General features: G+C 48.3%; 107 protein-coding genes, 3 pseudogenes and 1 other annotated feature. Of the genes and pseudogenes, 39 read left to right on the top strand and 71 right to left on the bottom strand.

Features of this window, described 5'->3' with window-relative positions:
* Positions 1–821: 821 nt before the first annotated feature.
* The 7 genes and pseudogenes from C7R91_RS27225 to C7R91_RS27195 form a co-directional block, all read right to left on the bottom strand.
* Complete coding sequence (locus tag C7R91_RS27225; protein ID WP_047070932.1) at positions 822–2,045, bottom strand: amidohydrolase family protein; 1,224 nt, start codon at positions 2,043–2,045, stop codon at positions 822–824.
* A 37-nt stretch (positions 2,046–2,082) separates the two neighbouring features.
* The gene (locus C7R91_RS27220; protein WP_047070930.1) at positions 2,083–3,654 is read right to left on the bottom strand and encodes a glutathione ABC transporter substrate-binding protein; all 1,572 of its coding nucleotides are present in this window, start codon (positions 3,652–3,654) and stop codon (positions 2,083–2,085) included.
* A gap of 104 nt (positions 3,655–3,758) precedes the next feature.
* Positions 3,759–5,332, bottom strand: a pseudogene (locus tag C7R91_RS27215) (glutathione ABC transporter substrate-binding protein).
* Between the two features lie 888 nt (positions 5,333–6,220).
* Positions 6,221–7,825 (bottom strand): glutathione ABC transporter substrate-binding protein, encoded by a 1,605-nt coding sequence (locus tag C7R91_RS27210; protein WP_047070928.1) that lies wholly within the window; start codon positions 7,823–7,825, stop codon positions 6,221–6,223.
* Between the two features lie 484 nt (positions 7,826–8,309).
* On the bottom strand, positions 8,310–8,942 hold the full coding sequence (locus C7R91_RS27205) for a sterol desaturase family protein (protein ID WP_047070926.1): 633 nt from the start codon (positions 8,940–8,942) through the stop codon (positions 8,310–8,312).
* A 25-nt stretch (positions 8,943–8,967) separates the two neighbouring features.
* The gene (locus tag C7R91_RS27200; RefSeq protein ID WP_047070924.1) at positions 8,968–9,684 is read right to left on the bottom strand and encodes a GntR family transcriptional regulator; all 717 of its coding nucleotides are present in this window, start codon (positions 9,682–9,684) and stop codon (positions 8,968–8,970) included.
* Positions 9,685–9,869: 185 nt separating this feature from the next.
* The gene (locus tag C7R91_RS27195; protein ID WP_047070921.1) at positions 9,870–10,943 is read right to left on the bottom strand and encodes a branched-chain amino acid aminotransferase; all 1,074 of its coding nucleotides are present in this window, start codon (positions 10,941–10,943) and stop codon (positions 9,870–9,872) included.
* 229 nt (positions 10,944–11,172) lie between these two features.
* Here C7R91_RS27195 and C7R91_RS27190 point away from each other — a divergent pair, with 229 nt between their 5' ends.
* The gene (locus tag C7R91_RS27190) at positions 11,173–11,955 is read left to right on the top strand and encodes an SDR family oxidoreductase (protein WP_047070919.1); all 783 of its coding nucleotides are present in this window, start codon (positions 11,173–11,175) and stop codon (positions 11,953–11,955) included.
* Positions 11,956–12,011: 56 nt separating this feature from the next.
* Here the strand turns inward: C7R91_RS27190 and C7R91_RS27185 are convergent, their stop codons facing one another.
* A complete protein-coding gene (locus tag C7R91_RS27185; RefSeq protein WP_047070917.1) occupies positions 12,012–13,481 on the bottom strand; it encodes an amidohydrolase family protein in 1,470 nt (489 codons plus the stop codon).
* A 285-nt stretch (positions 13,482–13,766) separates the two neighbouring features.
* On the opposite strand from C7R91_RS27185, the gene C7R91_RS27180 reads away from it, so the two are divergent.
* A complete protein-coding gene (locus tag C7R91_RS27180) occupies positions 13,767–15,008 on the top strand; it encodes an amidohydrolase family protein (protein WP_083995111.1) in 1,242 nt (413 codons plus the stop codon).
* Positions 15,009–15,318: 310 nt separating this feature from the next.
* Here C7R91_RS27180 and pdxR read toward each other — a convergent pair whose 3' ends face one another.
* On the bottom strand, positions 15,319–16,728 hold the full coding sequence (gene pdxR / locus C7R91_RS27170; RefSeq protein WP_047070913.1) for a MocR-like pyridoxine biosynthesis transcription factor PdxR: 1,410 nt from the start codon (positions 16,726–16,728) through the stop codon (positions 15,319–15,321).
* A 102-nt stretch (positions 16,729–16,830) separates the two neighbouring features.
* Here pdxR and C7R91_RS27165 point away from each other — a divergent pair, with 102 nt between their 5' ends.
* Genes C7R91_RS27165 through C7R91_RS27155 form a run of 3 tightly spaced genes read left to right on the top strand, consistent with a single transcriptional unit; the run spans position 16,831 to position 18,865 of the window.
* Positions 16,831–17,454: an FMN-binding negative transcriptional regulator gene (locus C7R91_RS27165; RefSeq protein ID WP_047070911.1), complete on the top strand. Its 624-nt coding sequence runs from the start codon at positions 16,831–16,833 to the stop codon at positions 17,452–17,454.
* 33 nt (positions 17,455–17,487) lie between these two features.
* Positions 17,488–18,126 carry a LysE family translocator gene (locus C7R91_RS27160; protein WP_047070909.1) on the top strand — a complete coding sequence of 213 codons (639 nt, stop codon included), beginning with the start codon at positions 17,488–17,490 and terminating at the stop codon, positions 18,124–18,126.
* A gap of 28 nt (positions 18,127–18,154) precedes the next feature.
* Positions 18,155–18,865, top strand: a complete 711-nt coding sequence (locus C7R91_RS27155; protein ID WP_047070907.1) for a B3/B4 domain-containing protein — start codon at positions 18,155–18,157, stop codon at positions 18,863–18,865.
* 53 nt (positions 18,866–18,918) lie between these two features.
* Here the strand turns inward: C7R91_RS27155 and C7R91_RS27150 are convergent, their stop codons facing one another.
* Positions 18,919–19,293 (bottom strand): nuclear transport factor 2 family protein, encoded by a 375-nt coding sequence (locus tag C7R91_RS27150; RefSeq protein ID WP_047070905.1) that lies wholly within the window; start codon positions 19,291–19,293, stop codon positions 18,919–18,921.
* A 23-nt stretch (positions 19,294–19,316) separates the two neighbouring features.
* On the bottom strand, positions 19,317–19,775 hold the full coding sequence (locus C7R91_RS27145) for a LysR family transcriptional regulator substrate-binding protein (RefSeq protein WP_052773413.1): 459 nt from the start codon (positions 19,773–19,775) through the stop codon (positions 19,317–19,319).
* On the opposite strand from C7R91_RS27145, the gene C7R91_RS27140 reads away from it, so the two are divergent.
* Both C7R91_RS27140 and C7R91_RS27135 read left to right on the top strand, forming a co-directional pair.
* On the top strand, positions 19,744–20,112 hold the full coding sequence (locus C7R91_RS27140) for a LysE family translocator (RefSeq protein WP_052773412.1): 369 nt from the start codon (positions 19,744–19,746) through the stop codon (positions 20,110–20,112). The two genes, C7R91_RS27145 and C7R91_RS27140, sit on opposite strands and share 32 nt — an antisense overlap.
* Before the next feature lie 197 nt (positions 20,113–20,309).
* Positions 20,310–21,152 (top strand): DUF92 domain-containing protein, encoded by an 843-nt coding sequence (locus C7R91_RS27135; protein ID WP_047070903.1) that lies wholly within the window; start codon positions 20,310–20,312, stop codon positions 21,150–21,152.
* Positions 21,153–21,207: 55 nt separating this feature from the next.
* Here the strand turns inward: C7R91_RS27135 and C7R91_RS27130 are convergent, their stop codons facing one another.
* Positions 21,208–22,428 carry an MFS transporter gene (locus C7R91_RS27130; RefSeq protein WP_047070900.1) on the bottom strand — a complete coding sequence of 407 codons (1,221 nt, stop codon included), beginning with the start codon at positions 22,426–22,428 and terminating at the stop codon, positions 21,208–21,210.
* A gap of 133 nt (positions 22,429–22,561) precedes the next feature.
* Between C7R91_RS27130 and C7R91_RS27125 the strand changes: the two genes are divergently transcribed.
* The gene (locus tag C7R91_RS27125; protein ID WP_047070899.1) at positions 22,562–23,446 is read left to right on the top strand and encodes a LysR family transcriptional regulator; all 885 of its coding nucleotides are present in this window, start codon (positions 22,562–22,564) and stop codon (positions 23,444–23,446) included.
* A 12-nt stretch (positions 23,447–23,458) separates the two neighbouring features.
* On the opposite strand, the gene C7R91_RS27120 is transcribed toward C7R91_RS27125, so the two are convergent.
* Positions 23,459–24,841, bottom strand: coding sequence for an MFS transporter (locus C7R91_RS27120; RefSeq protein WP_047071290.1), 1,383 nt, complete (start codon positions 24,839–24,841; stop codon positions 23,459–23,461).
* Positions 24,842–24,953: 112 nt separating this feature from the next.
* Between C7R91_RS27120 and C7R91_RS27115 the strand changes: the two genes are divergently transcribed.
* Entirely contained in the window at positions 24,954–25,838 is an 885-nt protein-coding gene (locus tag C7R91_RS27115) for a LysR family transcriptional regulator (protein WP_047070897.1), read from the top strand.
* Positions 25,839–25,893: 55 nt separating this feature from the next.
* Here the strand turns inward: C7R91_RS27115 and C7R91_RS27110 are convergent, their stop codons facing one another.
* Genes C7R91_RS27110 through C7R91_RS27100 form a run of 3 tightly spaced genes read right to left on the bottom strand, consistent with a single transcriptional unit; the run spans position 25,894 to position 29,621 of the window.
* Entirely contained in the window at positions 25,894–27,111 is a 1,218-nt protein-coding gene (locus C7R91_RS27110; protein ID WP_047070895.1) for an amidohydrolase family protein, read from the bottom strand.
* Between the two features lie 34 nt (positions 27,112–27,145).
* A complete protein-coding gene (locus tag C7R91_RS27105; RefSeq protein WP_047070893.1) occupies positions 27,146–28,369 on the bottom strand; it encodes an amidohydrolase in 1,224 nt (407 codons plus the stop codon).
* 16 nt (positions 28,370–28,385) lie between these two features.
* Entirely contained in the window at positions 28,386–29,621 is a 1,236-nt protein-coding gene (locus tag C7R91_RS27100) for an amidohydrolase (RefSeq protein ID WP_047070891.1), read from the bottom strand.
* A gap of 180 nt (positions 29,622–29,801) precedes the next feature.
* On the opposite strand from C7R91_RS27100, the gene nikC reads away from it, so the two are divergent.
* The 10 genes from nikC (at position 29,802) to C7R91_RS27050 (ending at position 39,035) form a co-directional block, all read left to right on the top strand.
* Complete coding sequence (nikC, locus tag C7R91_RS27095) at positions 29,802–30,701, top strand: nickel transporter permease (RefSeq protein ID WP_047070889.1); 900 nt, start codon at positions 29,802–29,804, stop codon at positions 30,699–30,701.
* 13 nt (positions 30,702–30,714) lie between these two features.
* Positions 30,715–31,635: a nickel ABC transporter permease gene (gene nikB / locus C7R91_RS27090; protein ID WP_047070888.1), complete on the top strand. Its 921-nt coding sequence runs from the start codon at positions 30,715–30,717 to the stop codon at positions 31,633–31,635.
* Positions 31,636–31,647: 12 nt separating this feature from the next.
* Complete coding sequence (locus C7R91_RS27085) at positions 31,648–32,670, top strand: ABC transporter ATP-binding protein (RefSeq protein WP_047070886.1); 1,023 nt, start codon at positions 31,648–31,650, stop codon at positions 32,668–32,670.
* Positions 32,671–32,672: 2 nt separating this feature from the next.
* Entirely contained in the window at positions 32,673–33,668 is a 996-nt protein-coding gene (locus tag C7R91_RS27080; protein ID WP_106786242.1) for an ABC transporter ATP-binding protein, read from the top strand.
* Between the two features lie 95 nt (positions 33,669–33,763).
* On the top strand, positions 33,764–34,552 hold the full coding sequence (locus tag C7R91_RS27075) for a sensor histidine kinase (protein WP_047070884.1): 789 nt from the start codon (positions 33,764–33,766) through the stop codon (positions 34,550–34,552).
* Between the two features lie 4 nt (positions 34,553–34,556).
* Positions 34,557–35,261: a response regulator transcription factor gene (locus C7R91_RS27070; protein ID WP_047070882.1), complete on the top strand. Its 705-nt coding sequence runs from the start codon at positions 34,557–34,559 to the stop codon at positions 35,259–35,261.
* The gene (locus C7R91_RS27065; protein ID WP_047070881.1) at positions 35,258–36,586 is read left to right on the top strand and encodes a sodium:solute symporter family transporter; all 1,329 of its coding nucleotides are present in this window, start codon (positions 35,258–35,260) and stop codon (positions 36,584–36,586) included. Before C7R91_RS27070 ends, C7R91_RS27065 begins: the two co-directional genes overlap by 4 nt.
* A gap of 22 nt (positions 36,587–36,608) precedes the next feature.
* Positions 36,609–37,502: a DMT family transporter gene (locus tag C7R91_RS27060; RefSeq protein ID WP_047070879.1), complete on the top strand. Its 894-nt coding sequence runs from the start codon at positions 36,609–36,611 to the stop codon at positions 37,500–37,502.
* 135 nt (positions 37,503–37,637) lie between these two features.
* Positions 37,638–38,084: a hypothetical protein gene (locus tag C7R91_RS27055; protein WP_047070877.1), complete on the top strand. Its 447-nt coding sequence runs from the start codon at positions 37,638–37,640 to the stop codon at positions 38,082–38,084.
* Positions 38,085–38,156: 72 nt separating this feature from the next.
* The gene (locus C7R91_RS27050; RefSeq protein ID WP_083995110.1) at positions 38,157–39,035 is read left to right on the top strand and encodes a phosphotransferase family protein; all 879 of its coding nucleotides are present in this window, start codon (positions 38,157–38,159) and stop codon (positions 39,033–39,035) included.
* On the opposite strand, the gene C7R91_RS27045 is transcribed toward C7R91_RS27050, so the two are convergent.
* From C7R91_RS27045 to C7R91_RS27035, 3 genes are read right to left on the bottom strand one after another with little or no spacing between them, the layout of a single operon-like run.
* Complete coding sequence (locus C7R91_RS27045) at positions 39,032–39,820, bottom strand: carbohydrate ABC transporter permease (protein ID WP_236697897.1); 789 nt, start codon at positions 39,818–39,820, stop codon at positions 39,032–39,034. The two genes, C7R91_RS27050 and C7R91_RS27045, sit on opposite strands and share 4 nt — an antisense overlap.
* A 43-nt stretch (positions 39,821–39,863) precedes the next feature.
* Positions 39,864–40,814: a carbohydrate ABC transporter permease gene (locus C7R91_RS27040; RefSeq protein ID WP_047070871.1), complete on the bottom strand. Its 951-nt coding sequence runs from the start codon at positions 40,812–40,814 to the stop codon at positions 39,864–39,866.
* A gap of 18 nt (positions 40,815–40,832) precedes the next feature.
* Entirely contained in the window at positions 40,833–42,152 is a 1,320-nt protein-coding gene (locus C7R91_RS27035) for an ABC transporter substrate-binding protein (RefSeq protein ID WP_047070869.1), read from the bottom strand.
* 206 nt (positions 42,153–42,358) lie between these two features.
* Between C7R91_RS27035 and C7R91_RS27030 the strand changes: the two genes are divergently transcribed.
* The gene (locus C7R91_RS27030) at positions 42,359–42,784 is read left to right on the top strand and encodes a MarR family winged helix-turn-helix transcriptional regulator (protein ID WP_047070867.1); all 426 of its coding nucleotides are present in this window, start codon (positions 42,359–42,361) and stop codon (positions 42,782–42,784) included.
* Positions 42,785–42,876: 92 nt separating this feature from the next.
* Positions 42,877–43,212 (top strand): DoxX family protein, encoded by a 336-nt coding sequence (locus C7R91_RS27025; RefSeq protein ID WP_047071287.1) that lies wholly within the window; start codon positions 42,877–42,879, stop codon positions 43,210–43,212.
* Between the two features lie 109 nt (positions 43,213–43,321).
* On the opposite strand, the gene C7R91_RS27020 is transcribed toward C7R91_RS27025, so the two are convergent.
* The 5 genes and pseudogenes from C7R91_RS27020 to C7R91_RS26995 all read right to left on the bottom strand — a co-directional run bounded on the left by C7R91_RS27020 (position 43,322) and on the right by C7R91_RS26995 (position 47,791).
* Entirely contained in the window at positions 43,322–44,647 is a 1,326-nt protein-coding gene (locus tag C7R91_RS27020; RefSeq protein WP_047071285.1) for a serine hydrolase domain-containing protein, read from the bottom strand.
* A 262-nt stretch (positions 44,648–44,909) separates the two neighbouring features.
* Positions 44,910–45,422 (bottom strand): hypothetical protein, encoded by a 513-nt coding sequence (locus tag C7R91_RS27010; protein ID WP_047070865.1) that lies wholly within the window; start codon positions 45,420–45,422, stop codon positions 44,910–44,912.
* Positions 45,423–45,587: 165 nt separating this feature from the next.
* Positions 45,588–45,686 (bottom strand): annotated as a pseudogene (locus C7R91_RS27005) (alpha/beta fold hydrolase); the annotation flags it as partial.
* A gap of 72 nt (positions 45,687–45,758) precedes the next feature.
* Positions 45,759–46,817, bottom strand: coding sequence for a DmpA family aminopeptidase (locus C7R91_RS27000; RefSeq protein ID WP_047070864.1), 1,059 nt, complete (start codon positions 46,815–46,817; stop codon positions 45,759–45,761).
* A gap of 38 nt (positions 46,818–46,855) precedes the next feature.
* Entirely contained in the window at positions 46,856–47,791 is a 936-nt protein-coding gene (locus C7R91_RS26995; protein WP_047070862.1) for a dipeptidase, read from the bottom strand.
* Positions 47,792–47,930: 139 nt separating this feature from the next.
* On the opposite strand from C7R91_RS26995, the gene C7R91_RS26990 reads away from it, so the two are divergent.
* On the top strand, positions 47,931–48,824 hold the full coding sequence (locus tag C7R91_RS26990; RefSeq protein WP_047070860.1) for a LysR substrate-binding domain-containing protein: 894 nt from the start codon (positions 47,931–47,933) through the stop codon (positions 48,822–48,824).
* A gap of 94 nt (positions 48,825–48,918) precedes the next feature.
* Here C7R91_RS26990 and C7R91_RS26985 read toward each other — a convergent pair whose 3' ends face one another.
* Positions 48,919–49,557, bottom strand: a complete 639-nt coding sequence (locus C7R91_RS26985) for a DUF2306 domain-containing protein (protein WP_047070859.1) — start codon at positions 49,555–49,557, stop codon at positions 48,919–48,921.
* Positions 49,558–49,707: 150 nt separating this feature from the next.
* Between C7R91_RS26985 and C7R91_RS26980 the strand changes: the two genes are divergently transcribed.
* Positions 49,708–50,298: a TetR family transcriptional regulator C-terminal domain-containing protein gene (locus tag C7R91_RS26980; protein WP_047070857.1), complete on the top strand. Its 591-nt coding sequence runs from the start codon at positions 49,708–49,710 to the stop codon at positions 50,296–50,298.
* A gap of 66 nt (positions 50,299–50,364) precedes the next feature.
* Here the strand turns inward: C7R91_RS26980 and C7R91_RS26975 are convergent, their stop codons facing one another.
* The 19 genes from C7R91_RS26975 to C7R91_RS26885 all read right to left on the bottom strand — a co-directional run bounded on the left by C7R91_RS26975 (position 50,365) and on the right by C7R91_RS26885 (position 72,455).
* Entirely contained in the window at positions 50,365–51,339 is a 975-nt protein-coding gene (locus C7R91_RS26975; protein WP_047071283.1) for a Gfo/Idh/MocA family protein, read from the bottom strand.
* An 85-nt stretch (positions 51,340–51,424) separates the two neighbouring features.
* Positions 51,425–54,523 carry an efflux RND transporter permease subunit gene (locus tag C7R91_RS26970; RefSeq protein ID WP_047070855.1) on the bottom strand — a complete coding sequence of 1,033 codons (3,099 nt, stop codon included), beginning with the start codon at positions 54,521–54,523 and terminating at the stop codon, positions 51,425–51,427.
* Positions 54,520–55,767: an efflux RND transporter periplasmic adaptor subunit gene (locus C7R91_RS26965; protein ID WP_083995109.1), complete on the bottom strand. Its 1,248-nt coding sequence runs from the start codon at positions 55,765–55,767 to the stop codon at positions 54,520–54,522. The genes C7R91_RS26970 and C7R91_RS26965 overlap by 4 nt, the downstream gene beginning before the upstream one ends.
* A gap of 80 nt (positions 55,768–55,847) precedes the next feature.
* Positions 55,848–56,423, bottom strand: a complete 576-nt coding sequence (locus tag C7R91_RS26960; RefSeq protein WP_047070853.1) for a TetR/AcrR family transcriptional regulator — start codon at positions 56,421–56,423, stop codon at positions 55,848–55,850.
* A 222-nt stretch (positions 56,424–56,645) separates the two neighbouring features.
* On the bottom strand, positions 56,646–59,726 hold the full coding sequence (gene ileS, locus C7R91_RS26955) for an isoleucine--tRNA ligase (protein WP_047070851.1): 3,081 nt from the start codon (positions 59,724–59,726) through the stop codon (positions 56,646–56,648).
* A gap of 69 nt (positions 59,727–59,795) precedes the next feature.
* Positions 59,796–60,054 (bottom strand) — a binding site (T-box leader).
* A gap of 65 nt (positions 60,055–60,119) precedes the next feature.
* Positions 60,120–61,505, bottom strand: a complete 1,386-nt coding sequence (locus C7R91_RS26950) for a vWA domain-containing protein (RefSeq protein ID WP_047070849.1) — start codon at positions 61,503–61,505, stop codon at positions 60,120–60,122.
* Positions 61,506–61,661: 156 nt separating this feature from the next.
* The gene (locus tag C7R91_RS26945) at positions 61,662–62,867 is read right to left on the bottom strand and encodes an MFS transporter (RefSeq protein ID WP_083995107.1); all 1,206 of its coding nucleotides are present in this window, start codon (positions 62,865–62,867) and stop codon (positions 61,662–61,664) included.
* 31 nt (positions 62,868–62,898) lie between these two features.
* The gene (locus C7R91_RS26940) at positions 62,899–63,462 is read right to left on the bottom strand and encodes a thioredoxin family protein (RefSeq protein WP_047070848.1); all 564 of its coding nucleotides are present in this window, start codon (positions 63,460–63,462) and stop codon (positions 62,899–62,901) included.
* Positions 63,463–63,491: 29 nt separating this feature from the next.
* The gene (locus C7R91_RS26935) at positions 63,492–63,881 is read right to left on the bottom strand and encodes an IDEAL domain-containing protein (RefSeq protein ID WP_047070846.1); all 390 of its coding nucleotides are present in this window, start codon (positions 63,879–63,881) and stop codon (positions 63,492–63,494) included.
* Positions 63,882–63,943: 62 nt separating this feature from the next.
* Positions 63,944–64,381: an RrF2 family transcriptional regulator gene (locus tag C7R91_RS26930; RefSeq protein ID WP_047070844.1), complete on the bottom strand. Its 438-nt coding sequence runs from the start codon at positions 64,379–64,381 to the stop codon at positions 63,944–63,946.
* Positions 64,382–64,614: 233 nt separating this feature from the next.
* Positions 64,615–65,094 carry a GNAT family N-acetyltransferase gene (locus C7R91_RS26925; protein ID WP_047071275.1) on the bottom strand — a complete coding sequence of 160 codons (480 nt, stop codon included), beginning with the start codon at positions 65,092–65,094 and terminating at the stop codon, positions 64,615–64,617.
* A 67-nt stretch (positions 65,095–65,161) separates the two neighbouring features.
* The gene (locus C7R91_RS26920; protein WP_047070843.1) at positions 65,162–66,142 is read right to left on the bottom strand and encodes a quinone oxidoreductase family protein; all 981 of its coding nucleotides are present in this window, start codon (positions 66,140–66,142) and stop codon (positions 65,162–65,164) included.
* 32 nt (positions 66,143–66,174) lie between these two features.
* A complete protein-coding gene (locus C7R91_RS26915; RefSeq protein ID WP_047070840.1) occupies positions 66,175–66,762 on the bottom strand; it encodes a DUF1802 family protein in 588 nt (195 codons plus the stop codon).
* Between the two features lie 41 nt (positions 66,763–66,803).
* Positions 66,804–67,862: a multifunctional transcriptional regulator/nicotinamide-nucleotide adenylyltransferase/ribosylnicotinamide kinase NadR gene (gene nadR, locus C7R91_RS26910; protein WP_047070839.1), complete on the bottom strand. Its 1,059-nt coding sequence runs from the start codon at positions 67,860–67,862 to the stop codon at positions 66,804–66,806.
* Positions 67,850–68,563, bottom strand: a complete 714-nt coding sequence (gene pnuC, locus C7R91_RS26905; RefSeq protein ID WP_047070837.1) for a nicotinamide riboside transporter PnuC — start codon at positions 68,561–68,563, stop codon at positions 67,850–67,852. Before pnuC ends, nadR begins: the two co-directional genes overlap by 13 nt.
* Positions 68,560–69,420: a TIGR02452 family protein gene (locus tag C7R91_RS26900; protein ID WP_047070835.1), complete on the bottom strand. Its 861-nt coding sequence runs from the start codon at positions 69,418–69,420 to the stop codon at positions 68,560–68,562. The genes pnuC and C7R91_RS26900 overlap by 4 nt, the downstream gene beginning before the upstream one ends.
* A gap of 24 nt (positions 69,421–69,444) precedes the next feature.
* Positions 69,445–70,353: an NUDIX hydrolase gene (locus tag C7R91_RS26895; protein WP_047070833.1), complete on the bottom strand. Its 909-nt coding sequence runs from the start codon at positions 70,351–70,353 to the stop codon at positions 69,445–69,447.
* Between the two features lie 152 nt (positions 70,354–70,505).
* A complete protein-coding gene (locus C7R91_RS26890) occupies positions 70,506–70,838 on the bottom strand; it encodes a hypothetical protein (protein ID WP_047070831.1) in 333 nt (110 codons plus the stop codon).
* A gap of 342 nt (positions 70,839–71,180) precedes the next feature.
* Positions 71,181–72,455, bottom strand: a complete 1,275-nt coding sequence (locus tag C7R91_RS26885; RefSeq protein WP_047070829.1) for a cation:dicarboxylate symporter family transporter — start codon at positions 72,453–72,455, stop codon at positions 71,181–71,183.
* 264 nt (positions 72,456–72,719) lie between these two features.
* On the opposite strand from C7R91_RS26885, the gene ytvI reads away from it, so the two are divergent.
* Positions 72,720–73,751, top strand: a complete 1,032-nt coding sequence (gene ytvI / locus C7R91_RS26880; protein WP_047070827.1) for a sporulation integral membrane protein YtvI — start codon at positions 72,720–72,722, stop codon at positions 73,749–73,751.
* Positions 73,752–73,844: 93 nt separating this feature from the next.
* Complete coding sequence (locus C7R91_RS26875) at positions 73,845–75,089, top strand: pyridoxal-phosphate-dependent aminotransferase family protein (protein ID WP_047070825.1); 1,245 nt, start codon at positions 73,845–73,847, stop codon at positions 75,087–75,089.
* A gap of 36 nt (positions 75,090–75,125) precedes the next feature.
* Here C7R91_RS26875 and C7R91_RS26870 read toward each other — a convergent pair whose 3' ends face one another.
* The 6 genes from C7R91_RS26870 to C7R91_RS26845 all read right to left on the bottom strand — a co-directional run bounded on the left by C7R91_RS26870 (position 75,126) and on the right by C7R91_RS26845 (position 80,654).
* A complete protein-coding gene (locus tag C7R91_RS26870) occupies positions 75,126–76,445 on the bottom strand; it encodes a (Fe-S)-binding protein (RefSeq protein ID WP_052773411.1) in 1,320 nt (439 codons plus the stop codon).
* Positions 76,438–77,853 carry an FAD-binding oxidoreductase gene (locus C7R91_RS26865; protein WP_047070821.1) on the bottom strand — a complete coding sequence of 472 codons (1,416 nt, stop codon included), beginning with the start codon at positions 77,851–77,853 and terminating at the stop codon, positions 76,438–76,440. Before C7R91_RS26865 ends, C7R91_RS26870 begins: the two co-directional genes overlap by 8 nt.
* 27 nt (positions 77,854–77,880) lie before the next feature.
* Entirely contained in the window at positions 77,881–78,789 is a 909-nt protein-coding gene (murQ, locus tag C7R91_RS26860; RefSeq protein ID WP_047071273.1) for an N-acetylmuramic acid 6-phosphate etherase, read from the bottom strand.
* 215 nt (positions 78,790–79,004) lie between these two features.
* Complete coding sequence (locus C7R91_RS26855) at positions 79,005–79,382, bottom strand: VOC family protein (RefSeq protein WP_047070819.1); 378 nt, start codon at positions 79,380–79,382, stop codon at positions 79,005–79,007.
* Between the two features lie 5 nt (positions 79,383–79,387).
* Positions 79,388–79,753 carry an MmcQ/YjbR family DNA-binding protein gene (locus tag C7R91_RS26850; protein ID WP_047070817.1) on the bottom strand — a complete coding sequence of 122 codons (366 nt, stop codon included), beginning with the start codon at positions 79,751–79,753 and terminating at the stop codon, positions 79,388–79,390.
* Between the two features lie 79 nt (positions 79,754–79,832).
* Positions 79,833–80,654 carry an AraC family transcriptional regulator gene (locus C7R91_RS26845; RefSeq protein ID WP_236697896.1) on the bottom strand — a complete coding sequence of 274 codons (822 nt, stop codon included), beginning with the start codon at positions 80,652–80,654 and terminating at the stop codon, positions 79,833–79,835.
* Positions 80,655–80,826: 172 nt separating this feature from the next.
* Here C7R91_RS26845 and C7R91_RS26840 point away from each other — a divergent pair, with 172 nt between their 5' ends.
* Entirely contained in the window at positions 80,827–81,600 is a 774-nt protein-coding gene (locus C7R91_RS26840; RefSeq protein ID WP_047070813.1) for a YheC/YheD family protein, read from the top strand.
* A gap of 36 nt (positions 81,601–81,636) precedes the next feature.
* On the opposite strand, the gene mscL is transcribed toward C7R91_RS26840, so the two are convergent.
* From mscL to C7R91_RS26825, 3 genes are read right to left on the bottom strand one after another with little or no spacing between them, the layout of a single operon-like run.
* On the bottom strand, positions 81,637–82,101 hold the full coding sequence (gene mscL, locus C7R91_RS26835; protein WP_047070811.1) for a large conductance mechanosensitive channel protein MscL: 465 nt from the start codon (positions 82,099–82,101) through the stop codon (positions 81,637–81,639).
* Between the two features lie 13 nt (positions 82,102–82,114).
* Positions 82,115–83,047, bottom strand: a complete 933-nt coding sequence (locus tag C7R91_RS26830; protein WP_047070810.1) for a nucleoside hydrolase — start codon at positions 83,045–83,047, stop codon at positions 82,115–82,117.
* A gap of 4 nt (positions 83,048–83,051) precedes the next feature.
* Positions 83,052–83,900 (bottom strand): nucleoside hydrolase, encoded by an 849-nt coding sequence (locus tag C7R91_RS26825; protein ID WP_047070808.1) that lies wholly within the window; start codon positions 83,898–83,900, stop codon positions 83,052–83,054.
* 216 nt (positions 83,901–84,116) lie between these two features.
* Between C7R91_RS26825 and C7R91_RS26820 the strand changes: the two genes are divergently transcribed.
* A complete protein-coding gene (locus C7R91_RS26820) occupies positions 84,117–84,458 on the top strand; it encodes a hypothetical protein (RefSeq protein WP_047070806.1) in 342 nt (113 codons plus the stop codon).
* Positions 84,459–84,793: 335 nt separating this feature from the next.
* On the opposite strand, the gene C7R91_RS26815 is transcribed toward C7R91_RS26820, so the two are convergent.
* The 6 genes from C7R91_RS26815 to C7R91_RS26790 form a co-directional block, all read right to left on the bottom strand.
* Complete coding sequence (locus C7R91_RS26815) at positions 84,794–85,009, bottom strand: hypothetical protein (RefSeq protein WP_017250899.1); 216 nt, start codon at positions 85,007–85,009, stop codon at positions 84,794–84,796.
* Positions 85,010–85,061: 52 nt separating this feature from the next.
* Positions 85,062–86,273 carry an ABC transporter permease gene (locus tag C7R91_RS26810; protein WP_047070803.1) on the bottom strand — a complete coding sequence of 404 codons (1,212 nt, stop codon included), beginning with the start codon at positions 86,271–86,273 and terminating at the stop codon, positions 85,062–85,064.
* Entirely contained in the window at positions 86,260–86,991 is a 732-nt protein-coding gene (locus C7R91_RS26805; RefSeq protein WP_047070801.1) for an ABC transporter ATP-binding protein, read from the bottom strand. The genes C7R91_RS26810 and C7R91_RS26805 overlap by 14 nt, the downstream gene beginning before the upstream one ends.
* 4 nt (positions 86,992–86,995) lie before the next feature.
* A complete protein-coding gene (locus tag C7R91_RS26800; RefSeq protein WP_047070799.1) occupies positions 86,996–88,588 on the bottom strand; it encodes an efflux RND transporter periplasmic adaptor subunit in 1,593 nt (530 codons plus the stop codon).
* A gap of 145 nt (positions 88,589–88,733) precedes the next feature.
* A complete protein-coding gene (locus tag C7R91_RS26795; RefSeq protein WP_047070798.1) occupies positions 88,734–90,167 on the bottom strand; it encodes a HAMP domain-containing sensor histidine kinase in 1,434 nt (477 codons plus the stop codon).
* Positions 90,133–90,816 carry a response regulator transcription factor gene (locus C7R91_RS26790; protein WP_047070797.1) on the bottom strand — a complete coding sequence of 228 codons (684 nt, stop codon included), beginning with the start codon at positions 90,814–90,816 and terminating at the stop codon, positions 90,133–90,135. Before C7R91_RS26790 ends, C7R91_RS26795 begins: the two co-directional genes overlap by 35 nt.
* A gap of 136 nt (positions 90,817–90,952) precedes the next feature.
* Here C7R91_RS26790 and bluB point away from each other — a divergent pair, with 136 nt between their 5' ends.
* Positions 90,953–91,606, top strand: a complete 654-nt coding sequence (bluB, locus tag C7R91_RS26785; protein ID WP_047070795.1) for a 5,6-dimethylbenzimidazole synthase — start codon at positions 90,953–90,955, stop codon at positions 91,604–91,606.
* A gap of 259 nt (positions 91,607–91,865) precedes the next feature.
* Here the strand turns inward: bluB and hrpB are convergent, their stop codons facing one another.
* A complete protein-coding gene (gene hrpB / locus C7R91_RS26780; protein WP_047070793.1) occupies positions 91,866–94,370 on the bottom strand; it encodes an ATP-dependent helicase HrpB in 2,505 nt (834 codons plus the stop codon).
* Between the two features lie 279 nt (positions 94,371–94,649).
* On the opposite strand from hrpB, the gene C7R91_RS26770 reads away from it, so the two are divergent.
* Both C7R91_RS26770 and C7R91_RS26765 read left to right on the top strand, forming a co-directional pair.
* A complete protein-coding gene (locus C7R91_RS26770) occupies positions 94,650–95,510 on the top strand; it encodes an S-layer homology domain-containing protein (protein WP_047070791.1) in 861 nt (286 codons plus the stop codon).
* 27 nt (positions 95,511–95,537) lie between these two features.
* Complete coding sequence (locus tag C7R91_RS26765; RefSeq protein WP_047070790.1) at positions 95,538–95,930, top strand: VOC family protein; 393 nt, start codon at positions 95,538–95,540, stop codon at positions 95,928–95,930.
* A gap of 41 nt (positions 95,931–95,971) precedes the next feature.
* Here C7R91_RS26765 and C7R91_RS26760 read toward each other — a convergent pair whose 3' ends face one another.
* Together C7R91_RS26760 and C7R91_RS26755 are read right to left on the bottom strand one after the other, a co-directional pair.
* Positions 95,972–97,486: a PH domain-containing protein gene (locus C7R91_RS26760; protein WP_236697895.1), complete on the bottom strand. Its 1,515-nt coding sequence runs from the start codon at positions 97,484–97,486 to the stop codon at positions 95,972–95,974.
* The gene (locus C7R91_RS26755) at positions 97,486–97,980 is read right to left on the bottom strand and encodes a PH domain-containing protein (protein ID WP_047070785.1); all 495 of its coding nucleotides are present in this window, start codon (positions 97,978–97,980) and stop codon (positions 97,486–97,488) included. The genes C7R91_RS26760 and C7R91_RS26755 overlap by 1 nt, the downstream gene beginning before the upstream one ends.
* Before the next feature lie 308 nt (positions 97,981–98,288).
* On the opposite strand from C7R91_RS26755, the gene ahpC reads away from it, so the two are divergent.
* The gene (gene ahpC, locus C7R91_RS26750; RefSeq protein WP_016741021.1) at positions 98,289–98,852 is read left to right on the top strand and encodes an alkyl hydroperoxide reductase subunit C; all 564 of its coding nucleotides are present in this window, start codon (positions 98,289–98,291) and stop codon (positions 98,850–98,852) included.
* Between the two features lie 14 nt (positions 98,853–98,866).
* Complete coding sequence (ahpF, locus tag C7R91_RS26745) at positions 98,867–100,396, top strand: alkyl hydroperoxide reductase subunit F (RefSeq protein ID WP_047070783.1); 1,530 nt, start codon at positions 98,867–98,869, stop codon at positions 100,394–100,396.
* Positions 100,397–100,445: 49 nt separating this feature from the next.
* Here ahpF and C7R91_RS26740 read toward each other — a convergent pair whose 3' ends face one another.
* Both C7R91_RS26740 and C7R91_RS26735 read right to left on the bottom strand, forming a co-directional pair.
* The gene (locus tag C7R91_RS26740; protein WP_047070781.1) at positions 100,446–101,276 is read right to left on the bottom strand and encodes a prohibitin family protein; all 831 of its coding nucleotides are present in this window, start codon (positions 101,274–101,276) and stop codon (positions 100,446–100,448) included.
* Between the two features lie 86 nt (positions 101,277–101,362).
* Positions 101,363–101,578, bottom strand: coding sequence for a hypothetical protein (locus C7R91_RS26735; RefSeq protein WP_047070778.1), 216 nt, complete (start codon positions 101,576–101,578; stop codon positions 101,363–101,365).
* 287 nt (positions 101,579–101,865) lie between these two features.
* Between C7R91_RS26735 and C7R91_RS26730 the strand changes: the two genes are divergently transcribed.
* The 3 genes from C7R91_RS26730 to C7R91_RS26720 all read left to right on the top strand — a co-directional run bounded on the left by C7R91_RS26730 (position 101,866) and on the right by C7R91_RS26720 (position 103,708).
* A complete protein-coding gene (locus tag C7R91_RS26730) occupies positions 101,866–102,132 on the top strand; it encodes a CD3324 family protein (protein ID WP_047070776.1) in 267 nt (88 codons plus the stop codon).
* Between the two features lie 83 nt (positions 102,133–102,215).
* Positions 102,216–102,974, top strand: coding sequence for an MBL fold metallo-hydrolase (locus C7R91_RS26725; protein ID WP_047070774.1), 759 nt, complete (start codon positions 102,216–102,218; stop codon positions 102,972–102,974).
* Entirely contained in the window at positions 102,971–103,708 is a 738-nt protein-coding gene (locus C7R91_RS26720; RefSeq protein ID WP_047070772.1) for a class I SAM-dependent methyltransferase, read from the top strand. The genes C7R91_RS26725 and C7R91_RS26720 overlap by 4 nt, the downstream gene beginning before the upstream one ends.
* 57 nt (positions 103,709–103,765) lie before the next feature.
* Here the strand turns inward: C7R91_RS26720 and C7R91_RS26715 are convergent, their stop codons facing one another.
* Positions 103,766–105,607: an ABC transporter ATP-binding protein gene (locus C7R91_RS26715; protein ID WP_047070770.1), complete on the bottom strand. Its 1,842-nt coding sequence runs from the start codon at positions 105,605–105,607 to the stop codon at positions 103,766–103,768.
* A 1-nt stretch (position 105,608) separates the two neighbouring features.
* Entirely contained in the window at positions 105,609–107,339 is a 1,731-nt protein-coding gene (locus C7R91_RS26710) for an ABC transporter ATP-binding protein (protein WP_047070768.1), read from the bottom strand.
* A 158-nt stretch (positions 107,340–107,497) separates the two neighbouring features.
* On the opposite strand from C7R91_RS26710, the pseudogene C7R91_RS26705 reads away from it, so the two are divergent.
* A pseudogene (locus tag C7R91_RS26705) lies at positions 107,498–107,879 on the top strand (VOC family protein).
* A 77-nt stretch (positions 107,880–107,956) separates the two neighbouring features.
* On the opposite strand, the gene C7R91_RS26700 reads toward C7R91_RS26705, so the two are convergent.
* The 3 genes from C7R91_RS26700 to C7R91_RS26690 all read right to left on the bottom strand — a co-directional run bounded on the left by C7R91_RS26700 (position 107,957) and on the right by C7R91_RS26690 (position 110,090).
* The gene (locus C7R91_RS26700; protein WP_047070766.1) at positions 107,957–108,373 is read right to left on the bottom strand and encodes a VOC family protein; all 417 of its coding nucleotides are present in this window, start codon (positions 108,371–108,373) and stop codon (positions 107,957–107,959) included.
* Positions 108,374–108,453: 80 nt separating this feature from the next.
* Positions 108,454–109,761, bottom strand: a complete 1,308-nt coding sequence (locus C7R91_RS26695; RefSeq protein WP_047070764.1) for an FtsW/RodA/SpoVE family cell cycle protein — start codon at positions 109,759–109,761, stop codon at positions 108,454–108,456.
* Positions 109,758–110,090, bottom strand: a complete 333-nt coding sequence (locus C7R91_RS26690; protein ID WP_047070762.1) for a PadR family transcriptional regulator — start codon at positions 110,088–110,090, stop codon at positions 109,758–109,760. Before C7R91_RS26690 ends, C7R91_RS26695 begins: the two co-directional genes overlap by 4 nt.
* Positions 110,091–110,257: 167 nt before the next feature.
* On the opposite strand from C7R91_RS26690, the gene C7R91_RS26685 reads away from it, so the two are divergent.
* Together C7R91_RS26685 and C7R91_RS26680 are read left to right on the top strand one after the other, a co-directional pair.
* Complete coding sequence (locus tag C7R91_RS26685) at positions 110,258–111,517, top strand: hypothetical protein (RefSeq protein WP_047070760.1); 1,260 nt, start codon at positions 110,258–110,260, stop codon at positions 111,515–111,517.
* On the top strand, positions 111,496–111,717 hold the full coding sequence (locus C7R91_RS26680) for a GyrI-like domain-containing protein (protein ID WP_106786240.1): 222 nt from the start codon (positions 111,496–111,498) through the stop codon (positions 111,715–111,717). Before C7R91_RS26685 ends, C7R91_RS26680 begins: the two co-directional genes overlap by 22 nt.
* Positions 111,718–111,775: 58 nt before the next feature.
* Here C7R91_RS26680 and C7R91_RS26675 read toward each other — a convergent pair whose 3' ends face one another.
* Both C7R91_RS26675 and C7R91_RS26670 read right to left on the bottom strand, forming a co-directional pair.
* A complete protein-coding gene (locus C7R91_RS26675) occupies positions 111,776–113,161 on the bottom strand; it encodes a hypothetical protein (RefSeq protein WP_047070758.1) in 1,386 nt (461 codons plus the stop codon).
* Positions 113,145–113,687 (bottom strand): RNA polymerase sigma factor, encoded by a 543-nt coding sequence (locus C7R91_RS26670; RefSeq protein ID WP_047070756.1) that lies wholly within the window; start codon positions 113,685–113,687, stop codon positions 113,145–113,147. The genes C7R91_RS26675 and C7R91_RS26670 overlap by 17 nt, the downstream gene beginning before the upstream one ends.
* Before the next feature lie 218 nt (positions 113,688–113,905).
* Here C7R91_RS26670 and C7R91_RS26665 point away from each other — a divergent pair, with 218 nt between their 5' ends.
* Positions 113,906–114,844 (top strand): ABC transporter substrate-binding protein, encoded by a 939-nt coding sequence (locus tag C7R91_RS26665; protein WP_047070754.1) that lies wholly within the window; start codon positions 113,906–113,908, stop codon positions 114,842–114,844.
* Positions 114,845–115,343 lie beyond the last annotated feature (499 nt).

Here is a 115,343-nt window from a genome sequence, read left to right as displayed (position 1 = left end):
TGTAGAATACTGTCGAAAATTCTGAATCTATTTCTTATTTGCATTATACGTTAGATTTTCAATCGAGCCTTTCAGCATCTTTACATCAATTTATAATATTTTTACTTTTATTTAATTTTGTACAGATCAATAAGTGTGAAAATACACTTGATACCGTAGCCGCGGTGGAGAAGCGTGTTTCCAGTCTTCGCTTCGGCCTACGCCCCGCAAAGGGGTGAAGACTTGAATGACGGGAGCCGCTTCAAAAGTGGTAGTCTCGAAGATGTATTCGCACGTTGAAGCTAAAAACGCTCCCGTCATTCATCCCTCCGCTCGGTCGGGCTCCAGAGGCGCTATGACTGGAATCACGCTTCTTGGATGTAGTTTTTGCTGATTTTCCGATCTGTATATGAGCGGCAAGAAGAAAATGATTGAAGGTTCTTGATGATTGTCCTTCTATAGCATTCTGATGAATGGATCTGATATGAAAATCTTTTATGGTTAGTTAAGTAATTTTCATCATCTTGTATTGCCTTTCAAGATGTTACTAAAGCTACGCCGGAAGAAGTGCATTTCCAGTCCAAGCGCCTCTGGAGCCCAACTCAGCGTAGGAATAAATGGGGGGAATTTCAGCTTTTATTACATACAAAAACGCATTCGCGTTTTCTGGTTTGAAGCGCTCCCGCCATTTATTCCGAAGCGGACAGTCAATCCCCCTTGCTGGGCGGAGGCCGAAGCGTAGACTGGAAATGCACTTCTTCCTTCACTACGGCTACTTTTATTAACAAATGAAAAACCGACCTCCCAAGAAGCCTTGAAAGATCGGATCACTCTTACTATCTTTATGATTGTTTCTGCCAAACCATCTTGCCCGTGAAAACCACCGCTTCCTTCGGAGATTGTCTAGCCACAGCCTCGGCGGAGCATTTGGCACGGACGAAAACCGCATTTGCCTCATCTCCGACTTTCGGCCAAACCTGATTCCCGGCTTGGTCCAATGGAGTCACGCCACCTGTAACGAATCCCAGTGCACGCGATAGAGATCGCTCATCGATCCACCGGAACCTTTCAGCCAGACGGTTTGCTTTTTGCAGCATATCTCCGGTTCCAAATGGGTCCCAGTGATCGGTGATGTTGTCATTGCCCAAACCAACATGGACGCCTTTGGCATGAAGCAAAGGAATCGGGATGGTCGGCATATCAATAGGGACTGCTGACATGACAGAGATTTGCTGTTCGGCAAAAAGCTCCGCGACCTCTTCTGCCACAGCAGTCGGAACCTCTCCTAGCCCGTAAGCATGGCTGACAGTGACTCGACCTTGCCACCCCGCATCCTTCGTCATCGCAGCCAGTTTCTTCATAATATAAACACCCAGATGTCCGGGCTCGTGCAAATGAATGTCCACATCCGCATTCGCATCCACCGCTATGTCCATCATCGTATCTAGAGATTTCTCAATATTATCGTCAAACGTGGCAGGATCGACACCACCGACGAGGCCGGCTCCATGCTTCATTGCCTCGCGAACGAGGGAAACAGAATCACTGCGCAGCAAGCCATGTTGGGGAAACGCGACAATTTCCCAGGAAAGTTTTTCACGGTAAGTTGTCAATGCCTCCAATGTGGCTTCCAGGTTTTTCAGCCCAATGACCGGGTCAATGTTGCAATGCGTCCGAACGTGAGTAGCTCCGTGTGATTGCACTAACTCCAGCAGCTTTTCTGCACGCTCACGGGCGACGGGAAGCTGGCGGGGAAGCAGTTCCTGCTCTTGCTCGATTCGAAAAAAACGATTGGGAGCAGGAAGAACAGCTTGCCACGGACCGCCATAAAATGTTTTGTCCAAATGAATGTGCATTTCCCGGAAAGAAGGAAGCATCAGCAGGCCTTGTGCATCCCACACAAATACCCCATCTGGTATACCTAGCGAAGCAGGTACGATCTTCTCAATGCGACCGTCTGTGAGCAAGACGTCAAAACGCTCCGTCTTTGTTCCCGTCACGATGCCATTCTCCTCTGTATAACCACATTCCAGACTCGCATTTTTGATCCACAAGCTTTCTTTCATGCTCTGTCTCCCATCCTTTTCTCTCTAAATGTTTGCGTTATTCGATCGTAATGCCGTTGATCATCATATACCCAGAAGGGCTTATCCAGAAGCCTTTGATGTTTTTGCCGACTGCTGCGATATGCTCAAGATTGCGGATCGGGACGATTGGTGCTTCTTGCTTTTCAATCTCCAACACCTTCGCATAGATTTGCTTGCGTTTTTCCGTATCCTGCTCACGGCGCCCCTCTTCGATCAGCTTGTCCACTTCTTTATTCACGTAGAACGTTGTGTTTCCGCCTTTGCCCAAAGAGCTGGAGTGGAACAAATTGTACTGGTTGTAGTCAGCGTCTCCAGTGGCATTGCCCCAGCCGCTGATGAACAGCTCTGTTTCACCGTTGTCTTCTGCATCCAAATAGGCTCCATACTCAAGCACTTTTACCTCTACTTCAATGCCGATCCCCTTTAACTGGGACTGGATTACTTCCGCAGCATTAATCCGTTCCTTGCGATCTCCTGTCCACAAGGTTGTCTTGAATCCGTTCGGGTAGCCTGCTTCTTTTAACAGGGCCTTCGCCTTGTTCGGATCGAACTCGTATCCTTTTAAGGCCCCATCGTATCCAAGAACCTTCGGACTTATTGCGGAATTCGCTTTCGTTCCGACATCGTTGTACACACCTTTGATGATCGCATCGGTCTCAATCGCATAGTTGATTGCCTGGCGAACACGGGCGTCGTCAAACGGTTTTTTCTTGGTGTTGAACCCAATGAAATCTGTCCCCAAACCTTCTGTCCGGTACAAGCTCATATGAGGGGAATTACTGACGCGGTCAATTTCTGTCACCGGCAATGGTTCAGCGATGTGCGCCTCTCCCGTCTCCACCATAGCTACGCGGGTCGTGTCCTCTGGTACGACTTTGAAGACGGCCTTCTTGAATTTTACCTTTTCGCCCCAGTAGTTGTCATTTTTCACGAGTACGATCTCTTGGCCTGGTGTCCACGATTCGAATACAAACGGTCCTGTACCGACGGGATGTTTGTTCAGATCCTTGCCGTATTGCTCAATCGCTTTTGGGCTAATGATGCTGCCTTCGTGGTTGGCAAGGATCGACAGCAATGGGGAATACGGGTAGACTAGCTTGAAATGCACAGTGTAATCATCCACTACTTTTATTTCCGAAAGCATCTTAAACTGAGACGCGCGTGGAGAGGCGACCTTTTCATCGAGAACGCGTGCGAATGTTGCTTTCACCGCTTCGGCGTTAAACGGCGTACCATCGTGGAAATTGACTCCCTGACGCAGCTTGAACTCCCAGGTGACATCGTTCAACTGCTTCCATTCCGTGGCTAGCATCGGTTTGAACGCCATGTTATCATCCCGCTGTACAAGACCTTCATATACTTTGTGATGGACCACACTCGCTGCATTGATCGCTGAAATAAAGTGCGGATCAAGATTGTTTGCGTCAGACTGCCGTGCAATCACCAGCGTCTGATCTGTTGCCGGAGCTTCCTTCGCAGTCGGAGCCCCTGCCGCACCTTGCTCAGTACCCGATGAACAGCCTGTAAGCACGAGGCCAACGCTCAAGATACCTGTCAGCATTGAACCTAGCATCTTCTGTTTTTTCACTAGACTCGCCCCCATTTTTATTCTTTCTTTATATAATCAATCAGCATAGCTCATTCCCAATGGACGAAGCTATGCTGATCATGAAGCACTTTTTTTGCTGAAAATTATGGCAATGTTACATCGTCGATCTCAATGTGTCCTGCTGGGCTGATCCAAACTCCTTCTACACCTTTTTGAACCGCTGCGAGGTTTTCTGAGAAGCGGTACGGTACCATTGCCGCTTCGTCCATTTCGATTTGCTGTGCTTTTTCGTAGATTTGCTTTCGTTTTTCTTCGTCTTTCTCTTTGCGGCCCTCATCGATCAGCTTGTCCACTTCCGGATTGCTGTAGAAAGCATGGTTGCCGGCTGCCCCTTGCGACTTCGTGTGGAACAGATTGTATTGGTTGTAGTCTGCATCGCCTGTGGCATTTCCCCAACCGCTGAGGAACAATTCTGTTTCGCCTTTGTTTGCTGCTTCAATATAAGCACCGAACTCCAGCACTTTCACTTCCAAATCGATATTGATTTGTTTCAGCTGTTGCTGTAGCACCTCTGCCAAGCTAACTCGTGCCTTGTTATCATTTAAGTAAATAGTTGCTTTGAAGCCGTTCGCGTATCCAGCTTCCGCCAACAGCTTTTTCGATTTTTCCAGATCGTAAGGCAAGTCTTTTACATTCGGGCTGTAACCAACCATGGACGGGGTAATGGAGGAATGAGCAACCGTCCCCACATCGTTGTAGACCCCTTGAAGGATGGTTTTCTTATCGATCGCATGTGCAATCGCTTGACGAACGCGCACATCATCGAACGGCTTCTTCGAGTTGTTAATCCCGATATGATCGCTAGCGAAAGCAGGGTAACGGCCAAGTGTCATACTCGAAGATTTTTTCACCCGATCGACTTCTGTCACTGGCAATTGCTCAGCTATATGCGCTTCTCCTGTCTCGACCATCGCGAGTCTGGTCGTATCCTCTGGAACGGTCTTGAAGACGACTTTGTCCAGCTTCGGTTTGTCGCCCCAATAGCTATCGTTTTTCACCAGGACGACTCTTGACCTGGTGTCCATGATTCGAATTTGTAAGGACCTGTTCCGGTTGGATGCTTGGTCAAATCTTTCCCATACTGTTCAATCGCTTTTGGTGACAAAATTCCCCCCTCTGCACTGGCTAGCACGGACAAGAGCGGTGCGTATGGATAGTGAAGGATGAATTGAACCGTTGTATCATCCACGACCTTTACTTCTTTGATTGCCTCAAACAAATTGGCGCGGTTAGAGCCTACTGCCGGGTCTTGGACACGAGCAATCGTCATTTTCACAGCTTCCGCATTGAATGGCGTGCCATCGTGGAACGTCACTCCGGAACGAAGCTTGAACTCCCATGTCACATCATCGAGCTGCTTCCATTCAGAAGCGAGTGAACCTACATATTTGCTTTCTTTGTCCATCCGAATAAGACCCTCGTATACCTTGTGATGAATGATAGCAGCGGAATTGATTTGCGTTAGAAAATGTGGATCAAGGTTGTTCGCATCAGACAAACGGGCGATGACAAGTGTCCCGCCTTCTTTGCCAGCTGGTGATGAAGCATTGGTTTGCCCTGAAGAATTTGCCTCAGGTGCTTGTGAGCAGCCTGCCAACGCTGTAGAAACCGCAACGGTCATGGCAAGCAGCGTCTGGAAAAAGCGCGTCTTTTTCATGTAGTGATCCCCCTGTTTTGTGAGAAACGTCTCAACGTTTTTCATCAATGTTGATGTGACCGCTTGCGGTCAAAAAAACGGTCGTGACCGCTTGCGGTCAAAAAAACGGTCGTGACCGTTTTTTGCGCCAGATGCACTTGAATATTTTGACCATTCGCGCATATTTCATTTTACCCACTATTCTGGCATTGCATTTTCACTCTCTTTACTTGTATTTTCACTTTCTTTACTCTTTTTTTCACTTTTTCTACTTTCATGCGAATTATGCAATAAAAATAGAGTTGGAGTATATGTTGCTGTAGTGGTGTGGAGGAAACAGGAGAAAACGCTCAGCTTCTAGGGCCCCCCCCCGCGGGATTGACTGCCCGGCTCCATGAAAAAAAGCGAAACCCGCGTCCAAAGTCGTCCATTCAGGAAGTATCTCAGAGGTGGACGCTAAAAGCTTGTTTCTCTTTTTTCCATTGCGCCTTGGTCGGTGTCCCTAAGATCTTCGCTTATTTCTCCTGTTTCCTCTACGAGCTTTCCGTGTGATCCGATTTTTTAATACCTGAAAAGCTTGAAGAACCTCATGAGTTACGACAGAGAAGAATATTTCCAGACGTAGCGACTTGTGGAGTCCTACACAGCGAAGAAGGGGTTCGCGGGCAAAAGAAACGCAACGTGCGCGCGCTACGAAGCGGCTACCACTTTTGCGTTTCCCCGCGAATCCCTTCGGAGCGGACAGTCTCAGCCCTCAGCAGGACGGAGCCTGGAGCCTAGACTGGAAATATTCTTCTCCCCACCGCAGCCACAATACTGGCTTCGCCAAGATTTTTGGTGAAGCCTTCCTACCCACTTATCTACTAAAAAAGACCCTCTCCATTTGGTGGAGAAGGTCTCTAGCTCCTGCTATTGAATCGTGACTTGGCTCACATCAATGTACCCGGATGGACTGATGTATACACCCTGTACATTTTTGGCAATGGCTGCGAGGTTTTCACTGCTGCGGAATGGCAGCAACGGCACCTCCTCCATCTCGATTTGCTGCGCCTCTGCGTAGATTTCCTTGCGCTTCTCTGGATCTTTCTCCTTACGACCCGCTTCAATCAGCGCATCGACTTTCGGATTATTATAGAAGGAATGGTTGCCCGGCACACCTGCTGATGTACTGTGGAAAAGGTTGTACTGGTTGTAATCTGCATCCCCGGTCGCATTGCCCCAGCCACTAATGAACATTTGCGCTTCCCCTTTTGCCGCCAATTCCAGATACGCGCCGAACTCCATCACTTGAATCTGCAAGTCGATGCCGATTCCCTTCAGCTGGGATTGCAGCACTTCTGCCACATTGATCCGTGCTTTGTTGTCATTGAGATAGATGGTTGCCTTGAATCCATTGGCGTAGCCTGCTTCAGTGAGCAATTGCTTCGCTTTGTTCAAATCGTATTCCGGCGTTTTAATATTCGGGCTGTAGCCGATGACTTTTGGACCTAATGACGAGATGGCTACTTTTCCGACATTGTTATAAACCCCTTTAATAATCGCTTCCTTATCGATTGCATGGGCGATGGCCTGACGGACGCGAACATCATCAAAAGGCTTTTGCTTGACGTTCATCCCGATATGGTCAACTGCGAATGATTCGAACCGTCCCAAAGACATGCTCTGCGAGTTCTGTACCCTTTCCAGTTCTGTGACCGGAAGCTGCTCTGCGACATGAGCTTCACCTGTCTCTACCATGGCTACGCGTGTCGCATCCTCAGGAATAGTTTTGAAAACGACTTTTTCCAGCTTCGGTTGGTTGCCCCAATACTTCTCGTTTCTCACCATGACGATTTCTTGTCCAGGTGTCCATGATTCAAAGATGAAAGGCCCCGTCCCTACTGGTTTCTTGGACAACTCTTTGCCAAATTCCTTCATCGCCTTTGGACTAATGATGCCACCCTCGGCACTCGCCAGTACGGACAGGAGCCCTGCGAACGGATAATGTAAAATAATTTCTACCTTCGATGGATCGATGATCTTCACTTCTTTAATCATGCCAAACATGTTTGCTTTCGGAGTCGGATTGTCTTTATCCAAGATACGATCGATCGTCTTCTTCACGGCCTCAGCATTGAAGGGCTCCCCGTCATGGAAGGTAACACCGTCACGCAGTTTGAACTCCCATGTGACGTCGTCTTTTTGCTTCCATTCCTTTGCCAAAAGAGGTTTGTACTCGCTATTCCGATCCATCATGACCAGACCTTCATAGAGCTTGTGCTGCGTCACTGCCATGGAATTAATCTGGGTACTGAAATGCGGGTCCAAATTATTCGCATCGGACAAGCGCGCAATAATCAGGGTACCGCCTCCACCCGCTGCGGCAGATGAAGACGCGGGGCTAGTCGAAGCTTGATTGGAGTTGGACGCGGAGTTCGTCCCATTGGATGTCTGACTGCCACCACAGCCTGCCAAGACTGTGGAAATCAAGACAGACAGGGCGAGAATGGAGCCGAGCATGTGCTTCTTCTTCACTGTGAATGCCCCCTTGTTCTGGATGATAGAATGAAAAGAATATGACATGACTAAATATTACTAATTTTCTCACTATTAATCTTTTCAATATCTTTACCTTTCTTTTCACTTTCTTTACTATGTCGTTTTTGAATGTTAAAAATAACTCTATTGAAGGTGCCTACATAGTGGAGAAGAAGAAAAAGCACAGGTCTCTTCGACTCTGACACGCCCGCAAGGGGGATTGACTGTCCGTCTCCACTTAAAAAAGGGGACCGTCGAGCCAAAGCCACCCTACGGGCGGAAGTTTCTCAAAGGAGAAGTGTTCGACAAGCGTGGTCCCCTTTTTTAAGTTCCGACTGGGTAGGCGTTGTCAAGGTCTGCGAGCCCTGTGCTTTTTCTTCTCACCAGCTTTGACGTTTATCGATAGCTTTTAGATCTTAGGAAGAAAAAAAACACCCCTCAAAAAAGGGATGGCCATGCAAAAGATTTCAAAATATGCCATTTACAGTTCAACATCTTTGTCCCACCGTCTTTCCAGATCCCTCACGGTTGAACTTTTCGCGACATCCTGTTCATTCTTGTAAGTTCCCAGCATGACGTCAAAAACAGGGCTGGTAACACCGTACCAATAATGTTCATTTTTGAAGTGATGCCAGAGATGGAGCTTTTTCATCCAGCGCCCCCATGGAGATATGGGCTGAACCGGACGATGGGCGATATAATGCGTCCATTCATAAAATAGCAGAAATCCTATCACACCTGTAACAAAGGCATTGGTCACAATCACGTCGGAAGTTAGTAGATAACAAATGGCTCCGGTTCCTGCAATGAGCGGCAAGCTGTACCACACGGGCAAGAACAACAGATGCAAGTTGTTGGGATCGGCGTGATGATCGTAATGTAAGCGCTTTAACACGTGGAGAAAAAATGGGTTTCGCGGCGGTTTAAGGTGAAAGATAAATCGATGAATCAAGTATTCGCTTGCCGCATATCCAATCATCCCCGCAACGAGTGCCGCCCATGTTTCCAATACGTACCATTCGGAAAGAGTGAAAGACAAGCTAATCAGGAATAGAATGCTCATGATGAGGATATCCGGAAACGTAAAGAATTCCTTCAGAAACTTTGGCTTCAACAGAACGCCCTCCTCTTGTGTTCCTTCACTTGTCTTGTTCCAACACGGTTCGGTTTCTCCACAGCTCCAAACTTTTTTCCATTGCCTTTCTGGCTACACACTCTGCTTCGATGACATCTCCCTGTAAAGCGACGTTCAACAGTTCATGGTAATAGTGCCAAGATGCTTCGCGGTGTTCCGGGATGGAAAAATACCTTCGCGCCATTTTTAGGTAAAAGGAATCAAAACTGTTTACAATCAGTAAATAGATAGGATTTGGGGAAAGTCTCGTCAAATTTTTCTGAAGCTCCCAGTCAAACACTGCATAAGAATCAGCATCAGGGTTCAGTTGATCGAGATTGGCAAGCAATGCGACTACCTTCGGCTGATGAGCAGCAACCGCGTTACGAATGTAAACAGGCGCCAACGATATCCGCAGTTCCAGCAAGTACGAAATAAACTCATCCGTAACATCGTCGTGGTTTTGAATGATATGGACAAGGGTCATTATGTTGCCTTGATGCCAATAATCGTTGACAATTGCCGGATGTCCTTTCCGCACAGTGATCCAGCCATCTCTTTCCAAGCGTTGCAGTGCTTCTCTAACGGTTGGCCGACCTACCCCGTAGTACTCTGCCAACTCCCGTTCCGGTCGCAGTGTACTTCCTGTAGGATACTCTCGGGTCAAAATTGCCTTGATTAATTTCAGTTCAATTTGATCCGACGACCGTTCTTTCTTTCCCCCTTTTTTCTCCAAAGTCATGATCGCCTCCCTGCGCTTCTGGTCCTACAACAAATTTTTATGGTATTACCACAAAAGGTAATATTTTACACACCCCTTGTCAAGAGGTGAAATACTTGGACTTACCAGTACCTGCGCGAAATTCAAAAAAAGCATAGCCCTCTCCCGAAAAAGAGAAGGCTATGCCTCTTGTTTTACTGGCGTGATTATTCTGTCACTTCTACCGACCAGCCAAACTTGTCTACACGCTCACCGTACTGGATTCCTGTCATCTCTTCGTACAGTTTCGTCGTCAATTCCCCTGTTTTTTCACCGTTAATGATCATCTGATGTCCGTTCCAGTTCAGATCGCCAACTGGGGAAATAACAGCCGCTGTTCCGGTACCGAATGCTTCCTCCAGATCACCGTTGACGTAAGCGGTATGCAAGTCTTCCATGGAAATCCGCTTCTCTACGACTGGAATTCCCCAGTCCTTGAGCAATTGGATGGTCGAGTCTCTTGTGATACCCTCCAGGATGCTGCCGTTCAATGCCGGGGTCCACACTTCCCCTTTTACCTTGAAGAACACATTCATGCTGCCTACTTCTTCAATATATTTATTCTCTACGCCATCAAGCCACAGCACTTGCTCATAGCCTTTTTCTTTTGCTTCCACTTGTGCTTTCAGACCGCCTGCGTAGTTACCTGCCACTTTCGCGTTTCCTGTTCCGCCTCTTACGGCACGAACGTAGTTGTTTTCTACATAAATTTTCACCGGCTGCATGCCACCCGCATAGTACGCTCCAACTGGAGAGAGCACGATCACCAATTTGTACGTATACGAAGCGCGCACACCAAAGCATGGCTCTGTCGCGATTACAAAGGGACGAATGTAGAGAGACTGTCCGCTTTCTGTTGGAATCCAATCTTTATCTACTGCCACCAGCTGCTTCAATGCCTCGACCATGAATTCCTCGTCGATCAACGGCATGCTCATACGCTCCAATGAACGGTTCATACGCTTGAAGTTTTGATCAGGACGGAACAACCGAACCTTGCCCTCTTGGTTGCGATAAGCTTTCAAGCCCTCGAACACAGCTTGCCCGTAATGGAACACCATTGCTGCCGGGTCCAATGTCAGCGGAGAGTAAGGGACGATTTGTGGATCATGCCATCCTTTACCTTCTGTATAATCCATGGTGAACATATGATCGGTAAAATGAACACCGAACCCCAGCTTGTCAGAAGCTGGTTTCTCTTTTTTCTGTTCTGTCCGGGTAATCGTTAACTGACACTCCATCTTCTACATCTCCCTTAGTATGAAAACCACGATTTGAAACTTCCTATATATACAAAATAGCAACAATTTTGCATGATTTCCAGCGTAAGTTTCTCCTACCCCTACAATTTCTGGTTATTTAGCGAAAACTTCGCAATAATTTCGTGATCGATTTTTTTCTTCGTAGGCAGGATGACGGGAATAGGTATCCCGAAAAGAATGGATAGTGGCAGAATGAGGAGGGATATGTATGACCACAAAACTTCGCTTGCACGGAAAAATTGCCATCGTAACAGGAGCCAGCCGCCTTCAAGGGATTGGGGCTGCAATCTGTAAAATGCTGGCCTCACATGGCGCCGATATTTTCCATACGTATTGGACTGCCTATGACCAATCCATGGCTCATGGGATTCAAAAGGATGAACCCGCCATCTTGCAGGAAGAAATCAGACGCTGCGGAGTCAGATGTGCCGGGATCGAGATCGACCTGTCACAGCCCGATGCCTACAAAGAGGTGCTCGACGCAGCTACAGCACAACTGGGCGAACCAAGCATCCTCGTCAACAACGCTTGCTACTCAACAAATGATGGCTACGAGGCACTGGATATTGCCAGCTTGGACGCACATTATGCTATCAATTTGCGGGCAACAACGATGCTCAGTGTGGAATTTGCCCGTCGCTTTTCTCAACAACGCGGAGGCAGAATCATTAACATGACTTCAGGTCAATCCAAAGGCCCGATGGTCGGTGAGATCGCGTATGCCGCAACAAAAGGAGCCGTGGATGCCCTGACGGCTACACTTGCTGCCGAAGTAGCTACGCGAGGGATTACGGTCAACGCTGTAAATCCTGGGCCCACCGATACAGGCTGGATGAACGACGAAATCAAGCATTACCTTTTGCAGCAATTTCCATTCGGGCGGATCGGACAGCCCGAGGATGCTGCACGTCTGGTCGCTTTTCTGGCAAGTGACGAAGCGGAGTGGATTACGGGACAGATCATGCATTCCGAAGGCGGGTTCATACGGTAAATGAAAAAAGCACAATCCGCCGTTTCTAGCAGATTGTGCTTCTTTTTTTGTTCTGGCTATAGTTTGCTCACGATTGGGAAAGAAGGCTTGAACAGCTCTTTTTCGCCCAACTGTTGATAGTCTCGCTCGACGTAGCCCAGACGCATTTTGTCAAAGTAACGCTGTCCCTTTGCTTTGATCTCTTCCAGATCAACTCCTGGTATGAGGCGGTCTTTCATTACGGTGCGTCCAGCAATGATGGAGAGCTTTACATCACGGCCTGAGCCACACGTGATGATCGTACGGATTGGATCATCAACCGCACCCATGTGGAAACCATCCAGATCGATGGCAATCATATCTGCTTTTGCCCCCGGCGCCAATCGTCCCAGATCATCTCTGCCGAGGAAACGTGCGCCTCCCAATGTCGCTGCGCGGTAAATATCCGCGTAGCTGGAATCTGCGACATCGCCTTCCACCAAACGGGAGAGCATGCTGGCTGTGCGAATGTTTTGGATGAAGTCAGGCGGGAACGTATCGGTTCCAATCGCGATGTTGACCCCACGACGCTTGTAACGGGCAAACGATTCGAGTGCCTCACCGTGGCGGCCGACTACGAGCGGGCAATGAATCACGGTCGTACCTGTCTCTTGCAGGAGCGCCAAATCGTCTCCCTCTCCGAATTTCGCCTTACTAAAGCCTGGAATGAAATGGGCGTGCGGAATTGCTGTTTTCTTTCCGAGGAAGCCAATCTCATTCAGGAACTGAATCGGGGATTTGTTGTGACGACGATGGATTTCCGTATATTCATAAAGACCTTGCGCGGCATGCAGACGGATCGGACATCCGAGCTCCTCGCTGTAGCGCTTTGTGTTGATCAGGCTCTCTACAGATTGTGTCTCGATTCGCTCTGGCGCCAGCATTCCCCGGATGAGTCCGTTGTGAGCCCCATCGAAATCTTTGACAAATTGGACAGCCCGCTCCAAACCTGCTTGTCCTTCCGCTTCGTTCCACAGTACTTCGATCTCTCCATTTGCCTTCACGACACGCATGCCAGACTGATAGCTTGGCCCCATGTACATACGCAATCCCAAGCGTCCTGCATGATCGGCTGCGGCTGCCAGCTCCTCATACGTTTCCGCCCAGCGCTTGTAGAAAACGGATGTAATCGGCATCGCAGTCGTTACCCCATTTAGAATCAGCTGGCTGTAGGCGTAAAGGGATTTGAACGCCTCTTCCTCAGGGGTCATTACCTCATGACAGCCTTTGCGGTAGTAGTCTTCCGACCAGAGCATGTTTTTGTTTCGAGCAGAAGCTTGCTCCAGATGCACGATGTCGTGATCAATGTCACCCAGCGCATTCAGGTCAATGAAGCCCGGACTGACTACTGCATTGCCCGCATCGATCACTTCATCTACCTCGCCATCAAAATCGTGCCCTACATACACAATGGTGTCATTCTCGTAAACGACTTCCCCATCTTTGATAATCACATGATCGTCGCCGTCAAAACCGATGACATATTTTGCAGTTATTTTCTTTTTCATGATGATCCTCCCCATTCTTTCTCGTTCCGGCTTCTCCACTCCATTTGCATCCTTCGTCATCATAGGAAATATTCTGTAAAATTTGTTTCAAAACCTTTACGTATATTTGCACAATCTTTACTCCTTTTCGAAAACAAGGAAGATTCCACACAATACGTAAAGATCATGCAAAAACTAGTAAAGAAGATGAACAACCCTGTTCGAAATATTCACTACAATTAATTAGAGACAGCTAGATTGGACTCTCATCCACTACATGCAAGATAGAGAAAGGGCTGATTTCTAGTGATGCAAGCTTTTTGGTTAACCAATGTTCGTCTCGATAAAGGATTTGAAACAGGAGACGACGGGGTCTTTCACACAATCTCAGAAATCTGTCATTTGAAGATCGAAGACGGCAAAATTGCAATAATCGTCTCGGCGAACGAACCAATCGACACCACTTTACCGCAAGAAGATGCAAAAGGTTTATTAGCCCTCCCCTCTTTTGTTGAAAAGCATAATCATCTGGATAAAACGTATGCGGGCGCAACCTGGAAATCCTGCCTCCCTCCGAAAAAACTGATCGATCGCTTGGAGTTCGAAGCAAAAGAAATGCCGCTGATGACCGGGACGACCAAAGAGCGCGCACAAGCGATGCTCCAGCTCCATATCAAAGGCGGTGCCACACATGTGCGCACACACGTCAACATCGATCCATACATCGGGCTGAAAAACCTGGAGGGTGTTCGTGCAGCACTGGAAGAGTACAGCGATCGCCTGACGTATGAAATCGTTGCCTTCCCGCAGCAGGGGCTCCTGCGCACACAAGCAAGCTCCTTGATGAGACAAGCGATGAAGGAAGGCGCAACACTGGTTGGGGGCTTGGACCCGGCTGGGATCGATAATGAGTTGGAAGGCTCCTTGCGTGAAATGATGGACATTGCCGTGGAAGCAGATGCGGATGTCGATATTCACCTGCATGATCCAGGGACACTCGGCTTCTATACGATCAAAAGACTGCTCGATCTGACCGAGGAAGCTGGCTGGCAGAACCGGATGGCGATCAGCCATGCCTTTGCGCTCGGAGATGTGTCGATGGAGGAAAGCTCGGACATGGCGGATCGATTGTCCCAGCTGGGAACGATGATCATGACGACCGTTCCGATTAATCGGGCGATGCCACCTGTTCCGATGCTTCATGCCAAAGGTGTACAAGTCGCACTTGGTTACGATGGATTCTACGATTCGTGGTCGCCATATGGTACAGGCGATATGCTGGATAAGCTAAACCGTCTGGTCGAGCGCTACCGTTGGGTCGATGAGAAATCATTGGTGCAATCCTTGTACTTCATCACCGGAGGAAAAACAACGCTCGATAAAAATGGCAACCGTGCATGGCCAAAGGTTGGCGACGTGGCAAGCATCGTGTTTGCCGAAAGCTCCTGCTCTGCGGAAGCGATTGCGAGAAAATCTCGTCGGGCTGCTGTTATGTTTAAAGGGAAAATTGTGCATGGTGCTTTGGAGAGAATGGAAGAAACAAAATAATCAGTTAGACAAAGAAGGCTTCGCTGATTTTTCAGGGAAGCCTTTTTTTGTTTTGGTCTAAATCGAGCCTTTGGTGGTGGGAGAAAAAAGAAGAAAACACTCAAGTTCTTGGGCTACCTGCTATGGGGTCACCCCTGCCCAGCTCCATGGAAAAAAAGAAACCCGCGTCCAAAGTCGCGCCTCTGCGAAGTATTTCAGAGGTGGACGCTAAAGGCAGGTTTCTTTTTTTCCATTGCGCTTCGGTTGGTATCCCAAAGACTTTCGCTTATTTCTTCTTTTTTCTCCTACCAGCTTGGGTGTTTGTTCGGGCTTAAAAGCTTGAGCTATCGAACCCGTCATGTTGTAACCAAGCCTTTGTTAAGAGCTTTACACCAAGCTGAATTTCATCAGTTGATAAATTACTGAAACCAAGTTTGACGATTGGGTGATCGGTTTTGTTTTTTATGAAGAAGAGTGAAGTCGGATAGACTTTAACTCCATGAAGGAAGGCTTGTTGAATGAGCCATTCTTCTGAACGTTCCAGATGTACTTTGACTAATACGTACAAACCTGACTGCTCCCCGATGATAGAGATATGATGTTTGAAATGATTCCTTAATTCACAAACAAATTGCTGCATTTTTCGTTTATAAACAAGACGCATGCGTTTAATATGGCGATTCCATTCCCCTTCCTCCATAAATTTCGCCATGGCGAATTGGCTAAGGAGTGAAGTGGGGCTCTCAAAATGTGCGAATTGATTTTTATAAAAGTTGATCAGTGGCTGTGGCAATACCATATAACTTAAACGAATCCCCGGCAGAAAGCATTTCGAGAAATTTCCGAGATAAATAACTCTCGTTGAATCGATGGAAGCGAGAGCCGGAAATGGTTGTTGGGTATAGCGATATTCACTGTCATAATCGTCTTCGATAATATACCCTTGCCTATTTTCTGCCCAATGGATGAGTGCATGCCTTTGTTGAATGGGCATACTTACCCCATATGGACTGTGATGGGACGGCGCCACATAAATCAATCGTGATTTCATTTGTTCTAAGTGTGAAAAATCAGCACCTGTCTCATAAACGGGTAACGTTTCGAGTGTAAAACCATTTAATTGAAAAGCCTTCCTAGCGCCATCATAACCAGGGTCTTCCACAATCACGCTGGAAAAATCATGTTTCAAGACAAGACCGAGATACACAAGCATTTGTTGGGTACTACTGCCGATAATGATGGCATCTGGTTCTGTTTTCACTCCACGAGACTGGAGTAAATAGGCTGCGATCTGCTCGCGTAGGCTCCTTTCACCAAAAGGTTCTCCGTACCGAAAGCTGTCCTTTTCCGTTAATACTTGATTCGAAATCCTCCGCCACGTTTTTAAAGGGAAATGCGATTGATCGACGACGTCTGCGCGAAAATCAATCCGTACAGGTGGTACCGGCTCTGTTTGCTTGTGAGTAGAAGAGCTGCGGACCTCTTGAAATAAAACGGGCTCTAACTCATTTACAAAATAACCTTTTCGGCCCTCTCCACGAACATACCCTTCAGCAACAAGCTGTTCATACGCCATTAATGTTGTATTACGGCTTACATGTAAGGAATCTGCAAGTTGACGAATGGAGGGCAGTGGCTCGTCCGCCTTAATATCGCCTTGTTCAATAAATGACTTAAATTTCTCGTAGATTTGTTTGTATTTAGGAGAGTTATCCTTGAATGTAAAAATGGTATTTTTCATTTGCACCCCTTCTGACATGTATATTTGTTTGTTATTGTATCTTTTTTTATGTCAGTTTGTATCATACCCTTGGATTACATTCAAGTGGAAAGGGTGGTTACTATGTACATTCCTAAGCTATATCGTATGGAACATGATGAGGCAGTTCAAACGATGAAGGCTAACCCGTTTGCCCTATTGATTACGGTTGATGAACATCGCCCGTTGGCTACGCATATCCCGTTGGAAATTCGTGAAGAGGAAGGGAAAATCTATGCGACTGGGCACATTGCATACGGAAACATGCAGAAGAAAACGTTGGATAACAACAGAGATGTTTTGCTGATTTTTCAAGGACCGCACGCTTACATTTCGTCAAGCTGGTATGAGAGTGAACAGGTTCCCACATGGGACTATCTCGCTGTACATGCGTATGGGACAGCACGTATCCTCACGAAGGATGAAATGAAGTCGGCTTTGGATTCTATGCTGACACACTATGAATCTCACCGAGAAAATGGTCGTCTCTGGGATACATTTGATCCTGAATTGCTTGAGAGAGAAATGAAAGGAATCGTTGGTTTTGAAATTGAAATCACCTCGATTCAAGGGGCAGCCAAAATGAGCCAGAATCGCAACAACACCGATTATCAATCGATTGTGGCAGAGCTTGAAAAATCAAATGATCAAGGAGAAATTCAGGTTGCTCAGTGGATGCGCGAGCAACGGAAAGAGTTATTTAAATGATCAACCTATAGATACAGCAAGGAGTTGCTTCTTATGGAGTTTTCAACGATTTGGCTATTTGTCATTGCCGCTGCTACGCTGTTAATCATACCTGGACCAGCTGTGTTCTATATTATGGCAAGAAGTATCGATCAAGGGAAGCAAGCAGGCCTGATTTCAGTCCTAGGTGTGGCTCTTGGTGGCTCTGTACACGTTTTAGCTGGAGCAATCGGCGTTTCTGCGATCCTTATGACATCAGCAACAGCTTTCCATATCGTGAAATACTTGGGTGCTGCTTATCTTATTTATTTGGGGTGCAAGACTTTATTTTCTAAAGCTGATAGCACGTCTTCTGAAATTCCAAAAGCCCCTCGCAAAAAATTACGAAAGATTTTTTACGAATCAGCGCTTGTTGAGGTAATGAATCCCAAGACAGCACTCTTCTTTTTAGCCTTCTTTCCGCAATTCATATCACCTACTGCTGGATCAGTTTCCGTTCAATTTTTGCTTTTAGGAACGATATTTATTATCCTCGCTTTTGTCAGTGATGGTCTGTATGCCGTTCTTGCAGCAAGTATAAGAAAGCGGATTGTGGGTAGTACGGCGAGTGCAAAGGTAATGAATCGGATCACTGGTTATTTCTATATTGCTCTAGGGATTTTCTCTGCCTTTGCGAGCCCCTCCAAAACATAATTAGTGAAATGAAACGGAGAGATAAGTTATGTCGAGATTTATCATTGAAGATGATTTTTGGACGTTATTTCCTCATGCAAAAATAGGCATCGTGATTTGCCAGGGGATTGATAATTCAAGGAGGGACGTTGAAAAATATGAGAAGCTGCTTCAAGAAGCAGAGAAAGAAGCTCATAAATTTTTACATCTGGAGGAATTCAGCAGTAATCCTGTCATTTCCGTTTGGCGAGAAGCTTTTCAGAAATTCAAGACAAAAAAAGGGGCAAGGTGCTCCATTGAAGCTTTATTAAAAAGAGTGAAAAATGGCAATCCGATCGGAACCATAAACCCGCTAGTTGACATCTATAATTCCATTTCACTGCGTTATGGACTTCCGTGTGGCGGAGAAGATATCGACACTTTTGTAGGCGATATTCGGCTAACGCAAGCAGCTGGCAACGAACCGTTTATCCCATTGGGACAGGATGAAAATGCTTCGCCATATGAAGGAGAAATTGTTTATAAAGACGATGTCGGCGCTATATGCAGATGCTGGAATTGGCGTGAAGCTCAGAGGACGATGCTAACCGAAAACACGAAAAATGCATTCCTCTGTATTGAATTAATCGATGAAACAAGAAGCGATGAATTCTATATGGCGCTTAAAGAATTGTCTGATTTCGTGCCACATCACCTTGGCGGTATGGTGAAAATGGAAGTGCTCGATATCTATCATAAGGAAATAAGTATCTTTGGTTAAACAACCGGCAGCCAAATACACTGGCTGTCGGTCTTAATGTTTATGAAACGATTTTAGAACATTCCATTCTCATTGGGGGAATCAGCCGGTATCGGTTGGCCTACATCCCACAGTTCGACGATTTGGTCGTTATGAAAACGGAAGATATGAACCACAGCTCCCCCAAGATCTTCTTGGTTTTGCCTCACATGAGAATGAACGGCAACCATATCCCCCTCTTCGATGGCACGTTTCACTTCGAGAATCTTATGCGGATTCTTTGCGGCGTTCTCTTCCATTGCGAGCATGAGAGAATGAGCATCGCCACGGAAATAGGGATTATGGTGACGGAAATTCGGACCTGTGTATCTTTGGTATGCTTCTCGCACATTCCCCGACGCTACCAGTTGCAGAAACGACACCGCATTCTCTTTGAGGGAAGTCTTCATAACAAATCATCCTTTCCGTCTATCTATGCCCAACTTTTTGCGTGTTGTAACGTTATCGCAATAAACTCCGTCATCGCCGGAGAAATCCACTTGTTTTTGTGATAGACGACTTGCGCAAAAATAGTAGGAAAGCTACTGTCACAGGGAATGATCTTTACCCTTTCTTGGTAGATTTCCTCTTTTACAGTCATCAACGGTAAACAAGTGATCCCTAGACCACTCCTTACACAACGCTTAATTGCCTCGATGCTCCACAGTTCCATCAGTTGAGAAAAGGCAAGCCCTCGTTCTTCCAGGTATTTTTCGAACATAGCACGATAAATACAGTCTTTCCCATTAGCAATGAAGACCTCTTTCAGCTTTTGATCACTATCGTTTTTACCTAGTGCATCCATTGGAGTGTCAGGACCTCCAACTACAACAACAGGCTCTTCCTTTAGAGGATACACAATGAAATTCGGATCACGTAATTCTGGCAGCATGAGCCCCTTCCTTTTTGGAATTATTACCGGGTTTATTATTCTTGGTGTAGCCACCTCTCTATTAACGACGAGTCTTTATCAGTGGATTCCTACAGTAGAACCTTACTTTAAGGTCGTCGGTGCGGCGTATTTATTGTATTTGGCATGGCAAATTGTATTTTCAAAGAAGCAGAATCATCCTAATCCCGATAGCCAGTCTTCTTTCTTCTATGGGCTGTTTTTTCAAATCCTCAATATAAAAAGCATATTGTATTTTTTAACGGCCATGTCTACTTTCATACTGCCTTACCCCGATTCACAAACGGCTATGCTTTTTTCATGTGTGTATCTATACTGATAGGGTGCGCAGCTTTCTTATTGTGGGCCATATTTGGGTCGGCATTTAAAAAGGTTTTTGCCAAATACGATAAGGTAATCAATGTGGTAATGTGTTTGTTACTCATCTATTCTGTCATTACCATTTTTTAGAGGAGACCGCTCATCTTGCCTGCTGCGTTGAGGTATAATAGTTCAAAGCAAAGGGGGCAGGAAACTATGGAGTGGTTAATCGGTCTGGCCTGCAGCGCTGGGATTGCGGGGGCGGCTTATGTAAAACGATCGCTGTCTGGTTCCGGCTTTTTGGCGGCGGTGATACTCGGCACCGTGATGTACACACTCGGAAGCCCTATCTGGTTCGGCTCCCTCATCGCTTTTTTTGTCTCGTCCACCTTGTTATCCAAGTGGAAAAAGCACAAAAAGGAAGAGGCAGAGAGCGGTTATGAGAAAACGGGGAGACGCGATGCCGGTCAGGTACTCGCAAACGGCGGGCTCGGGCTCCTGTTATGTGTAGCAAATTGGGCGTGGCCCCATCCGCTTTGGTGGTACGCGTTCCTTGGCGTGATGGCGGCGGTCACAGCCGATACATGGGCGACAGAGATCGGCGGCTTGAGCCGGAAACCTCCGCGATCGATCAAAACGGGACAGCGTGTCCCGCCTGGCACTTCTGGCGGCGTTTCTAGCCTGGGCATGGGTGCTTCCCTTGCCGGTGGACTATTCATCGGCGGTGTAGCGTGGTTGCTGCTTGCGATACCTGGTCAACCCGCGCCGGATATGATCACACCTGCACCTAGACTGGCAGCTTGGATCGGCCTAGCAGGACTGGCGGGCATGGTAGGGTCACTGGTTGATTCGTGGATCGGTGCGACATGGCAGCAAATGTACCGTTGCAGGTCTTGCGGTCGTGAAATCGAGCAGGCTCGTCACTGCGGCAAGCCAGCCGTACGAATCCGTGGTCGCGCTGGTTGGAACAACGATGCCGTCAATGTCGCTGGATCGCTTGCAGGGGGTGCTTTCGCCGTATTATTGGCGCTGGCAATTGGCTTATCGTTTGATCGATAAAGAAAGAAACGGAAAGACTTCGTATCACCAAACGATACAGAGTTTTTCCGTTTCTTTATTTTGAGACACAAGTCTCGGCTATTTTCGTCACTTTCTTCGCGTTCTGTACCATTTTTGAGACACACGCCCAAAGGATGAGGCCCATTAGGAGAAATCCGACGTTCATGCTGATGACGCCTCCCCATCCGTATGCGGACCAAAACAATCCTCCGAGTGTTCCTCCTACACTTGAACCCGTATAGTAGAAAAACAAGTACAAGGAAGAGGCCTGTGCTTTGTTTTGTAAAGCAAGCTGTCCTACCCAGCTGCTTGCAACGGCATGCGCTCCAAAAAATCCAAAAGTAAAAAATCCAAGTCCTGCTATCTTCATCATAAGATTCGCTTCCCACGTCAAACAGACACCGATCAATGAAAGGAATAAGCTTGTAAATAACAGCCTTTGCTTACCATGACGATCTACTAATTTTCCGGTCCAGACAGAGCTAAACATTCCGATGATCATAATTAAAAATGTCCAACTTATATGTGTTGGGCTGAGTGAATAGGGCTTTTCGAGCAATACATAAGCGATGTAATTGAACAACGCTACATTACTTCCTAGAAGTAAAAAGCCGATGACAAATAAACAAATGAGACTTGGAGCCTTTAGATGGTCCATTAAAGACAGACCTAACTTTCTCATTACGAATGGGCGTGCTTTGAAATTTTGTGATGGTGGTAAGGTGTTCCAAAAAATCAGTGTGGCAACCAAACTGATGAGACCAATCCCTCCTATTGCGATCTGCCAGCCGAAGTAGTCACTCACCATTCCTGAGAAAACCCTGCCAAACACAGCCCCAATGGAGTTGCCGCATATATAGAGACCAATAGCCGCTCCCAGACTTTTGGATTCGATTTCTTCTCCAAGATAGGCCATTGCGATGGAGGGTAAGCCCGCCAATGAAATACCTTCAATCGTTCGCAATACCAGGAGAACATGAAAATTCGAACTGAATGCTGTGAGAATACAAAACACAGACGAAGCGAGCATGGAAACGATCATGATTGGCTTGCGTCCCCATACTTCAGACAACGAACCAAAAATGAGCATACTGACGGCAAGAACCATGGTTGTAATGGAGAGGGATAGGCTTGCTGTCGTTGGACTAACAGCAAATTGTTTTGAAAATTCTGGCATCACAGGCTGTACACAGTAAAGAATCGCAAACGTATTGAAACCAGCGGCAAAAAAAGCAAAGCTTGTCTTGCGGAAGAGTGGTGTACCTTGTTGTATCATGTGATCACCATATCATTTCAGGATGATTATGGTTTCATGGTATCATCATTTATCTATGATGTATAATTCATTATAATCATGTTTTCCATGCGTTTATGTAATGAAAAATCCGAACGAAAAGTGGTGCTTTCGAATGGAATGGCAACAGTTCGAATATTTTCAAACCCTGGCAAGAATCCAACACGTGACACATGCTGCCGAAGCTCTTTCGATTTCCCAGTCTGCCCTTAGTCGTTCGATTGCCCGATTTGAGGATGAGATAGGCGTGCCCCTGTTTGACCGTCAGGGTCGTTCGATTCGGCTCAATAAATATGGTCATCTCTTTTTAAAGCGAGTCGAAAATATGATGAAGGAATTTCATGAAGGAAAACAAGAAATCATGGATTTACTTGATCCAGATCAGGGAGAAGTGTCTCTTGGGTTTCTCCACACGTTAAGTACCAGTCGCATCCCTGATTTACTGGCTTCTTTTCGCTCCCTCTACCCAAACATTCGTTTTCGACTCGGACAAGGCCCCTCCCATACGCTAATGAATCAGTTGCAAGGAGGAGAATTTGATCTCTGTCTACTTGCCCCTATGGATATGAAATCTCCCTTTGTATGGAAGCCGCTTTGGAATGAAGAGCTGTTTGTGATTGTCCCTAAAGACCACAAATATGCAAATCGCACCTCGATTACGTTGGAAGAGATTGCAGATGAATCATTTATTCATTTAAAAGAAGGATACTCCCTTCGGATCACCGTCGAGCAATTGTTTCAAGTAGCAGGAATTACACCTCCCATTACATTTGAAGGAGAGGAAGCAGATACCGTTGCAGGACTGGTCGCTGCTGGACTGGGAATCTCCCTTTTGCCCAATTTAAAAGGAACGGACCAGAGTAAGATCACACAAATCCCTGTCAAAAGCCCGAAGTGCCAACGGACAATTGGAATTGCCTGGGTAGAAGGGAGATATTTATCACCTGCCACTGAAAAATTCAAACAATTTGTTATGAACCATGCCTGCGATTTTGAATAGGGATGGGTGAACCTACGACTCTCCCCACTGCCTTGATTTCCGTCGCCAACTCATGAGCACCAAAGACAACGCGATTGTCGTGAGGATAATGCCAAGGACTTGCAAACCCTCGGCGCTAAACTTATCTCCCATGACAATGCTGATCAATAATGAGGAGAGAATGGTTCCCAAGTATCTGGATGTATTAAATAATCCGGATGCGACGCCGATGATTTCTTTTGGAGAGCTTTTGAACAAGGCTGCTTGCATTCCGACATTGTTTAACCCGTTGCTAATGCCGAATGCCGCTAACGCCACACACACACTGATCACATGTGAATCTTGCTTTAACGTCACGAGCCACAATGACCCAAATGTCATCAGCACAGCAGATACGACCAATGCCGGCCGAGGTCCTGATCGATCAATCCATCGTCCTGCTAGTGGAGACACAATGAGTGAGCATAAACCTAAGCTGAGCATGAGCATTCCTGTATGGAACTCGCTGACATGGCGAACCATTTGCAAGTAGGACGGAAGCCCGAAAAAAAGCGAATAAAAAAGGACGTTAACGAGCATGAATTCGATATTGACCCACGTCATCGCAGGATACTTGGCGAATGTCCGTAGAGGAATAAACGGAGAAGTTGTTTCTAACTCATGCCGTACGAAAGCCCCCAGTGTAACGAGGCCGATCCCTCCAACCATGATATGCCACCATGAGACATACCCCGATGATTTTGCTGAAAGCAATCCAACAAGCAGTGCAACCAGACCGACTGCGAAGAGCGCGATCCCTGTTGCATCAATCAACTCCATCCATTTTCGAAAGGACATGTTATGTGCAACAGATGCTGCCGATTCATCCTTTGGAATCGTCCTCCAGGCTAACAGCAAGCTCGCCACCACGAATGGAATATTAATGAGAAAGATCGCAGACCAATCCCAATAATGAAGCAATACCCCGCCAATAAAAGGTCCAATCGCTGCTGCTCCAGACAGGAATATGGACAGTACGGAAAGCGCAGTCGCTTGCTTCTCCGTAATATGAATTCTCACAATGGCCATTCCAACGGCAACCATCATGCTTGTTCCGATCGATTGGACAATTCGGAATACGATGAGCCACCCGAAGTTTGGTGATAATGGAGCCAATAAGGAAGCAACGAAAGAAACGACAAGCCCGGTAAGAAATATCTTCTTGCGGCCGAACAAATCACTTGCCTTTCCCATGACAGGTTGAGCGATCGCACTCGCAATGTAGAACGAGAAAATAATCCACGAAACAACTGTGAAATCAAGACTGTACACATTTTGCAGCCTTGCAATCGCAACAGAAATCATCGAAGAATTTAATGGGTTCAACAATATCCCTAGTCCAACGGAAATCATCAACCACCTGTTGTGAGCCCCCATTTTCAGCCCTCCTTGCAGCGTTTTGATGATATCGTACTGGAAATCAAACATTTACTCCAACGCATTTCATGTTATGATTCCATTGATTGAAAGGAATGAATGGAGGAGCTAAATGGAACTTCTTCAACTACAATACTTTCTTACCGTAGCTCGTATGGAGCATGTGACCGAAGCTGCACGAAGTCTGCATGTGACCCAATCGTCCCTAAGCAAAACGATTCAACGATTGGAGGAGGATCTGGGAGTCCCTCTATTTGATCGTACCGGGAGAAAGCTGCGTCTGAATGAGTACGGAAGCAAATTCCTCTGCCGGGTAGAAAGAGCTTTGTTTGAATTGGAACAAGGAAAACTGGAGCTTCGCGATTTGTCCAACCCGGAGCATGGCACGCTTGAATTGGCGGTGACTACTGCAAGCACTCTGCCCAATATCCTTCGAGAGTTTCGGAAAAAGCGGCCCGATATCCAATTTCATGTACAAATGCTGACCACCCAGGAAATGGTTACGCTTCTTCATAGAGGAGAGGTTGATTTTTGCTTGTCCTCCCCTCCTATACAAGACGATGACATTGAATGTCAAATCGTGTTCATTGACCCTATCCTCGTAGCTGTTCCAAGAAGACATCGACTGGCAGACCGAAGCATCGTATCTTTGACAGAGCTGAAGGATGAATCGTTTGTCGGTGTAAAGAAAGGGTACGGTACACGCGATTTCGTAGACGCTATATGCAAGTCAGCTGGATTTGCACCCACCTATGTGTATGAGGGAGATGAACCTGCAAGGCTAATCCAGCTGGTGGAAGCAGAAATTGGCATAGCCTTCATACCAAGCACGGCAAGAGATTCTCGTGAACAAATCAAGTATCTCCAAGTAGAGAATCACGAATTGGTACGGGAAATCGCATTGTTATGGCACAGGAGTCGGTACATTTCGCGAGCTGCTCAAGAATTCCGTGAGGTTGTTGTCGATTATTTTGAGGCCCTATCGAATGAAACATAAAAACAGACACGTCACATTCGCGTGTCTGTTTTTGTTAAAGATTTCATTTTCGATTTTATAAAGCCCCAGAAACGACATTCCCGCGGAACATCACAGCTTGGCGCTTCGCACGGCGTGCAACTGCTTCTGCTGCCGATGATGCATGAACGAATACGATATCCGCTTCGTCGCCAACATTCGGCCACATGCGGTTGCCCTCTTTATCCAGCGGCGTCTTCCCACCTGTAATGAAGCCTAGTGCTTGGGACAGGGAACGCTCGTCCTGCATGCGGAAGCGCTCAGCCAATCGACCAGCTTTTTCCAGGCTGTCTCCTTGTCCAAATGGCGACCAGTGATCGGTAATACTGTCGTCACCGAGAGAGACCGAAACGCCTTTCTCATGCAGCAATGGGATCGGAATCGTCCCTCTGTTCACTGGTACAGTAGAAGTGATCGAAATGCCCAAGCCAGCGAGCATTTCTGCTACTTCCCCTGCTTCCTCCAAACTGATATCAGCAAGGGAATTGGCATGGCTGATGGTAACGCGACCTTGCCACCCTGCTTCTTCGGTCATTTTAGCCAGACGCTTGAATGTAAACACCCCGAGATGATCCGGGTCATGCAAGTGAACGTCGATTGGTGCATTTGCTTCAACTGCCAGCTCAAAAATGGTAGCGAGTGATTTCTCGATGTTTTGATCCACTGTCGCCGGGTCTACACCACCAACGTAGGTCGCGCCCATTTTCAAGGCTTGTCGGATGTTCTCTACTTGGTTGCTTCTCAGGAGACCTTGCTGTGGGAAGGCCACGACCTCGCATTGCAATCTGCCGCCAAAGGTTTCCAGTGCAGCCATGGTCGCTTCCAGGTTTTTGAGTCCGATGTATGGATCGATATTACAATGGGAGCGAATATGGGTGGAGCCTGCGGATAGCAGCAAATCCAGCATTTTTTCTGCGCGCTCTTGTGCTGTTGGCAACAGATTCGGCATGAGCTGGCTCTCTTCTTCCAGTCGACCCAAGATGTTTTTTACTGGTGTCACGGCTTTCCAAGGGCCGCCATAGTACGTTTTATCGATGTGGATATGCATATCCCTAAACGACGGCAGTGCCAACAGACCGCTGGCATCCTTCGTTGGCAGCTCGGTTTGTGGAGCAGCTCCACTCACGATCTGTGCAATTCGTCCGTCTTCAATTAATAGATGCGCCACTTCAGTATCTGTAGCAACCACCTTGTCATTTTCCTTGCGGTATCCGCTCTCCAAACGGACGTTGGTTATCCAATAGGCTGTAGACATCTATCCACGACATCCTTTCTATTTAAAAGTAGTACTACCACTCACCCGCTACCCTGTTGCCTTGGAAAAGAACGACCTTGCGCTTCGCACGTCTTGCAACCGCTTCTGCTGAACATGTCGCTTCGACCGCCATCAGGCTCGCCTCATCTCCAACCAATGGCCACAGACGATTCCCGGTTTCATCGAGAGTGATCCGCCCTTCTGTCACGAAGCCGAGTGCTGCGCCTAACGATCTTTCATCCGTCAAGCGAAAGCGTTCAGCCAGTCGTCCTGCTTTTTCCAACAAGTCTCCACTGCCAAAGGGTGTCCAGTTGTCTGTCAGGCTATCGTTGCCGAGCATGACAGCAACCCCTTCTTGATGCAGCAACGGAATTGGAATGGTCGGGCGATTAATCGGAACGGTCGATGCAATGGAGATACCTAGAGAGGCGAGTCGTTGTGCCAGCTCTCTGGCTTCTTCCTGCGAAACATCGCCTAATCCCATCGCGTGACTAATCGTGACACGTCCCTGCCAGCCCGCCTCTTCCGTCAGAGCAGCCAGGCGCTTCATCGTAAACACGCCGAGATGCCCCGGATCATGCAAATGCATGTCAATGTCGGCATCTGCTTCGACTGCCAGCTCTAGCATCGTTTGCAGGGAACGCTCGATGTCGCCGTCGACTCCACCTGGATCGACGCCGCCTACATGAGTGGCGCCTTGACGCAGTGCCTCACGAACCATTTCGCCCGCCTGTGTACGCAGCATGCCATAATGCGGGAAAGCAACGATTTCGTGGGAGACACGGTCTGCATACGTCTCAAACGCACTCTTCATTCCTTCCAAAAACCCAAGACCAACCTGCGGGTCCACATGACAATGCGTTCTTACATGCGTAACCCCTGTTTCCACCAGTAGCGAGAGAATATTTTCTGCTCCTGTCTGTGCCTGCTTGAGATACATCGGCAACAGCTCTCTGTCCTCAGCGTGGCGTTCGAACAAGTTTTTTACGGGAGTTGTTGCCTTCCACGGGCCGCCGTAATACGTTTTTTCCAGATGAATGTGCTTCTCCGCCATAGACGGCAAGATCAGTAAGCCCTTCGCGTCCTTTTTAGGCAGCCCATCCTCCAAAATCTCACTGGAAGGGACAATGCGTGTGATTTTTCCATGCTCAATGAGCAAATCGCACAGCTCTGTCCGCGTTCCACTGATCACGCCTTCTTCCCACTCATACCCGATTTCCAATCGAGCGTTGACGATCCAATAAGGAGAAGATTTCACCGGCTTTTCCCCCCTCTTAAACGTTCACTTCTTCCACTTGACCAGAAGCGAGCTTGCCTTTGAAGAATACAGCGTGTCGATCTGCACGGCGCGCGATCGCTTCTGCCGAGCAGGTCGCATCCACGAGGACCAGGCTAGCGTCTTCCCCTTGTGCAGGCCACAGCTGTGTTCCGTTGGCATCCAGCGTCGTTTTGCCACCTGTGATAAAACGCAGCGATTGAGACAAAGACAGCTCGTCCAACCAACGATTGCGTTCTGCCAGTCGCCAGAGGCGCTCCAGCACATCGCCATTTCCGTAAGGCTGCCACGTGTCAAAAATGTTGTCGCAGCCGACCGCAACGTCTACGCCATTTTGGTGCAGCAGCTGCACAGGTGGAATCACGCGGCTAAATGGCACGCTGGTGATGATTGTAATGCCTGCTTCCCGCAGGATCGTCGCCATCTCTTCTGCTTCTTGAACAGGGATATCTCCGAGTGCAAACGCATGGCTGATTGCTACGCGGCCTTGCCAGCCAGCGTCTACGGTCATAGCTGCCAGTCGCTTCATCGTGTAAGCACCCAAATGTCCTGGGTCATGCAAATGCAAGTCCACACCTGCGTCTGCTTCTACTGCCAGCTCCATCATTTGGTGCAAGGATTCTTCTATATCGCCATCTACATTAGCTGGGTCTACGCCCCCTACATGAGTCGCACCTTGGCGCAATGCCTCACGCAAGAGTGCTTTTGCGTCTGTACGCAACAAGCCATGCTGCGGAAACGCCACGATCTCGTGGGTGACTCGATCCGCGTAGGTTGCTAATGCTGCTTTCACTGATTCCAAATTGGAGATTCCCACTTCCGGGTAAATGTCCACATGTGTGCGCACGTGCGTCGAGCCATAGGACAAGAGGATCTCCAACAGATTCTCCGCACGCTCTTGTGTGGTTGTCGGCAAACCTGGCAGTGTGCGCTTTTCAATTTCGCAGCGCTCAATAATATTGGACACAGGAATGACGGCCCGCCATGGTTCTCCCAGAAGCGTCTTGTCCAAATGAACATGCTTCTCTACGAAAGACGGGAGTGCCAATAAGCCTTTTGCATCCTTTTGTAAAATACCGTCTGTCAGCTTTTCTGTCGCTGGTACAATACGCACGAATTTTCCGTCTTTTACCAAAATGTGAAACAAGGATGCCTCTGTCCCCGTGACGACACCATTTTCCCGACGGTAGCCCGTCTCCAAACGAACATTGGTCAACCAATAGGTAACGCCCATCCATTATCCACCCTCTCTTTGTCTCTCTCCATTCCTTTCTCCCCCATTATCTAGGAAGCCGGAAGACTTGATTTGCACAATCTTTACGTCTATTTTCACTATTTTTACGACTTGTTCAAATTGCCTTTACTTCGTACATTTTTCTGATAACTTTGACGTAAGCAAAGGAGGGGTTACACCATGAAGGTTGAGATCGCACCAACCAATCAAGCTCTTCCGCCGAAAGCAGCGGCTGCACGCCCTAGCAAATGGCGGACTTTTTACAGGAAACTACGAAAAAACAAACTCGCCATGGTAGGCGGCTGTATCGTGATTTTTTACATCGCGATTGCCCTGTTGGCACCATTCATCGCTCCCTACGATCCATATGAAATTGACTTGGTTAACAAGTTGAAGCCACCATCTGCTGAACACTGGATGGGTACCGATGACAAAGGTCGGGATGTACTGAGCCGTCTTTTATACGGAACACAGCTCTCGATGTCCGTCGGATTTGTCGCCGTCTTTATTGGTGCATTTTTCGGAATTATTCTCGGCTTATTATCCGGTTATTACGGAGGCTGGGTAGATACGGTCATCTCCCGTATCATCGATGTCCTGCTCGCCTTCCCGGGAATCCTGCTTTCTCTGGCTATCGTAAGTGCTTTAGGGCCGAGTCTCTTTAACGTTATGATCGCCGTTGGTATTTTCTCGATTCCTGTATTTGCACGGATCGTCCGCGGCTCAACCTTGACTGTGAAAAAACTGGAGTACATTGATGCGATCCGCTCACTCGGTGCCAATGACTTCATCATTATCTTTAGACACATTTTTCCAAACATTTTGTCTCCTATTATCGTACAGGCAACGATGCGCCTCGCTACCGCGATTCTTTCCGCCGCTGGCCTTTCGTTCCTTGGACTGGGAGCACAGCCTCCTCTGCCGGAGTGGGGCGCCATGCTCAGTAACGGACGCGACTTCTTGTTTACCGCTCCACATCTGGCCATGTTCCCTGGTTTTGCTATTGCAACTCTTGTTCTCGGCTTCAACATCTTTGGGGACGGCCTCAGGGACGCTCTCGATCCACGAATGAAACAATAGGAGGGAATGCTACATGTTTGTTTACATTACCCGTCGCCTGCTGCAGATGATTCCCGTCCTGCTCGGTGTCATTCTGGTCGTCTTTTTAATCATGCAAATGGTTCCTGGCGACCCGGCTGTATTGCTTGCTGGTGAAGGCGCTTCTGAAGAAACGATTGCGAAAATGCGTACACAGCTCGGCTTAGATCAGCCAATCATGGTTCAATACGTGCAATATGTCGCCAACGTGTTCCAAGGCGATCTTGGCACATCACTTCGCTCCAATCTTCCGGTGTGGGATGAGATCATGGCGCGCTTGCCCGCTACTATCGAGCTCGCCGTTGCCAGTATTTTTGTAACGGTTGTCCTCGGGATGATCGCAGGGATCATATCTGCTACCAAGCAATACTCTGCTGCTGATATTACGATCATGGTCATTGCCTTGCTCGGTGTATCCTTGCCAAGCTTTTGGCTCGGCTTGAGCTTGATCTACACGTTCTCCGTCAAGCTGCAACTCTTCCCGGTCGCAGGCTGGGGCACCTGGAAGCACATGATTTTGCCAGCGATCACACTCGGTACCGCTGGGGCCGCCATCGTTGCTCGTATGACTCGCTCCAGCATGCTCGACGTCGTGCGTCAAGACTACATCCGCACAGCGAAAGCAAAAGGCTTGCGTGAAACAGTCATCATTTACAAGCATGCTTTAAAAAACGCGTTGATCCCGATTATTACCGTCGTTGGCTTGCAATTCGGTTTCCTTTTGGGTGGTACGGTTCTCGTAGAATCTGTCTTTGCCATCAACGGCTTGGGCCGTCTGATCGTCGATGCGATCCGCATGCGTGATTTGCCTGTCGTACAAGGCGGCGTCCTGATCGCTTCCATTATCTTCGTGTTCGTGAACCTGCTCGTCGATGTATTGTATCGCTACTTTAATAAACGAATTGATCTGAATTAAGGAGGGATCACCATGCCGGAGCAACAAGATATCATCCTGGACGTTCGCAATCTGCAAACGCATTTTTTCACAGAAGATGGCGTCAGTAAAGCAGTGGACGGCGTTGATTTCTCTCTAAATAGAGGAGAGACACTCGGGCTGGTAGGAGAATCGGGCTGTGGAAAAAGTATCACTTCCCTCTCGATCCTCCGTTTGATTGCCAGTCCTCCGGGAAAAATTGTAGGAGGAGAAATCCTTTTCAAAGGGCAAGACCTGACGAAAAAATCGGAAGCAGACATGCGCGCGATCCGTGGCAACGAGATTTCGATGATTTTCCAAGAGCCAATGACCTCGCTTAATCCGGTGTATTCGGTGGGGGAGCAAATTGCAGAGGTATTGCGCCTCCACCAAAACATGGGACGTAAGGAAGCATGGGACAAGGCTGTAGACATGCTGCGTCTGGTCGGTATTCCTTCCCCGGAAAAACGCGCGACTCAAGAGCCGCATGAATTGTCTGGGGGTATGCGTCAACGCGTTATGATCGCGATGGCTCTCGCCTGCCGCCCGGAAATTTTGATCGCGGATGAACCGACGACAGCTTTGGACGTTACCATTCAGGCTCAAATTCTCGAGCTGATGAAAAAGCTGCAAGTTGAAATGGGCATGAGCATTATCATGATTACTCACGATCTTGGCGTCGTTGCTGAAACATGCGATCGCGTTGCGGTTATGTACGCGGGAAAAGTCGTAGAGTACACGACTGCACAAAACCTGTTCGCGAATCCACGCCATCCCTATACAGTAGGGCTGATGAACTCCCTCCCCCGTCTGGATGAGGATGTAGAAGAGCTGCAAGCGATTAAAGGGAACGTTCCAAGTCCGTTCAGCATGCCAGTTGGATGCCGCTTCGCTCCACGCTGCCCGCATGCAACAGAGCTGTGCAATACGAAGCTTCCTGAACTCTTGGAGTATGCAGACGGAAGCAAAGTACGCTGCTGGATGTATACGTCTGAGTGGGACGGCGACACCAAGACTGCTACGGAAGTGGGGGTATGACCATGATGACAACACAAACGAATCCAACGAAAAAACCACTGCTCGAGGTAAAAAATCTCAAGCAGCACTTCCCGATCAAAGGCGGCATTTTAGGCCGTACCGTCAATCATGTAAAAGCCGTGGATGACATCAGCTTTACGATCCATGAAGGAGAAACACTGAGTATTGTAGGTGAATCCGGTTGCGGCAAATCCACTACCGGTCGTGCCATCCTCCGTCTGGATGAACCGACGGGCGGAACGGTACTATTCGAGGGACAAGATCTGCTGGCGATGTCCAAGAAGCAAATGCGCGACATGCGCAAGCATTTGCAGGTCATTTTCCAGGACCCATTCGCTTCGCTCAACCCGCGCCAATCTGTATCCGCTATTCTCGGGGAAGCGTTGGCGATCCAAAATATCGTACCTGCCCATCAACGCCGCGAGCGCATTATCGAGTTGCTCGGCTATGTAGGCTTGCGTCCGGATCAAATTGACCGTTTCCCGCATGAATTCAGCGGCGGACAACGCCAACGGATCGGGATTGCCCGTGCCCTCGCGATGCAACCGAAGCTGATCATTTGTGACGAGGCTGTATCGGCACTCGACGTATCCATTCAGGCTCAAGTGCTGAATCTCCTGAAATCGTTGCAAAAGCAATTCAAACTGACGTATTTGTTTATCTCCCATGACCTCGGCGTCGTTCGTCACATCTCGGATCGCGTCATGGTGATGTACCTCGGTAAAGTGGTAGAGATCGCGGATAAAAAGTCGCTGTTCGACAACCCGCAGCATCCTTACACACAGGCACTCTTGTCTGCGATCCCGGTGCCGGACATCAACAAAAAGCAGGAGCGGATCATTCTGCGCGGAGATGTACCTTCTCCCATCAATCCTCCACAGGGCTGCCGCTTCCATACGCGTTGCCCGTATGCGATTGATCGCTGCAAAACAGAAGTACCAGGACTCACGAGCCTGCACGACACACACCAAGTCGCCTGCCACCTTGCCCAAGTCTGATCATAGAGAGATTAAAATTTTCTAAAAACGCAAGAGATCACGAAGCAGCATGATATGATGGTAACTGCAAAATCTATCCATACAGAAGGGATCTCATGATAAGCTTTGAAGGTTTCACATTGCTCATTCTGCTGTTTATTTTGGCTCCTATCATAGGAGCTATTGCTTTATTGTTTCTGTTCATTTTTGAGAAGCGGATTGATCTGTTAGAAAACAAGAATCTGAAGATCGAGCTGGAAAAAGAGTTGCAGCAAGCTCTCTACAATCAATTGAATCAACAAATCCAGCCTCACTTCTTGTTTAATACGCTAAATGTCATTCTGAGTCTGGCGCGATTGAACCGAACGAAGGAACTGGTGAGAGCGCTCGAAGTCCTCTCCCAGTTTCTCAAATTCAAATACAAATCCACAGAGCCATTGATTTCATTGGCGCGGGAGATTACGTACACGGAGCAATATTTGGAGATTCAAAAGCTGCGTTTCGGCGATCGGCTTCGGATTCAGCTAGATTGTGCAGAAGATCTCTTGCAAGCATCCATACCGCCATTCGTCTTGCAGACGCTTGTGGAAAACGCATTTAAGCATGGATTGGAACGAAAAATGGGCGAAGCTATCCTAGACATCCGCATAAGCCGAAAAGATGACGATGTCCTGCTTACGGTCATCGACAACGGTTCTTCCGGACTCACAGCATTCCAGAATGAAAGTGAGATCGAAACTGAACAGCCACATGAGAAGAGCGGTCACGGGTTGGACAATATCCGCAGGCGGCTCCACCTTTGTTTTGGTGATCATGCACAACTGGAGCTTGCTCCGATATCCGAGGGAGGAACTCTTGTATCTGTCAAGTGGCCCTGTACGTATGAACAAATCGATCTGAGGTGAGAAGATGAACGTACTACTCGTGGATGACGAACCGTTGGAGCTGGATCAACTCGAGTATTTGATTCAGCCCATGTTCCCCTTGTGGAAATTCTACAAGGCCGCAGATGGCAGCAAGGCCATGGCGATCAGCCAGAAGGTTCCTCTTCATCTCGCCTTTCTGGACATTAATCTTCCGGGGAAATCCGGGCTGGTGCTTGGCGAAGAGCTGAGAGCCCAGCACAAAGACATCGAGCTCATCATTGTAACGGCTTATCAGGATTTTCAATATGCCAAGCAATCGATCCGCCTCGGTGTCGTGGATTACATCACGAAGCCCGTCATTGAGAGCGAGCTGGTCGACATTCTGAAAAAATATCAGAAGAGCCCTGCCCTATCCGCTTACACCCGAATTATTTCCGATGCGATGAACATCATCCATCAAAAATTCGCGGAGAAGCTCAATTTGGCTGATCTGGCCGCAGAGGTCCATATCAATCCTACCTATTTGAGCCGCCGTTTTCATGAAGAAGTAGGCGTCTCATTCTCTGAGTATTTAATGCAGTACCGCATTCAAATGTCGAAGAAGTTCCTGATCGCTCATCCTGATTGGAGCATATCGACGGTTGCCGAGCGGACTGGCTTCAACAGCCAACACTATTTCAGCACCATTTTTCGCAAGGTAGTGGGGAAAACCCCGAAAGAATACCGGGACAAGGGGAATGCCTCTTGACCTACTTATCGTTTCGCGAATACGTGGTCGGTGCAGCAAAGATCGGCATTGGGCTTGGGGTCGTCTCGATCCTCGCCCGCTGGGTAACCGGAAACACGATATTCGGTTCACCGGAAGCACTCGTCAAATACGGGATATTTGGCGGGATCGGCTTCGCTTTGATGGGAGCATTTGCCCTTAGTATGTTTGGGCTGCTTGGGCGCAAGGTCCGGCGTGAGTTATCAGAAGGGATGACCATCGGGGATTACATGCGGGACAAGCTGCATCCGTTTGGTTACTGGCTGATGATCATCATCCTTTTGATTACGACGATTGAAGCGATGTTCGTCCAGGGAATGGCTGGGGGCGTATTGCTGAACATCTTGTTTGGCTTACCGATCCCTCTTGGCTTGCTCTGTTTTTTTGGATTTTGTGTGTTATTTGCAGGCATCGGGGGAATCCGCTCGATCCATCGTTTTGCCATCGTGCAAATTGTCATTACGTTTGCGGCCATCATCCTGATTCCCGTCTACTTTTTCGTCGGAAAAGGTGTCGAGCACGTCTATAACGGACTGCGTCTTTACCATCCTTACCTTCTGGTGCTCAACAACAACGAGGGTCTTTTTTTTATCATAACCGGGCTGTTGATTGGGTTTGGCCAAGTGTTTGTCGATCAGGCATCGTGGCAGCGGCTCTATATGATGGAAGAGAAAAAGATCGTCCCTACCTTTCTGGTGTCCGGGCTCATTTTTGCCACCGTACCACTGGCGTTTTCCTCGCTGATCATCATCGTCCTTTTTACGGGCGGATTTGATGATATCTACTCGCTGTTGTTTGATCTCGTACGCAAGATTGACACGATGATCTTGCTTGTATTATTTGTCCTCTGTGCCTTTGGTGCGATCATGTCCGCTTTTGGTGCAGGTCTTCATTCCATGATCAGTCTGATGGTCAACAACGTCTATCAGCTGTTCCGCCCAGACGCTTCGGAACGGCAAAAAATCCGTTTGGGCTACAGCCTTGCCATTGCCATCGGTGCGCTTTCATATGGTCTGACGATCTACTTCCAGCCGACCTTGCTGGATTTGCTGTTCTTCTTTGGCATTATGTATGCCTCGCTGTTTTTGCCTGTCGTCGTCATCGTGTTGACAAAGGGAAAAGCACCTACATTCATTTTGATCAGCGCAGTAATGGGATTCGTCGCAGGCTACAGCAGCCGGATGTACGTCGATCCGATGATGGCAATCTGGATTGCCTCCTTATGTACAGCTCTGGTCTTAACCGCCTACTTGTGCATGACCTGGCTATGGAAACGGTACATCCGAACGCCGGATCACACTCGCTGACCCACAGGAAGGAACGAATCCTATGCTACGCTCCTACTTGCTGCTCATTTTTTGCGTAACCGCTTGGGGCAGCAATTTCGTCTTCGGGAAAATGCTCGTCGCCGAGTTTTCTCCGCTCTTTTTGTCGGCTATGCGTCTCTTGTTTATCGTGTTGTTTCTGCTCATTTGGTCCAGAGGGCGGCTGAAAATGCAAAAGCTCTCTCGAACGGACTGGCTCTTGCTCGCGGTACTGGGAGTTGTCGGCGTATTCATCAACCAGTGGTCCTTCTACAAAGGGCTCGTTACAGCGGATCCGACAACCTCCGCCCTGATCCTGGCATTGACGCCGATTACAACTGCTCTCTTGGCTGCCTTGTTCTTGAAAGAGTCGTTGACCGGTCGCATGGCAATCGGTTCGGTGATCGGTACATCAGGTGTCATATTCGTCATTTATACAGGGGCAGAGCTGCATTTTGATGTCGGTATCCTCTGGATTGTATTGACGATGCTGACGTTCGCTACCTCGATCATCCTCGTCAGGTTGTTGGGACATCGACTCCCTCCACTCGTGACGACGCTCGTATCCAATTTGATCGGCTTCGGGTCGATGCTGCCTTTTGTCCTGATCAGCATCCCTACGGCCACGGTAAGCACCAGCCTTTCATCCTGGCTTCTCTTGTTTGTCACCGCTGTCGTCATGCACGGCATTGTGACCTTAATCTGGAACAGCCAGCTACAGAAGGTAGGCGCTGCCAAAGCGGCGATGTTTGCCAATCTGGAACCGTTTATTGCCATGCTTTTCGGCTTGTTATTGCTGGCAAAGCCTGTAACAGCCGTACAGTTTTTCGGTGCGATTCTCATTATCGCGGGCGTGACCTTGACCACAACCTCCAAGGAGCCGCGTGAAAAGAAGAAGCTCTCCTCGTTTTCATCCTGAGTAAAGCAGTTCGCCGCATTTTTCATAGTAAAACAGTCGGAATTGTAGTTGAGAAGTACAATTTCATTGTTTTATACTAGGAGAAAGGCTGGCGATGTCTGTGCCGTTACATCGTGACAAGAGGAGGGACAGTCCATGTCTACCGTAAAACTATCCCAGTGGGAAACGATGCTCTTAGAGGCAGCCCGTGCCCATGGATTCGTCGATGAAGAAATCATCCACAAGCTGAGAAAGGGTGACCCTGCGCCTTTTTCGGACGTGGAGGGCGGCAAGTACGATTACACCCATCTATTTGAACTGTCCAAAAATGATCCCTCTACGCTGGAAGCTGCGATTCGCGAAGGGTACCAGATCAAGTTCACCACTTTTAACGGGATCAAGTTTTTGCTGAACAAACGTTACAACATCCAAGCGGAGCGCGACTACCAAGTCGAGGAAACAGCGCTGCACCACGTTCGCTTACGTGACGATGCATTGGCGTGGATGCGCAGGACAATCTCCCATAACTGGCGAATTGTTGAACTAGAAAAGCTCGCAGACACCAAAGAAACGCTCGTCAGATTTGAACTGGCAGCATCGTAAATACGAAAGAGCACCTTCCTTAGGGGAGAGTGCTCTTTTTTCGAAACGCGAGGTATTGGAAGGAGAATCATGATGACAACGCAAGCGTATATCCAACACATTCAAGCAATATATCCAGAGTTGACCATCACTTCCGCCTACTTTAACGAGATGGGCCAAAACAATGATGTGCTCATCGTCAATGACGCGTACGTGTTTCGCTTCCCGAAATATACCGCCGGGATCGAGCAACTGAAGGTCGAAACGAACATTTTACGCACGGTAAAACCATATCTCTCCCTGCCGATTCCGGCTCCGGTCTATTTGTCCTTTGCCGAGGAAACACCTGGGCGGGTGTTTGCCGGATATCCGCTACTCGAAGGTGAGCCTTTTACCCGAGAAGCTTTTCGAGCAGCCTCTCGTCAAAACGCGGTACCGACTGTCGCTACCCAGCTGGCACAATTTCTTCATGAACTGCACCAGCTCCCCGTCTCCTCCTTGCTCCCGGAGCTTATCCCTGGGGATTTTGACATGGCCAAGCAGTTGACTGAGCTGTATGGACAGATTGTTTCGAAGTTGTTCCCAGCCATGCGTGAGCAAGCGAAAAAGGATGTGGCAGAACGCTTTGAAGCATACCTGGCAGACCCTGCTCACTTTGATTTTCAGCCTTGCTTGACTCATGGAGATTTCGGCATCGGGAATATCTTGTACTCTCCGGCAAAACAACGCATCACAGGCATCATCGACTTTGGCGGCTCTGGTGTAGGCGATCCTGCTTACGACCTCGCGGGACTCTGCGCGAGCTACGGGGAACCGTTTTTGCAGCATTTCACTCCGGTGTACCCCCAGCTTGAGCAGGTGATGACAAGGATGAGATTTTACCGCAGCACATTTGCCTTGGAGGAAGCGTTGTTTGGTCTGGAAAACGACGATGAGACAGCGTACCATGCTGGCATGCGGGACTACCTCTAGCCTTTTACGGCACCTTGTGTGAGCCCTTCCACCAAATACTTTTGGCAAAAGGCAAACAACAGCATCGTCGGGATGACTGACAGCACCGTAGCTGCCGACATCGCTCCCCATTCGATATCGTACTTTTTGATGAAGGCATTCATCGCGACGGGAATCGTTTTGACCGACTCTTCATCAATGAACAGGACCGCCATAATCAGCTCGTTCCAGCATTGGACAAAGGCGAAAATAAACGTGGCCGCAATTCCGGGGAGCATGATCGGCACGATGACGCGAAACAGGGCGCTCAATCGGGAGCAGCCGTCCATCATCGCTGCTTCCTCCAAGGCGTTGGGTATCCGTTGGAAAAAGCCGGACATGATGACCGTACAAAATGGAATCAGCATGACCGTGTAGATGAGCATCAACGAAAACAGGCTGTTTAAGATGTGCATCTTGGACATCATCATGTACAACGGCGCCATGCCAATGAACATCGGGATCATTTGGGTGACGAGAAATCCGAACATCACCTGCCGCTTTCCTTTGAACGAAAAGCGGGCCAGCACATAACCGCCGAGCATCGCAATGAACACGACCATAGCCGAAGCGACCAAGGAAACGAGAAAGCTGTTCCAGATATACACCTGAAAGTGGGATATCTGAAAGATCCCCAAGTAGTTGATCCACGTCACCTGTTCCGGCCAATATTGAATCGGGAGCGAAAAGATTTCCTTTTGACCTTTGAGCGACGTAATGATAATCCAATACAGCGGGAAAATCGCGAACGCAAGAAACAAGGTCAAGACAATGCTCTGCCAGTCCTCCACCCTAGATGTTCACGGTGCATCAGAAGTCCCCTCCCTTCTCTACTTTGGTCGCTTTCACGTAAAAGATCGTGAACAACATCAAGATCAATACGATGATGACACCCACTGCCGACGCTTGCCCGTAGTCTTGTCCAAAGATGACCTTATCGATCATGTAGGTAGCGAATATATGCGTGGAACCGGCTGGTGCACCATTCGTCATCGCGTAAATAATGTCCGGGAAGTTTAGAATCCAAATGACCCGCAACAGAATCGTTACCAGCATCGTAGGCATGATATACGGCAGTGTCACCCTCCAAAACTGTTGAATCCGCCCCGCTCCATCCATCGCCGCCGCTTCGTACAGCTCCTCTGGGATCGATTGCAGAGCTGCCAGAATCATGATGGCAAAAAACGCGACGCCATACCAAATATTCGCGATAATAACGGCAGCCATCGCCCAAGCTCCATCTGCCAAAAAGGAGATCGGCGCTTCGATCAGACCCGTTTTCAAGAGCAAATCGTTAATGACGCCAAACTGGGCATTAAACATCCACCGCCAAATAAGCCCAATCAAAAAGCCGGACATCGCCCACGGAAAAAAGATAAATGCCTGGTAAATCCCTCTCCCGCGAAATTTTTTACGCATCAAGAGGGCCAGCATAAAGCCAAACAGCAATTGAAAGACAAGGGAGAAAAACACCCAGTAAAAGCTGTTCATGGCAACACGCGGGAAGTCTGGGCTTGTCAGTACGATTACAAAGTTGTCCAGCCCGATGAACTGAATATTCATCAAGTCAAAGAGCGTGTAGTTCTGAAAAGACATGATGATTCCACGCACGAGTGGATAATACGTAAAGACCGAAACAAACAAAATGGCGGGCAATAGGCACAAAAATATAAAGCGACCTTCTTTGGAGATTCGGAACGATTTCTTCCCTTCCGGCACAACCTGCTTCGTCATTGTGACGATGGGTTTTTGCGTGTCCAAGCTACCATCCCCCCACGTCTACTTTCGCTCGGCTTTTTCTTTTGTCCAGTATTGATCCCATTTTTTCAACAGGTCCTCTGCGGTGAACTGATCGAGCAAAAAGCTCTGAATATCTTTATCCGCTGTGCTTTGCCAAGCTCCCCAGCCTTTGTAGTCCACAGGACGTGAAACATCGAGGAACTTTGTCGGCTGCTGACTCATCTCAATAAACGGCTGGAAGTAACCCGTCTTGTAAAATTCATCTTCTGCCGCGCTCTTCACGACAGGAATCGTGGAAGTCTTTTTCGCAAAATGAGTGCTTTGTTCAGGCTCAGATAGGAATTCAATCAGCTTCCACGCCTCTTCCTTGTGCTTTGAGTACGACGTCATTCCCCAGCCCGGCCCACCGACTACTTGCTGGGCCACACCTGAAGGACCAATCGGAATCGGAGCGGTCGCCCACGTCCCTTCCTGCATCTTCTCCTTCGCCCCGTCAATGACATCAGGGTCTTGAATTAACATGGCAGTTGAACCCGCTACAAAGCCCTGTACCATCTCCTGAAAGCCCCAGCTCACCGAATCTTTTGGAGAGGCTTCTTTGTAAAGCTGTTTGTAATATTGCATTGCTTCCAATGATTGCGGCGTGGAGAAGATCGTGCGTCCATCCTTCATGAAAAAGGCAGAGTCAGGGTCGACCTCTGTCCCGTTGTAGGCCCACATGGTGATCATCGCGTAATCCCACCCGGTCGCACCTCCCCGAAAGCTGTAACCGTAGCGGTTTTTGGCTGGGTCCGTCAGCTTTTTGGCTGCGACCAAGAGCTCATCCCACGTCTTCGGCACCTCGATCCCCGCTTCATTAAACCAATCCGTCCGATAATACAAGACGCGCTGGTAGAGTCCATTCGGAATGTAGTAAGGAGTTTTGTCCACCCAAGTGGCTCGACGTTTGGCGACGTCAGTCAGCTGATCGTAATTTTGCCATTTGTCTGTGTAGGGCTTCAAATTTTCAATAAAGCCGTTCATCGAAAACTGCTTGGCATTGAATTCGCGTACCTCTAGTACGTCCAGCTCTTCTTTTGCCATCAGCATCTGTGTGATCTTCTGATCCGCTCCTTCAAATGGAGGTGAAATCAGATCGACTTTGATCCCCGGATTCTTCGCTTCAAACTGGGCTAGCATTTCTTTTAACAGCGCAGTTCGTTGTGGGCTGGTAATGCTCTCGACCATTTTTAGCGTGACGCCATTCGCACCTGACGACGCTGCTGAGTCAGGAGTGGCCGCCGGCTGACTACAGCCTACAAGCAATGCTGTTGCCATCGTTAATTGGAGCGCCACAGAAATCCAGGAACGAAATCCCATACACGAACCCCCTCATGATCTTTTTGCGAGACAGTTCGTATTATATTAAATATTCTGAATTATAAGTTTTGATATCTTTACCAGTTTTTTCGTTTTCTTTACTCTTTTTTCAGTATTCTTTCCTGAAACTATTTAATTGACTAACTGGAATAAATACGTTAGCATTTTATATGCTATAGCATATAATAAAGGAGTTTCGATTACTTATGGAATTATTCAATCTGACCGGATTCCTTCTTCACCGAACAGATATGAAAATGACGAACTATTTTAAGAAAAGGTTAAAACAATTTGAGATCACACCAGAGCAATGGGGAATTCTTAGTGTCATGGATGGAGAAAGAGCGATCACACAAAAAGAACTTTCGGATGCGATTGACCGAGATCAAACCACCGTCGTCAGAATGATTTACTCGCTTGAAAAAAAGGGAATCGTCATTCGCACTTTAAATGACGCGGATCGACGCTCTCATAACTTGTTGCTGAGTGAGAAAGGGATGGAACTGAAATCAAAGCTTCTACCCGTCGTTACCGAAGCGCATCAACATGTAACGCAAAACCTTACCGAGGTAGAGATTGCGGAATTGCATGCTTTGCTCGACAAGCTATATCAAGTAGTAAAAGATGAATAAATGGAGATGCAGATACTCTCCTCATCAAATACATGCTATAGCATACATTTAATTTGATACGGAATAACGAAGGTGAGGAAGCTGTTATGGTTATGACCCTAATGGTTTTGCAAGTCATTGTAGCGATTTTCTTTATGTTTACAGGTACAAAAATTATTTCCGGTAAAATGGCGAATGAATTTGACCGCTTTGGACTCCCTCCCATCTTTAACTTCTTAACTGGCTTTATTGAGATCATCAGTTCCATTGGCTTGATTATTGGAATATGGTTTTCGATCGCGGCATTATTAGCTGGATTGCTTTTAGGCGTGACCATGTTGGTAGCTGCCTTCATCCTGCTTGTGATTGCTAGAGATCCTTTTCCGAAAGCAATACCAGCTCTCGTTCTTTGCTTTCTCGCCTTTTTAATCTCGACGTATTATTTTTAGACTAGGCAGAGGAATCTCAACCAGATAGAGGGGACAGTCATAGCAGCGGCGAGTCCAAGACTTTATGATCATGTCTTAGGTCGCCGCTGCTTCATTTATGGAAGGCAGTCTAGAGCTTGTTTTCACTCCTACAGAGCATCCTCAGCCCCATGAGGACCGCCCATGCTTGTTGCTGTTTTTTGAAAAAGAAGCGCAGGGGTTGTCCATTTTGTACATCGATCAGCGTATCGTGGCTACTGGCCCGTAACTCGTACTCCATACCAGCTACCTCTGCTACAGGAGCATCATCTCGAAGGAAGAGTCGCAATCTTCCGCCTTCCCCTGACGTGTACGTCCCGACGAGCTTCTCTAGCTCTTCTCTCGTCGGCGCATAGAGCGGGGCTTCGTCTTCTTTATGTGCAAGCGGTAAACCAAGGGCAGCGTTCACAGCAGCCAGCCAGACGTTTCTGATCGGCACGTTTTCCAGATTGGAAAGAACGGTGACGACTAGCCCTTTTTCCGGAACGAACCCAAAGTTCGATGACACCCCGGGCTGACCGCCACCATGCTCAACTAGCGTTATTCCGGCATAATTGGGGGTTGTTTTGAGCGCATAGCCATACCAGGCGTCCTTTGTCAGGCGATGAATCGGCTGCCACATGGCTCTAAGCGAGGCGCCATCTGCGACTTGCTTCTCTTGATAGCGCCCGGCATTGATATAGAGCTGTCCGTATTTCAGCAAATCAACGACGCAGGAACGAATGCCTCCCCCCACTTCATAATTGCCGAGTGTGGGCCACGGCACTTTTTTCAGTTGCTGCTCCTCCCCTTTGACATAAGGAACGGAGACATCGGAAAAGCGAGCGACTTCTTCCAGGTTATAGGTCGAGCGATTCATTTCGAGCGGCGCTAGCAGGCGTTCTGTTACATAGGTACGGTACCGCTGCCCCGTGACACGCTCGATAATAGCCCCCAGCAGGAGAAACATGTCGTTACTGTAACTGATATACTCACCTGGCACACCAAGGGGAGCAAATTGGACTTCGTTCAAATAGGCAATATGCTCGGGCAGTCTCGTCAATTCTTCACGGCGCAGCAGTGGTGGAACACCTGAAGTGTGAGAGAGCAAATGGTGGATCGTCATTTTGTCAGTATGTATGTTTCCCTTTCCTTGTAAATCAGGCAAATAGTTGCGAATCGGGTCTTCAACAGACAACTTGCCTTCTGCCACGAGCTGCATGATGGCTGCAGCCGTAAATGATTTGGTAACCGAAGCAATGCCGAAAATGGTCTCGGGTGTTACGGGCTGACTTGTCCCCAGATCAGTGACACCAAAGCCCTTTTGATAGATGGTCTCACCTTCCAGGGAGATGCCAATGGAGAGCCCCGGCACTTTTTCCTTCTCCATGAACTGTTGCACAAATGCCTCCAGAGCTGAAACGCTTGCGTGGTCCATTCCATTCAACATGCCCTAGGAACACTCCTTTTCTACGTGATCTCATATTTTTTCATTTTATTGTACAGCGGCATCGCCCTTACATGGCTTTCCCCCATTCGACCTCTTCCCATGCAAAAGAATAGGCCAACACATCGATACATGAGTCATGTGCGCATAAGACCCAATGCTTGACTCCGCTCCTCATAACCTGTAAAACCGACGAAATCATGTGAGGGTGAGATCATCCAGGGAACTTCGACAGGTACAACTTTCATTTGACTCATCGATTTACCCCCGCTTCAACGGACACCCTCTCATCAAATGTAATCCCAAGATAGCTGTACTTTATATTCACTCTGTTTATTGCTTCATGATGAATAAGACTAAGTCCATAGATTTCATCGTTTTTCGTAGCAGCACCCTCATCCATTTTTTTAAAATAAGCAGAAGGAGATGTGCCAGCTTTTATCGCTATATCCTCTATATTCTGAAATCCATACGGTTTGGAGCCCGGATTATCATAATCATCCGTTATGATGAAGCCTTGTAAAGCATTACTAACCTGCACTTTTGTTTTTGAAGGTTTTTCATCGTTATTTACTGAAACATCCATGATTTGCACTTCACCAAAGCCCTTATTACCTATCCCCACAACAACAGATTTATGATCTTTACTTGAAGCAAGGGTGCCAATTTCCAATGGGGGATTACCTATTATAAGGAAATAAAAACCTCCCACAAATATTGCTATAAGTAGTATAGAAATCCACAGTTTTTTCTTCAAATTCCCCATCCTTAATCGTTATTTTTCCATGTGCTGTAGAAAACTATATTTGGGTAAGTTCGAAAAGAAATAGCCGATATCCTGCACCAAGGCAGAAATATCGGCTTTCTAACCCTCTCCATATCAAGAGTTAATAAACTCCATCAGCTTCTTATTAAAATCATCCGCCTGACAAATCGGCAAGCCGTGAACGAAAAAAATCGTTTTGGTATTCGGGCCAGGATTGAGGTCTTCAACGAAAACTGTGACACCCTTTTCGACTTCAATGTACATAACCCTACCTCCTGTATCACACCATGCAGCTCTTTACACTCAAGGTATGTCACCATTTGTAGGGTTATGTTACTACTCTCCTATGCCCTGAATGGGATACGCATGAACGATTCGTCCTTTTCTTCCTGTAGTCGTGACTGCTTGCGCAAGAGAATGGTAGATCGCTTCCTCTGTCGCTTCTGCCGCAGCAGCAAACAGCTCGTTCATGATCGGGTGATCCTCGCGTAGCTGCACGCGCGTTTCCGTAATAGCTGTTGCCTGATGGGGGATTTTTTGCGCTGTAGAAAAAGCGATAACGATGTCCCCGCTTCCGTGCCCAAAATGGCTCCCCGTTCGTCCCAAGCCGATTCCTGCGCGCTTTGCTACCCGAAGCAGTTGTCGATCATTGAGCGGCGCATCTGTCGCCAGTACGATGATGATGGAGCCATCCTCGGACTTCTCTACTGCGTTTTCGATGCTTTTGCAGCTTGTGAACAGATTTGCTCCCAGGAAATCATTCTTGTTGCCAAAGTTGCTGAGTACCAAAGCTCCCAATGTATAGGCCTGCCCCTCAGCCACAACGATGCGAGAAGACGAGCCGATACCACCTTTATAGCCAAAGGCAATCATCCCCGTCCCTGCCCCGACAGCTCCTTCTTCTACAGCCTGGTCCGTTGCGTTCTGGATCGCTTCTCTAGCATCTTCCGGGCGCACGACACAGCGGCGAATGGAATTGAGATAACCATCATTGCATTCGCCCACGACTATGTTGATCGTCCCGGTCGTGTCACCGATCTCTTCGTTCGTATCCAGCATGTATTGCAGAGTCCCTTGTGTAACCGCTGGAACGGAAAACGTATTGGTGAGCATGATCGGCGATTCCAATACCCCCAGCTCATTTACTTGCACGAGTCCCGTCGTTTTGCCGAAGCCATTGATCACATAGCTGGCTGCGGTTACCTTTTCGCGAAACAGGCTGCCGCCATGTGGCAAAATGGCTGTCACACCAGTGCATGCATAATCGTCGTTGTCCAGCTCATGCTGGATCGTTACATGTCCCACTCGGACTCCGGCTACATCCGTAATGTCATTTTTCTGGCCGACCGGCAGCCTCCCGATTGTCGCACCGAGCTGCCGAATTTTTTTCGTCATACATTCCCTCATTCCTTTCGTGAAGCTATGCCGATCGCTTACACGGGACGATTGCGCAGAAAGTTCTCATAGGCAAACCCGCGCACTTCTTCTTCCTTATAATGCTTGAGCAGCTCGTTGATCAGGTTTTGGCTCTGCCCCGCATGCTCCAAGCCCACGACCTTTGCGGTAATGCCGTCGAAGTCGGAGCCGAGCCCGATATGACGCACGCCACCGAGTGAACAAAAATGATCGATATGCTTGATCAAATCATCTATCGTGGTTGGTGTCGTTTCATTGATAAACTGGGTGCAGTAGACGACATGTACATTCGCGCCTTTGGCAAATAACGCTTTTGCCTGTTCATCCGTCAGATTGCGTGGATGTTCGCAGATTGCACGTGCATTTGAATGACTCGCGATTGGGTAAGTGGCGAGCTCCATCGTTTCCCAAAAGCTGCCCTCCCCTAGATGCGAGACATCCGTCAACATTTTATGTTCATTGTGGAACCGAATGATTTCCTTGCCAAAAGTGGTCAGACCGGCATTCCTCGGTTCCAGCGCACCATCCGCAGCGAGATTCGCGAAGTTCCAGGTGAGCCCCACAGAGCGAACCCCTAATTGATAAAAAATGTGCAGCTTCTTCAAATCGTTGCCGATTGGCTCTACACCCTCCAGCGTCAGCAATGCCCCGATCTCTCCCTCTTGCAAACGGTCGAGATCGCTCCAATCCCGGATTTGTTTCATTTCTGGATGCTTCCCGAGAACCTCTGTATAAAAGTAATGAATTTGATCCAAAGCTTTTTGAAAACGTTGCTCCGTGGACAATTCAGGTGATGTCCAGATCGCATAGCACTGCAGCTTTACCCCGCCAGCTTGTAGCCGTTTCTTGTTGACGTCCAGCTCGTCCGCATCCGCAAAGGACAGAGCCCCATTTTTCTCCCAAATTTTCAGAAGTGCATCACAGTGCAAATCGATAATCGGCATCTTGGCCATTTTCATCCATCCCTTGGGCTATTTTCTTTTGAGAACTCTACCTATTCTGCTAATTTTAAGTTAATGTAATTTTATAAGCGATTCCAATTAAAAATTGCAATAGACCACTTTAAAAATTCACATAATGGAGCCACTACTCATGAATATGGAGCAAATTGAAGCATTCATCTTTGTCGCCTTGACCGGGAGCTTCAGCAAAACGGCTGATTTGCTCTATCTGTCACAGCCCACGGTCAGCATGCGGATCAAGGCACTCGAGACGACTATGGGCTGTAAGCTGTTTCAACGTACGGGTCATACGATTTCTCTTACAAAGGAAGGCGATCTGTTCCTTCCCTATGCAAAAAGCATCATGCACATGCTGCAAGAGGGACAGCAAGCAATTCAGCGATCGCAAGGCGATGTAGAGGGAGAATTGACCATCTCCACCGTTTTTGTCTCTGCCTTTTACATTTTGCCTGACCTCGTTCAGCAATTCCAGCAGCTGTATCCCAAAATCAAGCTGACGATCCTGACCGGACATTCCCATCAGGTGCTCGATATGGTTCTGAACCACGAGGTGTCATTCGGAATTGCTCGTGCCGTTACCCATCCACAGATTAACCGGATTCAGCTGATGCCGGATGACATGGTCTTAGCGATTTATCCCGACCATCCGTTTGGATATCGCCATCAGGTTTCCATTGAAGAAGTCGCACGTGAACGACTGATCTTGTTCAATCGGGGCTCGCTCGACTGGAAGCTGATCAATAACGCGTTCAGCCATTTTCAGCTACAAAACAATGTCGTCATGGAGGCTGACAATATCGAGGTCGTGAAACGGATGGTCAAACAACGACTGGGCATCGCCTTTTTGCCTCGGTTTGCCATCTCCAAAGACTTGGACGAAGGCGAGTTGCAGGAAGTAGACGTCCTGAATCTGCCGCAAATCAACCGGAACTTCGAGCTGATTTACCTCAAGGATACACCTGTTCACGGGATTATGCGTACGTTTATCGACTTTTTGATGCAGAGTAAAGCCTTGCAGCAATAGGAAAGGAGCATCGGCTTCCCCTCTAAAAAAGCTTCACATCTTAACCAATGGTGTTGGTTGATGTGAAGCTTTTTTAAGAAGCGCTGCGTCTCTCTCATGCTTTTTTCGGTGCTCGCAATTTCGTACGAATGATCATCTCTGCCGTCACGACAAGTCCAATCATGGCGGCATATACACCGATTGTGTAGCTGAGCTCATACGGCAATCCTACTACCTTCTCTACGATCAGCTTCACGAGATGAATCAGCATGTTGGTGAACAAGAAGACGAAACTCCGGACCATCCATTCCTTATGCTTCATGACTTGACGCTTTCTAATTTTGACGAGCGCCGTAATGGTGATGGCCGGCCATATGATATTCAACAGGTGGAAGAGCCAACTTGCCACTTTTCCGCCCGTTACATAAGGAGCCATATATCCCGATGTGACAACTACAACCAACACACTAAAAAGATAAACATAGCCTGTTACTTTATGTAGCTTGCGGTTCTCGGCGAGCAGCTTGTCCGAAAAGTTAGCCAACCCACAGACCAGGGCAATCAGGGCGAAAAACAAATGGACATACATGACCGTAAGCCAGATCGATGTGTTCATTCGCTCCTTGTTGTAATCAGATTTGTGACTGAGAAAGCCTTTTGCTTCTGGATCGATGATAAAGTTTTGCACGAGTGCATACGTGATCGCTATACAAGCGACGAAAATGACAATCGAATACGGTTTGATACGGTTCATCCTGCCACACAACCCTTTGTTCGATTTTTGAAACCGAACGGTTCGGTCTCTTTTTGATTTTACATGATTGCCTTCATTCGTACACGAGAGAAATGTTACAATAACTTGGACGAATATAGACCGTGTTGGCCGAATGAAAGGACTATCGCAATGCGAAAAGGCGAAAAAACAAAGCTGCATATTATCAAGAAGTCAGCAGAGCTGTTTAACCAAAACGGATATACAGGAACCTCCATGCAAGACATCATGGATGCCACGGGACTTACTAAAGGTGCCCTCTACAGAGGTTTTGCCAGCAAAGATGAAATTGCAATAGAGGCCTTCAAATATGCGGGTGAAGTGTTACAAGAACATTTTGCGGCTGCGCTGGAAAAACAGGACACGGCCACTTCAAAAATCGTAGCCATGGCAAAGGTGTATTCTGATGCGGTAAACAATCCCCCGCTCCAAGGTGGCTGCCCGCTTCTCAACACAGCCATCGAAAGTGACCATTCGTTCCCTGTTCTTCGCGATTATGCTGTCGCCGCTTACCAAGAGACCATTTCGTTCATGCAGGGATTGCTGGAAGAAGGAATCGCACAGGGAGAATTTCGTTCTGACATGGACACAGAAGCCGTCGCTTCGTTTATCTTTTCTGCCATTGAAGGAGCCATCATGGCCAGCAGACTCACACACGATAACAAGCATGTCCATTTTGCCATCAAGCATATTGAGGAGCTTTTACAGACATACAAGCCCTAGCAAAAAGAAAAGAGCAGTCTTGCGGGATGTGCTGCCCCTGCCTGCTCTTTTCTCGTGGTCTCATTTCTATTTGATGTAGTGTACTTTTTCATGTCCGAGCAATGCTTCCAGCACCTGCTGTACTTTCACGCCTGTTTCAAACGTAACCAGTCTGGCATCCCCACCGTTCATCGCAATGGACAGCTCATCCAATAACAGGGAGAGACGGTCTTGCTGTGGAACTTCAGCCGGAACGAGCGCTTCGCCGTGTCCACCCACAAACAGATTGCTCCAGTTCACGACACTCAGCGTCCCTTTTGATCCATACACACGATAATCCAAATGCTCCTGATGCGCGATACCCGCCAAGCCATTGATTGTAACCGGGGTACCATCTGTCAGACGCAGGAAGGCTGATACACCAGTCTCGCATAGCGCAGGATCTGCTGGATAGTCTACCTCTGTGCGGACCACATGCAGGTCCCCGAATAGCGCGTAAGTCAGGTGAGTGAAATGTGGGAGCACTTCACGGATGAAACCGCCTTGCTCACGACCAGCCAGCCAAGGTGTTTGCTGCCATGGACGCGGCCACTGGTGAAAATGCGTCACAATATCGATACGGCGAACATCTCCGATTTCTTCGAGTCTGCGGGAGAGCTCAGGAAAAATACCTTGATAGTAGAGAGGGAAGTTCATCGCATGGACAACCCCTGCGTCATTTGCTGCTTCCAACATTTCTACCGCTTCTGTCAACGAATTAGCCAATGGCTTTTCGCAGAGCAAATGCTTTTTGTGCGCCAGTACATCCAGGGCAATCACGTGATGGAACTTGGGAGGAACCGCCAAATAGATGACGTCCAGCTCTACCTTTTTCAACAATTCCTTGTAATCTGTGTACCAAGGCACATCGCCGGACTTATGCGCGGCTTCCTGTGCTCTTTCCGCAGAAACATCACTCACTGCGGCTACTCGAAATTTTTCGTGGGTACGGATAGCGTTCATCATGCGCTCGCCCATGACGCCTGCGCCAATCACCCCAACGTTCCATTTCACTTGGTCCATCTGCATTTCCTCTCTTCCTGGTGAATTGTTCGTCTTCGTGCCTCTACCCCTTTCTCCATTGGTCTGAACATTCCTTCTGAAAAGCTTAGATTGTCAGCTGCTTCTGCGCTTCCTTTTTTACCCGCTTTTTCTCCTTTTGGATCGCTATGACTGTATAGAGAGAGGGAACGACAATCAACGTGAGTAACATCGAAAACAGCAAGCCAGAAATGATCGTAATGGCGAGCGGCTGAAACAGCACGCTTCCCGTAATCGCCATTGGTGACAGACCGGCTACTGCGGCAAAGGTCGTCAGCAAAATCGGGCGCAACCTTGCTTTCCCCGCCCTGATGACTGCATCGTTCAGAGAGACGCCTTGATGCCTCGCTTCCTCAATGAACTCGATGAGTACGATCCCGTTGCGAACGACGATACCCGCCAATGCGATAAAGCCTGCTACTGTCATGAATCCGATCGGTGTGGAAGTGATAAATAGCCCGATCAAGCTGCCCGCGATGGCGAGGTAGACTGTACTCATGACCAAGACAGGAATAGACAACGAATTAAACTGCAGCACGATCAGCAAAAAGATGAGAAAGACCGCCACAATCGCAAGCACACCCAGATCGAGCAAAACTTCCGATTCCTCCTCTGTTTCACCTGTTACATTCCAGCCATACCCGTCTGGCAATTCCAATTGCTCCATTTTCGCTGTTATTTCACTCATCACGTCTGCAGCCGTCCGATCTCGGACATCACTCGTGATCGTGACACTACGAGACATATTGTAACGAGGAATACTCTGCATCGATAAATCCGGCTTCATTTCTGCAATTTGTGAAACCGGGATGAGCTGCCCACGCGCATTCGGAACCGTGAGTTGCGCGAAGACTTGCTCTGTCGTCATTCCCGACTGATCGGCTACCAGCGTAATATCGATCAAGTTTTTCCCATTGTCAAATTGCCCCATCGGAATGCCTTGGCTGATCAAACGCAACGTTCTAGTCAAATCCGCCTCGTTGATCAGCTCCTTGTCCATCTTTTCTTGATTCACATGGAATTGAAGAGAGTACTGTTCATTTCCGAGCGTGTCGTTGATGTTGTACGTTCCTTTTGACTCCATGATGAGCTGCTTGATTTGCTCAGAGATCGCGTACATCTGTTGCAGATCATCTCCATACACCCGAATTCCAACCGGGCTTCCGGAATACATCCCCGCCTTCACACTGTACGGAATGATGTTCGCTTCTGGATACATCCGCTTAAATTGCTCCGTCCACGGCGCCAGCACCTTTCGCGCATCCATTTTGTGATTGTCAAAAGTAACGATCAATTGCGCTACATGTTCACCTGTACCAACCGGCGGTGCTGAGGGCATCATCTGTGGCGCATTGCCACCTACGAAAGACGAAACCTTTTGAATGTGTGCCTGTTTCGTGATCCATTCGGAAACACCCAGAGCAATTCGATCCGTTTCCTGTAAATTGCCGCCAATCGGCGTCGTTATATTCACAACCATTTGTGGCCTGTCATCATCAGGGAAAAGCTGAACAGGAACAACCGCAACAAGTCCGTAAATGGCAGTGGCAATCAGTACTCCGCTCACTCCTGTTTTCAGCGGATTTTTCAACATGGCTTTCAGAACACGATCGCCATACCAATTCGTCAATGCATCGATTTGTTTGCCTAATAAGCCCGCTGGCTTACGGTAGTCCGTCTCTGCTTTTCTCCGTTTCTTGTTCCTTCGCTCGTTCCATTCCCGGTAAATCGGAATGATCGTAAGCGACATGAACATCGAGGCCGCCATCGTAAAAATGATAATAAGCGGTACCGGAAAAATAAACTGACCGGCATCACCAGACAGAAACATGATCGGCCCAAACGCAGAGATAGTAGCAAGCGTAGCAGTGACAATGGAGATGGCCACTTCCTTCGTCCCGGCTACAGCAGCCGTGTACGGATCTTCGCCCAAAACAGATAATCTGCGCTCGATGTTGTCATTTACCACCACTGCGTCGTCTACCAAAATCCCGAGAACAATGATAAGCCCGAAAACGGTCATTTGATTGAGCGTAATGCCAAAGAAGGGCAAGACAACCATCCCAGCCGCCAAAGAGATCGGGATCGCCAATGCAACCATCAAGGATGTCGTCACATTCAATCCAAGAATGCAAATGAAAAGTACCGCGACGATCGCAATGATCATTTCCAGATACAATTCGGAAAAAATACTATCGATTCGATCCACTTGCAAAAACACGGGCTCTTTTTTTGCCCACGCTGGGAGACTCTTTTCCAACGCGGCAAGCTTCGTATCCACCGCTTTTTGCACAGCTGGAACATCGCTTCCCAGCTCAGCATTGATGCTAATCGTCGCAGCAGGCTTCCCGTTGTAATAGGTTCGATACTCCACCCGTTTTGTACTGTCGGAAATGGTTGCAATATCCTTCAAATAGACGGGCATTCCTTCCTGCGTACGTGTCACGACTACCTTTTCAAATGTCGCTACTTCATAGCTGACCGGTAATGTGAGCTGATATTTTCTTGTATCGATATTGACATCACCCAGGGGTGTTGTTTCGTTTTTCGTTTGGACAGCATGGATGACTTGCGCCCAGGAGATGCCGTATTGTTGCAGCTTCTGGGGATCGACCGCAACCTTTACTTCCTGCTCCGGCAATCCTTGGATCGAAACATCGGATACGCCTGGCACGGTTCGAAGCTGATCCTTCCACAGATCAAGCATGTCTCGCAATTGGAGGATTTCTTCAAAAGAGTTGGCTGTGATTTGAAAGGTCTGGATGAAGGTCCGGCTCATGTCATCATTGATGATGGGCTGCTCTGCTTCGTCGGGTAAATCGGCCTCGGCATCCTTTACCTTTTTCCGTACATCTTCAAACACCGTTTTCGGTTCAACGTTATTCTCTGTTCGTATGTTGATAATGGATACACCTGATCGAGACTCCGAACTAATGGACTTGATTCCTTGCACCTCGTTGATTTTTTCTTCCAGCTTCTTCGTGACTGTCTGCTCCACCTTTTCAGGAGTCGCTCCGGGATAAACGGTAGTGATGGTAGCCATGCTGACGATAATGTCTGGTTGCTCTTGCTTTGGAAGCGTAACCGAGATGAACATACCAATCAGCACGAGCATCGAAAAGAAAACGAGGGTGATTTTGCGCTTGTTGATGAAAAACTCGATCATGGCTGATTGCCTCCTTTCACGGAGACAGAATCCCCGCCAAGCAAACGATCAGCACCTTTCGTAATCAACATGTCTCCTGCTTGCAAGCCAGCGGTAATTTCCAAATGATTGTCAACATACTGACCAATCGTGACAGTTGTCTTAATCGCTTTTCCATCTGCTAGCAAAAAAACGTAAGGCTCAGAACCACGGCTAAAAACGGTTTTGGCAGGGACAAAAATGCCTTTCTTTTGGGACAAGGTTCGCTTTGCGCTGATGACTTGCCCTGCGAACCAATCTTTTTTGGCGTTATCAATGACGACTTCCACGCTAATCGTGCCCGTCTGCTCGTTCGTCGCCGGATAAATCGTCGTAACCTTTCCGATTCGTTTGTCTTCATACAAACGAATCTCGACCTCATCTCCCACCTTCCACGCTGAGATATCCTTGTCCGGTACAGGCAAGACTGTTTTCAACTGTTGGATGTTGCCGATTCGATAGACAGGAGCCCCTGGACTTGCGAGCTGTCCAACATCAGCCATTTTCGCTAGCACCGTTCCTTGAATAGGTGCTTTCACTTCCGTTTTTGCCAAAGTAGCTGCAGCCTGCTCACGGGTGACCATCGCTCCTTGGTAGCTGGCATTTGTCGCGCTGATATCCTCAGTTCGAGCGCCTTCTATCACCAGTGAATACGACTCTTGTGCTTCTGCATAATCTTTATCTGCTAGTTCAAAAGCATTTTTGGCATTTTCAAATTCGGTTTCGGAGATCGCCCCATTTTTATAGAGCTGTTCCATGCGCTTATAGTTTTTCTGTGCTTGATCCCGTGAGATTTTTTTCGCCTCGACCGCTACCTTTGCTTGCTGAACTTCTTGTTCCCGCGCTCCGTTTTTTACTTTGGAAAGCTCGGCGCTCGCACCATGCATCTCAGCGTTTGCCAATGCCAGCTGAAGAGAGTAGTCTGTAGCATTGAGGCGGGCAAGCACTTCTCCCTTTTTGACAGCATCTCCTTCTTTGTACGGCAACGACTTGATTTCCCCGGCTACTTCAAAAGAAACAGTTGTCTCTTCGATAGGGGCAAGTGTCCCCGACAGTTCACTGGTCGATTGGTAGCTTTTCAGCTCGATCGGCTCCGCTTCCACAATTTTGGCCTCGGCTTGGACTTCGCTTTCCGTTGATGGCTTCATCTGATTGCAAGCCGTCCCAATCACTGCAAGGGAGATGATCAGCAACATCCCCATCACTTTTCTTCCCGTGTTATTCATGTAGGCTCACTCCTATTGCTTTATAGAAATGTATTTCGGAATGAACATTCATTCCGTTTTGTTCAAAAGAAGGATCAGAATTAATGAATTCTGATCGCATCCCAGCAAGCTTCCTTTACACCGGCAAGCAATTCCGGGGTTTCTTCGATCTCGCCAGCCTTGATGCACTTGTTCAATGCGATGAATGCCCCGTCCATAAGCGCAATCAATGCATCCGCAGGCAATGGACGGATGACCTTATTCTTTTGTCCCCGTTCAATGAACTCACATAAAAATGTTCGCAGCCTCATGTACGCTTCGCGGCTGGCTTCGTCTAGGTAGTGACCGTTTGTATGGGAATCCAGAAACAGCAAGGCGTTCAAATTCTTTTTGGCGTAGCGAATCACCTGATTCGCAATATGCCCAAATTGCTCACGTAAGTCATCAGATGTGCGAGGATAACCATCATTGATTGTCTCAATCAGCTCCCCCACACATTCTTGAAACAGCGTATTGACGAGCGCCTCTTTGTTTTCGAAATAACGATAGATGGTACCGGCACCGACCCCTGCTTTTTCGGAGATCATCGGAACGGTCGTCCCATCAAAACCGCGATCTACAAACAAAACGAGCGCTGCATCCAAGATTAATTCGCGCTTGGTTTCAGACAAGTTCATGACTCCTCTCGTGCGGAATGAATTTTCATTCTAGAGGAAATTATAGTATACATATTGCTGGGGTGTCAAATGGCACTTGCTTGGATTACCTGTTGGCTGGAGATTTTTGGTTGCGGGCGATTATGCGGTTGTTTGGTTTGACCCAGAATAATTAATGCAAAACAGCTAGGGAACCGGCGTAACAACCATGTTCCCTAGCTGTTTCTTTATCCAACTGCTTCGTTATCTGATGTGCAAACCAAATGCTTTATCTCCGAACGAGACCGTCTCCATATCTGCTGCTTTCGCAAAAGTCACATCCGAAACGAGTACACTTTCACGCAAAACATGATCAAAACGCTCCAATGCTGCTCGCAGCTCATCGTCCACATCCAGTGTGAGCTGGACACGTTTATCGATGGGCAGATCCAGCTTTTTGCGTGCATCCTGTATGACACGGATAACCTCACGAACCAAGCCTTCTTGCTCAAGCTCTTCTGTAAGTGTCGTATTCAAAGCCACGTGGAGCTGATAGCCGGATGCAGAAGCGAAGCCTTGCTTCCCTTGCTTTTCCACAAGCAGCTCATCTAGCGTAAGCCGCACACTCTCGCCTGCGACCTCCACATTCAAGTAGCCATTGTCCACTGCCTTCTGTGCATCGGCTGCGTTCAATTCTTTTAGATACCCTTGGATTGGCCCAACGAGCTTGCCGTATTTTTTCCCAGCTACCTTCAGGTTGAGCTTGAAATGATACGTCACGAAGCTGCTGTCACTTTGCTCTACCCGAATGTTTTTGACATTGATCTCGTCTTGGATAATGCCGGCAAATCGCTCGAGGTTAAATGGCTGCTCCATCGATACGATCAGCTCGGACAGAGGCTGTCTTGTCTTGAATCCAGTTTCGTTGCGAACATTTCGCGCCAGCTCCACGATGTGTCGAGCCGTTTCCATGTCCCGCTCAAGGGTTTCTTCGATTGCTTCTGTGTTCACCTTCGGATAGTCAGTCAAATGAACACTGCCTTCGCCCCCCAGATTGCCATGTATATCTTCTGCGATCAACGGTGCGTATGGTGCGATCATCTTCGCCAGCGTCAGCAACACTTCCCGCAGGGTCTGATAAGCAGATACTTTGTCAGGCGTCATCCCGCTGCTCCAGAAGCGGTCCCGGGAACGACGGATGTACCAGTTGCTGAGCTCGTCTACGAACGCTTCAATATGCCCAGCCGGATTCATGAAATCGTAGGTTTCCAGACCTTTTACCACGTGCTGTAAGGTGGTATTCAAGCGGGAAAGTATCCAACGATCCAACTCGTTCACAGGTGGTTGCGGGGGATGCTCTTCTGGCTTGAATGCATCGATCAAGGCGTATAGCGAGTAAAACGCATGGGTGTTGTGGATCGTATCGATCACTTTGTACTTCGCCTCGGCCACGATCCGCTTGGAAAACCGCTTGCTGCTCCACGGCGCACTGTCAGACAAAAGCGCCCACCGGAATGCATCTGCACCGAACTCCTCGATTACCTCCCATGGATCGATCCCGTTTCCTTTGCTTTTGGACATTTTCTGACCGTGTTCATCCAAAACGTGACCGGTAGAGATGACCGCCTTGTAAGGCGCTTTTCCGTTATACAAAGTAGAAACTGCCAACAAGCTGAAGAACCAACCCCGTGTCTGATCGATTCCTTCTGAAATGATGTCGGCAGGGTACTGCTCCTGAAATACCTTTTCGTCGCCGAATGGATGATGGTACTGCGCAAACGGCATCGAACCGCTGTCGAACCACACATCAATGACCTCAGGAGTTCGCTCCATTGTACCGCCGCACGAGCAACGCAGCTTCACCTCATCCACAAACGGCTTGTGCAGCTCCAGCTTTTCGTCAAGTGGCGCCACGGATTTCTCACGCAACTCTTTTACACTGCCTGGCGCATATTCGCTGCCACACTCCTGACAAAGCCACAGATTGAGCGGTGTCCCCCAATACCGATTGCGGCTAATATTCCAGTCTACAAGCTCTTCGAGGAATTTCCCGAAGCGCCCTTCGCGCAAGTGTCCCGGATACCAGTCGATCTTGCTGTTGTTTTCGATTAGCTGATCCTTGATCGCTGTCGTTTTGATGAACCAGCTCTCCATCGCGTAGTACAACAGTGGCGATTTGCAGCGCCAGCAGAACGGATAGCTATGCTCGTAGCGCTCCTTAGAAAACAGCAGACCGCGATGAGACAAGTCTTTGACGATATCAACGTCGCAATCCTTGACGAAGCGACCCGCGAAATCTGAGATTTGATCGGTATAGCGGCCAGCCAAATTCACGACGTTCACGAAATCAAGCCCATGCTGGCGAGTCGTGCGATAGTCATCCTCCCCGTGCGCTGGAGCAGTATGCACGATGCCCGTTCCGCTCGTATCACTGACATAGTCCGCATCGACGACGATATGCCCTTGGTTTACCTTGATATAGCCAAAAGGCGGCTCATACTGGATGCCGACCAATTCTGCGCCTTTGTGTGTGGACAAAACCTCGTAGTCTTCCTGGAAGACTTTCTCCGCGAGATTTTTTGCTATGACGTACACTTCATCCTTGTGCTTCACCCGCACGTAATCGAGCTCTTTGTTAACAGCCAAAGCCACGTTGGCTGGAAGTGTCCATGGCGTCGTCGTCCACGCGAGGAAGATGTCATCGCTTGTCTTGCTTTTGAATTTGACCGTTGCGCTCAAGTCCTTCACGTCTTCATAGCCTTGCGCCACTTCATGGGAGCTGAGTGTCGTCTGGCAATCCGGGCAATACGGACTGACACGATGCCCTTTGTACAGCAGTTCTTTTTTATGAATGTCAGAAAGGATGTGCCAGACGCTTTCGATGTAGTCGTTGGTCAAAGTGACGTACGGATGCTCCATATCTGTCCAGTACGCGATGCCTTCCGTCAGCTCGCGCCATTGTTTTTCGTACTCGAAGACGCTGTTTTTGCACTCCTCGACGAACTTGGCCACCCCGTAGTTTTCGATTTCCTGCTTGCCGGAAATGCCAAGTCGCTTTTCGACCCCAAGCTCTACCGGGAGACCATGTGTATCCCAGCCTGCTTTGCGGACGACACGGTAGCCAGACATCGTTTTGTAGCGTCCGATAAAATCCTTAATGACCCGTCCGAGCACGTGACCGATATGCGGCTGTCCGTTGGCCGTCGGAGGTCCTTCATAAAAGACGAAATTAGGCTTTCCCAGCCGATTGTCCATCGACTTGCGAAATGTGTCGTCTTCCCTCCACTGATTCAGGACGCGCAACTCTCGTGTCCTTGCTTTTTCTTTTACGTCTACTTTCCTCATCATGTACACTCCTTCTTCTGTAGTTTGCGTAGAAGTGTAGGTTCATAGAACGCAAAAAAATCCCGCCCCCTAAGGGACGAGATTTGATCTCGCGATACCACCCTTGTTCCGAATTCTTCATGCAAGCATGTCAATTCGGCACCTCTACTACGTACCATCATACGCGTCCCTCGTAACGGTGGGATTCCGGGTCAGCTTACTCCAAATGCTTCAGCTTTCCTTCTCGGAGAGGATTTTCGGCTAAGTCTTGAACGTTGGCTTTCAGCACTAGGGCCAACTCTCTGGGGAACAAGGAGATTAGCTTACTCTTTCTCGTCAATGAATTTGTTGGTGTTCGATTCGTATACTCTTTTTACACTGGTTTCAAGAAAATGTCAAGGAAGCGACTTTCCCTCAAGGTTTTTTAGCGTTTGCGTCTCGAACCCCTTGTTGTCCTTCCTCAATGACTTCCCGCCACTCCTGATTGCCATTGTCAACGGAATCTCTCCATAGCCCATTGCCTGTATCCACAGCGTATCGCCATATTTCCTGCTTCCGGTCGATAATGGCGCTATCGGTATCCATAATTCCGCCTTTTCCGTTAAATCTCTTTTTCAAATATTCCCTGGCGTCCAGCAATCTTTGTTTTTCTTCCTCCACCAACGCTTTTACTTTTTCCTTGGTGTCTTCCGCGAGTTTTTTCTTCGCTTCTTTTTGACTGAGTGCGTCTTCTTTGGCATTTTCCTTCCACGCGTACCAAGCCTGCTTGAGCTTGTCGTATTCGCCCCGAAGGTGCTTTTTCAAAGCCTCTTCATCCTGCACGGTTATGTATGTCCCCGCTCCCGCATCCGCCACTTGCTTGAGCATACGCTGCCCTTCGTTATCAACGTCAAAACCGATAATGTTCACTACGGTCTTTATGCTCGACTGGTTCAGTGCTTTGGCTGCTTCAACGGGATTTCCTCCGCACGTTTCGATCCCGTCGCTCACCACGTACACGAATGTTTCATTTGTCCCGGCTGGAATATCTTCTTGCACGGCTTGCAGTGCTTTTGCAATCGGTGTCCAGCCTGCTGGCTGTACTTTGCCCAATGCTTGTTGAAACGATTCCTTCTGATAGCCCGTCTCCGAATAAAAGGTCTCTGTACTGGCGCATGATAACGCTTTGTCTTGGTCACTGCCGCTTCCTTTATGCCCATATACTCGTAAAGAAATCGTCGCGTTTTTGGGAAGGACAGACGCGAATTGGTCAATTGCCTCTCGAGCTGCCTCCATCTTCGTTTTTTTGCCGACTTTTCCTTTCATGCTGCCACTCGCATCAATCAGCAAGGCAAAATGCGTTTTTTGCGTTTCCGGCAAGGTAATCTCCTCTGTCGGACGCTGCAAGTGAACGTCTACACTGGAATCAAAATTCGCAAACGTAAGAACAAACGGGCGATAATCCTCTCCGAGTAATTTCAGCAGCTCCTCGAGATATTGCTCCGATGTGAGTGTAGCTGGGAGCTTATCCAATTCTTTTTTGACCTTCTCTTCATCGTAATTTTCGCCAGCATACGTCCCTACCACCTGGTTTGCCAATGCGAGCTCAAATGCCGTCAACTCACGCTTAACAGGCGGCAGTGGCTCTCTAGCCTGCATTTGTGTGGATGTATCTGAAGTTGTCTGATCAGGCGTTTTCGTCTGCTCCTGTAAGTTTGCGGTTTGTTGTGTCGCAGCAGTGTCTTTTTGCGCAGGATCAGAGTCCGTACAGCCCGTCATCACTAGCATAAGAAACATAATAAACGATGCCCATTTCTTCAAAAAGCTTCCCCCTCCTCTTACTCCACCTACATTATGCTAAAACATTCCAATTTGAACAAATTATAAAAGATGTAGGCCGTTTTTCCTATAACACAAAAAAGAGCAACACAAAGCGTTTCCGCACTCTGCGCTGCTCTTTTCCTCATACAAAAATTATTAGGCCACTGCCCGTTTCATGCTGCGACGGCTTTCCACCTGCGACAAGAACAAGCTGAGAACCAGGATAATCGCGCCGAACAAATACGGTGCATTCAAATGAACCCCGTACAATGTACCTGCCACTGCTGGGCCAAAAATATTTCCAAGACTCATGTAGGCATTGTTCATTCCTGCTACAAAGCCCTGCTCATCCCCCGCTCGCTTGGAGATCAGCGTGTTGATTGCTGGACGCATAATCGACGTCAGGGTAAAGAAGATAACCGTCAAAATCAGCATATACCAGAAGTTACCGGACAATAGCATCATCACCATCGATACAGCAGACAAGAAGAACGTCCAGTTAATGAGCTTTTTCTCGCCAAAACGAGTAATGAGCTTGCCGATCAACGCTGCCTGCACAATCGTACCGGCAAGAGCACCCACTGTGATAATGATGGAAATATCGCGCGGAGTATAAGCGAATTTCGCGTCGACGAACAGCGGGAAGATAACTTCGAAGTTCGCCAAGCCAAACGTCATCGTAAAGACCAGCACCAGCATGATGAAGTACGACGATTGAAACGACTTGCCGAGTTGTAGGAAGATGTTTTCCTGTTTGTCTTTGGCGTTTCGTGCCGCCAGCTGTTTTTCCTTAGGAAGGGATTCTGACAAGAAGAAGATGGAACCGAGTGTGGCTACCGCACCAACCGCCGCGGAAATGTAGAACGGCATACGCAAGCCAAGCTCTGCCAAAAATCCGCCAATACCAGGCCCGATAACAAAACCGAGCGACATGGCAGCTCCGAGCATCCCCAGTCCTTTTCCACGTTTATCCTCTGTCGTGATATCCGCTACATACGCCAGCATAGACGGAATCATCGCTGCTGCCCCAATCCCGCCGATCAGACGAGAAAGGTAGAGCACCCAAGTCTGTTCAGCCAAGGCAAAGACCAGGTTGGAGATCGTAAACAGGACGAGTCCCATTACAATCATGATTTTTCGACCGTACTTATCCGACCATTCCCCTGCAATTGGAGAAAAAAGAAATTGTGTTACACCAAAGGCCGCCACCAAGTATCCAGCCGTCTCCCCACCCGCGCCGAACTCTTTGAGAAATTCGGGCAAAATCGGAATAATCAAGCCAATTCCCAGCATGGCGATAAACATGTTGATCATCAGGAAGAGAATCGGTCGCTGACTATTCTCTTGTGTATTCATATTCATTTATCCATTCCTATCCTATAGATTTTTCTCTTTAGCCTTGCAGCTTCGCTTTCACGCTCTCAATCACCGTGCGCCAAATAGCAGGGTCTGTAGATATCTTTTGCTTGAAGTTGCGGTACAACTCCTTTTGCTTTTCCTCAAAATCTGGAGCGTCTGCAGCCGGCAAGCCTGCACGGGCAGTCGTAATCATTTCCTGTACTTCTGGGGAACGCGGTCCCCACACTCTTGCCTCGTAACCATCCTGGTCGAGGAAAATAAAGATCGGGATTGCACGTGCTGTGCCATTGGTCAGGTATTGATCCATCAGCTCCAAATTTTCGTCACGGATGAGAAAGCGCAATTCAATGTTGCTTTCCTCGGCAATTCGCTGAATGACAGGAACGCACAAGGAAGCATCCCCACACCAGTCTGCGGTTAGAACGACCCCTTTCCAATTGCGCTGGGAGAGCTCCTTCCAGAAAGCCAGATCCTCTTCCGTAAATGTGAGCTGATCGTACACGCGAGACAGCTCTTCTTTGTTGACGTTCATACTTTCTTTGTACGCGGCAAAGCTCATTCCTTTTTCAAACCAACTGTTCTGATTCACGTTAGACATACTCCGTACTCCTCCTGTATTGTGAAAAATTATTGCTCCCAAATAGCAGAAGTTCCCAAGCGATTGCGAATGGAAGAGCTTCTTGTTTTGCGGGCTTCTTTCCCTGACGTCTGTCTCATGGTGCTTGCCTTGGCAGTCAGGTCCATAAACCACTCTCTATCTTTGGTTGCGAGAGCGAGGTCGATCAAATCATGCATATGCTCTTCATCATCAAAAGAGCCTACTGGAATGCGTTCCATCCACTGTCTCGGAATCACCACCAGCTTGCCGATCGTCTCTTCGTTGTCGCATTGAACCACATAAACTTTCGCGGTACCTCGCAATGAATCATCTGTTTCGACGAAGCCTTGAACTAACTCGCCGAATTTGGTCTTGCCCAATACCCATTCTCCGACTTCCAATAACTCATCTCGATTCATTTTCGTGCACCTCCTAATTGTAACGGAAATCATTACAGTTTCCATGTTAAAAATTTGTATGGTTACTGTTGCGAATTCTCCTGACATCCATGACGGACTTTATCTAATACGGTCTGGATCGTAATTTGTTCCAAATACTTCGTGAAGTACATCTCTGCTTCGGTAAAAATCTGATCCATGACTCCGTGCATATTCGCAGAAACCTGACACGCTTCTTGCGGATCTCCCGAACACCAGTGCGGCTTCAGTGTACCATTCGAAATCGAACGATATATCTCAGCCAAGGTGACCTCATTCGGATCGCACGCGAGTATATAACCGCCGCCAATTCCCTCTTTGGTCTTCACAAACCCGTTCTTACGCAGAATGCTCATGATTTTGCGAATTCTGGCAGGATTCGTACATACATTTTTTGCGATGAGCTCACTGCTTGCCATATGCTCTGGGATATGAGCCAACAAAGCCAAGCTGTGAACAGCTATGGTAAATTCACTATTCACGTCACAGACGGCCTCCTTGCGAAGAGTACTGTAATAATAATTCGTACAGTTACGAATGTCAACAATTGTGTGGGGGCAAACTTTTTTAAAACCGGAGGTTGTCAATCTGCGGTGGTCGGGGGGAAGCGAAGGCACATGTTTTCCAGTCGCCTTTTTCCTCACTACGTTCGGGCGGTCTCCTTCCAAACATGTGCCTTCGCTTTTCGGACAGCTATTGCTTCTGCGGGGCTTTTTTAAATAAGTTTTTTTATAAAAAGGATTTCATCGCGGATTGGGATGCCATTTTCTGCGATAAGGGGGATTTCCGGTTTGATTTGGCGGGCTTTGTCCACAGCATTGATGTACAGCTCGTGAAGCTGATAACCCCTTTTTTGGTAAAAGCCCATGGCGTGCAGGTTATCGTTGGTGGTGACGAGCTTCATGCGGTGGCAGCCTTTTTCTTTGGCGGTCTGCTCTACTTGATTGAGAAGTGCGGTCCCGATTCCTTTGTTTTCAATCACACTGTCCAAGGAAATGATTTCACATTCCTGATCTTCGAGGACATAGGAAATAAATCCATGGATTGCTCCATCTTCCCCCTTTACTGCGTAGCCATCCAGCGCATCGCATTGGAAGACGCCACTGGAGATGACCATTTGCGGACTTCCCCAGTGTTTGATGAAAAATTCAGTGATAACGTTTTTGTCCAGTTCGCTTGTAGAAATTATCTGCATAGCATTCACCTCTCCAAAATGATAAAGCGAAAACCCTTGCTTGTGAGTCAGCAAGGGCTCCAAATCGTTACGAACGCACATCCAGCAGTACTTTTCCCGTACTCGCCCTGCTCTCTACCCACGCATGAGCGCTCGCTGCTTCTTCCAATGCAAAATGCTTGCCGATCTTGATGTTCAGCTGTCCATTCGCCAAATAGTCCAAAACTTGCTTGGCTGTATCCTGCAACAAGTGTGGACGCAGCTTGCGTGTCGTACCAAAGCTGAAGCCTAAAACAGAGCGGCAGCTTGCGTGCAAATCGATTGTTTTGATCTGACCGATTTCGCCGCTGGCATTGCCAAAATGGACGAGTCGGCCGTACCAGGCGAGGCACTCAAGACTACGCTCGCTCACCGCTCCGGAAATCGAGTCCAAAATAACATCGGCTCCCGCACCATCCGTCAACTCACGTACCTTTTCCACAAAATCTTCGCGATCATTGCAAATCACATGATCGGCACCGGCTGACAAGGCAATTTCCGCCTTTGCTTCATTACCGACTGTGCCGATGACACGACCTGCTCCGAGCAGCTTGGCTAATTGAATCGCCGTCGTCCCGATTCCGCCTGCCGCAGCGTGAATCAGTACGGTTTCCCCTTTGGCAATACGTGCTACCTTCGCCAATAGCTGGTACGAAGTAAATGACACGACTGGGCAAGCGGCTGCTGTTTCCGTGCTGATTTGATCTGGCAGCGCAAAGGTCAAGCTCTCATCCGCCACGATATACTCGGCGTATGATCCGTTGGCCGGAAACGCAATGACTCGTTGTCCCACCTTCAGGCTTTGCACCTCTGCCCCTACCTGTTCGATCACGCCAGTCGCATCGAGCCCCGGGATAAATGGCAGCTTGGCTGCTCCCTTTTTTCCATATCTGGATTTGATATCAGCAAAATTGACACTGGTCATCTCGACGCGGATCAGCACCTGTGTAGGTGACATGCTCGGCATCTCGACTTCCGCATATTTCATCGTCTCAGGCCCGCCTAATTCCGTTACCAAGATCGCTTTCATGAGAACCCTCCAGACAAGAGTGGAATGGAATGTCAGTTTTGCAGAATGTTCATGATCGCAGCTTTTTTCGCTGCGAACTCCTCGTCGGAAAGCACAGGGGTAAACCCAGCTCGCGGAATATCCACCAAGAGATCATGCCAAGATTTGCAGCCTTGATAAGCAGCGTCAATCGGGATTTCTACTGGCTGCTCTAATCGATACACCCGCACGAACAAAATGTGCAGCGGCTGTTTTTTCTTCCAATGCAAACGCACATCTGCGAAATTATCCGTCCAGATGTGAAAGGGAGAAAGCGCACGCAGCTTGGCTTCGTCCATCAGCTCAACATCGTCGGTTACTTCGGCAAAATATTCGATCATTACGGTCTTCTTGTCCATTGTCCAGCCTTCGAGGGTCGCGTCTAACAGGTGTTGGCAGTCTGCCTTAACCATTTCGCGCTTCTGGTGCTCATAGGTCGGATACAAATAAAATTGATTGTTTTCCAAGCGGAATTCTCGTGTTTCTTCGTATAACCCACCCTTGCGGATCGTGATGATCTGCTCACCTTCTCCAAGCGCTTTGACGGCGACAGCCCATTCTTTCAAGCTAAGGGGGGATAGCGGCTGTACGATCGACTGCATGCAGCACGGCTCCCTTCTACTGTCAGAATCGTTTGATGACATTAGTCTAGCCCAATTCCCGCTCGTTGAGAAGTCGTCTTCAACAGTTGATCAACATGCTCCATAGCTCCTAGCAGTCTCTCGGCATAATTCCCTTTCAATGTCACGTACGTAATTCCCCGCTCATCCAGCATCTGGCGCAGCTTTTCATGATTGTGCAGGCGCACTTGCTCTTCTCCGTGCACACGCAGTCCATCATCTACCCATGCGACATCTGGCTCCATGAACAGCCACAAATCATATTTTTGCTCTTCGGCAATCTGGTCGAGAACAGAGAAGGTTTGCCCTGTGTACAGTTCAGAGTAAAATTGGGTGACAATCGCTTCGGTATCGATGAACAAGAGCTTGTTGGCTTTCTGGAGCGCTTCGTACTCTTTCATTTTGTGCCCATACGCGATATGCGGGAAATAATCCGGTGTCAAAATCGTATCGCAGCCCCCGACCTCTTCGCAGATTGTGCGACCATACTCCTCGACAAACACGGTGTTGTAGATTTTCGCAAGATAACGGGTCAAGGTCGATTTCCCGCAGCTCTCTGTTCCTACGACCACTACCTTTTTGACGAAATAGGGCTGAACAACAGTCGGGATGTGCTGCCAATGGGTGTAGACCCCTTCGTTGCGAATTTGGGTAGCGGAGATCGGCACTTGATTGCGCGATTCATCGAGAATGATGTGCGCTGCCTCCGGGTATAAACGGCGAAAAATCGGATCATAGGCGGACTCGGAGCTGAAAACCAGATCGATTTTTTTCCCAATCTTGCGCTTGATGTCCGCTGCTCCCGCCTCCCAATCGTAGCTCTCGTCGCTATCCGCACGATCCTCGACTGCAAGCACGCGGACATTTTCCATGTCCTTAACCAGCGTGGACAGCCATCTCAACCGTACTTCATAGGGCATGGGCTTGATCCCTGCCTCCTCACACAGTTTTCGGTCGCGAGTAGGGCTGTGCGAGAGAATGACGTACAGCTCGTCGCAGCGGCAGGCCGCCTGTGTAATCGCGTATACATGTCCCTGATGCAGTGGCAAAAATTTGCCGCCAATGAAGCCTACGCCCCCCATGTCTGCTCCTCCCTTTGCTTGCGGTACTGTCGAACCCAGTTCATCAATCCGTAGATGGCATTCACCAAATAAGCGGACCACATGACAAGCATCGAGATATCGCTTCCGTCCTTCAAAAATGCTGCCAGCCACATGTAGATCGTGAACAAATCAATAATGATCCAGACCACCCACTGCTCGACCAAGCGCTTCACCATGAAAAGCATCGCGATGACGGAAAGCACAGCCGTCAAGGAATCGACAAAAGGCAAGGCCCCGCCCATTTGCTTCAATACAAACCCGTAGGCAACTGTTGCGATGATGCTCAAGATCGTCCACCAGATACGTGCTCGGTTGGACAAAATCGTAATCTTAACGTCATTTTGTTTGACTTCGGACACGCGGTTTTTGCGCCACAGGTAGAGTCCTATGAATTGCATCGGCAAAAAATAGAGAAGATTCAGCATGACTTCCCCATAATACTTTTGCCCATAAGCAACGAACGCGTACAAAACCACATTGATGATACCCGGGTAGTAGCTCCACGTCTTTCCTTTGGCAACAAGCACGACACTCAACATCCCTGTTAAGGAGGCAATCAAGCCGATTAATGTATCATCCAGTGCGAAATACAAATAGATGGTTACCAGTGTAAACGAGATGAGCCATATTTTTTCAAACCAATTCCAGTCTGCTAACAAGCTGGTGCTTTTCGCATTCATGCGAACCTCTCCTTGAACGCTCGCAGGTTTTCCTGGCGCGCAGAATTGTCATAGATGGCAAAAACGATGTGATCAAAAAGCTGTGCATACTGCTCCTCGATCAAAACAGACGCAAAGTAATCTGCTACGTCCTCCGCTTTGTTGCGGAATACTCCGCAGCCGTACGCTCCCAAAATGATCGTCCGGTGGTTATGAATAGCTGCTGCCCGCAAAATTTTTCGGATGCGCTCCTTCATGACAGGGCCAATCTTCGCGATATTTTCCGGCTCTCGCTCACGAACAACCCCTGCATTCACAGCAGGCGCCGTAATAAAAGACAAGAGGTATGGCTCATGCAAAAGCTGATCGCTTTGGTCGCGAAGTACCGGGACCCGCGGTGAATAAATCATGTAATCGGAATAAAAGCAGGTTTTCAATTGACGATGATAGGTGTACATTTCCTGCATTTGCACGATGCAAGGATACAGACCGGAGGAACGCGCCAAGCTCTCTTCCTGCGCCTGGCTTCCTCCTAGGAATCCTCCGCCCGGATTTTTGGCGGAAGCAAAATTCAAGCATATGGCATCTGCTCGTTTTTCGGAGACGACGAGGCGCTTGGCTGCATCCAGACTGGATTCCGAGGTAACCTCGACCATGGCACGCAGTTGTGCTGCCGTTGTTTGATGCGATGGCAGTTGCACTGTTTCTGCAGCCAAATCATTTGGACGATACAAGACGGACTGGCTGATGGCAGCAGTGAGATCCTCCGTTATGGTCTTCTTTTCTCCCGCTTTGTTCACGTAGTAGCCCTGCTCTATGATTTGCAGCGTCTCTTGCGCGATTCGTACGCGCCCGCTTCGATTGTGTCCCTGATTCATTGTGATTTCCTCCCTGGTGCGGGGCTACGTCTGATCCATCCATTCCGGGTTAAAGCGGAAATACTTGGATGGTCGGTGCCCGGCATGTTTTCGATATTGATTCGTTTCCAGCACTTTGTCGGCTACCTTCCTGCGAAACGCCGCAGCCAACAGCTCACGTCCCAAAATCACTTCGTACACCTGTTGCAAATCACTTAGCGTAAACAGCTCCGGCATTAAGGCAAAGGCGATGTCCGTGTATTCAATCTTATTACGCAATCGCTCCAGCGCGTATTGAATGATTTTGGCGTGATCAAATGCGATATTGTTCGTCTCCACAATTTCGCGGGTCTCACGTACGGTGCGGCCCGTTACTGTTTTGGTAATTTTAATCGTGGCAAACAGTTCCTCTTTCTCGTGCACCAGTCGCAGTTCCAGCCAGCTTTCAGTAATGGAGCCGTCCGTAGTCGCTGTCTTTGTTTCTTTCAGCCACCTGTCCTCGATGCGGTACCACTCCGCTTCCTCTGCATCCTCCCCTGCCTGCAGCTGTAAAGACGAGCTGTCTACCAAGGCCATGTACGACGTGCTGATAACCCAAGTCCGCGGATCTCTGCCCGCATCACCCCAGGTATAGAGCTGCTCCAAGTAAATATCGTCTACGTTTGTTTCCGTACGCAGCTCGCGTCTGGCTGCCTCCTCCAGACTCTCCCCAGGTGTAACAAACCCACCCGGCAACGCCCATTGGCCGATATACGGATGCTCACCACGCTTCACAAGCAATATTTTCAAAGACTTGGGCGAGAGCTTGCGGTAATTCTCCTCCAGCTCATCCATTACGGTGAATACCAGCATATCGACTGTCACAGACGGCCGCTCGAATTGGCTGACATCATAAGCTTCCAAGTACTCCTTTTCGGTTTGACCTTGTTTATTGACATGTGATTTTTCTTTCATCCAATCGCCTCTTTTAGCTGCTGAAATGTTGTTGCTTTTTTGTTATTAACAAAATGTTATTATCAAGTTGTTGGTATCATATTACTCTTTCCTGTTTTTGGTGTCAATAAAAAAATACCCAACTCGAGGAAGGGTATTTTAACCGATGTCACTTAATGAATTACAAAGTACATGAATGCCCATGTAACAATAGAAGGTACGCCTGCTATAAATGTATAAAGAGCCCAATTCATCTCTTTACTATTTGCCTTTTGTATTCGCTCATTATTATCATCTGCAACGAAGTTTCTCTTCACGTCTGGAGTAGCCATGGTTATCCGATCAACGCCAAGTGAAGATCCGAACATAAAAATGGAAATCACAATTAGTCCGAACCCCGTATAGCTTGAAAAAGTCAGTAAAGTGCTCGTTCCACGATCCCCCAAGAATGCATACAAAATCAAAAGCCCAAGAAGACCAAATCCAAAAATCAATGCTTTGATCATTTTTAATCAGCCCCCTGTCACCATCATTATAAAACGAACACCAATCATTTTGCATGTTGGCGTTCGTTCTACAAGTAATAAACTGTAGCTGAAAATTTTTATGTCCAAGTCGAAGATTTACGTTTCAAAGTATCCTTAGTGCTTACTCTGATTACACTTGCAATGTCTGTCACTGGTTTGCGAGAGGAAGGGGCATTTTATGAAAGGAATTAATTCTTAAAAAATGCATCACATACAAAAACGATTAAAGCGCTACCGCCACTTTTCCACGCAATGCAAAAAAGCCCCCTGCCAGTTAAATTCACTGACAGGAGGCTTCTTACAAACCATTAATAGCTTAGATTAAGCAGCGCTTGGATCGGCTTTTACTGCCTGAACATAATTGTCTGCTTTCTTTTGATCGAACTGACCTTCCCAACGAGAGATCACGATTGCTGCCAACGCATTACCTACTACGTTAACAACTGTACGAGCCATATCCATCAAACGGTCTACGCCGGCGATGAAAGCAAGACCTTCTACTGGGAGACCTACAGAGCCGAGCGTAGCCAACAGTACTACGAACGATACTCCCGGTACACCAGCGATCCCTTTGGACGTAACCATCAGTACGAGCATAAGCGTAATCTGTGTGCTGATTGGCATGTGAATCCCATACATTTGCGCAATGAACAGAGCAGCCAGTGCCTGGTACAGTGTGGAACCATCCAGGTTGAAGGAGTAGCCTGTCGGAATAACAAAGGACGCGATCGCCTTCGGACAGCCCATCTTCTCCATTTTTTCCATGATTTTAGGCAGTACAGTCTCGGAGCTGGAGGTGGAGTAAGCCAACAACAGCTCGTCCTTCAGTACACGCAGGATGGAAGTGATTTTGACTCCGCTGATACGTGCGATGATGCCCAATACCACCAAGATGAAGAACACCATGGCAACGTGAACCAAAATAACCAGTTTCCCCAATGGAATCAAGGAAGACAAACCAAATTTGGAAACGGTAACACCAATCAGTGCAAAAACACCAAACGGAGCGAATCGCATGATTGTGTTCACAACCCAGAACATGGCGTCCGCGACTCCATTGAAGAAGTTGAGAACCGGCCTTCCTTTCTCTCCTGCTGCTGCGACACCAAGTCCAAACAGAACGGAGAAGAAGATAATCGCTAACATATCACCACGAGCAAGAGAATCAAAGATATTCGTTGGTACAATCTTAACGAATGTTTCCACCATACCGTGGCTCTGTGTTGATTCAGCCGTGTCTACATACTTGTGGATATCGGTCTTGGTAAGGACTGTTCGATCCACACCGACACCCGGTTGAAAGATATTGGCCGCCAAAAGACCAATGATAATGGCAATCGTGGTAACGATTTCAAAATACAGAATTGTCTTACCACCGATTTTGCCTAACTTCTTCATGTCACCTACGCCTGCTACGCCTACAATAAGCGTGGCAACAACGATCGGAACGACAATCATTTTAATCAATCGGAGAAAAATATCACCGATAGGTTGTAAATAGGTCGCCACTGCCGGGTTGCCGTAAAAAATAGCACCCACCAGGATACCCAGAATGAGACCGACGACAATTTGCATCGCTAATCCAAACCGCTTCATCCTGACACCTCGCTATGAAAGATTAAGATGTGACTCTCAAGTCGATATGCTGATACGCATCAAACTTGAGTGGTATATAGGTGAGCATCATATCATGACTTTTTGTGTTTTCCCCTTTTTTGTATTCTTTCCATTTATTTATTTTTTCTGATAATATCTATCAATTTCTTGCTATGATTGGGCTCATTGTGTTCGCTTCTGGAAAAATGATAGAATAAGGGAATCAATTTTCAGCGATTTTTTCATTCAGAATGGAGCGCAGTCATGACGATTCGGAAAATGATCATCCTGCTACTAGTTCTTGCAGTCGGGTTGTTTCTTTTACCTTACTCCGTCCCCTTTTTGCTAGCACTGTTAACAGCAATTCTGGTTGAGCCGCTCGTCTTGTTTCTTACCAAAAGGCTACGAATGAATCGGATGAGTGCGGTAATCGCATCCTTTTTCCTCTTCCTCATTTCATTTGGGATCGTACTGTACTGGATCGGTACGCAGATTGTGGTTCAGGGAATTGTTTTGGCTCAGAGATTACCGGCCTTTTCACAGCATATTTTTGAGTTGGTCGAGTCCTATTTGATGAGCTGGGAAACTTACTATGCGTCGTTACCTGCCGAAACCGTATCAGAAATCCAGAGTGTCTTCGCTGGGCTTAAAAACTGGGCGCTTACTTCAGCCTCCACGGTTGCCAAAGGTATTCTTGGTGTGGCAGCCATCGTTCCTGGCTTTTTGATCTCCACGATTATTTACTTGGTTGCCTTGTTTTTGATCAGTCTCGATTTGCCGAAATTGCGTGCGGGCTTCATGAGAATGTTCACGGTGTCTGCCCGTGAAAAGGTCGAAGTGGTCATCTCTCAATTGAACCGTGCCACCGTTGGGTTTTTACGTGCCCAGATCATCTTGAGCCTGATGACGTTCACGCTATCCTTTTTGGGATTACTCATCTTGCAGGTCAAGTATGCAGCCGTCATTTCGCTCATGATCGTGTTCGTCGATATTCTCCCTATCTTGGGCGCAGGCTCGTTCCTCGTCCCATGGGCTATTTACAACTTCTTGATGGGCAACTCTTATTTGGCGATCGGCCTGATCGTCATCTTCCTCGTAATTACGGTGGTCCGCCGTATTATTGAGCCCAAGGTACTCGCATCTAATCTGGGAATTAGCGCTCTAGCCGCTCTTGTCAGCATGTTCCTCGGATTTCAGGTGATTGGATTTTTCGGGCTGATACTCGGTCCAGCGCTCGTCATCATCTACGAGGCGCTGCGAAAAGCTGGATTCTTGAATTTCAAAATAGATTTTTGATGGGTACAAAAGACAGGCAGTACTGCGGCCGTTTTTTCCGGTAATGAATCCGGAAAAGCGGCCCTTGATATAGAAAGAGCTGGGGGAGCGCTTATGTGTGCATACAAAGAACAGACCATCTCACAACGAACGATTATGACGCCGGGGCCCGTCGAGGCTGAGCCTAGTGTTCTTCGCGTGATGGGTTCACCCATATTGGGACAATTCGATCCAGAATTCACGAACATCATGAACGAAACAATGGAAATGCTTCGGAATTTGTTTCAGACATCCAATCATTGGGCTTTCCCTATAGACGGAACTTCCCGGGCGGGCATTGAGGCCGTTTTGTGTAGCATAATCGAACCAGGAGATCGGGTGCTTGTACCCATTTATGGACGATTCGGGCACTTGCTCACGGAGATTGCGGAAAGGTACGGCGCAGATGTGATTACGATGGAAACACGCTGGGGAAGTGTCTTTGAACCGCATGACGTGATTGCCGAAATCGAGCGAATTCAGCCCAAAATCGTAGCAATGGTTCACGGCGAAACATCCACTGGCTGTGTTCAGCCTTTGAAAGAAATCGGAGAAGCTTGCCGCCAGATGGATGTCCTGTTTGTCGTCGATGCTGTCGCTTTGATCGGCGGAACAGAAGTGAAGGTAGACGATTGGTATATCGACGCTTGTATTGGCGGCACGCAAAAATGCTTGTCTGTCCCCTCTGGGATGGCTCCTATCACGTTTAATTCTCGTGTAGAAGCACTCTTGCTTCAACGAAAAAAAATTGAGCGTGGACTCGCTGATCCCTCTGCTCCGAACTCTGCTCAAACCCGAACGATCCGCAGCAACTATTTTGACTTGAGCCAGCTCATGGATTACTGGGGACCCGCACGGCTGAACCACCATACGGAGGCGACAACGATGCTGTACGCCTTGCGCGAGGGTGTGCGCATTGCCCTTACGGAAGGTCTGGAGGCGAGATTCGCCAGACATCGCTTGCATGAACAAGCATTGGTTGCTGGTGTGTTGGCGATGGGATTGCAGCTCTACGGCGATCCGGCTTGCAAGCTTCCCGTCGTGACCTGTATCAAAATTCCTGACGGGCTGGACGGAGAGTCAGTCCGCGCCATGCTGCTCGAAGATTTTCATATTGAAATTGCCAGTTCCTTTGGGCCGTTAAAAGGGAAAATCTGGCGGATTGGCACAATGGGCTACAGCTGCCGGAAGAAAAATATTTTGCATGTGTTAGGTGCGCTGGAAGCGGTTCTCATCCGGCATGGAGCCCGTGTGCACGTAGGGCGCGCCGTTCAAGCCGCGTTGGATATCTACGATCAGGAAAAAGTACAAAACAGCTAGCCCCTCTTAAACGGAAAAAGCCTTTGTCATCCCCACTCACTCAGGGATAGACAAGGGCTTTTCTTTTTGCTGCACACGCGCCAATAAATCGACGATGTGCACGGCTTCCATCTTTCCTTCCAGTCCCGCTCGATGAATGCCTGCTTTCATTTGCAACAGACAGCCCGGATTCGAGGTCACGAGAATGTCTGCTTGGGTAGCCGCTACATGATCCATTTTTTCATCCAAAAGGCTCCCGGCCATCTCAGGCTGCACCAGATTGTAAATACCCGCAGAGCCGCAGCAGCGATCTCCTTCGCGAAGCTGTACATATGTAGCTCCCGGAATGGCTTGCAGGAGGCTCACTGGCTCTTTTGTCACCTTCATCCCGTTGCGCAGGTGACAGGAGGATTGATAGGTGATTCGTTGCGGCAATGACTGCCACTCTTTTGGTTCGACGAGGAGTGCAAGCACCTCGCTAATATCCTTCACGCGTGAAGCGAACCATTGTGCTTTCTCCTTCCATTCGGCATCTTTCTCCAGCAAATGGTCGTATTCTAGAAGCATCGCTCCGCAACCACCTGCATTGGATACAATGATATCCACATCAGCCTTGTGAAAAGCAGCCACATTTTTTCGCGCCAGATTGCGAGCCTGTTCACGCTCACCGCTATGTGCATGGAGAGCGCCGCAGCAAACCTGGTCTGGAGCGATGATGACCTCACAGCCTGCCTCACTCAAAAGCCGAACAGTGTTGCGATTCGTCTCATTGAATAGGACATCCATGATGCAGCCGTGAAACATGCCTACACGATACTTGCGCTCACCTACGGCTGGAATAACCGTGCCACCGAAAAAGTCCACGATACCTTTTCCAGATGCTTCAGGCATGATCTCTTCCATTTCCCGCATTTGTTTTGGCAGAATGGACAGCACCCCCAGCTTGCGAAGGTTTTTTTGCACACCTGAGCGTTGATAGAAGCGCAAGAGTCCGCCGAGCTGGTACATGCGCTTCTGATGAGGAAACAGGTGGAAAAACGCGAGCTTGCGGACGGCTTTGACCCACCATGGATGCTCCTGCACCTCTTTGATCGCTTCTCGCGTCTGCTCGATCAGTTGACCGTACGGCACACCTGCCGGGCATACCGGCTCACATGCCCGGCAGCCTAGACAGAGATTCATTTGATTGACGAAATCTTTGTCCGGCTCCATGACACCGTCTGCTACGGCTTTCATCAAGGCGATGCGACCTCGTGGAGAAGCCGCCTCATAGCCTGTTTCCCGAAAGGTCGGACATGCTGGCTGACAGAAGCCACAGCGCATGCAATTGGACAGTTCATCGTAATCGAGTTTCTTTACCAAGGCCTCTCTAAGCACGCTGGACCACCACTCTGTTCCGGGACTGTTTTGCAAACATCTTGTCAGGGTTCAGAAGATTGTGAGGATCGAAAGCGTGCTTGATGCCTTTCATGATCTCCATACCTGCGGCCCCTACCTTCCACTCCAAATATGGTGCCTTGACGATTCCTACGCCATGCTCTCCCGTAATCGTTCCGCCCAAATCGATTGCCGCCGCGAAAATTTCCTCGAAGGCATGCTCGACACGCTCGATCTCTTCCGTGTTGCGAGCGTCTGTCATGCAGGTCGGATGCAGATTGCCGTCTCCTGCATGTCCGAAGGTGCAAATTTGCAGTCCGTATCGCTCTGTAATCTCTTGGATCGCGGCGACCATCTGCGCAATAGCGGCGCGAGGAACGGTTGCGTCCTCCAAAATGGTCGTCGGACGCATCCGTGACAACGCGGCGAGGGCACTGCGTCTGGCCGTCATCACCTCATCAGCTTCCTCCGCTGTCGTCGCTACCTTGATTTGGACCGCATCATTCTTCTCGCAAATCGCAGCGATCTGCTCCATGTCCCGATCGACCGTCTGTGGTTCTCCGTCCTGACCGATCAGGAGGATCGCCGCCGCATCTGTCGGAAGCCCGATCTGTTTGAAACCCTCGACAACACGGATCGTGCCCTGATCGAGAAATTCCAGCGTGCCAGGGATGATGCGATTGGCAATAATATCGGAAACTGACCTCGCTGCCTGTGCCATATCTGCAAACATAGCGAGCATAACCCGCTGTGTCTGCGGCTTCGGAATCAGCTTGAGAATCGCCTCGGTAATGATCGCCAATGTGCCCTCACTTCCGACCAAGAGCTTGGTCAGATCATAGCCCGCCACATCCTTCATCAGCTTGCCCCCGGTACGGATGACCTCTCCGTTCGGCAACACAGCTTCGAGACCCAGCACGTAATCCTTGGTTGTTCCGTACTTCAACCCGCGCAGTCCACCCGAATTAAGCGCAATATTCCCGCCAATCGTGGAGATGACCATACTGCCTGGATCGGGTGGGTAAAACAAACCAAGCGCCTCTACCGCCTGATGGATGTCGACCGTTCGGACCCCCGGCTGCACTGTTATCGTCAAATTTTGTTCGTCAATCTCTACAATTTGATTCATCCGACTCAACACCAAGACAATTCCGCCCCCGACTGGTATCGTTCCTCCGCATAGATTGGAGCCAGCCCCACGCGTCACAATCGGAATGTGGTATCGTGCTGCAACTCGCATGACCTGTTGGATTTCGGCTGTGCTCTTCGGCATGACGACCACATCCGGCAATGCTTGCTGCATCGGCGTCGCGTCATACGAATAGGCGACTAATGCTTCCTGTTTGTCGAGACAGTTTTTCTCTCCGACGATAGCACGCAGCTCTTCGCGAATAGATTCTGGCAACATGGAATCTCTCCACCCTTTCCCAAAAGCTTAGTCCAACTGCGAAATAGCTTCCCTGATTTTTCCATTGGTAACATTCAACAAACGAGTGGCTTCTTCCCTGCTCGTTCCGGTTAGCTTCATGATAATGGCTGTCTTCGCATCACCGTCTGCCTGATCAGCCAGTTGCTCCGCTTCCTCGTAACTCGCTCCAGTTACTTCCATGATAATCCGCTTTACCCGTTCCTTCAGCTTGAGGTTGGTCGCCTGCACACTGACCATCAGATTTCCGTACACTTTGCCCAAGCGAATCATCGTCGCTGTCGTCAGCATGTTCAGCACCAGTTTTTGGGCTGTTCCTGCCTTAAGCCTCGTCGATCCGGTCAACACTTCCGGTCCTACGACGACATTAATTGCTACATCTACACCTTCATTGATGTACGAAGGCTTGTTGCAAGAGACAGCAATCGTCTTGGCCTCGATCTTTTGTGCCTCCGCCAATACACCGCGTACATACGGAGTCCGTCCACTGGCTGCGATCCCTACAACCACATCATTTTTGGTCACACCGTATTTATGCACATCTTCTTGACCTAATTCAAAAGAATCCTCTGCTCCTTCTACCGCGCGTACCATCGCGGGTGGTCCGCCTGCAATCACACCCTGAACGAGCTCAGGCGGGGTACCAAAGGTCGGCGGGCACTCGGACGCATCCAAGATCCCTAAACGTCCACTCGTTCCAGCACCAAAGTAAAACAGTCTTCCGCCCTTTTCCAATGCGTGTGTGATAATCTCTACCGCATCAGATACTTGATCGAGGACGCGCTCTACCGCATAAGGAACCTTCTTGTCCTCATCGTTCATCATTTGTACGATGCCTCGGACACTCAATTGATCCAAATCACTGCTGCTCTCGTTTTTTCCTTCGGTCGTCAATGCTTGCAAGTTCTCCAGCTTCATGCTCTTTCGAGGTTGATGCATAGTCAAAAACCCCCATTTTTTAATTGACCGAAAATTCACTCCTATCATCACCCTCATTATATGCAGTAAAATTACACAAATCAATCTATCATAAGTAAATTTTATTTCACAATAAAACATCCAATAATTCCGTCCACAAACGCAAACAAGCCGAACCTCTTTCACAAAGGCTCGGCTCCTATTTAAGGATCGTATTATGCAAACAAACTGATCAGGTTCCCATCCGGGTCTTTCACGATGGCATACCGCTGGCCCCAGAACGCATCCCATGGCTCACGGTGACTCTCGTAGCCTTGGGAAACGATTTTCGTGTACAACCCATCAAGCGCCGCAGCATTCTCACACAAGAAAGCCAGCTCAATTCGATGCCCGACAGGTGCTTCCCATCCTCCATACACACCCTTGGCAACTTCCATTGTATCAAAGGCGAGACGAACACCGTCCTGCGCAACCTCCACATGCGGCTCTTCATTTGCTCCCTCGGGAATATCGAATCCGAGTACCCGGTAGAAGTCCAACGCTTTTTTCATGTCCTGGACGACAATCCCTACCATATCAAGCTTGATTCCCACATCACTCACTCCTGTTCGCTCTTGATTTCTTGCTGGACGCGCTTGGGCAGTTTTTGGAGCACTGTCTCGTACGCATGCTCGATCATCCTTTCCCATAAGCCTTCGGGAATGTCAGCGTCCAAGTAGACCGAATTCCAATGGGATTTATTCATGTGATAGCCGGGTACGATCCCTTCGTAGGTCTCGCGCAATTCCTCCGCACGCATCGGGTCGCATTTCAAGGTGAGGATGCGAACACCTTTGGAGTCGCCTCCGATCATGGCAAATATTTTGCCTCCAACATGGTAACGATCGCATTCCCAATCCATCTGATAGTCGTGGGTGGCACCGGGCTGCTTCCGGCAGTATGTATCTAATGTTTGTTCATTCACATGAATTCACCATCCTTTCATTAGGATAACGCGTCTCGCCAAAAGAAGATTGTAAAAAACGGACAACATTTCGAGACTATCAATTCGCACGATCTGGCGAGACAATTTTACTTGGAGCTACACCGTAAAAAGTGTGAAAGCTCTTGATCAAGTGCGATTGATCGTAATAGCCACATTGGAGAGCGGCATCTGTAAACGAAGTGCACGTTCCCTTCGACAGCATTTGCAGCAGCCCTTGAAATTGAATGATTCGACCCAGTTCCTTCGGGCTCATACCCAACTGCTGTTGAAATGTCCTGCGCAAGCTTCTCTCGCTGTAATTCACTTTCTCGGCGAGTGCGGCCACGGAAAGATTTCCTCTGTATTCATACAAGTAGTTCATGCTTGTCAAAAGCAACTGGTCTGCTGGATTATCCATCCACAAGCGTTTGATAAGCTCCCGCTCCAAAAAAGCGAGCCGCTCCGACGTGTCGGAAGCTTCGAGCAAGCCTTCTATCACCTCATCCGCCTCTTTGCCCCATATGTCTTCCAGATTGGGATGATGTCCGTTGATCATGACGATGGGGTAGCGCAAAAAACGAGCCGCTCCCTCAGCGTAAAAACGAATACCGATCAAGGATTGTGGTTCGGTCAATGGGATTACCTCGTACGTCCTCATCAGTCCCGTTAGAAATGCCCCCTTCTGATAGGAAGTGGCACCGAGATTGAAAATGATATCGACGCATCCATCGGGTATGACTCGGCTTGTAGGTGCTATCCCTTTGCCGTCGTACTCTGAGGTCCAGTAGCAGGCGATATCGTTCACCAGACATTTGCTGGGCATGTACTCTTGGTAGTGATAGGCATTTTGGGTGCTCGCTCGTTGCAGAGTCGGAGGTTGCACCGGACGGAATTGCCGCATGATTTTCGTCATCCTTCTCTTATGATTAGAACATATATTCCCCCACAATCCTGTAACTCCTTCTCAGCCACTGGCAATTTTTGAAAAACGCCCCTTGTCAAAATGAAAACGGTCGCGAACACATCTGCATATGCTGGGACGAATGGATTTTTCGTAAAGTGAGGTGCATGATGTGATCTCCTCCTGCAAGTGGAGCCTTCATCAGTTCTTTTCAAAAAGTCCTTACATTCGCCCTTACCTCCCGCCTACTGCTTTATATCAGCCCGCAAGGTTGGACTCGTATGTAGCGAAGTATTCTACCGTCTATATCAAACCAACGCGAACCCATATGGGGAAAGGCATTATTCGTGTCTGGAAAACGGATAGCGGGGGCTATCAATTTGTGAAGGAGCGCGGAGAGCCTATGCAGGCAGATTCTTTAGCTGACTTGAAGCAGCAGCTTGCCGCGCAATGCACAGAAAAAAATTATGTCATACAAAAAGGGCTCGATTTAGCAGAGATCAATGGTCGTCCCTTTGACATTCGCGTCATGATGATGCGCAATGGCTTAGGCAAATGGCAATACGCCGGCATGCTAGCCAAGGTAGCTGGTGCCGACAGCATTATTACTAATGTCGCTCGCGGCGGCGGATATGCCGTCACAGTCCCGCATGCCTTGAAAAAGTCGGGAGCTGTTACACCCGACAAAATAAAAAGTATCGTCTCTCAGTTGATCCAAATTAGTCACCGTGTATGTGCCCACTTTAATAAATATCGGCACAGTGCGCAAATCGGCGTCGATTTTGCCATTGAGAAAGCTGGAAATCTCTCCATTATTGAGGTCAATTACGACTTTCCTTCCCACGGGCTGTTTGCCAAGCTCAGAGACAAGACCTATTACCATAAGATTAAAAGACTTCACTATCAGTATAAAAACCGCATGAAACGAAAACAGAGGAAGGCATAATCGCCCTCCTCTGTTCGTTTGATTCTTGAATATGTCTTATTCGTGTGCCAGTGCTGTTCCTTTTGTATCCAGCATGGAGGTGCAGTTCGGGCAGCGCGTAGCCTTGATTGGAATAGCCGAGATGCAATGCGGGCACTCTTTTGTCGTTTCAGGTGCTTTCACCACTTCTTGTTTGCGTTTGAAGCGGTTGAGCTGCTTGATGACGATAAAAATAGAAAAGGCAATAATGACAAAATCAATCACGGAGTTGAGGAACAACCCGTAGTTTAGTGTGGCAGCATTAGCTTTTTTTGCTTCGGCGATGGTCGTATAAGGAACTCCACTCAAATTGATGAACAAGCCGGAGAAATCCACCTTGCCCAGAAGCAATCCGATCAATGGGGTAATAATGTCATTAACGAGTGAGGTAACAATTTTACCAAAAGCCCCACCAATAACGACACCGACAGCGAGATCCATTACATTTCCTTTTAACGCAAACTCTTTAAACTCTTTTAACATAATGATTTCCTCCTTACCTACCTAAAACATATTGTAAAAAATGGCTGACAAAGCGCTCATGATCAACCTCCAAGCAAACGTCCACATTCGGCGGCTGCGCTGGATGTTCCCTTCTGTCCCCAATCGTACGGGCATCACTCGCTCCCCCGGACGTATCTACGGCAACATGCATCGGGACCGACTTCACAAACGTCGGATCAATGACAACACCTACCGCCAACGGATCATGCAGACCGCAGCCGCGCAAATTGCCCACTGTCGCGTAGGCATTCATGTACACCTCGCACATATCCGCAAAAGCATGGCTCAGGCGTGTATCCTTCGTTCTCCATTCCTGCAGGTGTTCGCGGGTAAGCAGCGTTTGCATCGTCACATCCAGGCCTACCAGCGTCACGGGAATACCAGACTGGAAGACATACGCTGCGGCTTCCGGATCTGCACAAATATTCGCCTCCGCTACAGGCGTGCGATTTCCCGGCACCGTTACAGCTCCCCCCATCACGACCACTCGTTTGACAAGAGCTACGATTTCTGGAGCAGCCATAATCGCTCGCGCCAAATTGGTCATGCTTCCGACGGTCACGAGTGTCAATTGATGAGGATTTTCCTTAATCGCAGAGATGAGATATTGTGTGGCACACTGTGGCTGAGCCGTTGTCGATGGCTCTGGAAGGACGACATTGCCTAGCCCGTTTTCACCGTGGAACAGCCTTGCTTTTCCTGTAAGGTCGCGAACAATCGGCTTCGATGCCCCCTGATAGACAGGAATCCCAGAGGCACCCAGCAGCTCTAGCACCTGTAAGGTATTGCGCGTTGCTTCCTCCACCGTAATATTGCCAAAAGTCGTGGTAATCCCACACACTTCAAGAGCAGGCGAGTGAACGGCATAAGCAATCGCCAGCGCATCATCAATCCCGGTATCTACATCCAAAATGATTTTTTCCATGCGCTTATACCCCTCCCTGATCCAAAACAGTTTGCAGCCAGCACTCTGCCTCTGCCATCTCAACCTCAACACATACGACCGTATCGGTTCCTACACTCGGTTTCGCCCGTAGATCGGCTAGAATGGCACCGCGTGATAATTCACTCTTACAATCGACGGAGAGCTTCATCTGCTCCGTCCGCATCTTATCAGGCGAGAGAGCCGCGAGCATCGCTACCCATGCATGGAGCGCACCAGCAGAAGCTGCGAACTGCACAACTGACATCGTCGTTCTATCGATTAGGCCAACTGCTTGTGCCAGACTCCCCAGCGTATGTACCTGCTCTTCCTTCAAACGAAACGAGCTGGTTGTATCTATTGGAACGAGCACAAGTGGCAAGCGGGCTGCCAAAACGAGCGCAGCTGCTTCCGGATCACCATGCATGTTTGTTTCGGCAATAGCCGTTACGTCTCCTGGTACGCGTATCGCTCCACCCTGCACCACAATTCGCGTAAATTTACGCGCCAACAGTGGATCACGCGCGACAGCCAAAGCTAGCGTCGTCAATCGGTCAAACGTCACGAGTGTCAAGTCACTTTCCTCATCCTGCGTATTTTCCACAAGGAGTCGTACACCTTCCGAGGTGGTCGTATCTACCGTTCCTGAGAAAAGCGGTTGCTTGGCACCTGTTACGATTGGAATTTCATAGCCTGGCTGTGCAAAATCAATCAACTTGCTAGCCAAGCTTGACTGCGATTCTCTGCAAATGATCCCTGCCACTTGAACATCAGGCGACCGCAATGCATACAGCAAGGCCAGCCCTTGACCAAATCCACCGCAAAACTCGATGATCAACCGGTGTTTTTTTGCCACAATCTCATCTCCCGCTTCTCGCTATTGCCATTTGTCAAAACCGCTTTTCCTATGCTATCCAAATCAGAAGCAACCGTCAAATATCCAAATGCTCATCTCTACCTTCTCTTCTCTTGCATCGAACGGATAACTATTTTACACTTATTCATAACTTCGACAAAAATCGCCATCACACAAGACTAATGCGCCAAGCCATGCAAAAGGAGTATAACGGTCATGCCTTCGTTGAACCGCTCAAACATGGATGCTATTTCTCTCGTGAAAAACCAACTGATCCAAGCGATTGTGCTGCACCAAACGAAGCCTTATCTGCCTGTTTGGGGAGAACTCTTTACAGCGTTGCGGGAAATCCAAAAGGCAGGCCAGCATTCACAGAAAAATATACACGTCTATTCCATTGAGCCGACAGGCGATCTCTGGTATTTGTACCGAGAAAATGTTTTTTCTGTCGATTTGCCTGGAATGGGCATCACGATTTCTCTCACACAGGAGCAATTTATTGATGCCTTGCTAAAAGGAAGCTTTCAACCTACCCTTTCGATAACAAAGCCGTCATGAGAAACGGCTTTTTTTCATGCATTTTGGACAAAAAAAAGCCCCAAGATCAAATCTTGGGAGAGAGTAGTACGTTATATTCACGTGAATAAGCTTATTTTATATCCCACTACTCACTCATTCTAGCTGTATATTCAGGTAATTGTACCTATTATATCCTATGCGCAAAAAAAAGAGGCGGCCCTTCTGCACGGATTGGGTGCCGCCATCCCGAACTTCCCCAAGTTCGTTCATATTCGAATTGTACTATGAAACAGCCCTATCGAAAAGTGTCAGGTTTTGTTTTCCTGTGAATTATTGCAAATCCCTGACGCCTGCTCGGGCCATCAGGGATCATTCTATTTGCTATCGTTGTTGAGCACATCAGCAGCTCTTGGTCCAAAAATGATATACAAATAGACATATTGGCTGACGCTAACTCGAGGAAAGACGAACGCCACACTGGTCTTGCCCTCTTGCTGTCTGACAAAATAACGCAATTTGCTTGTTTTGATCCTTTTCACAATGCGTGTCGCTTCTCGCCATGGTACGGAAAATTGAACGCTTTTTTCCATCAGCACCAACACCTCTCACGGCTAGTATGCCCGGATTGGTAAAATTACACACTCACTCATACCGCAGTGCGTCAATTGGTTTGAGCTGTGCTGCTTTTCTCGCCGGGTACACACCAAAAATAACACCAACCAATGTAGAGGTCAGAAACGCATACATGATCGGCGACAGACTGATTGAGGTTGCCATCTGACTGAACTTGCTAACCAAAAACGCAGCCCCTACCCCTAAGGCAATGCCAATCACTCCGCCAATCAGGCTAAGCGTAACCGCTTCGATCAAAAACTGACGGAGAATATCTCCCCGCTTGGCTCCGATCGCCTTGCGAATTCCGATCTCCCGTGTCCGCTCCGTGACGGATACAAGCATAATGTTCATCACGCCGATCCCGCCAACAATCAGCGAGATGGCGGCAATGCCAGATAAAAGCGCGGTCATCGAGCTGGATACTGACTGTGCTGTGCTTAAAATGTCTGACTGGGATGTAATGCGGAAATCATCTGCAGCTTGTGGCCGTAGTTTGTGATTGGCACGAAGGGCTTGCTGAATATCTTGTTGCGCCTTCTCCATCAAGTCCGGCGATGCTGCCGAGACGTAGATCGAGCCCACGTTTTTGCCTCCAGTCAATCTGTTCATCGCAGTGGTAATCGGAATGATGATCCGATCGTCGTTGTTTGTCATGCCTGAACTTCCCTGGCTCTGTAATACACCGATGATCGTGAACGGAATCCTGTTGATCTGAACGGTTTGCCCTACTGGATTCGCTCCTTTAAACAGGTTGCTGACCACCTCAGTCCCTACGACAGCCACGTTGTATTGCATCTTCACTTCAAAGTTGCTAAAGAAACGCCCTTGTCCTACTTCTACATTCCTTACCTGAGGGAAATCGGCTGACGTCCCCTCGAGCATACTCGAATAGTTATTGCTGCCCCAGACAATCTGCCCCCGCGTATTGACGCTGGGAGCGACACCCGAAATGGACTCTTTTTGCATCAAGGCTTCTGCATCTGCCATCGTCAGCGTATTCAGAGAGCCAGCCCCAAGGCTTACCCTGCCCTGTGTCGCCTGACCAGGTGTGACAATCAGCAGGTTGCTCCCTAAACCATTGATTTGCGAAGCAACAGACGTGGAAGTCCCTTCTCCGATCGCCACCATCGCGATAACAGCAGCCACACCGATGATGATTCCCAGCATTGTTAGAACGGAGCGCAATCCATTTGCCCTGATGCTGCGAAATGAAATGCGTACACATTCAAGAAAGCTCATCTGCTCTACCCTCCATCGACACCCTCCTGCGATCCTCCACCACTTCATCCGCGATGATTTGCCCATCACGAAACCGGACAATCCTCTTGGCATACTCCGCAATATCAGGTTCATGCGTCACCAAAATAACTGTTTTGCCCGCATCGTTCAGCTTTTGAAAGATTCCCATGATCTCTTCACTCGTCTTCGTGTCCAGCGCTCCTGTCGGCTCGTCTGCCAGTAGAATGACGGGATCATTGACGAGAGCTCGCGCGATCGACACGCGTTGCTGCTGTCCGCCTGACAGCTCATTGGGCTTGTTGTTCAATCGCTCTGCCAGTCCGACACTCGTTAATGCCCGGATGGCTTTTTCTCTTCGCTCCCGTGCAGGCGTGCCTCCATATAACAGAGGCAGCTCGACATTTTCAACTGCGGTCGTACGCGGCAACAGATTGAAATTTTGAAAAACAAAGCCGATTTTCTGATTGCGGATGACTGCCAATTCATCATCATGTGCTTGTGATACAGGATAGCCGTCCAAAAAAAATTCTCCCGAGGTAGGCTTATCCAGACAGCCAATCACATTCATCATCGAAGACTTGCCTGAACCGGAGGGCCCCATGATTGCCACGAAATCCCCTACCTCAATCGACAAGCTGACACCCCTGAGCGCATATATCTCCTGGTCTCCGATGACGTACTGCTTTCTCAGCTCTTCTATTTGAATGACCGGTTTCATCTGCCTACCGTCCCCTTATCTGGACGCCCATTCCGCCGAATCCCGGCATACCGCCGCCCATTCGATTTCCATTTTGACTCGTTCCAGATGAAGTCTGAGTATTCACGAGGATGACGACACGCTCTCCTTCGGTAAGCCCCTCTGTCACCTCTACCTGATCGGCAGTGAAATACCCCATTTTGATCGGAACAAATCGATACGGCATATTCGCTCTGCCCTCTTTGGCTCCACTGCGGTTGTTTGCTTGCTTCGCCTCAGCCTGATTCCCTTCAGCTCCTTCTCCAGCTTGTTGTGCAGCAGCATCCTTTAGTACATACACGCCATCCTTGCCATTTTGCGTTTGCAGCGCTTGCGCAGGTACCAGGAGCACATTTTTATGGGTTCCTCGTTCGATCGCGACGTTCATCGTCATCCCGATCTTCAATTTGTTATCCTGGTTTGCCACAGACAAAAGCACATCGTAAGTGGTGACCCCAGCATCGGTTTTCGCTTCCGGATAAATCAGCTTTACTTTTCCACGGAACGTCTCGTCTGCATAAGAGCTCGTCGTAAATGTCACAGGCAAGCCTTCCTGCACTTTTCCGATGTCGCTCTGGCTGATCTGGGCCAACACCTCTAAATCTCCGCTATTCGAATTATCCATGATAATGAAATCATTGCCGGGTATTTCGCCTACATTGCCATTCACCTGGACGATCACTCCATCCATCGGCGCTTTCAAGGTGACAGCCCTCAATGCCTTCTGTGCTTGTTGCAGCCCCGCTTTTGCCTGTTCCACTGCTGCTTTGGCTGATAATACTGTGGCGGCATCCGGACCTTCATTGGCTTCCTGTAACGCTTCTTGCGCTGTTTGATACGCAGCCAATGCTTGCTCTACCTTCACACTCGCCTGTCCTGTCGTCTGTCCGGCTGTCAGCACGGCCGAGTTGTAATCGCGTTGGGCTTGATCCAAAGAGGCCTGAGCACTGTCGAATTCACTCTTGGCAATCGCACCTGCCGCGAACAAGGCCTGCTGGGAAGTGTACGTCTTCTGGGCACTCTCCAGGTTTGCCTTTGCCTTCGCTACGTCATTCGCCGCTTTTTTCCCGTCAATGTTTTGCTTTGCGAGCTCCCATTCGTTCTTGGTCTGATTGACGGTGGCTTGTAAAGAAGTGATTTCAGCAGGACTCTTGCGCTTTTGTGCCTCCTCTAGCTTGGCTTGCGCCGACAATAGATTCGCTTCCGCATTGGTTACCTGGATTCTCGCTACGGAATCGTCCATCGTCGCCAGAACTTGCCCTGCCTTCACCGCATCACCAACGCCGACCTGAATGGTAGAGATCGCATCCTTGGCTTCTTCTGCATCAGAAAACGAGAGAGACGAGCGCTTGGAAGCCTGTACAGTGCCTGATGCCATCACGACTTCTGAGATGTCTCCCCTTTTTACCGTCTCCACTTGAAATGCGGCCTGCGCCGTTTGTGGGGTAAAAAACGACTGGTAGCCGAATATCCCACCTGAGACGATCACGGCCCCGACAGCCAAAACCCCAACGATCCACCTTTTCTTGTTGTTTCCTGCCTTCGAAAACAACTCTCTCTTTTTCTCCTTGTGAGTCACGCTCAATCCTCCTACCGTCTACTTGATTGAAGACTTGTCTTTTTGGTTGCGACCACTATACGGAATGAATACGTCAGGGAAAAGTCAGATGAAGACACAAAAAAACGACCAGAGAGAACCAGGTCGCTTTTCGATCATGCATGGATTATTTACGTAAAATCAACGTGAAGGTGCTGCCTGACGCCGTACTCTCCGTCAGAATCAACATACCTCCTAACGCTTGGGCAATCATTCTGCTATATGACAAACCAAGCCCCAGCCCACGGACGATGTGCTTCTTGTCCTCGCCTCGGTAGAATCGCTCGAAAATCAAAGACTGTTCTTCTATCGGTATCCCGCGTCCATTGTCCTTCACGTCAATGCGAATTTCATCTGCTGATGCAGATAGTGACACGACGATCCGCCCCTCCGATTCCATCGCTTGTGCTGCATTATTTAGGAGATTGTACATGATTTGCTGCACACGCAACGGGTCAGTATCAATCATGACCGGATCAGAGGTATTTTCGAGGTGCAAGCTGAGCTTCTCTTCTTCCTGCGCAATTTTCCATTGGTGCGTAATTTCCCTGATCAGCTCCTGCATGTTTTGAGGTTGGCTTCGAATGCGAATGTCACCGACTGCAAAAGAGTTAAAATCGAGCAAATCCTCTACCATTTTTTGCAGACGTGTCGTTTCCTTTGTACAAATATCCAAAAACTCCTTGGCTTCCTCACCGGTGACAACCTCTTCTCTCACGGCTTGCACCAGCCCACTGATGGACGTAACAGGTGTTTTGAGTTCGTGGGTTACCCCTGCCAATAACTCGGTACGCATCATTTCCAGCTGCTTCAATCGCTCTGCCATTTCTTCAAAGGAATGGATCAGTTCATACACTTCTTGTTCGCGCTTGTTTTTATCCAATTGAATCTCGTAGTTTCCCAGCACGATTTGCTTGGCAGCGTCCGCCACATCCTTAATCGGCTGAGACAGCTTTTTCGTCAGCAAATAAATGACGAGCCACCCAAGCAAACCAAGACCCAGAAGCATAGTCACGAGCAATTGGAATTCGGTCATGCTGCGTATCACCTGTTTTTGCGGGGTGAACAGCATGACCCATCCAACCACCCGCTCATCAACCCTAATGCTTTCCTTCACGAAAAGCACTTCGTCGCCCCGCGCAAGCTCAAACTGTGACAGGCTGTCATCCGCTTCCACCAGATCAGGCGCGATGCGCATCAGTTCCCCAGAAAAAGGACCGGGTACGCCAAATACTGGTTGTTTGTGTTCATCTAAGATCATCATAATTGGCTTGTAATTGACTCCGAGTGACTCCTGGCGACTGTCCACAATACGAAACAAGAACGGAGCCATTTTTACCTTGCCTTCCACATCAACGACCCGATCCGCTACTTCCGCTGCCATCAGTCTCATAAAATCAAGGCGTTTTTGAGTCTCGCTATAAGAAATCCAGTAGCTGGATGCAATCCCGATCACGAAAAGGCCGATACACAAGATGATCAAGTATCGCGTCGTCCAATACCGAAACAAAGAGGTGCGTTTTTTCTCACTCATATACGCACAGTTTGTAGCCCAAGCCACGATAGGTACGGATTTCCCCTTCGGATGTCGGCCAATTTTCCAAAGATCGCCGGATGCGTTTGATCGCGAGGTCTACTGCGCGATCACTTCCTTCGTAATCCATCCCCCACACCTGTTCGATGAGCTGTTCTCTGGTGAACGTCTGGTTTTTGTACTGAGCCAAAAAAAGAAACAGGCACAAGTCCTTTGGTGTAAACGCCAGCTCGATGCCGTGCAGCATGACAGAATACGCCTTGAAGTCGACTTTCAGACTGCCAAACTGCTTCACATGATTGCCTTCTATCAATTGTTTCGAGCGACGTAATACTGCATGTACGCGAGCAACCACTTCATCGGCAATAAAGGGCTTAGTGATATAGTCGTCAGCACCTTGATTTAAACCCGCCAGCTTATTATCGATTTGTCCCAACGCTGTCAGCATGATGACAGGACACGAGCTTTTCGCCCGAATATATTCGAGAATACTCCATCCGCTTCGTCCAGGCAGCATCACATCCAGCAAGACAAGTGCAGGATTGAGTGAATCAAACTTCCGCTCTGCTTCCTCGCCGTTAAATGCCTGTTCAACCCGAAAGTTGTTTTTTTCCAAATACGCCTTCAATACCCGAGAGATGGGTAACTCGTCTTCCACGATTAAGATGTTTTGCATGTTGTACTCTCTCCCCTCTGCTCGGACTAATCTTCCCTTTAGCGTAGGACATGAATATGTCAAGCAGATGTCTGGAAGGAAGCATACTTTGTAAGTAAAATAAAGAGGCCTGAATGCAAATAGGGAGGTTTTTCTCATGAAACGCTTAACCACGGAAGAAAAAAACGGTTTGTATAAAGCCATTAGCAATCGTCGCGATATTCGTACCTTTCGCCCAGATCCTGTCGCCCCGGAAAAGCTCGCCATGATCTTGGCTGCTGCCCACCACGCTCCTTCTGTCGGATTCATGCAGCCATGGAATTTTGTCCTGGTGGAAGACGATGCAACCAAACAAGCTCTCGCAGAATGTGCGGATAAAGAGCGCAGGGCACTTGCCATCCACTACGAAGGGACAGGACGAGAGTCTACCTTTTTGGAGTTGAAAATTCAAGGGATCAAGGAAGCGCCTGTCACCATCTGTGTCACTTGTGATCCTACACGTGGCGGAGACCATGTACTCGGACGCAATTCCATCCCGGAAACAGATATCATGTCTGTCAGCTGTGCGATCCAAAACATGTGGCTGGCTGCCTACGCAGAAGATTTGGCGATGGGCTGGGTCAGTTTTTACAAGAAGGCCGACGTGCGTCGTATCCTGAACATACCGCCGCATATCGATCCTGTCGCATTGCTGTCGATCGGGTACACGGATCATTATCCGGAACGTCCACTCTTGGAGCTGCACCAATGGAGACAACGCGAGGATCTGCAACAGTTGATTTATCGGGAGCAATGGGGAAACAAAGCGTAAGCCTTGACTCTGACTCCATACGAAAAAAAGGGCGCTGCAACTGCGGCACCTTTTTTTACAAAAAAAAGACCGCCTGATGGAACAGGCAGCCCAGAGAAATAGAGGGGGTAGTACGTGATTCACGGTATGTTCCTGACGTGCCAGAACATGAAGAAAGTTTCACAATTGACGTGACTCACGAACATGGAACTAGCAAAATGGGAAATTTCACCTGACGCGAAGCCCTCCCTCTATGCCCGAATATACCTAGCGGATCGATTTATATGCGTGGACGTGTCCGGTTTGTCGGAATGGCCGCTAGCGGATCATCTGGCCAGTAATGCTTGGGATAACGGCCCTTTAAATCTTTTTTCACTTCAAAATACGCATGTGCCCAAAAGCTCGCCAAGTCCCGTGTCACTTGTACCGGACGATGAGCCGGCGAAAGCAGGTGCAATGTCAGGGCTACTCTGCCTCTGCCTATTCTCGGAGAGTCTTGCCAACCAAACAACTCCTGTAGCCGGACGGAAAGCACTGGTGCCGCCGGATCGCTGTAATCGACAGGAATTTTGGAACCGCTCGGGACGATCACATGAGTCGGAGCGTATTCGTCTAGTTGCCTGCGCTGCTCCCATGACAGCATACTCTCTAGCAACGTCGTCACTGACAGCGACTGCAGGTCTTCCTTTCTTTTGAAACCATAGACATGGGGAGCGAGCCATTCCTCCAAGGAAACAAGCAGTGCCTCATCTTCTACATTCGGCCAGCCTTCCTCCAGACGATGCATAAAGAGCAAACGCTCCCGATACTGTCTCGCCTGCCGATTCCACGGCAAAATCTCCAAGCCTTCTTCCTTTATTCCGTCCAAAAGCGCTGTTAACACCTCATCTGGCGAAGCCTCCGCAGCTATATCCGCCAACAGGATCGACCCCAACCGCTTTTGCTTGCGGCTGCGAACTGCTCCTGCTGTACGCTCCCACCATACGTTCATTCGTTCGGTAATCTGCATCGCACAATCATTCAACAGCTCGCTTTCTTCCACGCTAGCCGCCAGTAATATCCGACTATCTGCGCCTTGGTCATCGAGTTCTGCTGCCACAATATATGGCGAAGCAGCCAGTGGTTGCTGCACGGAAAAAGCCGCCCCACGCCCATTACGAAGCAAATAGCGTCCATCTGCCCTTCGCTGTGCAATCCGGTCCGGGTACGCAAACGCCAGCAGTCTTCCCGTCGCTTCTGTACGAGCGGACGTGTCACCAGGCTTGTTGTTTATCCAGATCCGTTTGAAGTGCGCCGCCTCCTTCCAGAGTCTTTTGCATGCTCCTGCATCAATCGGAAGCTCTCCTGCACCACTCTGTTTGTTTGCTACCTGACGAAGCATTTCAACACGCGTACGCATATCCGCATCTGCTGACGCTTGACGACCCCTCACAATATCTCGTTCTTCCAAAAGGACAGCCAGCTCACAAGCCAGTTCACCTTCTCCCAGCTCATTCGCTTTCTGAATCATGTGGCCCAATCTCGGATGCACCCCCATCCCAGCCAGCACTCGTCCATGTGGTGTGATCTGCTTCCGCTCATCGAATGCGCCCAGCTGAAGCAGCAGCTCTTGAGCCTGTGCCATCGCTGGCTTCGGCGGGGGATTCAGCCAATCGAGTTCTTCCGCTGCCCCGACTCCCCACAGAGCCAGCTCCAAAGCGAGCACAGCCAGGTCCGCTTCCATGATTTCAGGTGCCTGCTGTGGAATGAGCATGCGATCTTCTTGCTCTGTCCATAGCCGAAAACAGACCCCAGGTGCAAGACGTCCAGCCCTTCCTCGCCGTTGGTCAGCAGATGCCTTCGATACCTTTGCAGTCTCCAGTCTCGTCATCCCTGTTCGTGGAGAAAATCGCGGGACCCGTTTTAATCCGCTATCAATTACGATGCGAACACCCTCGACAGTCAAGCTCGTCTCGGCAATAGTGGTAGCGAGGACAATTTTTCGCTCTCCTGTTTTCCCGGGCTGGATCGCCTTGTCTTGTTCCTCCTGCGGCAAATTTCCGCAAAGAGGCGCAATCCGTATATTCGAGCCCACACCGCTTTGTTCAAGCAACTCTTGCACCCGGTGAATTTCTCTGGCTCCCGGTAAAAAGACAAGCATATCTCCCTCCTCTTGTCTCAACGCATGGAAGATCATCTGGACAACTGCTTCCTCCAGACGCCCCTCCATCGGGGAAGTCAAAAAATGCGTCTCCACCGGAAACATCCTGCCTTTGCTACTGATAACAGGAGCATTCCCCAGCAAGGCTGACACGGGCTCAGCATCGAGCGTAGCGGACATCACGAGAATTCGCAGGTCTTCCCGAAACAAGCCTTGTGCCTGAAGACTAAGGGCCAGCCCTAAATCCGCGTGCAAATTTCGTTCGTGGAACTCGTCGAAAATAACAAGACCGACATCAGATAGCTCCGGATCATCCTGCAGCATTCTCGTTAAAATTCCTTCTGTAATCACTTCAATCCGTGTACCTGGACCGACTCTTGATTCACGCTTGACCCGGTATCCGACCGTTTGTCCAACTTCTTCTCCCAGCAAGGCAGCCATGTAGGCAGCGGCTTGCCGTGCAGCCAGTCGGCGTGGGACCAGCATCACAATTCGGCGATTGTGCAACCAAGCTTCATCACGCAAGGCCAGTGGTACTCGCGTCGTCTTCCCCGCACCCGGAGCAGCGACCAATACTGCGTTTGTCTCTTTGCGCAGCGTGTTTACCAGCTCGGGCAATACTTCATTTATCGGCAATGCATTCATATTTTCACCTCATACGAGCAATCATCCTATTCATCATACACGATACAGGGATTTAGGGATGAGTGTGGATGCCCATTCCGGATATGATCCAGACGGGAAAAACACGCTTGCAGCAAAAGCCTTTCTCCCAAACCGCCGAGCATCGAGGCTCCGTCTGGCGAGTTTGACTCGCTCTATATCGTCACATCTGTACTTGCACAACACCTTCCCTTTCCAGCACCGGATAGTATACTAGAAGGATAATCCTTACAAGTTCATAGAAAAAAGAGAGGAGAACATATGAAAGTCATCACGGTATTACTTGCACTCATTCTGGGGTTATCCGGTATTTATCCTGCGGTTACACATGCTGCACCGAAATTTCATGATGTCGATCCAAAGAAATACGGCTGGGCCATGAATTCGATCTCCTTTATGGTAGATAAGGGGGTTGTTAGCGGTTATCCTGACGGTCGCTTCCAGCCTGAAGGATTGGTAGACAAAGCGGAAATGACTGTCATGATCTATCGCCTGTTTGATCGTTATAGACCGTACCAAGCAAATCAAAAGACCGATTACAGTAACTATCATATCGAGCTATTTGCCGACGTGCCCAAAAATCACTGGGCGTACACGGAGATCAACTCGATTGTCACAAGAGACTGGTGGAACGCTGTCACCTATTCGTCTCATGGCTACCTTTTTTTCCCGGATACAAAATTAAATCGAATTGGTGCGGCAAACGTCCTGCCCGTATTTATGTTAAAAAACCAAGACATTCCAGCGGCAGAGGTCTTACAGATCCTTTCCGGCATGCGGGATATTCCCATCATCTTGAGTCCGTATTCGCTTGACCCAAACTCGCCTGGAGACCTTTTCCAGGAGGATGGTCGATACAGCGAAGATGGGAGAGACCAAACGAACATCCTGTATCCGCTTCTCTTTGGCCAAGATGGTGATGAAATATTGTTTACGGATGACTACAGCGGAATCCTCGGAACCAATCTCGCCCTCTTGCAAAAAACAGGGATCATGACTGCATGGAACGGAAAGTTCGAGGGTGGAGAAATGCTGACTCGCGCGGAAGCTGTCACTATTTTGCACAGATTTTATACCTATTTGAAACAATCAGGAACACTTAGCCAATACTCGAGCAAATGAAAAACCTGTGGAAAGGAATGAAGTGATATGGCGATCAAAAAACTGGAGCATGTAGGATTGATGGTAAAAGATTTTGAGGCCTCGATTGCCTTTTACACCGAAGTGATAGGGATGGAGCTCAAAGGAAAGCTCGCTCATTCCAACGGAGTCATTACGCTTGCTTTTCTTGGATTTCCGGGAAGCACAGAGACAGAGCTGGAGCTCATTCACGGATACAGCGATTCACTTCCGGCAGAGGGCAAGGTCCATCACCTGGCGTTTGCTGTAGACAACCTCGAAGCTGAAATCGACCGTTTGAAGCAACTACATGTAACCTTTATCGACCAGGAAATAACCACGTTGCCGAACGGCTCGCGTTATATGTTCTTCAAAGGTCCAGATGGAGAATGGCTGGAGCTGTTTGAAAGCACAAGAACGTAGAGGGAAAAGGTTCTCCTTTTCCTTCTACGCCCACTCTGCTTCTATTCTACTTTGATCTCTTTTCTACGTCCCATATACCACTGAGAAAACCCTTCCGCCAACTCTAACGGCACATCTGTTACCCCTTTATGACTCACTGGTTTGGCCCGATTGACCGTTTTGATCGAAGCAAGCCCTAGCTGCTTTTGCAGGAGGCCTCTTTTGACGTTGACCTCAATAATCTTTTCTCGTTTGGAGACAAATAAAGTTGTAGTTAGGCTCCCTGTTTGGAACTGAATAAAATGATCATTCAAGGTGTATCGGGTGTTGTAGAATTCAATGACTTCGTAGGCCAGGATGAGCAGTGTCAACGTAATGGATATGATCCACCACGCTTGCTCCCACCCCCAAATATTCGGCTTGAAATAGGAAAGCGCACCTGTGCCTATGATCCAAATCCAGCTCGATCTGACCAAACGAACCCATAACGATTTTTTTGGAAGACTCGTCATTTCTTCCGTCACTTCATAAGCAGGCAATATTTCAGAGATCATCTCATACGCACGTTTTACCGGTAAAAATGGATAGAGTGAGCTGACATCCTGTTTATCTTTATCCGAATCACTATCCCCGCCGACAACCGTCAGCTTGACTTCTGCAAGACCCAACATGCGCTTTAACAAGGATTGCTTGATTTTAATCGCTTGCACTCTCTCTTTTGCGATCGAAAAAGCTGTTTCTTCAATGACTCCTTTAGCAATGTAAATCCGCTCATGATCCGACGAAATCTCGTATTTTCCGTAACGAATATAGGTCGTAACCATGCCGAATACGATGGATAGGACGAGTAGTCCAACGGCTGTCAGCGTGATAAATGTCCACGAGCTCGTAATCAGCGAATAAATACCTACTACCTGCTCCTCCACGTCGATATATTCGGTGAGCTTGAAATACGCCCATACCAGTAACGTAATCATCCCGAGAAAGCTGAGAGAAGTGAAGGAAGCCTTGATAATCTCTTTTTTCATTGGCGTAAAGTGAATGATTCGCTCAGGAGTGGCATACAGCGTACCGATTTCCCCCGAAGAGGTCGCGTCTCCTTCTTTTCCTTTAGCCTCAGGCTCTTTCTCTGATCGTACTGCCTGTTTCGTGTAAGCCTCCAGTCGATCTGCTTGGTTCAGAGAAATCACCGCGAATTCCACGGTAGAATCATCCCCAACCATCCCTGTTTCAAAGCGGATAGAAGTCACTTTGAAAATCCGGTGGAGCAACGTCGTATGTCGATTGACGTTTTGGATTTTGGTAAAGGGAATGGTTTGCTTTTTTTTCGTAAAAATTCCTTCGTAAAGATGGAAAGCCGTCTCATCCAGCCGATACTTGTACGAAATCCATTTCAAAAGCAGATAGACCAGCATCCCTGCTACATAGATGTAAAAAACTATTCTCCCGTACGTAATGAATGCGTTCGTCGAGTCATAATTGAACACAAACAAAATCAACGCAGGAAAAGACAGATGCTTTACTTGGATGATGAGATCAAAAAGGATAGTTAGTGGATGGTATCGTTTTGCTTCCATCACTCCTCCACTTCCTTTAATTTGGCGTAGTGAGCAATCTGTTCTCTTAATTGAGCAGCGACATCCCCCGGCAATCCTGGAATTTCGTGCGAGGAGCCCATCGTTTTTATTGAGATGGTGTACAGTCCGTATTTTCGTAAAATCGGTCCTTGCTTCGTTGAGACTGCTTGGATTTTCGTCATAGGGACAAGGAAATGTCTCTCTGTGATCACCCCGAATTTCATTTGCAGGAAATCTTCATCGATATCATACCGCCAGCTTTTATATAAAAAATACGGCTCGACAAAAGACCAAATCGTAGCGATCACACCGATAACGAGCAATCCGTGCAGACCCCATCCGATCCATTCCTTCCAGGCAAAACGATTATCTAGATAATAAAGAACGGCCAAAACAACAAGCCCGATCACAACCGTAATCGCCTCGGTAATAAGCTGTACCTTGAACGCATCCTTTGACAGGCATTTTTGCGGTGCGCTAATTGGAGATGGCATATCATCACTCCTCTATGTTTATTCCGCTGTCCATTCGCTCTTTATTTCATACGTAAAACAATCCACCCGGTTTCTACGGACGAGTCGTCAATTTTTCGCACAGCAAACGAATACTCTTATGCCGTTCGAATCATACTAAATAATGGATAAAACGTCTTGTAGAAATTATCACATTATAATCATTATAAAAAACTTGACTTACTGAATCATTTATTAAATAATAATCATTGTAAATTATATTCAAGCATGCCTCGTTACGGCATGTCCTGAATATGTAAATACAAAAAACATATAAAGGAGCTAACACTATGTCACTCATCGGAACTGAAGTATTGCCTTTTAAAGCACAAGCATTCCAAAAAGGTAAATTCCTCGAAGTAACAGAAGCAAACTTCAAAGGTCAATGGAGCGTAGTTTGCTTCTACCCAGCAGACTTCACTTTCGTTTGCCCTACTGAACTCGAAGATCTGCAAAACCAATATGCAACTTTGAAAGAACTCGGTGTTGAAGTTTACTCCGTTTCTACAGATACTCACTTCACTCATAAAGCATGGCACTCCAGCTCTGAAGCAATCAGCAAAGTAGAATACATCATGATCGGCGATCCTTCCCATGTGATCTCCCGCAACTTCGACGTATTGATCGAAGCGGAAGGTTTGGCAGATCGCGGTACATTCATCATCGACCCAGACGGTGTCATCCAAGCTGTTGAGATCACTGCAGGTGGCATTGGCCGTGATGCAAGTGCTCTGATCAACAAAATCAAAGCAGCACAATATGTTCGCAACAATCCAGGTGAAGTTTGCCCAGCTAAATGGCAAGAAGGTGGCAAAACCCTGAAACCAAGCCTTGATCTCGTAGGCAAAATTTAAGGTTGTGATATAAAATGGCCCTTGACCAAGAAATCAAAGCGCAACTAGAACAATATCTCGAACTCTTGGAAGGCGATATTGTACTCAAAGTCAGTGCAGGCACGGATGAGGCATCCTCTGAGATGCTTGCACTGATTGATGAGCTAGCAAGCATGTCTTTGAAGATCAGTGTGGAGAAAGCAGAACTCACTCGCACACCTAGCTTTAGCGTAAACCGTGTCGGCGAAGATACTGGCGTTGTTTTTGCCGGTACTCCGCTGGGTCACGAATTTACTTCCTTGGTATTGGCTCTCTTGCAAGTTAGCGGAAGAGCTCCAAAGGTCGAGCAAAGTGTCATTGATCAAATCAAAGACCTTCGTGGTGAATATAAGTTCGAATCTTACATCAGCTTGAGTTGCCACAATTGTCCAGATGTTGTCCAAGCTCTGAACTTGATGAGTATCTTCAATCCTGGTATTACTCATACAATGATTGACGGTGCCGTATTCAAGGACGAGGTAGAGAGCAAAAACGTGATGGCTGTGCCAAGCGTTTTCCTCAATGGTGAATTTTTCGAAAGCGGCCGTATGACCGTGGAGGAAATTCTCGCCAAGCTGGGTTCTGCTCCGGACGCATCCGAGTTTGAAAATAAAGACCCTTATGATGTGCTTGTTGTGGGCGGTGGCCCAGCAGGCGCTAGTGCGGCGATTTATGCAGCACGCAAAGGGATTCGTACAGGTCTCGTTGCTGAACGCCTTGGCGGTCAAGTCAATGACACATTGGGCATTGAGAACTTCATCAGTGTGAAATACATTGAAGGTCCTCAGCTCGCAGCCAACTTGGAAAAGCAAGTGAAAGAGTATGGCATTGATGTCATGAAGCTGCAACGTGCCAAGCGTTTAGAGAAGAAGGATCTGATCGAAGTTGAACTCGAAAACGGCGCTGTTCTGAAGAGTAAGACAGTCATCCTGTCGACAGGTGCTCGTTGGCGGAATCTGGGTGTACCAGGTGAAGCAGAGTTCAAGAACAAGGGTGTAGCTTATTGCCCTCACTGCGATGGTCCTTTGTTCATCGGCAAAGATGTCGCAGTTGTTGGCGGCGGTAATTCAGGTGTGGAAGCAGCGATTGATCTCGCAGGTATTGTGAAACATGTAACCGTTCTGGAATTCTCGCCAGAGCTGAAAGCTGACGCAGTATTGCAAGATCGTCTTTACAGTCTGCCGAATGTCACTGTACTCAAAAACGTTCAAACCAAAGAAATTACGGGTACGGATAAAGTAAACGGCATTTCTTACATCGATCGTGAGACAGGCGAAACCAAGCACATTGAATTGCAAGGTGTGTTTGTACAGATCGGTCTGGTACCGAATACAGATTGGTTGGGCGACACGATTGAGCGCACTCGCTTTGGTGAGATCGTAGTAGACAGCCATGGTTCTACTAACATCCCTGGTGTTTTTGCTGCCGGTGATTGCACGAACAGTGCTTATAAACAGATCATCATTTCGATGGGATCTGGTGCTACTGCGGCTTTGGGAGCTTTTGACTATCTCATCCGCAACTAAGAACAAAGCCACTCCTCTTCAAGGGAGTGGCTTTGTTTTATTTATTCGGTTATGGGGTACCCACGTTGATAAACGGAGTAGCTCCACCTGTCACGTTCGGCAGCTTACCATCCCATTTGCGGATGGCTTCGAGTTGCGCCTCAATCTGTCTGAGCTGAATCAGCTCTGGCGTAACCTCTTGCTTTTGCAGACGCAGCGCTTGTGCCTGTGCTTCTGCTCTCGTGATTTCTTGCTCTTTCTCGATCTTGATCCGCTCCAGGTCCAGCTTCGATTTGAGCGCTTGCTGCTCAGCTACCTGCTTGGATTCAATAGCGCGGTTGAATTCATCACTGAAAGTAAACTCGCGAATATTGATTTCGTCGAGGATGATGTTATAATTTGCCAGCTTTTTATGCAGGACTTCTTTTACCTTCTGGCTGACCTCGGAACGCTTGGATACCAGTTCCTCTGCTGTGTATTGAGCGGTCACGGCTTTAAATGATTCGGCAATGGCAGGATCAACAATTCGGCTATTGTACTCCAATCCCACTTGCTGATACAGTTTATTGACATTTTCTGCATCCAAATGATGGTTAACAGCAATTGTCGTAGACACGGTTTGCAGGTCACGCGAAGCGGACGTCTGGCTCATTTCTGATTTTTGCACCCGCACTTCCATCGGCACCACGGTTTGGATAAACGGAATTTTAAAATGCATGCCCTCTTGCAGCACTTTTGGCTGTACCGCTCCCAGTTGCAGCACAACCCCACTATGCCCTGCGGAAATAATCGTAAAAGATTGCGTGCCAAGCAAGACCAACGCAACCAGTATCACAATCGTTGCGATCAGCTTTCCTCCTGCTTGAAAGGGACTCATTTTTACAACATTTTTGTCGCTCATACTCGTCCTCCCTCTATCTATACATGCTCATTCATGTATACGAGAGAGTGGGCTGTAAGTTTCAAGAAATTTATGAAAAATACATGTCATGAGCGCTCTGCTTTCGAAGCTTCTAAAAGAACGTGTGCCATTCGCTCTGCCTCGATTTTGCATAGCTCAAATTCAACTTCACCAGATACATGCGAAATCAATTGGATGACTTCTTCACACCCGTGATTACATATTAAAAACTGCCCCCACCGCACTTCCGAACGCGATACCTTGCGGGCGGAAAAGCCACTCTGAAAACCGCCAAGACTCATTTTTTTCTCATCTCCATCTAAAAAAACAATCTACACGTCCCTCTCATCTTACCCTTTTTTTCGCAATCAAGGAAAAGATGTTTATTGAAGGAACTTCGCTTTCTCACTACTATAGAAACAAGAAGGGAGATGATTCAAATGCTAGACCCTTATGTACGAAGAGCGGAATGCGGCTCTGAGCAAAGAGTTCCCCTTGCTCTTGGTTCAGAGCCTTCCCAATATTGAGTTGAGGATCTCTTTGCTCATCTATATACGCACATCACGCTATATAGATAGGAGCAAAGCACATGAAATACAAAAATGCACAAGACCTATTGCCAGACGATCTGCTGCGGCAAATTCAGCATTATGTACAAGGAAGTTACTTGTACATCCCCATTCACCACGAAAACAAACGACAATGGGGCTCCTCCACTGACACAAAGCAATGGCTAAGCGAGCGCAATCAGGCTATTTGGCAGGCATATCACGAAGGGGCTTCTGTCAAAATGCTCGCCAAGAAACATTACTTGACCGAGCACAGTATTCGGCGCATTATACGTGGACATAAATGAGACAGAGAAAAGGTCGACCGTGTGTCTGCTCTACTCTTGCGTTACACTCCTCTTTAAGATCAGTCAGTCAGGAGGGACAACGTATGAACCAGATTCACTTTCTCGCCATTTCGTTTATGTACAATGGATCTGCACAGGTCATTACCCCGGTGCTGTTGCAGGATGAGCATGAACTGATTCTTGTGGACTGTGGGTATCCGGACTTTTTGCCTCTGCTTCAGGAGGCTGCCCACAAGCAACAGCTTACGCTTGACGACCTTACAAAGGTCATAGTGACACATCACGATATGGATCACGTCGGTTCTTTGGCAGCGTTAAAAAGAACCTATCCGCACCTCGAAATCATCGCCTACGAAGCCGAAGCACCGTACATCGCCGGACAAAAGACATCTTTGCGATTGGAGCAGGCGCAAGCAACCCTGGACCATCTGTCACCGGATGAAAAGCAGCACGCGAAGGAATTTATTCGGTTTTTGCAGTCCATCGAGCCCACTGCGGTTGATCGAACCGTAACGAATGACGAACGCCTTCCTTGGTGTGGCGGCATCGAGATCATTCACACACCTGGACATATGCCGGGACATATTTCGTTGTATTTGATCGCAAGCAAAACGCTGATTGCCGGTGATGCTGTTGTCATCGAAAACGGTAGACTCGAAATCGCCAATCCGTCCTATACGCTGGATATGCAGGAAGCGATTCGCTCTGCCCGCCGCTTGCTCGATTATGACATCGAGCAGTTGATTTGCTATCACGGTGGAGCGTTTCACGGGGACGTCAAACAAGCGCTGCGGGATCTACTCCAAGGCTACGACCCGACCCGGGAGGTTTTGCACGGATGAAACAGAACAAATACGATGAGCAAGGTTTTTTCACCACATACAGTCAAATGGCCCGTTCAGTTGAGGGACTGACCGCCGCGGGAGAATGGCACGCGTTTCGAGAGCTACTGCCTTCCCTTCGCGAGAAAAAAGTCCTCGATCTAGGCTGTGGCTTCGGCTGGCACTGCCGATATGCCCGTGAGCAGCAGGCCCGCTCCGTTGTGGGTGTGGACCTTTCCGAAAAAATGCTGGCGCGTGCCAAAGCGACGACAACGGATCCTGCCGTCGAGTATCTTCGTCTTCCGATTGAAGACATTGATTTTGCTCCAGAGGAATTCGACGTCGTTATCAGCTCCTTGGCCATCCATTATGTGGAGCGCTTTGACTTGCTTTGCCAACGTGTTTATCACTGTCTTGCTCCTGGAGGTTCCTTCGTTTTCTCCGTGGAGCATCCCGTCTTCACTGCTCTGGCTGAACAGGACTGGCATTACGGACCCCAAGGCGAGCGCTTGCACTGGCCAGTGGACAACTATCAGCAGGAAGGCATCCGGCATACCAGCTTTCTGGGTCATGAAGTCATCAAGTATCACCGAACGTTTTCGAGCTATATGAACGATCTCCTTGCTGCCGGATTTCACCTAACAAAAGTCGCTGAACCTGGTCCTCCGGAAGAAATGCTGGACATACCCGGGATGCGAGACGAAATCCGTCGGCCGATCTTCTTGTTGATCGCCGCCAGCAAACCAGCATCCTAACCGATAAAAAAACCCCCGGTCCTCCACGTCATTTCCGTGTTTGGACGGGGGGCTCTGTTATTCCCCAGCAGCCTCCAGATTTTTAAACTGGTTGTAAAACAATTGATAATAGGTATCTTTTTGCTCGATAAGCTCGTCGTGACTGCCTTTTTCCACGATTTCTCCCTGATCTACGACCATAATCGTGTCGGCATCCCGAATCGTATTAAGCCTGTGTGCAATGACAAAGCTCGTTCGCCCCTCCATAATGGTGAGGAGCGCATCCTGGATGTTCAGCTCAGTCCGTGTGTCAATGCTGCTTGTCGCCTCGTCGAGTATGAGCAGCGAGGGCTTGGCGAGTATGACGCGGGCAATCGCTAAAAGCTGGCGTTGTCCCTGACTCAGGTTGCCCCCATTTTCCGTCAGCATCGTATCATAACGCATCGGGAGCCGATTGATGAACACGTCCGCATTTGCCATTTTCGCAGCGGCTACTACCTCCGTATCTGTCGCATCCGGCTTGCCGTACATGATATTTTCCTTGATCGTACCGGAAAACAGGTACGTATCCTGCAAAACAAAACCAAAGCTGCGCCGCAAGCTGTCACGCGAGTATTCTCGGATGTCTTTTCCGTCCAAATAAATCGTACCCGAGGTCACATCGTAAAACCTCGTGAGCAAATTCACAATGGTGGTTTTGCCTGCACCCGTCGGTCCGACTAGCGCGATAGTGCTCCCTGCCTGTGCCTCAAAGCTGATATTTTTCAAAATCAGTTGGTCTGGTCGATAACCGAAGCTGACCTGATCAAAAAATACGTGACCCTTGGGCTGTGCAAGCACAGTGGCACCCGGAGAATCCAATGGCTCCTCTTGTTCATCCAATACCTCAAACACCCGCTCCGCCCCAGCAACACCGGATTGAAGCACATTGAAAATGTTCGCGAGGTCGTTCAGCGGACGGACAAACTGGCGGGAATAACTGAGAAAGCTCGCAATCACGCCGACTGTAATCCATCCTTTTACAGCGAGAACGCCTCCGACAATCGCGACCATGGCAAAGCCGAGGTTGTTGATCACGTTCATGATCGGCATGAGAAAGCCCGTCCAGACTTGTGCCTTCATCCCGATCTTGCAGAGCCGGTCATTGATCGTCGTAAAGTCCTCAATGGCCTTTTGCTCATAATTGAAGGCCTGCACTACCTGAATGCCTGAAATCGTCTCTTCAATGTGCCCGTTTAGCTTGCCCAGCTCCATCTGCTGATTTTTGAACAGTACGCTCGTTCGTTTGGCAATCGTTCGTGTGAGTAGGAACACAAGTGGTACCGTGATCAGACATGCGAGTGTCAGGATCGGGGACAAAACGAGCATCATCACCAGCGAACCAAGAAGCACGATCCCTCCTGACATCAACTGCGTTGTAGATTGAGAGATGGAGTTGCTGACGTTGTCGATATCATTCGTGAGCCTGCTCATTAACTCCCCGTGCGTACGCGCATCGAAATAAGAAATCGGCAACTTTTGCAGCTTGTCAAAAAGGGTTTGCCTCAGGTTCGTAACGATCCGTTGCGAGATGCCTGCCATCAACCAGCTTTGCAAAAACGTCAATGCCCCATCCAAGATGTACGAGCCGAGCAGGGCAAGAATGATGATAGACAAAAAGCTAAGAGCTTCCTCGCCACCTGTCATCGCATCAATCGACACTCCGATCAAATATGGCGCAGACAGCATGAGGAGTGCATCGACAAAAACAATGACAAATACAACCGGCAGCAGCTTTTTTTCTTTGCCAAAAGCTTGCCAGAGCCTTTTTAGCGTACCCGAAAAATTCTTGGGCTTACTCACAGGACCTCTGGCAGCACCATGTCCAAAGCCTCGACCAGGTCTCGGTGAAAAGACAGGCTGTTGCTTCTGTTGACTCACCTTACTTCACCTCCCTGCCGACTTGTGACTGAAAGATTTCCTGATATACCTGACAAGAGGTCATCAATTCGTCATGCGTACCGATGCCAACGACTTCCCCATTATCGAGCACAATGATTTTATCCGCATCCATGACAGACGTGATCCGCTGTGCGATCAGGATGCAGGTAAGGCCAGCCGCGTAAGCTCGAAGTGCATCCTTAATCTTCCCTTCTGTCGCCACATCTACCGCACTCGTGCTATCGTCGAGAATGAGGATTTCCGGCTTTTTCACCAAGGCTCTGGCTATGGAAATGCGCTGCTTCTGTCCTCCAGAGAAGTTGACTCCTCCCTGCCCTACTCGTGTCTCATAGCCATCAGGAGTGGCGGAGATGAACTCGTGAGCCTGTGCCATGCGAGCCGCCTGCTCAACCTCCTCGTGGGTCGCCTCTGCCTTGCCCCAACGAATGTTTTCCAGCACCGTGCCTGTAAACAGCATTGTTTTTTGCGGCACAATCGCCATTTTTTCGCGCAACCGCTTGGGCTCGATGTCTCGTACATCCATGCCATCGACCCGAATCGTTCCTTCCGTTACATCATAAAACCGTGGAATCAAGCCAACCAAACTGCTTTTTCCAGCGCCTGTCGACCCGATAATACCGACGGTCTCCCCAGGCAGACAAGTAAACGAGATCTGCTTGAGTACCGGCTGGCCGCCCTCTCCATCATACGAGAAGCTGACCTGCTCGAAGTCGATGCGTCCCTTTTTGCCTGGAAGCTCGTGAGGTTGTCCCTCTTTCCAGCTCATTTGGTTTACCTCAGCAAATACTTCCCCGATGCGTCCCGCTGATGCTTTAGCCCGCACAAACATGTTAAATACCAAGGAAATCATCATGAGTGAAAACAGGATTTGCGTCATGTAGTTCGTAAACGCGATGATATGTCCGACTTCGATGCTTCCTTGTTCTACGCCAAGCCCCCCAAGCCAGAGGACTGCGACAATTCCGAGGTTCATCGTCAGCATGATCGCTGGACTGAAGATAGACATTACCCGCGTAGCCGATACCGATTTGGATTGCAGCTCCTCGTTTGCCCGTGTAAACTTGCCACGCTCAAAATCAAAACGATTGAATGCCTTAACAACTCGTACACCAGATAAATACTCACGCATCGCACCGTTCACCCGGTCAAGTGCTTGCTGTACCTTCAGGAAGAACGGGAAACCAATTTTCATATTCAAGAAAATAAACAATCCCACAATGGGCACGACAATTGCGAGAATCACAGCCAAATCCGCGTTTAATTGGGTTGCCATAAACAACCCGCCAATGCACATCAACGGCGCTTTGACGAATATTCGCATCATGCCGTTTACAAACATCTGCACTTGATTGACGTCATTGGTCAGACGTGTCACGAGTGAGGCTCTATCGAACTTGTTCAAGTTTTCAAAGGATAAGGACTGCACTTTGGAAAACAAATCTGCGCGCAGCTGCGCACCGAAGTTTTGTGAGACGTATGTGGCCAGCACATTGCGGATCGATGCCGCAACGGCCCCGAGCGCCGTAACGAGCAGCATCAGTCCGCCTGTCTTGAGCACGTAATCCATATCCCGGTTTGCTACACCCGCATCGATAATGTGCGACAGGATCGTCGGCTGCAAAAGATCACATACCGCCTCCACAGCCAAGAAAAACATGGAAATCCCGGCGACTACGCCGTATTTTTTTATGTATTTATTGTAGAAGCGCATCCGTTCACCCCATCTGTGTTCCTACGTACAAGATAACGCTTAGCTAGCGAAATGTCACGAGTGATTGTCAAAATGAAAGTGTAGGACTAACAGGTTTTTCCTACCATTGTCGTCGAAATGATAGGCAATAGATTTTTAGTCGAATGGGAGAGGAAACGATGGCTCAATCACTGTTAAAAGGCATGGAAGGGGGTTTTTATACCTGTGAAGGACCCCGGTGCCTCTGCAAAATGGTATGAAGAAAAGCTTGGGTGCATACCTTTGTTTGTGGAAGAGGAGGCGGTCACGATGCGGATTTCCGATGAATCAAGCACCGTTATTTGTCTCGTCCGCGTAGAGAACCATCAGCCTATGACATTTCCGGAAAATCAATTTGGTGTCGGCAAATACTATAATTTTCTTCCCGCGGACATTGAGGCAGCACATCAGCTGTTAACAGTGCGTGGAGTGAGGGTAACCCCGATTGATGGATTTGGGTCTACGAAGGTGCTGACGTTTTTTGACCCAGATGGGAATCCGCTTGGAATGTGCCAGTATTGAATGGACAAAAAGGGCAAAAAGCTGGAATCACTTTTACGATCCCATGCTTTTTGCCCTCATTTCGTTTACTCGGTCTTTTATTCCTGTGGAACAGCGCCTTGATCCATATACAAGAACTCCCACAGATGGCCATCCAAATCTTGAAAGCTCCAGCTGTACATAAAGCCGTGGTCAACCGGGTCATTCGATGGAGTTGCGCCCGCAGCTAATGCTTTGTTTACAATCTCATCGACCTGCTCTTTACTGTCCGCAGACAACGCGACAATCACCTCGGTGCTTCTCGTTGCATCCGTCAGCTCTTTTTTCGTAAACGTTTGGAAAAACTCTTCTACGAGCAGCATGGCAAAAATGTTTTCACCGATCACCAGGCATGCTGCATTTTGATCCGTAAATTGCGGGTTGAATTCATAGCCAATTGCTGTAAAGAAGTCGATCGATTTGTTGAGGTCCTTCACCGGTAAATTGACGAAAATTTGTTTGGATTGCAATGCCATGTGTACTTCCTCCTCGGGTTTGTTTTTCCTTGATGTCTATATCCTATCATTACCGATCTCCCGAGGCTTCTTATGGATTGCTATTTTGCCAGGAAGGTATGTGGCTTTCCGATTGAGCTTCTGTGCCGATGAACGCTTAGGGCGAGACCGAGGACGGTGAAATGAGCCAAAGAAGTCCCTATGTTGCCATAGCTGAGAAAAGGAATCTCTAGTCTCACGATTGGCAGCATGCCGGTTGACATCAGCAGTGGCCAAATGAAGAACAGGGAGAATAAAGGAACGATACTGACAACGAGATGCTTCCCATACGGCTCGTCCACTTCCTTGACGACTCGAGCCAGTCTCATTATAAACAGAGCAACGGCTAACAAGATCAAGATTCCCGCAATCCAGCCATAACTATGGATTAAGTACGTAAATTTGAAATCGGAGTCTAAATAAGGCATGCTCGGTAATGGAGCATTGAAACCCTTTCCCCAAAAACCTGCCGAGCGAATTGCTTCCATCGACGTTAGATATACATATCCCCTTCCGAGCGGCTCTTTGGTCGGCTGCACCCAGTCCAGCACCCTTCCTAGCGTGTATCTATCCAATAAACAGGCACCTGTCCAAACAAAAGCAGACACAATCACTAAATAGAGTTTTTCTTTCCGGGCGGTTTTCGTATACATCATGAGTATCATGAATCCAAATAGGTAGAGCATGAGGTCCATAAACGATCCAGCCATAACAAAGAGGCAAGCTGGCAACAAAACAAATACGGTCAGCTTGGAAGCTATGCTTCGAAATCGCCACGTCCTAGCAAGCAGCATACCCGCAATGCTTATGAGAAACAAATACATGGACATTGCCACAAAATCGATCTTAATCGAACTGCTAATGTACATATATGTTTTTCCATTCATTGTATGGCCGTACGCAAGAATGAGAAAAAACACGCCCACAGTCAGCACGTACAAATGCAACGAGTACGGCAAAAGCTTCCGATAATCCGTGAAGGTAACAGCGAGCATCACCCCGATACCCAATAAGGCATAGAACCAGTATCTGTCCAGTTTAAACTCGATAAAACTGACCTGCATTCCATACATCGTAAACAGCCCAACAGCCAGGAAAGCCATCACATATACCAGAAGCCTCCACTCCACTTTGGGCTTATAAATCTGATGCAGCTGCTTCCCAACCGCAGCAGAATCCCCCATTTGCAAAATGGCTTGCCTTACCGCTTCTTCCTCTCCCAACCCCTCGTCCATCTGCTCATCCATCAAATCTAGAAGGTGACTTTCCAGCTCATCCCGAATTCTGCGATGCATTTCCGTTGCCCGCACATGTCTACATACTTGATCGAGATAGTCTGCAATCAATGGATGTGTATTCGCCTGCTTCATGCTCTTCCCTCTCCTAACACCCGATCAATCCCATCGCGGAACGTATGCCACTCGAGCTTTTTCTCCTTCAATTGTCCGCGGCCTTCTGGCGTAATCCGATAGTATTTACGCTTCCTCCCATCCTTCTCATCCCAATACGCTTCCACATAACGCTCCGCTTCCAGCGCATGCAGGATCGGATACAGTGTCCCTTCTTTTAGCGTAAACAGACCATTTGACTCCTTCTCGATGGCTTTCGCGATCTCATACCCGTACATTTCCTTTCGATCCAGCATCGTTAAGATCAGGATCACGGTACTACCTTTTAAAAGCTCCTTATTGATTTTCATAGTGCCTCCCGATTTAACCGCGAATACCTAGATAAACAATACATCATAAATCTATGTATGCAATTCTATCATCCAAATCTTGTAAGATCAACACATGTGTAACATCCAACTTTCGAGAAACGTCTACCTTCTACATACAAAAATGGAAAGAGAACGTGATTCTACCTATGAAAAAGACCAACTACGTCAACATTATGTTCGCTCTAAGCCTTACTCTATCAATCGTTCCTTCTGTCGCACATTCCGAAAATGCCATCCGTTCAGACAGACCGGAAACGACCGTACTCAAGTACGTTCCGACAGATAAAGAGATTCAGGTACCACTTGGACTAACGGAACCATTTTTCGTACCATTTGCAGGATCGAGTCCGAATGATCCCTATTACAAAGAGTTCAAGCAGAAATGGTTCCCTCATTTTGCCCTTGTTTCTCCTACCGGGAAAGTAATCGATCAGCAGGAAGCGTTATTATATCCAGGCTACATCAGTCCATTGCAAAACGGATATGGCTTTTTTCATATTATTACCCACTTTGGTAACAGCTCGTTTATTATTTTCGATCAACAAGGCAACACACAGGAAATAACCACCTATAACGATTACCTCACGCAAATAGACGGAGAGTGGTTTTTGTATTCTCCCACAAGCTATACCTCTTATCTGTACAATGCTCGTACGAAAATATCCAAGCAGATCACAGATGAGGAACTATTTCCAATCTCGAGTGAGCATACGGGAGAAAAAACTTTCGATATTCATCACTACCCTTTTGTCAAACGTAACGTAAAGGATGGCATGGTTTTATCCTACAAATTTGGTTTAAAAGATATGAATGGCAAAATACACGCGAAGCCGTTCTTTGATGAGTACATGGGATACAGCGAAGGATTGCATCGCGTGAAAATAAATGGCATGACCCACTTTATTACGCACGAAGGAAAAGTCGTACTGAAGCCTTCACGAAATTACAAGGTGGAATCCAACTTCCATTCCGGTGTTTTTATCGTGTCAGGCAAAAAGGACAACGAAGAATTTTACTTATTGATGAATAAAAAAGGGACATTCGCTTCGAAAAAGTATGCCTTTCTGAAAGAGACGAGTGACGGGCAGTTTATTGCGGTGTCGAAAACAAAGGACGGGTATTTCTTCCAGAAAATCAATGCGATGGACAAACCAACCACTACTCTCCCTTACAAGCTGGATAAACCAGAGCAGCTCAAGCAATTGAAACAGACTGGCAAGCTTTTTCATACAGACACACAAATCATTGCAGACGTGGCGAACAAGCAACCATTCCCGTTTCCGCACAAGCTGCTCACGCCTCCTAGAAGGGAAACCGTTTCTATGGAATATACGGTAGGCGGCAAGAAATATATCGGTACGTTTACGCATGATGGGACGAAGATATATGCCAGAGAGCTGAAATAGCTGCTGGAGGGACATTTGCAAAAGTAACACACAAGGGACCTGAGACAAACTTGGCCGAGACGTATGGTTTTCTTTACGGGTCCTGGCTCTCTGAATCGGGATATGACTATGCCGGATTTGATTTTGAGTATTGGGACGAGCGCTACAAGCCAGAGCAGGAAGGCAATGAAATTGATATTTATGTTCCGCTCTTCAAATAAGAGAGATAGCGAAAAACCAGGGAATCCTCTCCCTGGTTTTTCTGTTGTTTCGATGTTATTAACTACGCACCCACTCCCCTGTCAGTGCATCTACCATATAGAGCGGTGTGTCGTGATAATAAATATGATAGACGAGACGCGGTTCTAATTTTCCTGTAGTTGGATTCTCCATCAGCTTGTAGACCAATCGGAGCGGGCGATGGGTGACGTATACGTTAGTCGCGTCTTCCCGTGACATTGCCTTGCTTTTGTCAGGAAGCTGCTTAGACTCTATGGTATACGTAGGATTGACTCCGATCACCTGTTTCCTGTCCACATCAAAATGAACCGTATACCCTCCCATAATCGGTATTCCCTGATGGGACTTGAAGAATTGATAGGTCTCGATGTTGCCTTTTCTAGTCGCAGAACCAAGTAGCAGTTCTTTGGTGTCTAACGGAAGGTATTTCTGAAATTGCTTTGCTGCTTCTTGTACATTTTCCAGCTTCGGATGAGGGAGCTTTTCCTTTTTCTCATGGATATTTTCATACCGATAGTTCAGAATTTTTCCTGTATCTGTTACTACGGTCAGTTCTATTTTCTGTTTGGTTCGCGTTTCCATTTTGTACGTATGTACTACGTCTGAGTCTTCTTGAATAACGAAGGAAAACGGAGGCTCGAATCCCCACTCCCGAAAAAGTCTATCTGCTTCTTCGATGTCGGGAGCTACCAGCTTTATGCCTCCCGGTTTCACAGGAATTGGCGGCATATCTACTAGACTGTAATCGGGATGATAGCGTTCTGTGGGGTAAATTTCTCCTGTGATGGCATCAATGTCACCTGAAAAAGGAAACTCATATTGCAATCGCCCTTCCCACTCTGAATAGAGCAGCCGGGCGCTCTGTCCAAAAATTTGTTCTGCCTTTTTTACTGGCATTGCCTTTTTGGGATCAGGAAAGACCATGCCTGTCGTATCATTTGTCCGTACTTCTTTTTTATGATTCCTGCCCGCCTGGTCAATTGTAAATGTATATTGGTCTTCGAGAATCGGTATGTTGTTCACCGTCTTGTTCATCACGACATGACCTGTTTCTGTATTGGACAGCATGCCGTTTACCGCATATTGGCTTGCATCTCGCCCTGCCAATTCTTGCAGCAGCTTCTTCGCCTGCTCGTATACAGGATGGGCGGGAAGCTGCTGACTACTTGTTGCTGTCACCTGAGGGTCCATGAGTTCGTTTTGCCCCATCCCAGCCATGATGTACAGCCCAAAGCCAAAAGCGATCACGACTGCTGTCATCCCCGCTGTCAACGGATTCATGAACAGCCGTCCCTTCTTGCCAACCCGACTCGTTTCTTGTTCCAGCACAGTACGTAAACTCTCTACAAACTCCTTACGTGGGGGTGTACTTTTTTGCAGAGACGCTAACCGTTCCAGCATATCTCGTTCATTTTGCCAATCCACTGTACAACTCCCCCTTCTTCGTATGCGACAGTTTGCCATGCAACAGCTTCAGTGCCCGGTGCATCGTCGTTTTTACGTTTGATTCTGAACACCTCAGTATTTCGGCAGTCTCTTTGACGCTGTACTCTTTAATGCCACGCAGTATGACAACCATGCGGTAATGCGGTGGCAGTTCCTTGATCGCAGCGATCAATTCCTGCTCGTCCTCCCGGCTTTCCGCTTCCTGTGCCGGATTCCCTTGCGAGGCTGGCATCACGACAGACAGCCAGTTTCCTGACAACAGCTTTTGCCACTTGCGTTTTCGATAGTAATTCATCGCTGTATGCTTCGCGATCGCAAACAGCCATGTCTTCATTTCGGATCGCTCTTCAAATCGTTCAAGCGAGCGAATCATACGCAAAAAAACCTCCTGCGTCAAATCTTCTGCATCATTCTGACTACCGGCAAAGTACAGCAAAAATTGATACACATCATGATAATGCCGCTCATAGATGGTCATGACCTGATGTTTCATTTCTTCATACAAAGAAGCTCCTCCATTCTCTTGCTGTCGGCTGATTGACTACTTTTCTATGCGAAAATTTTCTTGGATACCCATTAGTGTCTTGCGCAGGAAAAAGGTTACAGCAGAATGTTTGAAAATGTTCAGGAATGCAACAGCGACGGATGGATCGGGTAGCCTATAATTTACATGAGTCCTGCTACTTTCCTGATAACACAAGAAGTAAGAACGGAGTGACCTGTATGTATAAACGGCTACTAGCTATCCCGATTGCCGCTTTGCTCCTCGTCCTGTCAGCCTGCGGCAATGGTGGACAAACGGGCGATTCAGCGGCATCGAAACCGACCAGATCGATCAATTACCTAGGCAACACTTATACAATTCCAGCTAGAACCAAAGAAATTGTTTTCGTTGGCTTCCCTGCTTCGTATGAAGATTCTTTCTTGCTGGGAATCCCGCCCGTCGCAGCTACGGTGGATAAAAACGGAAAGTTTCCCGCGGAATATCAAGCCATCATCAGAAATGCCAAGCATCTCCCTTATCATATTGCAGATAGCATAGGTGAGCTGGTTGCCCTCGAACCTGACGTCATCATGACAACCGACAAGACCTCCAAGGAAGACTTGGCCAAATTGCAAACCGCTGCATCCGTCATTCCCGTATCTACCAACGGAGCTGATTGGCAAGAAAACTTGCGTCTGCTTGCTGATGTTCGTGGAAGAGACGACAATTTGGATACCTTTATAGGTAAAGTGAAGCAAAACACACAGGAGCTCCGCGACAAACTCGCCGCACTTCCAGAAAAGAAAGTGCTGACGCTGTGGTTCCAGGAAGGCTCCTTCTACGCGTATCCAAAGGATGAACGGTACAATTACCTGTTATATACGGACTTAGCCCTGCCTGTCCCAGATGTCGTCGCCAATATTCAGGAGCGTACCGCGCTCTCTATGGATGCTTTGGCAAAAGAAGATCCCAACTACTTGTTTGTGATGGTCACCAAGGAAGACCAGCCCGCTTTCAAGCAGTTGCAAGAGCAGCCTGCATGGACAAACCTAAGCGCAGTCAAAGCAGGTCAAATGTATATGAATGCAGTTGAACCCGGTTTGGCTGGTGGCACGGCCTACAGCAACCAATCGTTTTTAAATGCGATTCGAAAACAGATGCTAAAGATGAGTGAATAAGAAGATGAGCTTTGCTCATACTATACTCATCGAGCTCGGTGGTGTGTTTTCAATCATGCTGTAGTCCTTTACGGAGGCGATGTGCCATGGATGATTTACACGATCACCTAGTGAGTAAGGGAAACCGTACACTGCTTTAAGCTTCTAACTTCATACTGGAGGTAGATGCGTCGCACGTGATGATCGGTAGCACCTCAAAACTAACGAGCTCGATATATGCCGTCTCCTTTATGGAGGCGGTTTTCGTTTATAGGGAAAACCCATTTGTCATGCTGTAGTGGTGGGGAGGAAACAGGAGAAAACGCTCAGCTTCTTGTCCCACCATCAGGGTAGCGTAAGCTGCCCGGCTCCATGAAAAAAAGCGAAACCCGCGTCCAAAGTCGTCCATTCAGGATGTGTCTCAGAGGTGGACGCTAAAAGCTTGTTTCTCTTTTTTTCATTGCGCCTCGGTCGGTGTACCAAAGATCTTCGCTTATTTCTCCTGTTTCCTCTACGAGCT

The organism is Brevibacillus formosus (assembly GCF_003013405.1).
Classification (GTDB): Bacteria; Bacillota; Bacilli; order Brevibacillales; family Brevibacillaceae; genus Brevibacillus; species Brevibacillus formosus.
Note: the sequence above shows the minus strand (reverse complement) of the source record. Positions and strands in the feature narration are given on the sequence as shown.

Bases quoted from the DNA above. Each gene is read 5' to 3' on its own strand.
- C7R91_RS27225 (WP_047070932.1), bottom strand. From the start codon at position 2,045: ATGAAAGAAAGCTTGTGGATCAAAAATGCGAGTCTGGAATGTGGTTAT.
- C7R91_RS27200 (WP_047070924.1), bottom strand. From the start codon at position 9,684: ATGACTTTGGAGAAAAAAGGGGGAAAGAAAGAACGGTCGTCGGATCAA.
- C7R91_RS27195 (WP_047070921.1), bottom strand. From the start codon at position 10,943: ATGGAGTGTCAGTTAACGATTACCCGGACAGAACAGAAAAAAGAGAAA.
- C7R91_RS27190 (WP_047070919.1), top strand. From the start codon at position 11,173: ATGACCACAAAACTTCGCTTGCACGGAAAAATTGCCATCGTAACAGGA.
- C7R91_RS27185 (WP_047070917.1), bottom strand. From the start codon at position 13,481: ATGAAAAAGAAAATAACTGCAAAATATGTCATCGGTTTTGACGGCGAC.
- pdxR (WP_047070913.1), bottom strand. From the start codon at position 16,728: ATGAAAAATACCATTTTTACATTCAAGGATAACTCTCCTAAATACAAA.
- C7R91_RS27165 (WP_047070911.1), top strand. From the start codon at position 16,831: ATGTACATTCCTAAGCTATATCGTATGGAACATGATGAGGCAGTTCAA.
- C7R91_RS27160 (WP_047070909.1), top strand. From the start codon at position 17,488: ATGGAGTTTTCAACGATTTGGCTATTTGTCATTGCCGCTGCTACGCTG.
- C7R91_RS27155 (WP_047070907.1), top strand. From the start codon at position 18,155: ATGTCGAGATTTATCATTGAAGATGATTTTTGGACGTTATTTCCTCAT.
- C7R91_RS27150 (WP_047070905.1), bottom strand. From the start codon at position 19,293: ATGAAGACTTCCCTCAAAGAGAATGCGGTGTCGTTTCTGCAACTGGTA.
- C7R91_RS27140 (WP_052773412.1), top strand. From the start codon at position 19,744: ATGAAATTCGGATCACGTAATTCTGGCAGCATGAGCCCCTTCCTTTTT.
- C7R91_RS27145 (WP_052773413.1), bottom strand. From the start codon at position 19,775: ATGCTGCCAGAATTACGTGATCCGAATTTCATTGTGTATCCTCTAAAG.
- C7R91_RS27135 (WP_047070903.1), top strand. From the start codon at position 20,310: ATGGAGTGGTTAATCGGTCTGGCCTGCAGCGCTGGGATTGCGGGGGCG.
- C7R91_RS27130 (WP_047070900.1), bottom strand. From the start codon at position 22,428: ATGATACAACAAGGTACACCACTCTTCCGCAAGACAAGCTTTGCTTTT.
- C7R91_RS27125 (WP_047070899.1), top strand. From the start codon at position 22,562: ATGGAATGGCAACAGTTCGAATATTTTCAAACCCTGGCAAGAATCCAA.
- C7R91_RS27120 (WP_047071290.1), bottom strand. From the start codon at position 24,841: ATGGGGGCTCACAACAGGTGGTTGATGATTTCCGTTGGACTAGGGATA.
- C7R91_RS27115 (WP_047070897.1), top strand. From the start codon at position 24,954: ATGGAACTTCTTCAACTACAATACTTTCTTACCGTAGCTCGTATGGAG.
- C7R91_RS27110 (WP_047070895.1), bottom strand. From the start codon at position 27,111: ATGTCTACAGCCTATTGGATAACCAACGTCCGTTTGGAGAGCGGATAC.
- C7R91_RS27100 (WP_047070891.1), bottom strand. From the start codon at position 29,621: ATGGGCGTTACCTATTGGTTGACCAATGTTCGTTTGGAGACGGGCTAC.
- nikC (WP_047070889.1), top strand. From the start codon at position 29,802: ATGAAGGTTGAGATCGCACCAACCAATCAAGCTCTTCCGCCGAAAGCA.
- nikB (WP_047070888.1), top strand. From the start codon at position 30,715: ATGTTTGTTTACATTACCCGTCGCCTGCTGCAGATGATTCCCGTCCTG.
- C7R91_RS27085 (WP_047070886.1), top strand. From the start codon at position 31,648: ATGCCGGAGCAACAAGATATCATCCTGGACGTTCGCAATCTGCAAACG.
- C7R91_RS27080 (WP_106786242.1), top strand. From the start codon at position 32,673: ATGATGACAACACAAACGAATCCAACGAAAAAACCACTGCTCGAGGTA.
- C7R91_RS27075 (WP_047070884.1), top strand. From the start codon at position 33,764: ATGATAAGCTTTGAAGGTTTCACATTGCTCATTCTGCTGTTTATTTTG.
- C7R91_RS27070 (WP_047070882.1), top strand. From the start codon at position 34,557: ATGAACGTACTACTCGTGGATGACGAACCGTTGGAGCTGGATCAACTC.
- C7R91_RS27060 (WP_047070879.1), top strand. From the start codon at position 36,609: ATGCTACGCTCCTACTTGCTGCTCATTTTTTGCGTAACCGCTTGGGGC.
- C7R91_RS27055 (WP_047070877.1), top strand. From the start codon at position 37,638: ATGTCTACCGTAAAACTATCCCAGTGGGAAACGATGCTCTTAGAGGCA.
- C7R91_RS27050 (WP_083995110.1), top strand. From the start codon at position 38,157: ATGACAACGCAAGCGTATATCCAACACATTCAAGCAATATATCCAGAG.
- C7R91_RS27035 (WP_047070869.1), bottom strand. From the start codon at position 42,152: ATGGGATTTCGTTCCTGGATTTCTGTGGCGCTCCAATTAACGATGGCA.
- C7R91_RS27030 (WP_047070867.1), top strand. From the start codon at position 42,359: ATGGAATTATTCAATCTGACCGGATTCCTTCTTCACCGAACAGATATG.
- C7R91_RS27025 (WP_047071287.1), top strand. From the start codon at position 42,877: ATGACCCTAATGGTTTTGCAAGTCATTGTAGCGATTTTCTTTATGTTT.
- C7R91_RS27020 (WP_047071285.1), bottom strand. From the start codon at position 44,647: ATGGACCACGCAAGCGTTTCAGCTCTGGAGGCATTTGTGCAACAGTTC.
- C7R91_RS27010 (WP_047070865.1), bottom strand. From the start codon at position 45,422: ATGGGGAATTTGAAGAAAAAACTGTGGATTTCTATACTACTTATAGCA.
- C7R91_RS27000 (WP_047070864.1), bottom strand. From the start codon at position 46,817: ATGACGAAAAAAATTCGGCAGCTCGGTGCGACAATCGGGAGGCTGCCG.
- C7R91_RS26995 (WP_047070862.1), bottom strand. From the start codon at position 47,791: ATGGCCAAGATGCCGATTATCGATTTGCACTGTGATGCACTTCTGAAA.
- C7R91_RS26990 (WP_047070860.1), top strand. From the start codon at position 47,931: ATGAATATGGAGCAAATTGAAGCATTCATCTTTGTCGCCTTGACCGGG.
- C7R91_RS26985 (WP_047070859.1), bottom strand. From the start codon at position 49,557: ATGAACCGTATCAAACCGTATTCGATTGTCATTTTCGTCGCTTGTATA.
- C7R91_RS26980 (WP_047070857.1), top strand. From the start codon at position 49,708: ATGCGAAAAGGCGAAAAAACAAAGCTGCATATTATCAAGAAGTCAGCA.
- C7R91_RS26975 (WP_047071283.1), bottom strand. From the start codon at position 51,339: ATGGACCAAGTGAAATGGAACGTTGGGGTGATTGGCGCAGGCGTCATG.
- C7R91_RS26970 (WP_047070855.1), bottom strand. From the start codon at position 54,523: ATGATCGAGTTTTTCATCAACAAGCGCAAAATCACCCTCGTTTTCTTT.
- C7R91_RS26965 (WP_083995109.1), bottom strand. From the start codon at position 55,767: ATGAATAACACGGGAAGAAAAGTGATGGGGATGTTGCTGATCATCTCC.
- C7R91_RS26960 (WP_047070853.1), bottom strand. From the start codon at position 56,423: ATGAACTTGTCTGAAACCAAGCGCGAATTAATCTTGGATGCAGCGCTC.
- ileS (WP_047070851.1), bottom strand. From the start codon at position 59,726: ATGAGGAAAGTAGACGTAAAAGAAAAAGCAAGGACACGAGAGTTGCGC.
- C7R91_RS26945 (WP_083995107.1), bottom strand. From the start codon at position 62,867: ATGAATATGAATACACAAGAGAATAGTCAGCGACCGATTCTCTTCCTG.
- C7R91_RS26940 (WP_047070848.1), bottom strand. From the start codon at position 63,462: ATGTCTAACGTGAATCAGAACAGTTGGTTTGAAAAAGGAATGAGCTTT.
- C7R91_RS26935 (WP_047070846.1), bottom strand. From the start codon at position 63,881: ATGAATCGAGATGAGTTATTGGAAGTCGGAGAATGGGTATTGGGCAAG.
- C7R91_RS26925 (WP_047071275.1), bottom strand. From the start codon at position 65,094: ATGCAGATAATTTCTACAAGCGAACTGGACAAAAACGTTATCACTGAA.
- C7R91_RS26920 (WP_047070843.1), bottom strand. From the start codon at position 66,142: ATGAAAGCGATCTTGGTAACGGAATTAGGCGGGCCTGAGACGATGAAA.
- C7R91_RS26915 (WP_047070840.1), bottom strand. From the start codon at position 66,762: ATGCAGTCGATCGTACAGCCGCTATCCCCCCTTAGCTTGAAAGAATGG.
- nadR (WP_047070839.1), bottom strand. From the start codon at position 67,862: ATGGGGGGCGTAGGCTTCATTGGCGGCAAATTTTTGCCACTGCATCAG.
- pnuC (WP_047070837.1), bottom strand. From the start codon at position 68,563: ATGAATGCGAAAAGCACCAGCTTGTTAGCAGACTGGAATTGGTTTGAA.
- C7R91_RS26900 (WP_047070835.1), bottom strand. From the start codon at position 69,420: ATGAATCAGGGACACAATCGAAGCGGGCGCGTACGAATCGCGCAAGAG.
- C7R91_RS26895 (WP_047070833.1), bottom strand. From the start codon at position 70,353: ATGAAAGAAAAATCACATGTCAATAAACAAGGTCAAACCGAAAAGGAG.
- C7R91_RS26890 (WP_047070831.1), bottom strand. From the start codon at position 70,838: ATGATCAAAGCATTGATTTTTGGATTTGGTCTTCTTGGGCTTTTGATT.
- C7R91_RS26885 (WP_047070829.1), bottom strand. From the start codon at position 72,455: ATGAAGCGGTTTGGATTAGCGATGCAAATTGTCGTCGGTCTCATTCTG.
- ytvI (WP_047070827.1), top strand. From the start codon at position 72,720: ATGACGATTCGGAAAATGATCATCCTGCTACTAGTTCTTGCAGTCGGG.
- C7R91_RS26875 (WP_047070825.1), top strand. From the start codon at position 73,845: ATGTGTGCATACAAAGAACAGACCATCTCACAACGAACGATTATGACG.
- C7R91_RS26865 (WP_047070821.1), bottom strand. From the start codon at position 77,853: ATGTTGCCAGAATCTATTCGCGAAGAGCTGCGTGCTATCGTCGGAGAG.
- murQ (WP_047071273.1), bottom strand. From the start codon at position 78,789: ATGAAGCTGGAGAACTTGCAAGCATTGACGACCGAAGGAAAAAACGAG.
- C7R91_RS26845 (WP_236697896.1), bottom strand. From the start codon at position 80,654: ATGCGGCAATTCCGTCCGGTGCAACCTCCGACTCTGCAACGAGCGAGC.
- mscL (WP_047070811.1), bottom strand. From the start codon at position 82,101: ATGTTAAAAGAGTTTAAAGAGTTTGCGTTAAAAGGAAATGTAATGGAT.
- C7R91_RS26830 (WP_047070810.1), bottom strand. From the start codon at position 83,047: ATGGAAAAAATCATTTTGGATGTAGATACCGGGATTGATGATGCGCTG.
- C7R91_RS26820 (WP_047070806.1), top strand. From the start codon at position 84,117: ATGCCTTCGTTGAACCGCTCAAACATGGATGCTATTTCTCTCGTGAAA.
- C7R91_RS26815 (WP_017250899.1), bottom strand. From the start codon at position 85,009: ATGGAAAAAAGCGTTCAATTTTCCGTACCATGGCGAGAAGCGACACGC.
- C7R91_RS26810 (WP_047070803.1), bottom strand. From the start codon at position 86,273: ATGAGCTTTCTTGAATGTGTACGCATTTCATTTCGCAGCATCAGGGCA.
- C7R91_RS26805 (WP_047070801.1), bottom strand. From the start codon at position 86,991: ATGAAACCGGTCATTCAAATAGAAGAGCTGAGAAAGCAGTACGTCATC.
- C7R91_RS26790 (WP_047070797.1), bottom strand. From the start codon at position 90,816: ATGCAAAACATCTTAATCGTGGAAGACGAGTTACCCATCTCTCGGGTA.
- bluB (WP_047070795.1), top strand. From the start codon at position 90,953: ATGAAACGCTTAACCACGGAAGAAAAAAACGGTTTGTATAAAGCCATT.
- hrpB (WP_047070793.1), bottom strand. From the start codon at position 94,370: ATGAATGCATTGCCGATAAATGAAGTATTGCCCGAGCTGGTAAACACG.
- C7R91_RS26770 (WP_047070791.1), top strand. From the start codon at position 94,650: ATGAAAGTCATCACGGTATTACTTGCACTCATTCTGGGGTTATCCGGT.
- C7R91_RS26765 (WP_047070790.1), top strand. From the start codon at position 95,538: ATGGCGATCAAAAAACTGGAGCATGTAGGATTGATGGTAAAAGATTTT.
- C7R91_RS26760 (WP_236697895.1), bottom strand. From the start codon at position 97,486: ATGGAAGCAAAACGATACCATCCACTAACTATCCTTTTTGATCTCATC.
- C7R91_RS26755 (WP_047070785.1), bottom strand. From the start codon at position 97,980: ATGCCATCTCCAATTAGCGCACCGCAAAAATGCCTGTCAAAGGATGCG.
- ahpC (WP_016741021.1), top strand. From the start codon at position 98,289: ATGTCACTCATCGGAACTGAAGTATTGCCTTTTAAAGCACAAGCATTC.
- ahpF (WP_047070783.1), top strand. From the start codon at position 98,867: ATGGCCCTTGACCAAGAAATCAAAGCGCAACTAGAACAATATCTCGAA.
- C7R91_RS26740 (WP_047070781.1), bottom strand. From the start codon at position 101,276: ATGAGCGACAAAAATGTTGTAAAAATGAGTCCCTTTCAAGCAGGAGGA.
- C7R91_RS26735 (WP_047070778.1), bottom strand. From the start codon at position 101,578: ATGAGTCTTGGCGGTTTTCAGAGTGGCTTTTCCGCCCGCAAGGTATCG.
- C7R91_RS26730 (WP_047070776.1), top strand. From the start codon at position 101,866: ATGAAATACAAAAATGCACAAGACCTATTGCCAGACGATCTGCTGCGG.
- C7R91_RS26725 (WP_047070774.1), top strand. From the start codon at position 102,216: ATGAACCAGATTCACTTTCTCGCCATTTCGTTTATGTACAATGGATCT.
- C7R91_RS26720 (WP_047070772.1), top strand. From the start codon at position 102,971: ATGAAACAGAACAAATACGATGAGCAAGGTTTTTTCACCACATACAGT.
- C7R91_RS26710 (WP_047070768.1), bottom strand. From the start codon at position 107,339: ATGCGCTTCTACAATAAATACATAAAAAAATACGGCGTAGTCGCCGGG.
- C7R91_RS26700 (WP_047070766.1), bottom strand. From the start codon at position 108,373: ATGGCATTGCAATCCAAACAAATTTTCGTCAATTTACCGGTGAAGGAC.
- C7R91_RS26695 (WP_047070764.1), bottom strand. From the start codon at position 109,761: ATGAAGCAGGCGAATACACATCCATTGATTGCAGACTATCTCGATCAA.
- C7R91_RS26690 (WP_047070762.1), bottom strand. From the start codon at position 110,090: ATGAAAATCAATAAGGAGCTTTTAAAAGGTAGTACCGTGATCCTGATC.
- C7R91_RS26685 (WP_047070760.1), top strand. From the start codon at position 110,258: ATGAAAAAGACCAACTACGTCAACATTATGTTCGCTCTAAGCCTTACT.
- C7R91_RS26665 (WP_047070754.1), top strand. From the start codon at position 113,906: ATGTATAAACGGCTACTAGCTATCCCGATTGCCGCTTTGCTCCTCGTC.